Annotated in this window: 108 protein-coding genes and 3 pseudogenes (1 of these 111 only partly in view); 57 read left to right on the top strand and 54 right to left on the bottom strand. The window is 69.8% G+C overall.

The genetic code is table 11. The features are described from left to right. The 4 genes from AKJ13_RS14460 to AKJ13_RS14475 all read right to left on the bottom strand — a co-directional run. The coding region (locus AKJ13_RS14460; protein WP_050733976.1) for a hydroxymethylglutaryl-CoA lyase at positions 1–674 on the bottom strand (674 nt) is incomplete at its 3' end. Further along, on the bottom strand, positions 671–1864 hold the full coding sequence (locus tag AKJ13_RS14465; protein ID WP_007560239.1) for a CaiB/BaiF CoA-transferase family protein: 1194 nt from the start codon (positions 1862–1864) through the stop codon (positions 671–673). The genes AKJ13_RS14460 and AKJ13_RS14465, both read right to left, overlap by 4 nt. Before the next feature lie 106 nt (positions 1865–1970). Then, positions 1971–2891: a LysR substrate-binding domain-containing protein gene (locus AKJ13_RS14470; RefSeq protein ID WP_144426256.1), complete on the bottom strand. Its 921-nt coding sequence runs from the start codon at positions 2889–2891 to the stop codon at positions 1971–1973. A gap of 2 nt (positions 2892–2893) precedes the next feature. Beyond that, positions 2894–3304 carry a hypothetical protein gene (locus AKJ13_RS14475; protein WP_050733977.1) on the bottom strand — a complete coding sequence of 137 codons (411 nt, stop codon included), beginning with the start codon at positions 3302–3304 and terminating at the stop codon, positions 2894–2896. A 220-nt stretch (positions 3305–3524) separates the two neighbouring features. On the opposite strand from AKJ13_RS14475, the gene AKJ13_RS14480 reads away from it, so the two are divergent. The 4 genes from AKJ13_RS14480 to AKJ13_RS14495 all read left to right on the top strand — a co-directional run bounded on the left by AKJ13_RS14480 (position 3525) and on the right by AKJ13_RS14495 (position 7167). Next, positions 3525–4160, top strand: a complete 636-nt coding sequence (locus AKJ13_RS14480) for a LemA family protein (RefSeq protein ID WP_007560245.1) — start codon at positions 3525–3527, stop codon at positions 4158–4160. A 15-nt stretch (positions 4161–4175) separates the two neighbouring features. Continuing rightward, positions 4176–4988 (top strand): TPM domain-containing protein, encoded by an 813-nt coding sequence (locus AKJ13_RS14485; protein WP_050733978.1) that lies wholly within the window; start codon positions 4176–4178, stop codon positions 4986–4988. Next, entirely contained in the window at positions 4978–5610 is a 633-nt protein-coding gene (locus AKJ13_RS14490; RefSeq protein ID WP_050733979.1) for a TPM domain-containing protein, read from the top strand. Before AKJ13_RS14485 ends, AKJ13_RS14490 begins: the two co-directional genes overlap by 11 nt. A gap of 228 nt (positions 5611–5838) precedes the next feature. Beyond that, positions 5839–7167 carry a glycosyltransferase gene (locus AKJ13_RS14495; RefSeq protein WP_050733980.1) on the top strand — a complete coding sequence of 443 codons (1329 nt, stop codon included), beginning with the start codon at positions 5839–5841 and terminating at the stop codon, positions 7165–7167. Between the two features lie 152 nt (positions 7168–7319). Here AKJ13_RS14495 and AKJ13_RS14500 read toward each other — a convergent pair whose 3' ends face one another. Continuing rightward, entirely contained in the window at positions 7320–8432 is a 1113-nt protein-coding gene (locus tag AKJ13_RS14500; protein WP_050733981.1) for an alkene reductase, read from the bottom strand. Positions 8433–8780: 348 nt separating this feature from the next. Here AKJ13_RS14500 and AKJ13_RS14505 point away from each other — a divergent pair, with 348 nt between their 5' ends. The 3 genes and pseudogenes from AKJ13_RS14505 to AKJ13_RS14515 all read left to right on the top strand — a co-directional run bounded on the left by AKJ13_RS14505 (position 8781) and on the right by AKJ13_RS14515 (position 13082). After that, positions 8781–9956: a zinc-dependent alcohol dehydrogenase gene (locus tag AKJ13_RS14505; RefSeq protein WP_050733982.1), complete on the top strand. Its 1176-nt coding sequence runs from the start codon at positions 8781–8783 to the stop codon at positions 9954–9956. A gap of 93 nt (positions 9957–10049) precedes the next feature. Continuing rightward, positions 10050–11227 (top strand): annotated as a pseudogene (locus AKJ13_RS14510) (L-dopachrome tautomerase-related protein). Positions 11228–11603: 376 nt separating this feature from the next. Next, positions 11604–13082 (top strand): PAS domain-containing methyl-accepting chemotaxis protein, encoded by a 1479-nt coding sequence (locus tag AKJ13_RS14515; protein WP_050733983.1) that lies wholly within the window; start codon positions 11604–11606, stop codon positions 13080–13082. A 39-nt stretch (positions 13083–13121) separates the two neighbouring features. Here the strand turns inward: AKJ13_RS14515 and AKJ13_RS14520 are convergent, their stop codons facing one another. Continuing rightward, positions 13122–13703, bottom strand: coding sequence for a hypothetical protein (locus AKJ13_RS14520; RefSeq protein ID WP_050733984.1), 582 nt, complete (start codon positions 13701–13703; stop codon positions 13122–13124). A 246-nt stretch (positions 13704–13949) separates the two neighbouring features. On the opposite strand from AKJ13_RS14520, the gene AKJ13_RS14525 reads away from it, so the two are divergent. Beyond that, on the top strand, positions 13950–14624 hold the full coding sequence (locus AKJ13_RS14525; RefSeq protein WP_050733985.1) for an SOS response-associated peptidase: 675 nt from the start codon (positions 13950–13952) through the stop codon (positions 14622–14624). 15 nt (positions 14625–14639) lie between these two features. Here AKJ13_RS14525 and AKJ13_RS14530 read toward each other — a convergent pair whose 3' ends face one another. The 4 genes and pseudogenes from AKJ13_RS14530 to AKJ13_RS14545 form a co-directional block, all read right to left on the bottom strand. Then, positions 14640–14900, bottom strand: a complete 261-nt coding sequence (locus tag AKJ13_RS14530; RefSeq protein WP_050733986.1) for a hypothetical protein — start codon at positions 14898–14900, stop codon at positions 14640–14642. Positions 14901–15003: 103 nt separating this feature from the next. Beyond that, complete coding sequence (locus AKJ13_RS14535) at positions 15004–15309, bottom strand: hypothetical protein (RefSeq protein ID WP_050733987.1); 306 nt, start codon at positions 15307–15309, stop codon at positions 15004–15006. A 341-nt stretch (positions 15310–15650) separates the two neighbouring features. Continuing rightward, positions 15651–16088, bottom strand: a pseudogene (locus tag AKJ13_RS30410) (pyridoxamine 5'-phosphate oxidase family protein); the annotation flags it as partial. A 101-nt stretch (positions 16089–16189) separates the two neighbouring features. Beyond that, positions 16190–17617 carry a hypothetical protein gene (locus AKJ13_RS14545; RefSeq protein ID WP_244471607.1) on the bottom strand — a complete coding sequence of 476 codons (1428 nt, stop codon included), beginning with the start codon at positions 17615–17617 and terminating at the stop codon, positions 16190–16192. Between the two features lie 124 nt (positions 17618–17741). Between AKJ13_RS14545 and AKJ13_RS14550 the strand changes: the two genes are divergently transcribed. The 3 genes from AKJ13_RS14550 to der all read left to right on the top strand — a co-directional run bounded on the left by AKJ13_RS14550 (position 17742) and on the right by der (position 20551). Continuing rightward, complete coding sequence (locus tag AKJ13_RS14550) at positions 17742–18350, top strand: NnrU family protein (protein ID WP_050733989.1); 609 nt, start codon at positions 17742–17744, stop codon at positions 18348–18350. A gap of 109 nt (positions 18351–18459) precedes the next feature. Then, positions 18460–19170 carry a tetratricopeptide repeat protein gene (locus AKJ13_RS14555; RefSeq protein WP_050734070.1) on the top strand — a complete coding sequence of 237 codons (711 nt, stop codon included), beginning with the start codon at positions 18460–18462 and terminating at the stop codon, positions 19168–19170. A 28-nt stretch (positions 19171–19198) separates the two neighbouring features. Further along, entirely contained in the window at positions 19199–20551 is a 1353-nt protein-coding gene (der, locus tag AKJ13_RS14560; protein ID WP_050733990.1) for a ribosome biogenesis GTPase Der, read from the top strand. Positions 20552–20560: 9 nt separating this feature from the next. On the opposite strand, the gene AKJ13_RS14565 is transcribed toward der, so the two are convergent. The 5 genes from AKJ13_RS14565 to AKJ13_RS14585 form a co-directional block, all read right to left on the bottom strand. Next, a complete protein-coding gene (locus tag AKJ13_RS14565; protein WP_050733991.1) occupies positions 20561–21679 on the bottom strand; it encodes a carboxylate-amine ligase in 1119 nt (372 codons plus the stop codon). 60 nt (positions 21680–21739) lie between these two features. Further along, positions 21740–22147: a dihydrofolate reductase gene (locus AKJ13_RS14570; protein WP_050733992.1), complete on the bottom strand. Its 408-nt coding sequence runs from the start codon at positions 22145–22147 to the stop codon at positions 21740–21742. A 63-nt stretch (positions 22148–22210) separates the two neighbouring features. Next, positions 22211–22960, bottom strand: coding sequence for an SDR family NAD(P)-dependent oxidoreductase (locus AKJ13_RS14575; RefSeq protein WP_050733993.1), 750 nt, complete (start codon positions 22958–22960; stop codon positions 22211–22213). A gap of 165 nt (positions 22961–23125) precedes the next feature. Beyond that, a complete protein-coding gene (gene purF / locus AKJ13_RS14580) occupies positions 23126–24595 on the bottom strand; it encodes an amidophosphoribosyltransferase (protein WP_050733994.1) in 1470 nt (489 codons plus the stop codon). 132 nt (positions 24596–24727) lie between these two features. Beyond that, positions 24728–25336 carry a CvpA family protein gene (locus tag AKJ13_RS14585; RefSeq protein ID WP_050733995.1) on the bottom strand — a complete coding sequence of 203 codons (609 nt, stop codon included), beginning with the start codon at positions 25334–25336 and terminating at the stop codon, positions 24728–24730. Positions 25337–25489: 153 nt separating this feature from the next. Between AKJ13_RS14585 and AKJ13_RS14590 the strand changes: the two genes are divergently transcribed. From AKJ13_RS14590 to radA, 5 genes are all read left to right on the top strand, one after another. Then, positions 25490–26179 carry a queuosine precursor transporter gene (locus AKJ13_RS14590; RefSeq protein WP_064774627.1) on the top strand — a complete coding sequence of 230 codons (690 nt, stop codon included), beginning with the start codon at positions 25490–25492 and terminating at the stop codon, positions 26177–26179. Positions 26180–26347: 168 nt separating this feature from the next. Next, positions 26348–26569 (top strand): hypothetical protein, encoded by a 222-nt coding sequence (locus tag AKJ13_RS30415; RefSeq protein WP_007560288.1) that lies wholly within the window; start codon positions 26348–26350, stop codon positions 26567–26569. Continuing rightward, a complete protein-coding gene (locus AKJ13_RS14595) occupies positions 26569–26928 on the top strand; it encodes a type II toxin-antitoxin system PemK/MazF family toxin (RefSeq protein ID WP_050733997.1) in 360 nt (119 codons plus the stop codon). Before AKJ13_RS30415 ends, AKJ13_RS14595 begins: the two co-directional genes overlap by 1 nt. A gap of 99 nt (positions 26929–27027) precedes the next feature. Next, positions 27028–28110, top strand: a complete 1083-nt coding sequence (alr, locus tag AKJ13_RS14600; protein WP_082316958.1) for an alanine racemase — start codon at positions 27028–27030, stop codon at positions 28108–28110. Positions 28111–28155: 45 nt separating this feature from the next. Next, positions 28156–29592, top strand: a complete 1437-nt coding sequence (radA, locus tag AKJ13_RS14605; RefSeq protein ID WP_050733998.1) for a DNA repair protein RadA — start codon at positions 28156–28158, stop codon at positions 29590–29592. A 261-nt stretch (positions 29593–29853) separates the two neighbouring features. On the opposite strand, the gene moaA is transcribed toward radA, so the two are convergent. After that, positions 29854–30912, bottom strand: a complete 1059-nt coding sequence (gene moaA / locus AKJ13_RS14610; RefSeq protein ID WP_244471608.1) for a GTP 3',8-cyclase MoaA — start codon at positions 30910–30912, stop codon at positions 29854–29856. A gap of 81 nt (positions 30913–30993) precedes the next feature. On the opposite strand from moaA, the gene AKJ13_RS14615 reads away from it, so the two are divergent. Both AKJ13_RS14615 and AKJ13_RS14620 read left to right on the top strand, forming a co-directional pair. Next, positions 30994–31416 (top strand): DUF971 domain-containing protein, encoded by a 423-nt coding sequence (locus tag AKJ13_RS14615; RefSeq protein WP_050733999.1) that lies wholly within the window; start codon positions 30994–30996, stop codon positions 31414–31416. A gap of 188 nt (positions 31417–31604) precedes the next feature. After that, positions 31605–31931 carry a cupin domain-containing protein gene (locus AKJ13_RS14620; RefSeq protein WP_050734073.1) on the top strand — a complete coding sequence of 109 codons (327 nt, stop codon included), beginning with the start codon at positions 31605–31607 and terminating at the stop codon, positions 31929–31931. 53 nt (positions 31932–31984) lie between these two features. Here AKJ13_RS14620 and AKJ13_RS14625 read toward each other — a convergent pair whose 3' ends face one another. After that, a complete protein-coding gene (locus AKJ13_RS14625; RefSeq protein ID WP_050734000.1) occupies positions 31985–32644 on the bottom strand; it encodes a L,D-transpeptidase in 660 nt (219 codons plus the stop codon). A gap of 239 nt (positions 32645–32883) precedes the next feature. After that, entirely contained in the window at positions 32884–34824 is a 1941-nt protein-coding gene (gene mdoH, locus AKJ13_RS14630; protein ID WP_082316959.1) for a glucans biosynthesis glucosyltransferase MdoH, read from the bottom strand. 295 nt (positions 34825–35119) lie between these two features. Between mdoH and AKJ13_RS14635 the strand changes: the two genes are divergently transcribed. After that, entirely contained in the window at positions 35120–36616 is a 1497-nt protein-coding gene (locus AKJ13_RS14635; protein WP_050734001.1) for a glucan biosynthesis protein, read from the top strand. 66 nt (positions 36617–36682) lie between these two features. Here AKJ13_RS14635 and AKJ13_RS14640 read toward each other — a convergent pair whose 3' ends face one another. The 4 genes from AKJ13_RS14640 to AKJ13_RS14655 all read right to left on the bottom strand — a co-directional run bounded on the left by AKJ13_RS14640 (position 36683) and on the right by AKJ13_RS14655 (position 40604). Then, a complete protein-coding gene (locus AKJ13_RS14640) occupies positions 36683–36883 on the bottom strand; it encodes a hypothetical protein (RefSeq protein ID WP_007560314.1) in 201 nt (66 codons plus the stop codon). Between the two features lie 123 nt (positions 36884–37006). Then, positions 37007–38479, bottom strand: a complete 1473-nt coding sequence (gene zwf, locus AKJ13_RS14645) for a glucose-6-phosphate dehydrogenase (protein ID WP_050734002.1) — start codon at positions 38477–38479, stop codon at positions 37007–37009. 550 nt (positions 38480–39029) lie between these two features. Then, positions 39030–39317 carry a GIY-YIG nuclease family protein gene (locus AKJ13_RS14650; protein WP_050734003.1) on the bottom strand — a complete coding sequence of 96 codons (288 nt, stop codon included), beginning with the start codon at positions 39315–39317 and terminating at the stop codon, positions 39030–39032. Positions 39318–39761: 444 nt separating this feature from the next. After that, on the bottom strand, positions 39762–40604 hold the full coding sequence (locus AKJ13_RS14655; RefSeq protein WP_050734004.1) for an SDR family NAD(P)-dependent oxidoreductase: 843 nt from the start codon (positions 40602–40604) through the stop codon (positions 39762–39764). A 163-nt stretch (positions 40605–40767) separates the two neighbouring features. On the opposite strand from AKJ13_RS14655, the gene AKJ13_RS14660 reads away from it, so the two are divergent. Then, entirely contained in the window at positions 40768–41946 is a 1179-nt protein-coding gene (locus AKJ13_RS14660; protein ID WP_050734005.1) for an endo-1,4-beta-xylanase, read from the top strand. 134 nt (positions 41947–42080) lie between these two features. Here AKJ13_RS14660 and AKJ13_RS14665 read toward each other — a convergent pair whose 3' ends face one another. After that, the gene (locus AKJ13_RS14665) at positions 42081–43250 is read right to left on the bottom strand and encodes an acyltransferase (RefSeq protein WP_050734006.1); all 1170 of its coding nucleotides are present in this window, start codon (positions 43248–43250) and stop codon (positions 42081–42083) included. Between the two features lie 212 nt (positions 43251–43462). Here AKJ13_RS14665 and AKJ13_RS14670 point away from each other — a divergent pair, with 212 nt between their 5' ends. The 3 genes from AKJ13_RS14670 to AKJ13_RS32280 all read left to right on the top strand — a co-directional run bounded on the left by AKJ13_RS14670 (position 43463) and on the right by AKJ13_RS32280 (position 45836). Next, positions 43463–45082 (top strand): L,D-transpeptidase family protein, encoded by a 1620-nt coding sequence (locus AKJ13_RS14670; RefSeq protein ID WP_050734007.1) that lies wholly within the window; start codon positions 43463–43465, stop codon positions 45080–45082. Between the two features lie 160 nt (positions 45083–45242). Next, the gene (locus tag AKJ13_RS14675) at positions 45243–45518 is read left to right on the top strand and encodes an AbrB/MazE/SpoVT family DNA-binding domain-containing protein (RefSeq protein WP_244471609.1); all 276 of its coding nucleotides are present in this window, start codon (positions 45243–45245) and stop codon (positions 45516–45518) included. Between the two features lie 87 nt (positions 45519–45605). Continuing rightward, positions 45606–45836, top strand: coding sequence for a hypothetical protein (locus AKJ13_RS32280; RefSeq protein ID WP_200905639.1), 231 nt, complete (start codon positions 45606–45608; stop codon positions 45834–45836). A gap of 108 nt (positions 45837–45944) precedes the next feature. Here the strand turns inward: AKJ13_RS32280 and AKJ13_RS14680 are convergent, their stop codons facing one another. Further along, a complete protein-coding gene (locus AKJ13_RS14680; RefSeq protein WP_050734009.1) occupies positions 45945–48620 on the bottom strand; it encodes a bifunctional acetate--CoA ligase family protein/GNAT family N-acetyltransferase in 2676 nt (891 codons plus the stop codon). Between the two features lie 475 nt (positions 48621–49095). On the opposite strand from AKJ13_RS14680, the gene AKJ13_RS14685 reads away from it, so the two are divergent. Continuing rightward, entirely contained in the window at positions 49096–49518 is a 423-nt protein-coding gene (locus tag AKJ13_RS14685; protein WP_007560331.1) for a MucR family transcriptional regulator, read from the top strand. Between the two features lie 97 nt (positions 49519–49615). Next, positions 49616–50374, top strand: coding sequence for a restriction endonuclease (locus tag AKJ13_RS14690; protein WP_050734010.1), 759 nt, complete (start codon positions 49616–49618; stop codon positions 50372–50374). A 73-nt stretch (positions 50375–50447) separates the two neighbouring features. Here AKJ13_RS14690 and AKJ13_RS14695 read toward each other — a convergent pair whose 3' ends face one another. Both AKJ13_RS14695 and AKJ13_RS31880 read right to left on the bottom strand, forming a co-directional pair. Then, on the bottom strand, positions 50448–50927 hold the full coding sequence (locus AKJ13_RS14695) for a peroxiredoxin (protein WP_050734011.1): 480 nt from the start codon (positions 50925–50927) through the stop codon (positions 50448–50450). A gap of 103 nt (positions 50928–51030) precedes the next feature. Then, positions 51031–51201 carry a hypothetical protein gene (locus AKJ13_RS31880; RefSeq protein ID WP_160320603.1) on the bottom strand — a complete coding sequence of 57 codons (171 nt, stop codon included), beginning with the start codon at positions 51199–51201 and terminating at the stop codon, positions 51031–51033. Positions 51202–51356: 155 nt separating this feature from the next. Here AKJ13_RS31880 and AKJ13_RS14700 point away from each other — a divergent pair, with 155 nt between their 5' ends. After that, entirely contained in the window at positions 51357–51977 is a 621-nt protein-coding gene (locus tag AKJ13_RS14700) for a YqgE/AlgH family protein (protein WP_050734012.1), read from the top strand. Positions 51978–52037: 60 nt separating this feature from the next. Here AKJ13_RS14700 and AKJ13_RS14705 read toward each other — a convergent pair whose 3' ends face one another. Further along, positions 52038–53030, bottom strand: coding sequence for a hypothetical protein (locus AKJ13_RS14705; protein ID WP_050734013.1), 993 nt, complete (start codon positions 53028–53030; stop codon positions 52038–52040). Positions 53031–53418: 388 nt separating this feature from the next. Here AKJ13_RS14705 and dnaK point away from each other — a divergent pair, with 388 nt between their 5' ends. The 4 genes from dnaK (at position 53419) to AKJ13_RS14725 (ending at position 58075) form a co-directional block, all read left to right on the top strand. Then, complete coding sequence (gene dnaK / locus AKJ13_RS14710) at positions 53419–55335, top strand: molecular chaperone DnaK (protein ID WP_007560342.1); 1917 nt, start codon at positions 53419–53421, stop codon at positions 55333–55335. A gap of 269 nt (positions 55336–55604) precedes the next feature. Continuing rightward, entirely contained in the window at positions 55605–56747 is a 1143-nt protein-coding gene (gene dnaJ / locus AKJ13_RS14715) for a molecular chaperone DnaJ (RefSeq protein WP_050734014.1), read from the top strand. Positions 56748–56885: 138 nt separating this feature from the next. Further along, a complete protein-coding gene (locus AKJ13_RS14720; RefSeq protein WP_050734015.1) occupies positions 56886–57524 on the top strand; it encodes a phospholipid methyltransferase in 639 nt (212 codons plus the stop codon). Between the two features lie 218 nt (positions 57525–57742). Then, positions 57743–58075: a hypothetical protein gene (locus tag AKJ13_RS14725; protein WP_050734016.1), complete on the top strand. Its 333-nt coding sequence runs from the start codon at positions 57743–57745 to the stop codon at positions 58073–58075. Positions 58076–58092: 17 nt separating this feature from the next. On the opposite strand, the gene deoA is transcribed toward AKJ13_RS14725, so the two are convergent. The 9 genes from deoA to AKJ13_RS14770 all read right to left on the bottom strand — a co-directional run bounded on the left by deoA (position 58093) and on the right by AKJ13_RS14770 (position 66840). Then, the gene (deoA, locus tag AKJ13_RS14730) at positions 58093–59391 is read right to left on the bottom strand and encodes a thymidine phosphorylase (RefSeq protein ID WP_050734017.1); all 1299 of its coding nucleotides are present in this window, start codon (positions 59389–59391) and stop codon (positions 58093–58095) included. Positions 59392–59395: 4 nt separating this feature from the next. Beyond that, positions 59396–60127, bottom strand: coding sequence for a deoxyribose-phosphate aldolase (deoC, locus tag AKJ13_RS14735; protein WP_050734018.1), 732 nt, complete (start codon positions 60125–60127; stop codon positions 59396–59398). Further along, positions 60120–60944: a purine-nucleoside phosphorylase gene (locus tag AKJ13_RS14740; RefSeq protein ID WP_050734019.1), complete on the bottom strand. Its 825-nt coding sequence runs from the start codon at positions 60942–60944 to the stop codon at positions 60120–60122. Before AKJ13_RS14740 ends, deoC begins: the two co-directional genes overlap by 8 nt. Beyond that, positions 60937–61365 carry a cytidine deaminase gene (locus AKJ13_RS14745; RefSeq protein WP_050734020.1) on the bottom strand — a complete coding sequence of 143 codons (429 nt, stop codon included), beginning with the start codon at positions 61363–61365 and terminating at the stop codon, positions 60937–60939. Before AKJ13_RS14745 ends, AKJ13_RS14740 begins: the two co-directional genes overlap by 8 nt. 173 nt (positions 61366–61538) lie before the next feature. Further along, positions 61539–62303 carry an anti-sigma factor gene (locus tag AKJ13_RS14750; protein ID WP_050734021.1) on the bottom strand — a complete coding sequence of 255 codons (765 nt, stop codon included), beginning with the start codon at positions 62301–62303 and terminating at the stop codon, positions 61539–61541. A gap of 102 nt (positions 62304–62405) precedes the next feature. Then, positions 62406–63029 (bottom strand): sigma-70 family RNA polymerase sigma factor, encoded by a 624-nt coding sequence (locus AKJ13_RS14755; protein ID WP_007560362.1) that lies wholly within the window; start codon positions 63027–63029, stop codon positions 62406–62408. A 65-nt stretch (positions 63030–63094) separates the two neighbouring features. Next, a complete protein-coding gene (locus AKJ13_RS14760) occupies positions 63095–63646 on the bottom strand; it encodes a glutathione peroxidase (RefSeq protein ID WP_050734022.1) in 552 nt (183 codons plus the stop codon). A 135-nt stretch (positions 63647–63781) separates the two neighbouring features. After that, positions 63782–65422, bottom strand: coding sequence for a CHASE3 domain-containing protein (locus AKJ13_RS14765; RefSeq protein ID WP_050734075.1), 1641 nt, complete (start codon positions 65420–65422; stop codon positions 63782–63784). A gap of 290 nt (positions 65423–65712) precedes the next feature. Next, a complete protein-coding gene (locus AKJ13_RS14770; RefSeq protein ID WP_050734076.1) occupies positions 65713–66840 on the bottom strand; it encodes a patatin-like phospholipase family protein in 1128 nt (375 codons plus the stop codon). Between the two features lie 354 nt (positions 66841–67194). On the opposite strand from AKJ13_RS14770, the gene ispG reads away from it, so the two are divergent. The 4 genes and pseudogenes from ispG (at position 67195) to AKJ13_RS14785 (ending at position 71708) form a co-directional block, all read left to right on the top strand. Further along, a complete protein-coding gene (gene ispG / locus AKJ13_RS14775; RefSeq protein WP_193375340.1) occupies positions 67195–68520 on the top strand; it encodes a flavodoxin-dependent (E)-4-hydroxy-3-methylbut-2-enyl-diphosphate synthase in 1326 nt (441 codons plus the stop codon). A gap of 456 nt (positions 68521–68976) precedes the next feature. Further along, positions 68977–70995, top strand: coding sequence for a potassium transporter Kup (locus AKJ13_RS14780; RefSeq protein WP_050734023.1), 2019 nt, complete (start codon positions 68977–68979; stop codon positions 70993–70995). A 64-nt stretch (positions 70996–71059) separates the two neighbouring features. Then, positions 71060–71304 (top strand): annotated as a pseudogene (locus tag AKJ13_RS33245) (type II toxin-antitoxin system VapB family antitoxin). Continuing rightward, positions 71304–71708 (top strand): type II toxin-antitoxin system VapC family toxin, encoded by a 405-nt coding sequence (locus AKJ13_RS14785; RefSeq protein WP_050734024.1) that lies wholly within the window; start codon positions 71304–71306, stop codon positions 71706–71708. Before AKJ13_RS33245 ends, AKJ13_RS14785 begins: the two are co-directional and overlap by 1 nt. 74 nt (positions 71709–71782) lie before the next feature. Here the strand turns inward: AKJ13_RS14785 and AKJ13_RS30430 are convergent, their stop codons facing one another. After that, on the bottom strand, positions 71783–72190 hold the full coding sequence (locus AKJ13_RS30430; protein ID WP_244471611.1) for a LysR substrate-binding domain-containing protein: 408 nt from the start codon (positions 72188–72190) through the stop codon (positions 71783–71785). Between the two features lie 352 nt (positions 72191–72542). On the opposite strand from AKJ13_RS30430, the gene AKJ13_RS14795 reads away from it, so the two are divergent. From AKJ13_RS14795 to AKJ13_RS14805, 3 genes are all read left to right on the top strand, one after another. Then, complete coding sequence (locus AKJ13_RS14795; protein WP_007560376.1) at positions 72543–73022, top strand: (2Fe-2S)-binding protein; 480 nt, start codon at positions 72543–72545, stop codon at positions 73020–73022. After that, positions 73019–75358: a xanthine dehydrogenase family protein molybdopterin-binding subunit gene (locus tag AKJ13_RS14800; RefSeq protein ID WP_050734025.1), complete on the top strand. Its 2340-nt coding sequence runs from the start codon at positions 73019–73021 to the stop codon at positions 75356–75358. Before AKJ13_RS14795 ends, AKJ13_RS14800 begins: the two co-directional genes overlap by 4 nt. A 75-nt stretch (positions 75359–75433) precedes the next feature. Continuing rightward, positions 75434–75832: a hypothetical protein gene (locus tag AKJ13_RS14805; RefSeq protein WP_050734077.1), complete on the top strand. Its 399-nt coding sequence runs from the start codon at positions 75434–75436 to the stop codon at positions 75830–75832. Between the two features lie 394 nt (positions 75833–76226). Here the strand turns inward: AKJ13_RS14805 and AKJ13_RS14810 are convergent, their stop codons facing one another. After that, entirely contained in the window at positions 76227–76451 is a 225-nt protein-coding gene (locus AKJ13_RS14810; RefSeq protein ID WP_007560382.1) for a hypothetical protein, read from the bottom strand. A 219-nt stretch (positions 76452–76670) separates the two neighbouring features. Next, positions 76671–77381: an NAD-dependent deacylase gene (locus tag AKJ13_RS14815; RefSeq protein WP_050734026.1), complete on the bottom strand. Its 711-nt coding sequence runs from the start codon at positions 77379–77381 to the stop codon at positions 76671–76673. A gap of 113 nt (positions 77382–77494) precedes the next feature. Here AKJ13_RS14815 and AKJ13_RS14820 point away from each other — a divergent pair, with 113 nt between their 5' ends. The 7 genes from AKJ13_RS14820 to AKJ13_RS14850 all read left to right on the top strand — a co-directional run bounded on the left by AKJ13_RS14820 (position 77495) and on the right by AKJ13_RS14850 (position 85122). Next, positions 77495–78055 carry an isochorismatase family protein gene (locus tag AKJ13_RS14820; protein WP_050734027.1) on the top strand — a complete coding sequence of 187 codons (561 nt, stop codon included), beginning with the start codon at positions 77495–77497 and terminating at the stop codon, positions 78053–78055. Beyond that, positions 78052–79056 carry a helix-turn-helix domain-containing protein gene (locus AKJ13_RS14825; protein WP_050734028.1) on the top strand — a complete coding sequence of 335 codons (1005 nt, stop codon included), beginning with the start codon at positions 78052–78054 and terminating at the stop codon, positions 79054–79056. The genes AKJ13_RS14820 and AKJ13_RS14825 overlap by 4 nt, the downstream gene beginning before the upstream one ends. Before the next feature lie 222 nt (positions 79057–79278). Then, the gene (gene hydA / locus AKJ13_RS14830; RefSeq protein ID WP_050734029.1) at positions 79279–80706 is read left to right on the top strand and encodes a dihydropyrimidinase; all 1428 of its coding nucleotides are present in this window, start codon (positions 79279–79281) and stop codon (positions 80704–80706) included. A 49-nt stretch (positions 80707–80755) separates the two neighbouring features. Then, a complete protein-coding gene (locus AKJ13_RS14835; protein WP_050734030.1) occupies positions 80756–81763 on the top strand; it encodes an ABC transporter ATP-binding protein in 1008 nt (335 codons plus the stop codon). A gap of 16 nt (positions 81764–81779) precedes the next feature. After that, a complete protein-coding gene (locus AKJ13_RS14840; RefSeq protein WP_050734031.1) occupies positions 81780–83042 on the top strand; it encodes an extracellular solute-binding protein in 1263 nt (420 codons plus the stop codon). A 250-nt stretch (positions 83043–83292) separates the two neighbouring features. Continuing rightward, positions 83293–84225 (top strand): ABC transporter permease, encoded by a 933-nt coding sequence (locus AKJ13_RS14845; protein ID WP_050734032.1) that lies wholly within the window; start codon positions 83293–83295, stop codon positions 84223–84225. A gap of 3 nt (positions 84226–84228) precedes the next feature. Further along, positions 84229–85122 (top strand): ABC transporter permease subunit, encoded by an 894-nt coding sequence (locus AKJ13_RS14850; RefSeq protein WP_050734033.1) that lies wholly within the window; start codon positions 84229–84231, stop codon positions 85120–85122. A gap of 19 nt (positions 85123–85141) precedes the next feature. Here AKJ13_RS14850 and AKJ13_RS30435 read toward each other — a convergent pair whose 3' ends face one another. Next, a complete protein-coding gene (locus tag AKJ13_RS30435) occupies positions 85142–85345 on the bottom strand; it encodes a type II toxin-antitoxin system ParD family antitoxin (protein ID WP_200905640.1) in 204 nt (67 codons plus the stop codon). Between the two features lie 222 nt (positions 85346–85567). On the opposite strand from AKJ13_RS30435, the gene AKJ13_RS30440 reads away from it, so the two are divergent. Then, the gene (locus AKJ13_RS30440; protein ID WP_082316961.1) at positions 85568–86281 is read left to right on the top strand and encodes a DUF2807 domain-containing protein; all 714 of its coding nucleotides are present in this window, start codon (positions 85568–85570) and stop codon (positions 86279–86281) included. A 279-nt stretch (positions 86282–86560) separates the two neighbouring features. Beyond that, positions 86561–87247 (top strand): 50S ribosomal protein L25/general stress protein Ctc, encoded by a 687-nt coding sequence (locus AKJ13_RS14855; protein WP_007560399.1) that lies wholly within the window; start codon positions 86561–86563, stop codon positions 87245–87247. Positions 87248–87428: 181 nt separating this feature from the next. On the opposite strand, the gene pdxH is transcribed toward AKJ13_RS14855, so the two are convergent. Continuing rightward, the gene (gene pdxH, locus AKJ13_RS14860) at positions 87429–88070 is read right to left on the bottom strand and encodes a pyridoxamine 5'-phosphate oxidase (protein WP_200905641.1); all 642 of its coding nucleotides are present in this window, start codon (positions 88068–88070) and stop codon (positions 87429–87431) included. A gap of 146 nt (positions 88071–88216) precedes the next feature. On the opposite strand from pdxH, the gene AKJ13_RS14865 reads away from it, so the two are divergent. Then, positions 88217–88654 (top strand): RT0821/Lpp0805 family surface protein, encoded by a 438-nt coding sequence (locus AKJ13_RS14865; protein WP_007560403.1) that lies wholly within the window; start codon positions 88217–88219, stop codon positions 88652–88654. Positions 88655–88702: 48 nt separating this feature from the next. Here the strand turns inward: AKJ13_RS14865 and AKJ13_RS14870 are convergent, their stop codons facing one another. Continuing rightward, positions 88703–88996, bottom strand: a complete 294-nt coding sequence (locus tag AKJ13_RS14870) for a hypothetical protein (protein WP_007560405.1) — start codon at positions 88994–88996, stop codon at positions 88703–88705. A 401-nt stretch (positions 88997–89397) separates the two neighbouring features. Between AKJ13_RS14870 and AKJ13_RS14875 the strand changes: the two genes are divergently transcribed. Further along, on the top strand, positions 89398–91014 hold the full coding sequence (locus AKJ13_RS14875) for a formyl transferase (RefSeq protein ID WP_050734079.1): 1617 nt from the start codon (positions 89398–89400) through the stop codon (positions 91012–91014). 51 nt (positions 91015–91065) lie between these two features. Here AKJ13_RS14875 and AKJ13_RS14880 read toward each other — a convergent pair whose 3' ends face one another. Both AKJ13_RS14880 and AKJ13_RS14885 read right to left on the bottom strand, forming a co-directional pair. Next, entirely contained in the window at positions 91066–91455 is a 390-nt protein-coding gene (locus tag AKJ13_RS14880; protein ID WP_050734034.1) for a hypothetical protein, read from the bottom strand. Beyond that, a complete protein-coding gene (locus AKJ13_RS14885; protein ID WP_082316963.1) occupies positions 91452–91745 on the bottom strand; it encodes a DUF6516 family protein in 294 nt (97 codons plus the stop codon). The genes AKJ13_RS14880 and AKJ13_RS14885 overlap by 4 nt, the downstream gene beginning before the upstream one ends. A 219-nt stretch (positions 91746–91964) precedes the next feature. Here AKJ13_RS14885 and AKJ13_RS14890 point away from each other — a divergent pair, with 219 nt between their 5' ends. The 4 genes from AKJ13_RS14890 (at position 91965) to AKJ13_RS14905 (ending at position 96659) form a co-directional block, all read left to right on the top strand. Continuing rightward, positions 91965–93935 carry a monovalent cation:proton antiporter-2 (CPA2) family protein gene (locus tag AKJ13_RS14890; protein ID WP_050734035.1) on the top strand — a complete coding sequence of 657 codons (1971 nt, stop codon included), beginning with the start codon at positions 91965–91967 and terminating at the stop codon, positions 93933–93935. Positions 93936–93943: 8 nt separating this feature from the next. Beyond that, positions 93944–95380, top strand: a complete 1437-nt coding sequence (locus tag AKJ13_RS14895) for an MATE family efflux transporter (protein ID WP_050734081.1) — start codon at positions 93944–93946, stop codon at positions 95378–95380. Between the two features lie 144 nt (positions 95381–95524). After that, positions 95525–96271 carry a DUF937 domain-containing protein gene (locus tag AKJ13_RS14900; protein ID WP_050734036.1) on the top strand — a complete coding sequence of 249 codons (747 nt, stop codon included), beginning with the start codon at positions 95525–95527 and terminating at the stop codon, positions 96269–96271. 76 nt (positions 96272–96347) lie between these two features. Further along, on the top strand, positions 96348–96659 hold the full coding sequence (locus AKJ13_RS14905; RefSeq protein ID WP_050734037.1) for a cupin domain-containing protein: 312 nt from the start codon (positions 96348–96350) through the stop codon (positions 96657–96659). A gap of 28 nt (positions 96660–96687) precedes the next feature. Here AKJ13_RS14905 and AKJ13_RS14910 read toward each other — a convergent pair whose 3' ends face one another. Further along, on the bottom strand, positions 96688–97137 hold the full coding sequence (locus AKJ13_RS14910; RefSeq protein ID WP_050734038.1) for a hypothetical protein: 450 nt from the start codon (positions 97135–97137) through the stop codon (positions 96688–96690). A gap of 284 nt (positions 97138–97421) precedes the next feature. On the opposite strand from AKJ13_RS14910, the gene AKJ13_RS14915 reads away from it, so the two are divergent. The 5 genes from AKJ13_RS14915 to AKJ13_RS14935 all read left to right on the top strand — a co-directional run bounded on the left by AKJ13_RS14915 (position 97422) and on the right by AKJ13_RS14935 (position 101720). Beyond that, positions 97422–97787, top strand: coding sequence for a hypothetical protein (locus AKJ13_RS14915; protein WP_050734039.1), 366 nt, complete (start codon positions 97422–97424; stop codon positions 97785–97787). Between the two features lie 248 nt (positions 97788–98035). After that, on the top strand, positions 98036–99340 hold the full coding sequence (gene glyA, locus AKJ13_RS14920) for a serine hydroxymethyltransferase (protein ID WP_007560429.1): 1305 nt from the start codon (positions 98036–98038) through the stop codon (positions 99338–99340). Positions 99341–99442: 102 nt separating this feature from the next. Beyond that, positions 99443–99985: a transcriptional regulator NrdR gene (nrdR, locus tag AKJ13_RS14925; protein ID WP_050734040.1), complete on the top strand. Its 543-nt coding sequence runs from the start codon at positions 99443–99445 to the stop codon at positions 99983–99985. Then, complete coding sequence (ribD, locus tag AKJ13_RS14930) at positions 99982–101091, top strand: bifunctional diaminohydroxyphosphoribosylaminopyrimidine deaminase/5-amino-6-(5-phosphoribosylamino)uracil reductase RibD (protein WP_050734041.1); 1110 nt, start codon at positions 99982–99984, stop codon at positions 101089–101091. The genes nrdR and ribD overlap by 4 nt, the downstream gene beginning before the upstream one ends. 2 nt (positions 101092–101093) lie before the next feature. Then, the gene (locus tag AKJ13_RS14935) at positions 101094–101720 is read left to right on the top strand and encodes a riboflavin synthase (RefSeq protein WP_050734042.1); all 627 of its coding nucleotides are present in this window, start codon (positions 101094–101096) and stop codon (positions 101718–101720) included. Here AKJ13_RS14935 and AKJ13_RS14940 read toward each other — a convergent pair. The 9 genes from AKJ13_RS14940 to AKJ13_RS14980 form a co-directional block, all read right to left on the bottom strand. Then, on the bottom strand, positions 101717–102151 hold the full coding sequence (locus AKJ13_RS14940) for a PaaI family thioesterase (RefSeq protein ID WP_050734043.1): 435 nt from the start codon (positions 102149–102151) through the stop codon (positions 101717–101719). The genes AKJ13_RS14935 and AKJ13_RS14940 overlap by 4 nt on opposite strands. Before the next feature lie 204 nt (positions 102152–102355). Continuing rightward, positions 102356–103927: a SpoVR family protein gene (locus tag AKJ13_RS14945; protein WP_050734044.1), complete on the bottom strand. Its 1572-nt coding sequence runs from the start codon at positions 103925–103927 to the stop codon at positions 102356–102358. A 255-nt stretch (positions 103928–104182) separates the two neighbouring features. Then, a complete protein-coding gene (locus tag AKJ13_RS14950; RefSeq protein ID WP_050734045.1) occupies positions 104183–105484 on the bottom strand; it encodes a YeaH/YhbH family protein in 1302 nt (433 codons plus the stop codon). A 256-nt stretch (positions 105485–105740) separates the two neighbouring features. Beyond that, a complete protein-coding gene (locus AKJ13_RS14955) occupies positions 105741–107693 on the bottom strand; it encodes a PrkA family serine protein kinase (RefSeq protein ID WP_007564175.1) in 1953 nt (650 codons plus the stop codon). A gap of 228 nt (positions 107694–107921) precedes the next feature. Continuing rightward, positions 107922–108377 carry a hypothetical protein gene (locus AKJ13_RS14960; protein ID WP_050734046.1) on the bottom strand — a complete coding sequence of 152 codons (456 nt, stop codon included), beginning with the start codon at positions 108375–108377 and terminating at the stop codon, positions 107922–107924. Between the two features lie 170 nt (positions 108378–108547). Further along, positions 108548–108967: a hypothetical protein gene (locus AKJ13_RS14965; RefSeq protein WP_050734047.1), complete on the bottom strand. Its 420-nt coding sequence runs from the start codon at positions 108965–108967 to the stop codon at positions 108548–108550. Positions 108968–109064: 97 nt separating this feature from the next. After that, complete coding sequence (locus AKJ13_RS14970; protein WP_050734048.1) at positions 109065–109544, bottom strand: MerR family transcriptional regulator; 480 nt, start codon at positions 109542–109544, stop codon at positions 109065–109067. A 179-nt stretch (positions 109545–109723) separates the two neighbouring features. After that, positions 109724–110095: an integration host factor subunit alpha gene (locus AKJ13_RS14975; RefSeq protein WP_328505091.1), complete on the bottom strand. Its 372-nt coding sequence runs from the start codon at positions 110093–110095 to the stop codon at positions 109724–109726. 107 nt (positions 110096–110202) lie between these two features. Next, positions 110203–110814, bottom strand: the 3' portion of a protein-coding gene (locus tag AKJ13_RS14980) for a beta-ketoacyl-ACP synthase III (protein ID WP_050734049.1). Its footprint extends 381 nt past the window's final position; 612 of the gene's 993 nt are visible here — the last part of the coding sequence; the start codon falls outside the window, past its right edge; its stop codon occupies positions 110203–110205.

Genomic DNA, 110814 nt, shown 5'->3' on the forward strand with positions numbered 1-110814 from the left:
CCCGCCTGCCAGGCGGCCAGCACGTTGGCGAGGCCGACCCCGCGGGTGTTGTGGAAGTGCAGGGTCAGATGCTCGGCCGGGACGATCGCCAGGACGCGGGCGACGAGCCGCTCGACCTGGCGCGGGTTGGCCATGCCGGTGGTGTCGGCGAGCGTCACGCCGGTGATGCCGAGCGAGCGGTAGCGCTCCACCTGCGCGATCACCTTGTCGACGGGCTGATCGCCCTCGAACGGGCAGCCGAAGGCGGTGGCGACCGTGGCGTTGGTCAGGACCGACGAGCCCGTCACGGTCTCCATGATCCGGGCGAAGCCCGCGATCGAGTCGTCCGGGCTCATGCCCATATTGGCGCGGTTGTGGGTCTCGCTCACCGAGGCGACGAGGTTGATCTCGTCGACCTTGGCGGCGAGCGCCCGCTCGGCCCCCTTGGGGTTCGGGACGAGCGCCACGTAGACCGTACCGGGCCGGCGGCGGATCCCGGCGAACAGCTCGGCGGCGTCGTGCAGGGCCGGTACCGCCTTGGACGACACGAAGGACGAGACCTCGATGCGGGAGAAGCCCGCATCCGAGAGCGCATCCACCAGGGCGATCTTGTCCGCGGTCTCGACCCAGGCGGCCTCGATCTGGAGGCCGTCGCGGGGCGAGACCTCCTGGACCAGCATCGTGGCGTCGCTCATTTGACGGCTCCCGCGTCGCGCAGCGTCCGGATCGCGGCCGGGTCGAGGCCGAGATCGGCCAGGACCGCGTCGGTATGGGCGCCGAGCGCCGGGCCTTGCCAGCGCACCGCCCCGGGGGTGCCCGAGAGCTTCGGCACGATGCCGGGCATCTTCACCTGGGTGCCGCCGGGCAGCTCCGCCTCGAGGATCATGTCGCGGGCCTGGTAATGCGGGTCGGCGACGATGTCGGCCACCGAGTAGATCCGCCCCGCCGGCACGTCCGCGGCGTCGAGGGCGGCCAGGGCGTCCGCGACACTGCGGGCCTTCGACCAGTCGCCGATCACGCCGTCCAGCATGGCGGCGTGCTGCGAGCGGCCCTCGTTCGAGCGCATCCGCGGATCCTCGGCGAGGTCGGGGCGGCCGATGGCCGTCATCAACCGGCGGAAGATCGGATCGCTGTTGCCCGCGATCACGACGTAGCCGCCATCCTGCGTCGGGTAGGTGTTGGACGGGGTGATGCCGGGCAGCGCGCCGCCGGTGCGGGTGCGGATCTCACCGAGCAGGTCGTATTCGGGGACCAAGCTCTCCATGACGTTGAACACGCTCTCGACCAACGAGACGTCCACGACTTGCCCGGCGCCGCCGTTCACCTTGACGTTGAGGATCGACATCAGCGCGCCGATCACGCCGTGGAGCGAGGCCAGGGTATCGCCGATGCTGACCCCGACCCGGGCCGGGGGGCTGTCGGGGGAACCGGTCGTGTAGCGCAGTCCGCCCATGGCCTCGCCGATGGCGCCGAAGCCCGGCCGGTCGCGATAGGGCCCGGTCTGGCCGTAGCCGGAGATTCGCACCATCGTGAGCTTCGGGTTGAGGGATGAAAGCACGTCCCAGCCGAGCCCGAGCTTCTCCAGACCGCCGGGCCGGAAATTCTCGACCACCACGTCGGCGCTGGTGGCGAGGCGCTTGACGATGTCGAGCCCCTCCGGCGTCTTGAGGTTGACGGCGATCGACTTCTTGTTGCGCGACTGGAGATACCACCACAGCGAGGTGTCGCCGTGCATCTTGCGCCAGGTGCGCAGGGGGTCGCCACCTTCCGGCGCCTCGACCTTGATCACCTCGGCACCGAACTCGGCCAGGAGCTTGGTGGCGAAGGGGGCGGCGATGAGCTGACCGAGTTCCAGCACACGGATCCCGCTGAGCGGACCTGACACCGTCGTTCTCTCCTTGTCTTTGCCCGGAGGATACGACCGGCTTCCGGGCGATGTCCAAACGCGATGCGCCAGCCTGCGTTCTCCGGACGGGAACGCAGCGGGCTCTCTACCCGCCCGCCATGCGCAGGTGATCCAGCAGCAAGGCGGCAGCGGGCGGCAGGGCGCCGGGCCGGACCACCAGGGTCAGCGTCCGCGTGGCCCACGGATCGGTCAGCGGCACCGCGGCGAGCCGCATCTGCGGACCCAGCAGGGCGTAAACGCCCTCGGGAATCGTGCCGAGGCCCATGCCGGCCTGGGCCATCCGGCAGATGCCGTCAAAGCTCGGCACGTGGATCCGCAACCGTAGAGGCCGCCCTAGGCGCCGGGCCTCATCCCGCAGGGCCGCGTGGATCGAGCTCTCGACGTGCAGGCCGACATGATCGTAATCGAGGGTGTCGGCGAGGGCGACCGCCGCGCGTCCGCTCAGCGGATGATCGGCGGGCATCACCAGGACCAGCCGGTCGCCGCGATACGGATAGGCGGCGAGCGAGCGGGTGTCGGTGCCGCCGGCGCAGATCCCGAGATCGGCCGCGCCCTCCTCGACGCCCAGCACCACGCCACCGCTCGGCCGCTCCGCCAGGTCGACGCGGATCCGCTCCTGCGCGGCCAGGAAGGTCTGGAGGTCCTCGGGCAGGAACTGGACGATGGCCGACAGGTTGGCGAGCATCCGCACGAAGCCGCGCACCCCGTGCGCGTGCTCGGCGAGTTCGAGCGCCATCTGCTCGGCGCTGGCCAGCATCCGGCGGGTGTGGTGCAGCAGGGTTTCGCCGGCCGGCGTCAGGCGCATCCCCCGCGGCTCGCGGGTGAGCAGCGTGCAGCCCAGGGCGTGCTCCAGCTCGGCCAGCCGCTTGCTCACCGCCGAGGGCGCGATGGATGCCCGCCGGGCCGCGCCGTTGAGCGTTCCCGCCTCGCAGATCGCCGCGAACAGGCGCAGCGTCTTGAGGTCGAGGCGGCTGACGGTCGCCGCGGTGGGAAGCGTCTCGCGAATGCTCAGGATCCTTTCTTGGCGGCCTCCTGCGGCCCGCGCCAGTCCCGCGCGCCGACCGGTTGGCCATATGCGCCGTGGCCGAGCTTGGCCCCCTGCCGGTTGACCAGGCCGAAGCGCAGGACCGCCTGCTCCAGATAGTCGATGGCGTCGACCAGATGGGCGCGGGCCGCCGCGATCGCGTCCTCGCCCTCCTCGACGGGGGTCTCGGCCAGGTTCACCGCGGCGATCAGCACCCGGTCGCGCTCCTCCTCGATCCGCCGGTCGCGCTCGACATGGCCGCGGACGCGGGCGTCGAAGGCCTCGATCACCGACCAGGGCAGCGCGTCCTTGTCGACCGGCGCCCGGAAGGCCAGCGCGTGGCGCCGCGCCGCCGCGGCGGCCGCCCTGACATGATCGGCAAGTTCTGCATCCATCCGGGTCTCTCCGCGGGTTCTCGGGCTCGGGTCGGGCCGATGCCCGCACATGCTGTCTCGAACGCGCGCCCGCCAGGCCCGTTGCCGGGCGGCCGATCGGATCGCAGCCCGAGCCTTTCAAACCGGAATCGCGCGAAGGCCTTACCTTGACAATGCGAGGCCTTATCTCTCGGAAGTATGATCCGTGTACCGGGCCCCGCCCGGAAGGGAGCTACCCTGAATGGTCTCGATGCTGAACGCGGGCGCGCTGCGCCCGACATCCGCGGCGGCGCGCCTGCTGAGCGCGCTCACGATCCTCCTGGTTGCCACCGGGTTGTCCGGCTGCGGCGCGGTCAACCGCGTGCCGACCCTCGAGGAGCAGGCCAAGTCGTCCTGGAGCGAGGTGCAGAACCAGTACCAGCGCCGCGCCGACCTGATTCCCAACCTGGTCGAGACCGTGAAGGGCTATGCCCAGCAGGAGAAGGACGTGCTGATCGGCGTCACCGAGGCCCGGGCGAAGGCGTCGAGCGTGAAGGTCGACGCCTCGACGGTGAGCGATCCACAGAAATTCAAGGAGTTCCAGGACGCGCAGAACCAGCTCTCCGGCGCGCTCGGGCGCCTGCTGGTCACGGTGGAGAAATACCCCGACCTGAAGTCCAACCAGAACTTCCTGGCCCTGCAATCGCAGCTCGAAGGCACCGAGAACCGCATCGCCGTGGCGCGGCGCGACTATATCGGCGCGGTCCAGGCCTACAACACCGAGTTGCGCACCATCCCGGGCCGCTGGATTGCCGCGATCCTGTATCCCGAGGCCAAGCCGATGGAGACCTTCTCGGCAACCCCGAATGCCGACCGGCCGCCGAACGTGAAGTTCTAGAAGCGGCACCTTTCAATGCGGCTCATGGGCCTGAGCACCGGGACGCTGGTGCGGCTGTTCCTGGCGCTGGTCGTCCTGTTCGGGTGCCTGGCGGTCTACGCGGTCGGGGCGCTCGCCGCCGACCTGACCTTCCCGCCGCTCACCGGACGCGTGGTCGACGGCGCGGGCATTCTGACGCCCGACCAGCGCGCGGCCCTGGAGGCCAAGCTGAAGGCGCACGAGGACAAGACCTCGGACCAGGTGGTGGTCGCGACCGTGCCCAACCTCCAGGGCACGACCATCGAGGACTTCGCCAACCGCCTGTTCCGGGACTGGAAGCTCGGGCAGGCCAAGACCAACAACGGCGCGCTGCTGCTGGTGGCGCCGAGCGAGCGCAAGGTGCGGATCGAGGTCGGCTACGGCCTTGAAGGGGCGCTGACGGACGCGCTCACGCGGGTGATCATCGCCGGCGCGATCACGCCGCGCTTCAAGACCGGGGATTACTACGGCGGGATCAATGCCGGCATCGACGGGATCCTGGGGATCCTGTCGGGCGATGCCGAGGAATGGCAGCGCAAGCCCCAGGTCCGGGCCGACGAGGTGGATCCCCGGCAGGTCGCAGTCTTCGTCATCCTGTTCCTGGTCGTGCTGTTCGTGGCCTGGCGCATGAGCCGGGGCGGCGGGGGCGGGCGGGGCGGTCGCGGCGGCGGCATCGTGTTCCTGCCGGGCCCCGGCTCCGGCGGATGGAGCGGCGGCTTTTCGGATGGCGGCTCGTCGGGCGGTTTCGGCGGCGGATTTTCCGGCGGGGGCGGCTCGTCGGGCGGAGGGGGATCCTCGGGTGACTGGTAGGATCGCCGACATTCTCCCGCCCGCGGCCTGCCAGCGCCTGGCCGCGGCGGTGTCCCGGGCCGAGGCCGGCACGTCCGGCGAAATCGTCGTGATGATCAGCCGGCGTGCGGGCGCCTACCGCTCGGTGGTGCTGCTCACGGCCCTGATCGCCGCGCTGATCCTGCCCTGGCCGCTGATCGTGCTGACCGGCTGGAGCGCGACCACGATCCTGCTGGCGCAGGCGGCCCTGGTCGCGGCCATCCTGGCGGCCAGCCAGAATGCGCGGCTGCGGCTTGCCCTAGTGCCGCGCCGGCTGCGCAGCGCCCGGGCCCGCGAGGCCGGGCAGCGGGCCTTCTGGTCCCGCGGCCTGAGCCGCACCCGGTCCCGCACCGGCGTGCTGCTCTACCTGTCGCTGGCCGAGCGCCATGCCGAGATCGTCACGGATCTCGGCGTGCTGCAGCGCATCCGGGCTGAGTCCTGGGACGGAATCCTGGCCGAGCTTGGCCGTGCGCTGGCGGGCGGCGAGATCGAGGGCGGGCTGACCGTCGCGGTCGAGCGGATCGGCGCCATCCTGGCCGAGCATCTCCCGGCCGGCCCGCACGATCCGGACGAATTGCCGAACCGGGTGATCGTCGCGGATTAGGCCGCGTCCCAAGCCGGAATAGATCAGGACGTCCAGCGACAATACATCAACCAAGCCCAGTGACGGACCTGGTGCGCTGCCGCACGATCCTGGTCCGAGACCGGTAACCCGAGAGGTCTGCTCGCGATTTGACCGTATGGGACTCGGGGCCGGGCCGCGTTCGCGCGCGGCACCGAGATCGCGACGAGGCGCGAGGCCGCCATTTCGGCCTCGCCCAAGGAGGCCGTCATGAAGATCCTGATCGCAGCAACGCCGCTCACCGGGCATGTGAACCCGATGCTCGCCATCGGCCGCGCCGCGGCAGCCCGGGGCGACGACGTGCTCGTGCTCACCGATCCGGTCTTCCAGGCGAAGGTCGAAGAGGCCGGCCTGCGCTTCACGCCCTACGCGGACAACGAGTCCGCCGGATATCTCGAGACGGAGCTGCCGGCCGGGCCCGAGCGCTTCCGGCACGAATTCCAGCGCCGCTTCATCGATCCGATGCCGGTCCAGACGGCGGCGTTGAAGGCGCTGATCGCCGCGGATCCGCCGGACGTGATCGTCGCGGGCAGCATGTTCCTCGGCGTGCTGCCGCTGCTCCTTGACACTGCACCAAGGCCGCCGATCGTCACCGCCAATATCAGCATCCTGTTCCTCGACCGGCCGGACCACGCCCCGGTCGGGCTGGGCCTCCCGCCGGCCCGCGACCAGGCCGAGCTCGCGCGCTACGCCGCGCTCAAGGTCGGGATGGATGCAGCCTTCGCCAATCCGGTCCGGGCCTACGCGGACGCGCAACTCGCCCGGCTGGGCGTGTCGCCGCTGCCGGCCTCGCTGCCGCACTCCATCGTCGTGCTGCCCGACCTGTTCCTGCAGCCGACTGTGCCGGGCTTCGAGTACGATTACGGAACGCTGCCTCCGGGCGTCCGCTTCATTGGCCTGCTGCAGCCCCCGACCCCGCCGGCACCCCTGCCGGATTGGTGGCCGGAGCTGGAGCGGGCCAACGAGGCGGGCAAGCCCGTGGTCCTAGTCACCCAGGGCACCCTCGCCAACGCGGATTTCGGCACCTTGGTCGAGCCGACGCTCGCCGCCCTCGCCGGCCGGGATGATCTCCTGGTCCTGGCCACCACGGGCGGCCGTCCCGTCGAGGCCCTACGCGGGCCGATCCCGCCGAACACGCGGGTCGCGCGCTTCCTTCCGTTTCGCGAGTTGCTGCCGCGGGTGAGTGTGCTCGTCACAAATGGCGGCTATGGCAGCGTCTCGCTCGCGCTTTCGAACGGCGTGCCGATCGTCTCGGCTGGCCTGACCGAGGACAAGGCGGAGGTGAATGCCCGCATCGGCTGGTCGGGCGTCGGCATCAATCTCGCCACCAACACGCCGGGCGTGGACGCCCTGCGCGAGGCGGTGACGCGGGTGCTCGGCGCGCCGAGCTTTCGGAAGCAGGCCGGCGCCCTGCAGGCCGCCTTCGCGGCGCGGGACGCGATGAGCGGGATCCTGGGCGCGATCAACGACCTCGCCCGCTCCGGGCCTGTGCGCCGCATCGGGACGGGCGCCGCGGTGTCCCGGGCGAAATCGGCCTGACCGATCGGGCCATACCGTCTTCGGCGGCCCGGACCGGCCGCCGAACTGGTTGTGAAAGCGTGAACCCCAAAATGTTTCCCGTGAAACATTTTCGGACAGGTACGGCGCTCCGGCGGGCGGAAGCGTCCCGCTGGAGCGTCATTCCGGCTTCGTCAGCGGCGCACCGGAACCGGGCCATTCATACCGGGCCAATCCGAGTAGCCGTTGCTGCCGCCGCCATACCAGTAGGGCTTGGGCGCCTCGGCCAGGGGGGCGCCGCTGGCGAGACGACCCACGAGGTCGGGATTGGCGATGTAGGGCCGGCCGAAGCTGAACAGGTCGGCCCGCCCCTCGGCCAGCTCCTTCTCGGCGAGATCCAGGGTCAGCTGATTGTTGCCGATATAGGCCCCCTTGAACCGGCGGCGCAGGTCGAGGAAGTCGATCCCGTCCGGCACGTCGCGGGTCTGCTGGGTCACGCCCTCGATCGTGTGGACGTAGAGCAGGCCGAAGCCGTTCAACGCATCGACATAGGCGCCGTAGGTGGCATGCGGGTCGGAATCGAGCGGCGTCTCGCCGGGCTGCGTGGTCGCCGGCGAGAGCCGGATGCCGACCCGGGCGCCGCCACCCCAAACATCGGTGACCGCCCGGACCACCTCCAGGGGAAAGCGCAGGCGGTTCTCGATCGAGCCGCCGTAGCGGTCGGTGCGCGTGTTGGTGGAGTCCCGGACGAATTGCTCGAGCAGGTAATTGTTGGCCGAATGGATCTCGACGCCGTCGAAGCCCGCCCGCTTGGCGTTCTCCGCGGCCCGCCGGTAATCGGCGACGATCCCCGGGATCTCGTCGGTCTCGAGCGCCCGCGGCGTCACGTGGGGCTTCATGCCCTCCTGTGTGAACGCGGTCCCCTCCGGCTTGATCGCGGAGGCGGAGACCGGGAGCTCACCGCCGGGCTGGAGCTCGGGATGCGAGATCCGGCCGGTATGCCAGAGCTGCAGGAAGATCAGCCCGTCATTGGTATGAACCGTCTTCACGATCCGCGACCAAGCCTCGACCTGCGCGTCCGACCAGATGCCCGGCGTATAGGCGTAGCCGACACCCTGCGGTGAGATGTTGGTCGCCTCCGAGATGATCAGGCCCGCATTGGAGCGCTGGCCGTAATAATCGGCTGCGAAATCCGGCGGCACGCCCTCGTTGTTGGAGCGGCTGCGGGTGAGCGGCGCCATCACCACGCGGTTCTTGAGGGTCAGGTCGCCGATAGTGACCGGCTGCAGGATCGGGCTGTTCGGCATGAGACCTCGGTTGGGACGTCGTGGGCGGAGAAGCGGCCCCGGCGATCGCGGACCGTCCAAGGGCCGGCCTCGCGGAACCGGCGCGCAAGAGGGATGGTCATTAACAGGATGAGGTCCCGCCCCGGTTCCACGGACACTGTCCGATCCGTCCGAGCATGGCTGGGCGACGGCCGTGGCGCGGAATGCCGCGGGAACCGGATTCCGGCGCGTGCCTTGGCTCGCCAGCGACACCGCGAGCGGCAGGACGCCCGTGCGTCGGCGCGGAATCCAACCGCATCACCCGGGATCTGGTCCGGCGCGGCCGCGTCCTGCTTCTGCGCTCCCCCCGCGATCTGGAGAACCGACGCCATGAAGGCACTCTGCTGGCACGGCAAAAACGACATCCGCTGCGACACGGTCCCGGATCCGGTGATCGAGGATTCCCGCGACGTGATCATCAAGGTGACGAGCTGCGCGATCTGCGGCTCGGATCTCCACCTGATGGACGGCCAGATGCCGACCATGAAATCCGGGGATGTGCTCGGTCACGAGTTCATGGGCGAGGTCGTCGAGGTCGGCCAGGGTTTCACCAAGTTCCGGAAGGGCGACCGAATCGTCGTCCCGTTCAACATCAATTGCGGCGCCTGCCGCCAATGCAAGCTCGGAAACTGGTCGGTCTGCGAGCGCTCGAACCGCAACGGCGAGATGGCGGCCGCGCAGTTCGGCTACCCGACCGCCGGGCTGTTCGGCTACTCGCACCTCACCGGCGGCTATGCCGGCGGTCAGGCCGAATACGTGCGCGTCCCCATGGCCGACGTGGCGCCCATGAAGGTGCCGGACGGCATGGATGACGAGTCGGTCCTGTTCCTCACCGACATCCTGCCCACCGGCTGGCAGGGCGCCGAGCATTGCGAGATCCAGGGTGGCGAGATCATCGCGATCTGGGGCGCCGGCCCCGTCGGCTTGTTCGCGATCCAATCCGCCAGGATCATGGGCGCCGGGCGCATCATCGCCATCGACACCGTGCCGGAGCGGCTCGCCCTGGCGAAGAAATCCGGCGCCACCGACGTCATCGACTTCATGAACGAGGACGTGTTCGAGCGGATCCAGGAGATCAGCAAGGGCCAGGGCGCCGACGGCGTGATCGACTGCGTCGGCATGGAGGCGAGCGCCGGCCATGGCGGCCTCACCGGCGTGCTCTCGACCCTTCAGGAGAAGCTGACCTCCACCGAGCGGCCCTACGCGCTGGCCGAGGCGATCAAGGCGGTGCGGCCCTGCGGGATCGTCTCGGTGCCGGGCGTCTATGGCGGCCCGGTGCCGGTCAACATGGGCTCGATCGTCCAGAAGGGCCTGACCCTCAAGAGCGGACAGACCCACGTGAAGCGCTACCTGGAGACGCTCACAAAGCTGATCCAGGCGGGCAAGTTCGACATGACATCGATGATCACCCACCGCTCGACCGACCTCGCCGACGGCCCGGACCTCTACAAGACCTTCCGGGACAAGGCCGATGGCTGCGTGAAGGTGGTCTTCCACCCGAACTGAGCCCGCGCCCCGCGCTCGATACCACCGACACGACCCCGGTCCGCCAGGACCGGGGCTTCGAGACCATCGCTCCGATCTCAGGATTGCTCCCGCATGACCAGCCCGGCCGCCCGTACCCTGCTGCCTCTCTTCCTCTGCACCGTCGCCGGGCCGGCCCTGGCGCAGGAGCCCGTGGCCGCGACGTCTCCACCGGCCGGATCATCAGCGCTGACGCAGGTCGCCCGGTTCCAGCATCAGGTCACCGGCGTGACCGTGGCGCAGGACGGCCGGATCTTCGTGAACTTCCCGCGCTGGACCGAGGATTCGCTGTCTCGGTGGCAGAGCTGAAGGACGGGAAGCCCGTCCCCTACCCTGATGGGGAGTGGAACAGCTGGCGCAACGCCCGCAAGGACGCGGTCGACCCCAAGACCCATTTCGTCTGCGTGCAGAGTGTGGTCGCCGACAAGCAGGGCCGGCTCTGGGTGGTCGATGCCGCCGCCCCCGCCATGGCGGCCGTGGTCAAGGACGGCCCGAAGCTGGTGTCGATCGACCTGAAGACCAACGCGGTCGCCAAGACGATCGCGTTCGACCCATCGGTGGCCCCGCAGGGATCCTACCTGAACGACGTGCGGATCTCGCCGGACGGCAAGACCGCCTACCTCACCGATTCCGGTGCAGAGGGCGCGCTGGTGGTGGTCGATATCGAGTCCGGCAAGGCCAAGCGGCTTCTGGCGGGGGTGCCCGCCACCATGCCCGACCCGGCCGTAACCGTGACCTATGACGGCAAGCCGCTCCGGCGGCCGGACGGACGCGGCGTCGAGTTCTCGGCCGACGGCATCGCCCTCTCGCCGGACGGCAAGACGCTCTACTGGCAGGCGATCAAGGGCAAGACGCTGTACAGCCTGCCGACCGATACGCTGACCGGCTGGCTGACGGCCCCGATGATGCCGGAGGCGCTGGCCGACAGGACCCTGGCCGGCAAGATCGTCACGGTCGGCGAGAACGGCCCGGCCGACGGGCTGCTGATCGATCACGACGGCAGCCGCCTCTACGTGACCTCGCCGCAGGATGATTCGATCAAGGTCCGCGACCTCGCCTCCAAGCAGGCCGGACTGACCACGCTGGTGCAGGATCCGCGGCTGCGCTGGCCGGACACGTTCAGCCAGGGACCGGACGGGACCCTCTACGTCACGACCTCGCACATTCAGGATTCGGCCTTCTACAAGGAGGGCGCGCCGATCGCCCTGCCGACCGAATTGTGGAGCTTCAAGCCGACGGCTGCCCCGCGCTGAGGTCGCCGAAGATCCGCATCCCCGGTCCGCACGATCGGCCGGGGGTACGATCGGGTGCGTCCCGGACGGGCCGATCGTGCAAATACCAATACGGCTGAGGCTTGTCGGTCGGATACAGGGCCTCTCGGCGCGAGTCGATACGAATGATTCTAAATTCCGTGTAACAGATCTCGTAAATATCATGATCTTATAAATATAATACATATCGATTATTTATGACAACGAAAAAATTTCAGACTTATACAGATGGCACTTGACTCGAGGCCTTAGCGCTCCGTTAACGGCAAGATGTCATCGTCTTTTCTTAGACACACGTCCGGCACGCGCCAGACCTGAACCACTGCCGCTGAGCCAGCACTAGAGACCTGAACGACCCATGGGCATGCTGTTTTCGAGGGATCTCCACGCGAAATTGGAGGCGCTGGACCGGTCCCAGGCGATTATTGAATTCGCGCTCGACGGCACGATCCTCACGGCCAACAAGAACTTCCTCGACGCGGTCGGCTACAGCCTCGACGAGGTCCGCGGCCGGTCTCATGCGATTCTGGTCGACCCGGCCTATCGCGAGAGCGACGCCTATCGCGCGTTCTGGGCGGCGCTCCGGCACGGCGACTTCCAGGCGGGCGAGTTCAAGCGCATCGGCAAGGCTGGCCGCGAGATCTGGCTCCAGGCGACCTACACCCCGATCCTCGGCCGGGGCGGCAAGCCGATCAAGGTCGTCAAGTTTGCGAGCGACGTGACCGAGCAGGTCATGCGCACCATCGGGTATGAGGGCCAGATCGCCGCAATCAACCGGTCTCAGGCGGTGATCGAGTTCGCGCTCGACGGCACGGTTCTGACCGCGAACGACAATTTCCTGACCACGCTGGGGTATCGCTTGGAGGAGGTTCAGGGCCGCCACCACAGCCTGTTCATCGACCCGACCGAGCGCAACAGTGCCGAATACCGGCGCTTCTGGGACAGTCTGCGTCGCGGCGAGTACCAGATGGCCGAGTACAGGCGTCTCGCCAAAGGCGGGCGCGAGGTCTTCATTCAGGGCAGCTACAACCCGATCTTCGACCGGGACGGACGCTTACTCCGGATCGTCAAGTTCGCCACCGACGTCACCGCCGCGGTGCTGGAGCGCCGACGCCGAGCGGCGTTGCAGGACACGATCACCCACGACCTGAACGCCATCGCGGACGCCGCCTCCGGCGTCTCGCACCAGGCCGGGCAGGCGGTCCAGGCATCGGCACATGTCTCCGGCGACATCCAGACGATGGCCTCGGGCGCCGAGGAGCTCGCCGCCTCCGTCGCGGAGATCAGCGCGCAGGTCACGCAGGCATCGGAGATCTCCGAGCAGGCCGTGGGCCAAGCCCGGGAGACGCACCGGATCATCGCCGGCCTCAGCGCGTCGGCGGCCCAGATCGGCGAAGTCGTCGCGCTGATCCAGAGCATCGCGGCGCAGACCAACCTGCTGGCCCTGAACGCCACGATCGAGGCCGCCCGCGCCGGCGAGGCCGGTCGCGGTTTCGCGGTGGTCGCCGCGGAGGTGAAGGAACTCGCCAACCAGACCGCCCGGGCCACCGAGCAGATCGGCACGCAGATCACCGGGAGTCAGGATGCGACCCAGGGGGCCGTGGAGGCGATCGGCTCGATCCAGGACACGATTGTGAGGCTCAACGAGGTCGCGACCGCGATCTCGAGCGCCGTCGAGCAGCAATCGGCGGTCACGCGCGAGATGTCGGCCAGCATGCAGACGGCCGCTCAGGGCGTCGGCGCGATCACCACCAACCTCGAACGGATCGCCCAGTCGGCCGAGCAGGCGGACAGCGCCACGCAACAGCTGCGCACCGCCGCGCGGGATGCCGCCTAGGGCGCTCGCCGCAAATCTTGCAGCGCGGATTGCAGCGGCTCAGGCCACGGTGTCGGCCGCCAAGGTCGCCGCCACCTCTCGGCCGAGCATCATCAACAGCGAATCCATCGCCAGCAGCGCCGCCGACGGTGCGGTGCCGGCCGCCTGCAGGGTTCGGCGGGCAGCCAGGACCAGCTCGATGCTGGTCAGGAGAGCGGTGCTGTCCGGCGCGGATTCCGCATCGTCGGCGAGGGTGAGGACAAGGCCGTGGCCGAAGCGGCGACGCCCCCCCTCCCCCGCCTCGAAGCGCCCCTGCATCAGGACCGTCCGGACCGTTCCAGCCACCGGCGCGGTCCGGAAGGTCGTGCGCAAAGGCCCGCCCGCCTCACGGAACAGCCGGATCGCTGCGAGGACGGCGTGGCGATCCTCCGGATGCACGAACGCCGCGGCGTGACCGAGCGGCAGTCCCGAGCTGCGATCCGCCTCGGGAATCCCCAGGATCCGGGCCGCTTCGCGGGAGAACCGCAGATGCGCGCCATCGTAGCGCCAGAGGCCCGCCTGCGCGGCGCGCAGGGGCGAACACCCGACGGCACGAGGGTGCTGCGCGTCGGCGTCGGAGAGAATATCCGGCAGCTGCAGCATGGCGCGTCCCGCGGAAGGCTTCTTCAGTTCGAACCGCGGCCTTAGGGAAGTCCTCGGTCGGGACGCATGCGCGCATCCACACAACCGATCGACCGCTCGCCGGAACTTGCTGACCTATATCAGTTTAAACTTGTAGATATCTGCATGCCGTACTTGTGATGTTGAGAAAAGAGCCGGGCGCTGCGACGAAGCGGCGCTGGTCGTTTCGTCGTCCTGCCGTCCCGATCGAGCCCTCACGAGACCGCCATGTGCAACCTCTACAGCCTGCGCACCGGCCCGGCGCAGCTGCGCCGGGCCTTCGGGATCGTCCAGGACCGCACCGGCAACCTGCCGCTGCTGCCGGCGATCTTTCCGGACCAGATGGCACCGGTGGTCTGGAACGGGCCGGACGGCCGGGAACTGGCCATGATGCGCTGGGGCATCCCGGGCCCGAAGGCGTTCGGGGAGCATCCGATCACCAATGTCCGCAACGCTGCGAGCCCGCATTGGCGCCCCTGGCTCGGCCCGGCCCATCGCTGCCTCGTCCCGGCGACCGCCTTCAGCGAGTACGCCGACACCAAGCCGCGCAAGACGCCTGTGTGGTTCGCCCGCGACGACGACCGATCGCTCTTCGCCTTCGCGGGCATCTGGCGGCCCTGGACCGGCGTGCGCGGGACGAAGCGCGAGAACCCGGACCGTGTGGCAGAGGAGCACCGCCTGTTCTCGTTCCTGACCACGGAGGCGAACGGCGTCGTCCACCCGGTCCATCCCAAGGCGATGCCGGTCCTGCTCACCGAGCCGGAGGAATGGGCGGCCTGGCTGGAGGCGCCGACCCCGGAGGCGCTCAAGCTGCAGCGCCCCTTGCCGGATGGGGCGATGCGGGAGGTGGCCCGAGGTCCCCGTGCGGACGGGCCCGAGACGGAGGCCGAGCCGGAGCGGTGAAGGGGGGTCGGGCGGTTACTGGATCGAGCCGCCGTTCCGCGCCTGGAGCAGCCGCAGGGCCTCTTCCAGCACTGCGTGGAGGTCCGCCGCTCCCTGCGGGCTGAGCGGCAGGCCGACCCGCTGGCCGTGGATCGTGTCGAGGACGATCATGGCGAGATCCTCGCCGATCAGCAGGCTGGGCTTCGGCAGGCAGAGGGGCAGTACGAAATCGCCCTCCCGCTCGCCGAGGGCATCGACCGCCTCGCCGGGGCGGAAGGGCTTGGTCTTGTCGCTCATCGCGGGCTGTCCTCGCGGGCATGTCCGGTATGATGCGGAAGGCTACGCCATCGGGCGCCGCCCGGCCAGCCTCGGGCGCCGACGATCGCCGTCGGATGACGCTTCAGCGCGTCCCGTCCGGCCATCGCAGCGTCCGGACCGTCAGCTTATCGATCTCCAGGGATCCCACCTTCAGGGACCCCACCTCCAGCACACCGACCCGGGCGCGGCCGACCGAGAGCCGGCCGATGGCGAAGGCGCCGAGCGCCACCGCGCCGAAGGCCACGGCCCCGATCGCCAGCGCTCCCAGCGCCGAGGCGCCGACGGCCCCGGCCCCGACGGCCCCGGCTCCGAGTGCGGCCGCGTCGCGGGCGGCTCCGGGCTCGGCCACGCGGCGACGCACCGCCTCAGGTCTGTGGGATTCGCGCATGCGGGACCGTCTCTCCGCAGAGCCTCGGGCATCGTCCTCCTTCCGGAACGCGCCAGGGCCGGATCGGGTCCAGATGCGCGTGGACCGAACGGCGAGTGCAGCATCGCGGCGGCAGGGTCGGCCGATCCATGCCGACCGGCGTGAGCTCTCAGTAGAGCCGGGTGCGGTAGGATTCCGCGATCCGCCCCTCGGCCTCCGCGACTTCGGATGCGGCGGTCTGCTCGGCCAGGATGCGCCCGAGGCTGGGAAAGGTGTCGCGGGCGACGTGGCGCGACGGGTCCCAGAGCTGCGCGCATCAGCGCCTTGCCGCAATGGAAGAAGGCCTCCCGCACCTGCACGATCAGCCCGATCGTCGGCACGGTGCCTCGGGCGCCCAGGGGCTCGAACAGGGTGCGGCCCTGCGTCACCGCCGCGGTGCCGTTCACCCGCAGGGTCTCGTCGATGCCCGGCACGAAGAAGATCAGCCCGACGCCGGGGTTCTCGATGACGTTGCGGAAGCTGTCGATGCGTTTGTTGCCGCGCCGGTCGGGGATCACCAGGGTGCGGCTATCGGGAACGCCCACGAAGCCCGGCGCGTCGCCGCGAGGGCTCGCATCGGCCTGGCCGGCCGCGTCGGCGCTCGCCAGCACCAGGAACGGCGCGAGCGCGATGAACCGGCGGGCGTAATCGTCGAGGTGGTCGAGCACCTTGGCCGCGGCGAGCGGGCCGACCGCGCCGAACTGCGCACGCAGTTCGGCGCCATCCCGGATCGTCGCGGAAACCTCGGTGTCTGCGTCCATACGATCCTCGCTGCGGCGGTGATGGCTGAGGCGGCTGAAGCTCGGCCGTCGAGCCACAGCATCGGCGGGCAGGATGGCTTGAGGCTTTCGGAACGCCCGGGTCAGGGCCAGACACGAATTACCACCGGGCGGCGCAACAGGTCCCGGTCGGAGGTGATCGTGCAGCCCTCCACCCGCAGGCTCGCGAAGGTCAGGAGCGCCCGGTCGCCGACATCGTCGAAATTGCGCCCCTGCGCCGCCGGATCGAGCAGCGACGGGTAGGCGATCAGCGGCGCGGTCGCCCCGCACGGGTCGTCGTACAGGGTCGCGCCTTCGAGGAGCAGGCGGGGCGTGTCCCAGGCCATCAGGTCGCGCGAACTGGTCCAGTAGAAGCCGGACCGGGCGAAGCCCTCCCCGGCCTTGGCCATGAACACCGCGATCCAGGCGCCCGTGCCGCGGTGGCGGACCACGGCGCCCACCGGCCCCGGGAACGGCCCCACCGGCCTGCATGTGACCGCGGGCTGGACGGGCTTGCGGTAGGGGTCCGGGAAGGCGGCGGTGAAATCGGTGCCGGTCCAGGCGCGCCAGCGGGCCGGGTCGGCCGGGTCCTCGCTGCGGAACAGGCAGAGTCCCGCTGCCTGGTCGCTGCCGGGGCGGTCCCAGCCGGTGGTCGAGACCAGGACGTAGCGCCAGCGCCCGTCCGCCACGATGTTCGACGGGTTGAAGAAGCCGCGATGCCGGCCCTGATCGACCTCCTGGCGGAACGGGGCTCCGGCCACCACCACGGGCGGGTTTCGGCGCGCGAAGCTGCGCCCGCCATCCGCGGAAGCCGCGGCCGTGATCGTGTTGTACCAGCATGCCATGTAGGAGCCGGCCGGGCAGCGGCCGGGATGCTCGTTGGCCTGGTATTCGTGGTGCAGCAGCGCGGCGACGTGCCGGCCGTCCTCGGTCCAGGTGGCGGTGATCCAGGAGCGGTCGTCATAGGATGCCGGATCGGGCTTCTCGCCCGAATCGAGCACTACGGCGCAGTCGAGCTTGAGGTGGTCGAGGTCGGGCCCGCGCAGGGCGCGGATGCGGTAATGCATCCCGAACAGGACCACCGCCCCGGCGGCATCCCGGAACGCCCGGGCCGGCGCATCCGGCACATCGGCCCCGTCGCAGGCATCGCGCCCGGCCTTGAACACGATCGCGGGCGGCCCGACCAGGGTCAGGGCCGAGAGCGGCGGCTCGGCGGCGGCTTGGGCCTTCGGGGGGATGAGGAGGAGCGGCACGAGTGCGGCTGCGAGCAGAGCGAAACGCTGCCGGATTCCTCGTCGCTCATAGGGTCTCAAATTTACAGATTGGCCGGTGAAGGCCGCGACACGCCCCCTCTCCCGTGCGGGAGAGGGCTGGGGTGAGGGACCAGGATCTTCCGGAGGGGTCGCACCCCTCACCCTGTCCCTCTCCCGCACGGGAGAGGGGACCCGCGCCCCATCTTGAGATCGGTGAACACCCGCCCCCGCGGAGGGAGAAGGGAAACGCGGCGTTGGCGCACGCCCTGTTTCAGCCATCCTGTACGCCAAGCCCATCGCGGAGATCCGGGTGCGTCCCGGCTACGCCTGGACAAAGCGCGCCAGATTCGCTTGAGAACCGTTACAGAGTACTTGCCGCCCGGCCGTCGCCCGAAAGTCCTACATGCTCCTCTTGATCCTCGGGCTCGTGCTGTTCCTCGGCACGCACGCCTTCTCCATGGTCCGCTCGCAGCGCGCCGCGATCGTGGGCCGGATCGGCGAGGGCCGGTTCAAGCTCGGCTACACCGCCCTGTCGCTGCTCGGGCTGGTGCTGATCGCGGTCGGCTTCCACGATTACCGGCTCGCCGGCTACATCCCGGTCTGGGATCCGCCGGTCTGGACGCGCCACCTTGCCCTGATGCTGGTGTGGCTGGCCTTCGTGTGCCTCGCCGCCGCCTATCTGCCGGGCCATATCCGGGCCAAGGCCAAGCACCCGATGCTGCTCGCCGTGAAGATCTGGGCGACCGCCCACCTGCTCGCGAACGGCGATCTCGGCTCGATCCTGCTGTTCGGCGGCTTCCTGGCCTGGGCGGTGGCGGCGCGGATCAGCGCCAAGCGCCGGGCGCTCGCCCCCGGTGCGGTGGTCGCCCAGCACGGCGGCCCGGCCGTGGCCCCGCATGGCTGGCGCAACGACATCCTGGCCGTGGTGATCGGAACGGCCGTCTGGTTCGTGTTCGCCCGCTACCTGCACTACCCGCTGATCGGCGTGCCAGTCTGGCCCGGAACCGCCTGAGAACCCCCGCCGTCCCACGCCCGCTGTCGCCAACCCGGCGCCCGTGTGTTAGGCGCGGGGCTCGATCGCTGTGCAAGGTGGCCCGCGGATAGACGCGGGCCGGGAAATGATGGCCGAGAACAACGAGTTCATTCGCGAGGTCGACGAGGATTATCGCCGCGACCGGATCCTCCAGATCTGGAAGCGCTACAGCGGCGTGATCATCGCGCTCGCCGTGCTCCTGGTCGTGGGCGTGGCGGGCTGGCGCTACTGGCAGAACCAGCAGCGCGTGGCCGCCGAGGCCGCCTCGGTGCAGTTCGACGAGGCCAACCGCCTCGCCCGCGACGGCAAGGTCGCGGAGGCCGACAAGGTCTTCGACGCGCTGGAGGTCCAGGGCCCGGCCGGCTACCGCCTGCTCGCCCGGTTCCGCTCGGCCGCGGAGGCCGGCAAGCGTGACGCGGAGGCGGGCGCGAAGGAATTCGACACGCTTGCCGGAGACAACAGCCTCGGAGACGGCCTGCGCGATCTGGCGCGGCTGCGCGCCGCCCTGCTACGCCTCGACAGCGCGAACCCGGACCCGGCGCTCGCCAATCTCCAGGGGCTCGCGGCCGGCACGCCGTTCCGTCACACCGCCCGCGAGATGCTCGGCCTCGCCGCCCTGAAGAAGGGCGATTTCGAGGAGGCCGGCCGCTGGTTCGACCAGCTGGTCGCCGATCCCGAGACACCCCGGAACCTGCGTGAGCGGATCGAGGTCTACGCGGCCCTCGTGGCGGGCGGCCCGGTCACCGTGACCGAGGCCAAGCCCGAGGTCGCCGCCCCGCCCCCGCCGATCACGCGCTGATTTTTCTTCGACCATTTCGAGATAGACCATGGACATGCCGACCGTCGCGATCGTCGGGAGGCCGAACGTCGGCAAGTCGACCCTGTTCAACCGCCTCGTGGGCAAGAAGCTCGCGCTCGTGGACGATCGGCCGGGGGTGACCCGCGACCGGCGCGAGGGCGATGTCAGCTTCGGCGGCCTCCATTTCCGGGTGATCGACACCGCCGGTCTGGAGGAATCGGACGCCGCCACCCTTATGGGCCGGATGCGGATGCAGACCGAGGCGGCGATCCTCGCCGCCGACGTGGTGCTGTTCGTGATCGACGCCCGCGCCGGCGTGTTGCCGGCCGACCAGCCCTTCGCGGAACTGGTGCGCCGGGCCGGCTGCCCGGTCATCCTGATCGCCAACAAGGCGGAGGGCGGCACCGGCCTCTCCGGCGCCTACGAGGCCTTTACCCTCGGGCTCGGCGACCCGATCCCGTTCTCGGCCGAGCACGGCGAGGGGTTGGGCGAGCTGCACGAGGCGCTGAAGGGCGTCCTGCCCAAGCCCGACCCGGAGAACGACGACGAGGATGAGGATGGCGCGGGCGGCCGCTCCCTGAAGGTCGCGATCGTGGGCCGCCCCAATGCCGGCAAGTCGACGCTGATCAACCGCATGCTTGGCGAGGACCGGCTGCTGGTCGGCCCCGAGGCCGGCATCACCCGCGATTCGATCTCGCTGGACTGGGAGTGGCGCGGCCGCAAGATCAAGCTCCACGACACCGCCGGCATGCGCCGCCGCGCCCGGATCGACGACAAGCTGGAGAAGCTCGCGGTCTCGGACGGGTTGCGCGCGGTGCGCTTCGCCGAGGTGGTGGTGGTGCTGCTCGACGCCACGATTCCGTTCGAGAAGCAGGATCTCACCATCATCGACTTGGTCGAGAGCGAGGGCCGGGCCGTGGTGATCGGCCTCAACAAGTGGGACCTTGTCGCCGACCAGCCCGGCCTGCTGAAGCAGCTGCGCGAGGATTGCACCCGCCTGCTGCCGCAGGTGCGCGGCGTCGCGGTGGTGCCGCTCTCGGGGCTCGCTGGCGAGGGCCTCGACAAGCTGATGCAGGCGGTGGTCCAGGCCGCCGAGGTCTGGGACAAGCGGATCTCGACCTCGCGCATCAATGACTGGCTGAGCGAGGCGACCTCCCGCAACCCGCCCCCGGCGGTGTCGGGCCGGCGGATCAAGATCCGCTACGCCACCCAGGTGAAGAGCCGGCCGCCGCATTTCGCGCTGTTCGGCAACCAGCTCAATGCCCTGCCGAAATCCTACACCCGCTACTTGGTGAACGGCCTGCGCGAGGCGTTCGAGCTGCCGGGCACGCCGATCCGGCTGAGCTTGCGGACCTCGCAGAACCCGTTCGACAAGGGCTGACGCCACCCGTCACCGGGCTGCGTCGGCGATCCAGTCCACCGCGGCCGACAGCGCGGCGCGCTCGTCCTTTCCTTCGGCGAGCGCCGCCTCGAACGCCCCGACCTGCCCGTCCGCGCTGGTGCCCTCGGCGACGATCGCCCGGGCGCGGGCGACGTCCGCCACGCAGCCCAGCGCATCCGCATCCTCCTCCACCAGGGCGAGGACCGCCTCCAGCGCCTCGGCGAACGGCACCGCCTCAGCCTTCGCTTCGTCGATCAGCGTCGCGCGCACGCCGCTGTGCTGGGCCCGCCACAGGTTCTCCGAGGCCAGCGCGCGTGAGACGCCGTCGAGCCCGGCATGGAGGTCGGGCCGGCGCACGCACAGGCGCACGAGGCAGCGGTACAGGGCGGCGACGCAGAGCGAATCGTCGAGCCGGGTGCAGGCATCGGCGATGCGCAGCTCCAGGGTCGGGAACTTGATCGAGGGCCGCAGGGACCACCACAAAAAACTCGCATCCGCGATCGCACCGGAGCGGGTCATGATGTCCACGAACCGCGCATGGGCGGCTGCGTCCAAAAAAAGCTCGGGGAGGCCGGTGCGGGGCAACTCGCCGAAGACGCTGAGCCGGTAAGCCATCAGCCCGGTCGCCTCACCCTGCCAGAACGGCGAGGAGGCGGAGAGCGCCAGCAGCAGCGGCTGGAACGGCAGCAGCCGGTTCATCAGGTCGACCCGCGCCTCCGGGTCCGGCACCTCGACATGGACATGCATGCCGCAGATCAGCGCCCGCCTTGCCGCGATGCCGACATCCGAGAGGATGCCCTTGTAGCGCGCGCCGTCGGTGGCGGTCTGGCGGGACCAATGCGCGAGCGGATGGGTGCCACAGGCGAGCAGGCTCAGCCCGCTCTCGGCCGCGATGCCGGCGAGCTGCGCCCGCTGGCCACCGAGATTCTCTCGGGCGGCCTGCGCATCGTCGAGCGGCGGCGTGCAGACCTCGACCTGCGCGGCGACCAGCTCGCGCCCGGTCTCGGGCAGCTCCGCCTTCACCCGGGCGTGAAACCCGGCGAGGTCCCCCCGGGGCGTGCCGCGGGTCTCGGCATCGGCGAGGAAATATTCTTCCTCGATGCCAAAACGGTAGCTATGGGCGCTCATCGACACTCCGGACACGCGACACGCACGCCAACGCGCCGGGCCGCCCGATGGTGCCGGTCGTCAGGGCCGCAGCGCCCCGCCCACCAGCCAGGCCGGGTCGAACCAGCGGTCGGCCTCGCCGTCGTAGGGCAGGCGCGTGATGTCCCAGTTCTGGATGTACTTGGCGTAGACGTTCCACACTGCGATGCCGCCGCCCACGAAGATCCGGCGGCCCGGGTAGCGCTTGAGCACCTGCTCCGGATCCTCGTGGCTGCGGATCACGTCGATGGTGCGGTCCTTGAAGGCGAAGTCCGGGACCGAGGCCACGGTCTTCGGCCCGGCGATCAGCACGTGGCCCATGGTGAGCGCGAAGAACCGCGTCACGTCCTCCACGAATAACGGGTCGGTGTTGCCCTCCCAGGGCAGGTGCCCGTTCAAGCCGAGCTGGCCGCGCAGGCCGATCGCACAGATGCAGCGGACGTCGATCATCGTAAATCCCAAACCCTGCGGGCTCCGCCCGTAACCCGCCGGGGCCGCAGGCCCCGGACCCCTTTACGCGGGCGCGCGGAACTGCAGCACCCGGTCGGTGGGAAAATCGTAGAGCTTGCCGGTCTCGGTCCAGTCCGGCGCGGCGAGCCGCACGAAGTGGGCGGCGAGATCCTCGGGGGTCTTGAGGGTCTCGGGATCCTCGCCCGGCATGGCCGAGCGGCGCATGCCGGTGCGCAGCGGCCCGGGGTTGAGCAGCATCGCCCGGATCGCGGTGGTCTCGTTCTCCGCCGCGTAGGTCCGCACCATCGCTTCGAGCGCCGCCTTCGAGACCGAGTACGGCCCCCAATAGGCCCGGCATTTCGAGGCTGCGCCCGACGAGACGAAGATCGCCCGGCCGGCATCGGACATGCGCAGCAGCGGGTCCAGCGAGCGGAGCAGGCGCCAATTGGCAGTGACGTTGACCTGCATCACCTGGTCCCAGACCTTCGGGGTGATGTGGCCGATCGGCATGAGAGCGCCGAGGATGCCGGCGTTACCGACCAGGATGTCGAGCCGCTTCCAGCGCTCGTTGATCGCCGCGCCCAGCCGGTCGATGGCGTCGTAATCGGCGAGGTCGAACGGCACGAGCGTGGCGCTGGATCCGGCCGCCCGGATGGCGTCGTCCAACTCCTCCAGGGCGCCGACCGTGCGGGCCACCGCGACCACGTGGGCGCCGGCCCCGGCCAGGGCCAGGGCGGCGGCGCGCCCGATGCCGCGGGATGCCCCGGTGACGACCGCGACGCGGCCTTCGAGCTTTCTCTGAGGATCAGCCATGCCCAGGACCTAGCGCATTTCCACGCCAGGGGGATCCAAAAATTCCGGTTTCAAAAGGTCCGTGACCTTTGCGGGTGCAGGGCTGGGCGCTCCGAAGATCCCAGGGGCGCCGCCCCTGGCCCCCGCCAAAGGGCTCAGCCCTTGGGGATCCCCGTCTCGCCCCGCTCAATCCGCTTCGGCCAGCATCGCGAAGCGCTTCGGACCGGCGATGGACAGGTCGGTCAGGCCGGTCGGGTACTCACCCGTGAAGCAATGGTCGGTGTATTGCGGGCAGGCCGCATTGCGCTCCTCCTCGCCCATCGCCCGGTAAAGGCCGGGGATCGACAGGAAGGCCAGCGAGTCCGCGCCGATATACTTGCGCATCGCCTCGAGGTCGTGGGTCGCGGCCAGCAGCTTCTCCCGCTCCGGCGTGTCGATCCCGTAGAAATCCGGGTAGGTGATCGGCGGCGAGGCGATCCGGAAATGCACCTCGGCGGCGCCGGCTTCGCGCATCATCCGGACGATCTTCACCGAGGTCGTGCCGCGCACCAAGCTGTCGTCGACGAGCACGATGCTCTTGCCCTCGATCGCCGCGCGGTTGGCCGAGTGCTTCATCCGCACGCCGAGCTCGCGCACCGACTGTGTCGGCTGGATGAAGGTCCGCCCGACATAGTGGTTGCGGATGATCCCCATCTCGAAGGGGATCCCGGTCTCCTGCGCGAAGCCGAGCGCCGCCGGCACGCCGGAATCTGGCACCGGCACGACGACGTCGGCCGCGACGGAGGCCTCGCGGGCCAGTTCCCGGCCGATCGCCTTGCGCACCGCGTAGACGCTCTTGCCGTTCACCACCGAATCCGGCCGGGCGAAGTAGATGTACTCGAAGATGCAGGGCCGCATCGGCACCGCGTCGGCGAAGCGGATCGACTCGATCCCCTCCTCGGAGATCACCACGACCTCACCGTTCTCGACGTCGCGGATGTAGCGCGCGCCGATGATGTCGAGGGCGCAGGTCTCGGAGGCCAGCATGTAGCGGCCGTCGAGCTCGCCCAGCACCAGCGGGCGGATGCCCAGCGGGTCGCGGGCGCCGATCAGCTTCTTGTTGGTCAGCGCCACGATCGCGTAGGCGCCCTGGATCGCCTGCAGAGCGTCGATGAACCGCTCGACGATCCGCGGCTTCCGCGAGCGGGCCGCGAGGTGGAGGATCACCTCGGTGTCGGAGGTCGATTGGGTGATCGCACCGTCGCGCACGAGGTCGCGGCGGATCGACAAAGCGTTGGTGAGGTTGCCGTTATGGGCGACCGCGAGGCCGCCGCTGGCGAGCTCGGCGAAGAGCGGCTGCACGTTGCGCAGGATCGTCCCGCCGGTGGTCGAGTAGCGCACGTGCCCGATGGCGGCGCGACCTTTCAGCCGGGCGATGGTGTCGCCATCCGAGAAGGAATCGCCCACGAGGCCCGGGCGCCGCTCGGAATGGAACACCGAGCCGTCGAAGGAGACGATGCCGGCCGCCTCCTGGCCCCGGTGCTGCAGGGCGTGCAGGCCGAGCGCCACGATGGCGGAGGCCTCCGGGTGCCCGAAAATGCCGAAAACGCCGCATTCCTCGCGCAGCGTATCGCCGTCGAGGTCGAAATCGGAGGCGTAAGCGTCGGATTGGGACATGCTGCGATCGATCACTTCACGAGTCCCGGCGGCGACGGGCCGGCGCGCCGGTCGTCGCGGATATCATCCGATCGTCTCCGGAACCGCTATCTAGGCGTTCCACGGAGACCGACCAACGGCGCGCGCCGCAGATCAGCGTCGCGTCGGGGTCGGCGCAGTCTCTGTGCGGCGCTGGGGCGCCACATCGGTCTCGGCGGGGGCGTCGGCCGCCTCGTTGGGCGGCGTGACGGCCTTCGGCTTCTTGAATTGCTTCAGGAAACCTTCCGGATTCTCGGGGAGTTGGGCCACCAGGGCGTCGCCGGATTTCTCCAGCATCGGGCGCGTGCGCGCCTGCGCCGCCCAATCCGGCACCTTGCCCTGCACCAGCCAGGACAGGAACACCCAGCCGATCACGCAGATCAGGAAGCCGCGGCCCGCGCCGAACAGGAAGCCCAGCGAGCGGTCGACCGCGCCGATGCGCGAGTCGAGCACCACGTCCGAGATCTTCACGGTGATGATCGAGACGATGATCAGCGTGCCGAGGAAGATCGCCGCGATGGAGGCGACCAGCGCCACGGTATCGCTGTTGACGTGCTGCTTCACCAGCGGAAGCAGCATCGGATAGAACGACCAGGCGACGGCGGCGGCAGCCACCCAGGCGATGATCGCCAGCACCTCGCGGGTGACGCCACGCACGGCCGCGAGCAGCGCGGAGACCGCGACGATGCCGAGCACGACGAGATCCAGAACGGTAAACGGCATCTGTAAGCTTTTAGGAACCAGAGGGAATGCCGCGGCGGCCATGCGGCTCCCCGGGACCGGGACCGAAGTATACCAAGCCGAAACTCGGCCGTCACCCTCGGGCACGGACTGCGCGTTCGGCCTGTGCCGTCCGTGCATCAGCCCGCGCCGATCGTGAGTGCGCAGAGGGCTTCCGCCGGCCCCGTTTACCTCGTTCCGATCGCCGGCCTGTTCGGGGCGGTGCTGATGATCTCGCTGGTGCTGGCGGGCAAGATCGTCTCCGTGGGCGGCCTGACCTTCACGGCGGCAGTGATCGTGTTTCCTGCCTCCTACCTATTCGGCGACGTGCTGACCGAGGTCTACGGCTATTCCAGCACCCGGGCCGTGGTCTGGACCGGCTTCCTGGCGCAGGCGCTCTGGATCCTGGCCTACGGGATCGCGGCGGCTTTGCCGCCCGCGCCGTTCTGGCCGCACCAGGTGGCATTCGAGGCGGTGCTCGGCGCCACCCCGCGGCTCGCGCTGGCCGGCCTCGCGGCCTATCTCATCGGCGAGTTCCTGAACGCCTACCTGCTCGCCAAGCTGAAGCTGCGCTTTCGTGGCCGTGGACTTGCGGCGCGGCTCGTCGCCTCGACGCTGGTGGGCCAGGGCATCGATTCGGCCCTGTTCATCGGGCTCGGCTTCGGCGGGCTCTATCCCACCGCGGATCTCGTCCGCCTCGCGCTCACGATCTGGGCCCTTAAGGTCGCCTGGGAGATCGTGGCCCTGCCCCTCAGCGTGCCGCTGATCGGCTTCCTGAAGCGCGCCGAAGGCCGCGACGCTTTCGATACGGGCACGGATTTCAACCCGTTCCGCGTGCGGGGATGAGGGGTGTTGGCGGCCACGCAAAGGTGCTACCTTTGTAGCACTTTCCGGTGGAGCGTGACCATGCCGGCAGCCAAGCGAACGCCTGGCGTGAAGAAGAGCGCCAAACCGCCGACTCAAGCGTCAACCACGGCGGTTGTGACCGTTCGGCGCCAAGGCGGAGCCCGCGTGATGACGCTCCCCCCCGCTGTTCTGGCCGCGATCGGAGCCGATACGGGCACCGACCTCACACTCGCCGTACAGGACGGCGCTCTGGTCGCGACACCGGTCGCGAAACGAAAACGTCGCTATACCCTAGCAGAGCTTCTGGAAGGGGCCGAGCATCTGCCAGCCTTATACGCGGATACGGCCAAGGCTCTGGAAGGCCCTCCAGTAGGCAATGAGATCGGGTGATGGGCCCGCCCCCGAAAGTCCCGAAGCGTGGCGAAATCTACTCGATCGACCCCAACCCGGTCGTCGGCCGGGAAATGCGCGATCGACATTACTGGATTGTCGTGACGCCGGAGGCCGTGAACGTTCACGGCACGGCAATCGCCGTGGTGATCTCCACGGTGGCGGCGGGCGCCCGCGCTGCGGGCCTCACAGTCCCCGTCACGGCGGATGGCGTGACCGGCGTGGCGGTCTGCACGCAGGTCCGCAGCTTCGATCTCCGAGCGCGCCTCGCCGATGGCAGTGCGAGCGTCGCCGGTATCGTGGATCCGGACACCGTGGGCGAGATCGCCGCCCGGGTTGCCAGCCTCGTCGACCCCTGAGAGCAATGCCGCGAACCGACTCGCCTAACGGGTCCGCATCGTGCATCCGTCCGCGCGGAATCGAGGATCGGGGGCGCTTCGGTGGCGGGTAGGCGATCGGTGACGGAGTCCGGAACAGATATCGGCGCCCACGGCGCCCGGCTGATCATCGATCTCGGGGCGATCGCGGCGAACTGGCGGATGCTGGCCGCCCGGGGGGCCGATTGCGCCGCCGTGGTGAAGGCGGATGCCTATGGCTGCGGCGTCGCGCAGGTCGGGCCGGCCCTGTGGGCCGCCGGGTGCCGGACGTTCTTCGTCGCCCACCTGTCCGAGGGTGTCGCCGCCCGGGCGGCCCTGCCGGAGGCCGCGATCTACGTCCTGAACGGCCTGCCGCCCGGCGCCTGCGAGACTTTCGCGGCACACGCCCTGCGCCCGGTGCTCGGCAGCCGCGAGGAGATCGCCGAATGGGCCGCCTTTTCGGGCGGGGGCCGGCCGGCGGCGCTCCATGTCGATACCGGCATGAACCGACTCGGGCTGCCGGTGCCGGAGGCGCTGGAGCTTGCCGGCGATCCGGGCATCGCCGCCGCCGGCATCGACCTGCTGCTCAGCCACTTTGTCAGCGCCGAGAAGCCGGAGGATCCGGTCAACGCCCGGCAGATCGCCGATTTCGCCCGGGTCCGGGCGGCCTATCCGGGCCTGCGGGCCTCGCTCGCCAACTCCTCCGGCGTGTCCCTCGATGGCGCCCGGCACGACCTGCTGCGCCCGGGCTACGCCCTGTTCGGCGGCAACCCGACACCGCACTCCCCCAACCCGATGCGCCCGGTGGTGCGGCTGGAGGCCCTGATCGCCCAGGTGAGGACCGTCGAGGCCGGAACCAGCGCGGGCTATAACGGCCGCTGGACCGCCCCCGCCCCGAGCCGTCTGGCGACGCTGTCGCTCGGCTATGCCGACGGCTTCCCCCGGTCGATCAGCGGGCGTGGGCAGGCCCTGGTCGGGGGCGTGCCCTGCCCGATCCTGGGCCTCGTCTCCATGGACCTGATCATCCTGGACGTCACCGCGGCCCCCGCGGCCCGGCGCGGCGCCACCGCCGTGCTGATCGGCGACGAACTCGACATCGACACGGTCGGCCGCGCCGCCGGCACGATCGGCTACGAGATCCTGACGGGGCTGGGTTCGCGTTATGTTCGAACTTATGTAGGGTGAGCCGACCCCTTCTTCGAATGCCGGACCGGCGGCGCGCGGACCCGAATGGCCAAGATCCACCAGACCTTCGTCTGCCAATCCTGCGGGGCGGTCTACAACCGCTGGCGCGGCCGCTGCGAGGCGTGCAACGGCTGGAACACGATCGTCGAGGAGGCAGCCGCCGCGCCCGGCCAGTCCGGCCCGGTGGCGACCCGGCCGTCCCGCGCCCGCGGCCGGGTCTTCCCCCTCGAGGGGCTGACCGGCGAGACCAAGGAGGCGCCGCGCATCCCCTCGGGAATCGGCGAGCTCGATCGAGTGACCGGCGGCGGCTTCGTGCGCGGCTCGGTGATCCTGCTCGGCGGCGATCCCGGCATCGGCAAGTCGACCCTGCTGATGCAGGCCTCCGCCGCCATGGCGGGCACCGGCCAGCGGGTCGCCTACATCTCCGGCGAGGAGGCGGTCGGGCAGGTGCGGTTGCGGGCCGAGCGGCTGGGGCTCAGTTCCCGCCCGGTGGATCTCGCCGCCGAGACCAATGTCGAGGACATTATCGAGACCCTGAGCCAGGGCCGGCCGCCGGCGCTGGCGATCATCGATTCGATCCAGACCATGTGGACCGAGACGGTGGAATCGGCCCCCGGCACGGTCACGCAGGTGCGCTCCTCGGCCCAGGCGCTGATCCGCTTCGCCAAGACCACCGGCACGGCGGTGATCCTGGTCGGCCACGTCACCAAGGACGGGCAGATCGCCGGCCCCCGGGTGGTGGAGCACATGGTCGACGCGGTCGCCTCGTTCGAGGGCGACCAGGGCCACCATTTCCGCATCCTGCGCGCGGTGAAGAACCGCTTCGGTCCCACCGACGAGATCGGCGTGTTCGAGATGACCGATGCGGGGCTGGCCGAGGTGCCCAACCCCTCGGCCCTGTTCCTGGCCGGACGCGACCACCAGGCCGCCGGCACCGCGGTCTTCGCCGGGATGGAGGGCACCCGCCCGCTGCTCGTGGAGATCCAGGCTCTGGTGGCGCCCTCCTCGCTGGGCATGCCCCGGCGGGCGGTGGTCGGCTGGGACCCGAACCGGCTGTCGATGGTGCTGGCGGTGTTGGAAGCCCACGGCGGCATCCGGCTCGGCACCCACGACGTCTATCTGAATGTGGCCGGGGGCCTGCGCATCACCGAGCCGGCGGCCGATCTGGCGGTGGCCGCCGCCCTGGTCTCGTCCCTGTCGGGGGCGGTGCTGCCACCGGAGACCGTGTATTTCGGCGAGATCGGCCTGTCCGGGGCAATCCGCCCCGTGGCTCAGGCGGGATCCCGGCTAAAGGAGGCCCAGAAGCTCGGCTTCGCCAAGGCGCTGATCCCGCAGGGCCGCGGCGAGGGCGACAAGGCGCTCGCGGTGGAGACCGTGCGCCACATCGCCGACCTCGTGGCCGGGATCAGCGCCGGCGCGCCGCGGAAGGGATCCGGGCAGCGCGGGCGGGCGCAATCGCGCTACGCCGACGAGGAGGTTTAGGCTTGGCTGTCGCTTTGCGCGCGGCCACGGACGACGCAGTTTGAAGCGCGCGGCGGCGTGTGAAGGCCGCGGCACGCTCCCTTTCCCGTGCGGTAGAGGGCTGGGGTGAGGGACCAGGATCTTCCGGAGAGGTCGCACCCTTCACCCTGTCCCTCTCCCGCACAGGAGAGGGGACCCGCGCCTTCTAAGCCCGCGGTACGATTGCAACGACGATCAAACCCTGTTGCGCCCGCAGCCCCAAGGGGAGGAGAACGCGTCGCGCTACCCGCCGGTCACGCTCATGTGCCGGGGCACCGCGGCCGGGCGCTGGCGCTCGATGACGAAGTCGTGCCCCTTGGGCTTGCGGGTGATCGCCTCGACCACGGCGGCGGCCAGCACGGCATCGTCCGGAGAGGCGCGCAGCACCGCGCGCAGGTCGGCGGAATCTTCCTGGCCGAGGCACAGGTAGAGCTGGCCGGTGCAGGTCAGGCGCACGCGGTTGCAACTCTCGCAGAAATTGTGTGTCAGCGGCGTGATGAAACCGAGCTTGCCGCCGGTCTCCTCGACCCGGACGTAACGCGCCGGGCCGCCGGTGCGGTCGGACAACGGTGTCAGCGTGTAGCGGCTCTCCAGGCGCTGCCGCGCCACCGAGAGAGGCAGGAACTGGTCGGTGCGGTCGGCCTCGATCTCGCCCAGCGGCATCACCTCGATCAGGGTCATGTCCATGCCGAGCCCATGGGCCCAGGCGATCATGTCGGGGATCTCGTCCGCGTTGACGTCCCGCAGCGCCACCGCGTTGATCTTGACCTTCATGCCGGCCTTGCGCGCAGCCGCGATACCGTCGAGCACCACCGGCAGGTCGCCCCGGCGGGTGATCGCCCGGAATTTCGCCGGGTCCAGCGTGTCCAGCGAGACGTTGATCCGGCGCACGCCGAGGCTCGCCAGCTCGTCGGCGTAGCGCGTGAGCTGCGTGCCGTTGGTGGTCAGCGTCAGCTCCTCCAGCGCGCCCGAATTGAGGTGACGCGACAGGCGGCGGAACAGGTGCATGATGTCGCGGCGCACCAGGGGCTCGCCGCCGGTGATCCGGAGCTTGCGCACGCCCCGGGCGATGAACACCCCGCAGAGCCGGTCCAGCTCCTCCAGGGTCAGCAGGTCGCGCTTGGGAAGGAACTGCATGTTGTCCGACATGCAGTAGGCGCAGCGCAGATCGCAGCGATCCGTCACCGAGATGCGCAGATACGAGATCGCCCGCTGGAACGGGTCGATCAGCGGCGCGGGCGACGGCGCGCCGGGCGCCTCGGCCGTAAACCCCTGCGGCGTGCTGGAGATGTCATCAAGCATGATTGAGCATATGATGCCCGATACGGTCGTGGGCAAGCCGACCCCGGGCCGCAACCCCGGAATGCTTGAGGAGTGTGACCTGTGAACGAGGATCTGTGGCCGACCGAGATCCGCCTGTCGGCCGATCGGCGGGTGCTCAACGTCGCCTTCGAGGACGGGTCCCGCTTCGCCCTGCCGGCGGAGTATCTGCGGGTGTCGAGCCCGTCGGCCGAGGTGCAGGGCCATTCGCCTCTGGAGCGCAAGGTGATCGGCGGCAAGCGCGCCGTGGCGATCCTAGCCGTGGAGCCGATCGGCAATTACGCGGTCAAGCTCGCCTTCGACGACATGCACGACACCGGGATCTACGGTTGGGAATACCTGCACACGCTCGGCCGGGAATACGAATCCCGCTGGCAGACCTACCTGTCCGAATTGGCGGAGCGCGGGCTCGACCGCGAGACTGCCCGCACCGCCCCGGCGAAGCAGGCCGGGGGTTGCGGCTCAGGCTCGTGCGGCTGCCATTGAGCGCTCGGTAGCCGTCCCATCCTCCCCCTCATCCTGAGGTGCCGAAGCGTAGCGAAGGCCTCGAAGGAGCCCTCCAGGATTCGCCGAGGCTTCTGGAGGGCTCCTTCGAGGCCCGCTGACGCGGGCGCCTCAGGATGAGGGGGAGATTTGGATCTTCGTTGATCGACAGCACCAGCCCCGGAGCCACCATGGCCTTCACCTGCACGATCCCCGCTCTGCCCACGGTCCAGCAGGACGATGCCACGGTCCGGATCACCCGTTGGGACTTCCCGCCCGGGGCGGTGACCGGCTGGCACGAGCATGGCTGGCCGTATTTCGTGGTGATGCTGGTGGCCGGCGTGCTGCGCGTCCATGACGGGGCGGCGGTCAGCGAGACCGCGCTCGCGGCGGGGCAATCCTACATGCGCCCGGCCGGCATCCGGCACGATGTGATGAACGGGTCGGAGCACCCGATCGCGTTCATCGAGATCGAGGTGAAGCGTCCCGACGCGCTGGTCACGCTGCCCGAGACCTGAACGCAAAAGGGCCGGCCTCGCGGCCGGCCCTCACCGAAACGGTCCGAAAGAAATCAGCGCTGGACGATGACCTTCGTGCCGACCTTGGCGCGGGTGTAGAGGTCAGTCACGTCGTCGTTGGTCATGCGGATGCAGCCCGAGGACACGGCGGTGCCGATGGTCTCCGGCTCGTTGGAGCCGTGGATCCGGTAGATCGAGCCGCCGAGATACATGGCGCGGGCGCCGAGCGGGTTCTCGATGCCGCCCTTCATGTAGCGCGGCAGGTCCGGCCGGCGGCGCAGCATGGTCGACGGCGGGCGCCAATCCGGCCATTCGCGCTTCATCGTGATGGTCTGCACGCCGCCCCAGGTGAAGCCCGGTCGGCCGACGCCGACGCCGTAGCGCAGGGCTTGGCCGCCGCCGAGCACGTAGTAGAGCCGCCGCTCGGCGGTTGAGACGACGATCGTGCCGGCGCCGTAGGGGCCGTTATAGGCGACCGTCTCGCGCGGGATCGCCGACATCTGCGGCACGGCCGCGTCGAGCGGGTCGGCGGGGTTGAGCGAGGCGTTGGCCACCGGCACCGCGACGGTCTCGACCGCCTGCGGGCGCACACGCACGGTGAGCGCGTCGTTCAGCGGCTGGCGGGTCAGCGGATCGATCTCGTAGGCCAGCGCCGGCGCGGCGCAGGCGGCCGCGCCGATGAGCCCTACGAGGGCGGGAAGGAAACGACGCATCAAAGCCTCTCGGGGCAGGCGCGAAATGGGTTGGGAACGCGGCGAATTACCGGGGCACGATGCCGTGCCGATCCTCGCCAAGGGGTAAACGCTCGCGTCCCAAATCCAAGCCGGAAACCGCCACGCTTAGCCGGTTCCGCCCTTCCGTGACGGGATGGCAACACTGTGGCAGCTTAGCCATAACCGCGGGATTGGCCTGGGCGGTCGGGCGTGTCCCGACCTGCCCGGCCGCCGAGACCTCACGCCTCGTCGGCAGCGAGCCAGATGGCCGGTTCCAGAGGTGCCGTGCGGATGAGCACGGGGGCGGCGGGCAGGCCGCGGATCTGCGCCAGCTCCACCAGTTCCGGAGCCTGCGCCGTGTCGTCGGCGGTGAGGAACAGGCCCCGGGCCCGGGCGGCGCGGCCGAGATCGGCCCGGCTGGTCCAGACGCTCTGGGCCGGGCTCGCCAGCAGCGCGAGGGCCAGCGGGGCCAGCCACAGGCCGAGCCAGGCATTGCCGGCCCAGACCAGGGCGAAGACGATCAGCGCCCCGACCACCACGGCGTCGGCTTGGAGCCGGAACGCCTCGGCCCAGGAGACCTGCCGGTCGTCGCGATCCTGGGTCTCCCAGCGCACCACCCGGCCCAGGAAGGTCGAGACCACGGCGCCGGCGGTGAACAGGGTGAGCACCGGCCACAGGAAGACCCACACGACCTGCTCCAGGGCGGCGCTGGCCAGGAGCGACCGGGCGCCGCCGAAGGAAGCCCGGCGCTCCGGCGAGACCAGGACATGGCCGAGGCTCAGGACCTTGGGCAGGGCCAGCACGGCGAGGCTGAGAGCGGCGAGCGCGTGGGCGGCCGCGCCGTGACCGGTCAAGCCGTAGGCGAGCAGGCCGAGATCGCCGGTCCGGGCCGCCTGCCAGGAGGCTAGGCCCAGGAAGGCGATCCAGAGCGGCAGCATGCCGTAGGCCAGGATGCCGACCGCGAGGTGCCAGCGGCTCGCGGCGTGCAGGCCGGCCCAAGGCAGCACGCGCAGGTGCTGCAGGTTGCCCTGGCACCAGCGGCGCTCGCGGCCGAGCAGGTCGATCAGGTTCGTGGGCATCTCCTCCCAGGTGCCGCCCATCTCGGGCAGCAGGCGCACCTCCCAGCCGGCGCGGACCATCAGGGCGCCCTCGACGATGTCGTGGCAGAGGATCTCGCCGCCCAGCGGCGCCCGGCCCGGCAGGACCGGAAGCTGCGCGTTCTCGGCGAAGGCCTCGATCCGCAGGATGGCGTTGTGGCCCCAGTAGCTGCCCTCCGGGCCCTGCCAGGTCTCCAGGCAGCGCAACGCCAGGGGCGCATAGAGGCGCACGGCGAATTGCTGGATGCGGGCGAACAGGGTATCCCGGCCGGCCGCGTAGGAGACGGTCTGGATCAGGCCGGCGCGGGGGCTCTCGTCCATCAGGCGGACGAGCCGGGTCATGGCGGCGCCGGTCATCAGGCTGTCGGCATCCAGCACGATCATGTAGGCGTAGTCCGCACCGTAGCTACGGCAGAACTCGCCGATATTGCCGGCCTTGCGGCCCGTGTTCTCGGTCCGGCGCCGGTAGCGGATCCGCGGCAGGGCCGGGTCGGCCTCAGCCCAGGCCTGGATGCGGGCAAATTCGTGCTCCTCCACCGCCGCGATCGCGCCGTCCCGCGTGTCAGACAGGACGAAGATATCGATGTTCTGCGCCTGCGCATCGGCCAGCGAGCGGGCCATCACCCGCAACCGGGCGAAGACCGCCACCGCGTCCTCGGCATGGATCGCCACCACGGCGGCGGTGCGCCCGCCCCCGGCGGCGGGTCGCAGGGCGGATTCGGACCGGCGCTCCAGCACCGACTTCGCCCGGTCGCCCAGAAGGGCGGCCACGAGCCCGTAGACGTATTGGCAGGCGACGAAAGCCTGCCAGCCCATCACCAGGGCGAACAGGATCAGGATGGTCCAGGCCAGGGGGCTGGCGCCAGCCGGATAAGCACGATCAGCCAGCCATGCGAGACCGCCGGCGGCGGCGAGGCTCGGGATCGCCAGGGCGAGACGTCGGGCCAGAAGGGCCCGGCTGCCGCCGGCCCAGGCCTCGGGTTCGAGCGCCGTGGCCGGACTCGTCACGATCTCGGGATCGGGAGCGCCCGGATGGGCGTTCCGGTGCGGCCGCTCGGCGGAGGAGGTGACCCGTGAGGACATGGCGCGAGGAACTCGACCGTGGAAGGCTGCCGGCTGCCTCGCCGCGGGCGGGCGGGAACCGATGAGCGTGGACACCGATATGCAGGGCGAGGACACGCAGCCGACCCAGCCGCACAGGCGGCCGGAGGCCGAACGGATCGATCCCCCCTCCCGGCGCCGCGTTCTCAGAACCGTCCTGACCGCGGCCGCCGGCAGTATTGTACCTAGCGCTATAGATCTGAATGGCGCCCGAACATGGGCCGGGGCGGCGCTTCAGCCGCAGGGCCCGGCGCCCGGGGCCGCGCAGGACGGTGCGATGACCTTCGAGACCCTGACGGCCGAGGCCGAGCGCCGCGCGGCTGCGCCCTACGCGGCCCCGCCCACCGACCTGCCCCCGGCGCTCGCGGACCTCGATTACGACGGCTATCGCCACATCGTCTTCCGGCCCGCCGAGAGCCTCCATCTCGGCCGCCATTTCAGCGCGCAGCTGTTCCACCGCGGCTTCCTGCAGCGCAAGCGCGTGGCGCTCTACCTGCAGCCGCGCGGCGGCGCGGCCCGACCGATCCCCTACGAGAGCCGGCTGTTCGACTTCGGCGGACGGCTCGCCGGCCAGAGTTTTCCGGCCGATCTCGGCTTCGCGGGTTTCCGCCTGCACTACGCCTTCCCGGAGACGCCGGCCTGGCGGCCCAAGGGCTTCCAGGAGGAGTTTTTGGTGTTTCTCGGCGCCTCCTATTTCCGGCTGCGCGCCGCGGGCCAGGAATACGGGCTCTCGGCCCGCGGGCTCGCCATCGGCACCGGGGCGCCGGAGGGGGAGGAGTTTCCCGATTTCACCGCCCATTGGCTGTGCGAGCCGGAGCCGGAGGCGCGCAACCTCACGGTGCTGTCGCTCCTCGACAGCCCGAGCGTCTCCGGCGCCTACCGGTTCGTGATCACCCCCGGCGACCCGGCCCGGATCGCCGTCACGGCGGCGCTCTATCCCCGAAAGCCGATCCCGCGACTGGGGCTCGCGCCGCTCACCAGCATGTTCCTGTACGGCCAGAACGGGCCCGGCGCCCGGGACGCCAAGCCGTTCGACGATTTCCGCCCGCAGGTGCACGATTCCGACGGGCTCTGCGTCGCCACCGCGGCCGACCGGCTGTGGCGGCCTCTCATCAACGGCCGCAAGCAGCCGCAGATCTCGGCCTTCGCGGCGAAGCCCCTCGCGGGGTTCGGGCTGCTGCAGCGGGAGCGGAGCTTTGCCGCCTATCTCGACGTCGAGGCGCGCCAGGAGGCCCGGCCGGGCCTGTGGGTCGCGCCCGAGCCGGGGGGCGCCTTCGCGGAGGGCGCCGTGCAGCTCTATGAGATTCCCTCGGCCGAAGAGTACATGGACAACATCGTGGCGGCCTACATGCCGGCGGCGCCGGTGCAGCCGGGCGCCGCCCTGCGCCTTGGCTACACGCTGACCACCGTGGGGGCGGAACCGGCGGAGGCGATCCCGCAACCGGCGCTGGCCCGGGTCACCGAGACCCGATTCGGCTCGGCCGAGCGCCTGCGCCCGATTGACCCGCCGAACCCGGCCCGGCGGCTCTGCGTGATCGATTTCGAGGGGCCGTCCCTGCCGAAAGGCGCGGACGAGGCCGTTGCCGCCGAGGTTTCGGCCAGCGCCGGCACGCTCCACGAGCCGGTGGCCAACTTCGTGCCGCAGACCGGCGGCTGGCGCATCTACGTGGAGTGGCGCCCGCCCCAGCCGATGCCGGCGGGGGATATCGTCCTGCGCGCGCGGCTGGTGCGCGGGACGACCCCGTTGAGCGAGACGTGGGACGCGGTGGTGTGACCCGAGCGGGAGAGGGGACCCGTGCCAATCTCGCGAACGATCCGCCGGCGCGGGGCCTAACACCCCTCAGGCGCTGCGCCGCTCGCGCTCCAGGCGCTTGGCCAGGCGGGTGGCGCCGTAGACCTCGCTCAGGCGGCGGCGGGCGGCGTAGACCGGCGGCGCCTGCCGCTCGACATGGGCGGCCGCGATGACGCGCAACGCGGAGTCGACCGAGCGCTCCAGGCGGCGTTCGGCCGAGACGGCGAAATCCTGCTTCGAGTCCAGCATGCGATGATCCCTCGTGCGAGGCCGGGCCCGCCCTCTCGCGGGGCGGTGTCCGGCGGCATGGGGCAGCTTCGGCATCCGGCTTGACCGCATCAAGGCAGCTTGGCCGTAAGCCGGGGCATGGTGTTACCGCAGCTCCTCGTGCCAGGTCCGGCCGTCGCGCTCGATCAGCGCGATGGCGGCGGTGGGCCCCCAGCTCCCGGCCGGATAGGGCCGCGGCGCCTCCGGGCGGTCGGCCCAGGCCTTGAGCACACCGTCGGCCCAGGCCCAGGCGGCCTCGACCTCGTCGCGGCGCATGAACAGAGTGGCGTTGCCCCGGACCACGTCCATCAGCAGGCGCTCGTAGGCGTCCGGGTAGCGCTGCTTGAAGGTCTCCTCGAAGGAGATGTCGAGGTCGGTCGGGCGCAGGCGCAGGCCGCCGGGCCCCGGGTCCTTGGTCATCACTTCGAGCTTCATGCCCTCCTGCGGCTGCAGGCGGATGACAAGGCGGTTGGGCTCGCGCCCGAACGCCTCCTCGGGGAAGATCGAGAAGGGCGAGGCCCGGAACTGGACCACGATCTCGGACAGCTTCTGGGGCAGGCGCTTGCCGGTGCGCAGGTAGAACGGCACCCCGGCCCAGCGCCCGGACTGCACCTCGAGCTTCATCGCCACGAAGGTCTCGGTCCGGCTCTCGTGGCCGAGCTCGGTCAGGTAGCCCTCCACCGGCTTGCCGTCGACGGCGCCCGCCACGTACTGGCCGCGCACGGTCACGGTCTGGATGTCGTGGGCGGTGATCGGCTTGAGGGCGCGCAGCACTTTCAGCTTCTCGTCGCGCACGGAGTTCGCTTCGAGGTTGAGCGGGCTCTCCATGGCGGTCAGGCACAGGAGCTGCAGCATGTGGTTCTGCAGCATGTCGCGCATGGCGCCCGACGTGTCGTAATAGCCGGCCCGGCCCTCGACCCCGACCGTCTCGGCCACGGTGATCTGGACGTGGTCGATCACGTCCGAGGTCCAGAGCCGCTCGAAGATGGTGTTGGCGAACCGCAGGGAGAGCAGGTTCTGCACCGTCTCCTTGCCGAGATAGTGGTCGATCCGGAAGATCTGCGATTCGGGGAAGACCTCGCCGACCGCGTCGTTGATCGCCTGGGCGGATTTCAGATCCTTGCCGATCGGCTTCTCCAGCACGACCCGGGATTTCGGCCCGATCAGGCCGTGCTCGGCGAGGTTGCGGCAGATCGAGCCGTAGAGGTCCGGCGAGGTCGCCAGGTAGTAGGGCCGCACCTGGTCGGGCCGCTCGCCGAGCTTGGCCGCGAGGTCGGCCCAGCCGCTCTCGCCGGCGCCGTCCACCGCCACGTAATCCACGTGGTCGAGGAATTTGTGGAGCACGTCCTCCGTCAGGTCGGAGGCGGGCACGAAGCGCTTGAGCGCGTCCCGGGCGTGCTCCCGGAACGCGTCGGTCGACAGGTCCGAGCGCGAGGCGCCGATGATTCGGCTGGTCTCCGGGATTTGCCCGTCCCGGAACCGGTAGAACAGGGCCGGCAGCAGCTTGCGCGCCGTGAGATCGCCGGTGGCGCCGAACACGACGCAGTCGAACGAGGCAACGGGGATGATCGTGGCCAAAAGAGCGGCTCCCTGGTGTCGTGCGCGGTTGCAGCGCGGCGCGCCGCACTGACCTAACCTGGGTGCAAACGCTTCGCCAGACGAGGGGCGGCCGTCAGCAAGGCCCGCGGCGCATGCCTTCGGTCGAAGGGCTGAACGCCAGCCCGGTCCGAAGCAGGCCCGCCCTTGCGAGCGCAGCGAAGCAACCCAGGGAGCCGCGCGGCACATCGATCCGCTCGACCGAACGGACGAGATAAGGCGCGGGTGAGACGCGAGGCCGAGCGCTCCCACCAGCAGCGACGCTGCCGGGAGCGGAATTTCGGCACAAGCCGTTTTCCGTCCGCGCTTTGAACATCCTCCGTCGCGGAGCCCTGGGTTGCTTCGCTCCGCTCGCAATGACGGTGACATTTCTCATCCCGCCATAAATTCCTTGAACACTCCGGCGCAAAACCCAACCCACCAGCGTGGCGCAATCCAGCGGAGGCCTGAGACGCCCCGCGCGCGCGATGACGCCCATCCCGTCATTGCGAGCGCAGCGAAGCAACCCAGGGAACCGCTGCGCATAAGAGCGTCACGCGAGGCCGGGATACAGATCGCGCCAATCCGGGTTCATCGCCTCGATCAGGGCGAGCTTCTTCTTCCGGGAGCCGCCCTTGATCTGCTTCTCGCGGGCGATGGCCTCGCTCATCGTCGGGTAGCCCTCGTACCAGACCAGGAGCTTGCATCCGTAGCGGCGCGTGAAGCCGGGATGGAGGGCTTCGCGGTGCTCGTAGACGCGCCGGGACAGGTCCGCGGTGACGCCGGTATAGAGCGTCCCGTTGCGGCGGCTGGCCATGATGTAGACGGCCGGCGCGCGCATGGTGGCAGTCCCGTCCAGCAGAACGATCGGCCGCGCGGAGCCCTAGGTTGCTTCGCTGCGCTCGCAATGACGGGATGGGCGTCACTATGCGTCGCGTGAGGCGTTTCAGGCCGGCGCTGTCGGCGCGAGCATGCCTCCGCTGGATTGCGCCATGCTGGTGGGTCGGGTTCGGAGCCGGGATTGCGCGGCGGCGTTCAGGAAAATCACGGTGGGGTGAGAGCGTCCACCGCCCTTGCGAGCGGAGCGAAGCAACCCAGGGAACCGCGCGGCACATGGTTCCGCTCGACGGAACGAATCCGGAGAGAGGCGGATCGCGAAGGGCCCCACCTACAGTGCCGCTGCCCGGAGCGGGATTTCGGCACAAACCGTTTTCCATCCTCGCTTGAACCATCTCCCGTCGCGGAGCCCCAAGTTGCTTCGCTGCGCTCGCAAGGACGGTGGCGCTTACTCCGCCATGAACCGCCTGAACGCCTCGGAGAAGTCCGGGTGCCAGCGCGACAGGGCGGGCCGGTTATCGATGATGTCGCCCGCGGCCCAGGCGATCCGCTTTTCGTCCTGCGCCCGGCTGGTCTCGTTGTCGGGGCAGAGGATGTAGAAATCGCCCGCCGCCAGCCGCTCCAGCAGGAACGACACCGTCTCCTCCGGCGTCCAGGCGCCCGCCGGCTTCTCGGCGACGCCGCGGGCCTTGGTGAGGCCGGTATAGACGAAGCCCGGGATCAGCAGGTGGGCAGTGGTCCGGCATCCCTCGTGGCTGCGCAGCTCGTGGGCGAGCGCTTCGGTGACCGCCTTCACCCCCGCCTTCGAGACGTTGTAGGGCGCGTTGCCGGGCGGCGTGGTGATGCCCTGCTTCGAGCCGGTCACGATCACGGCGCCGGGCTTGCCCCCCTCGATCATGCCGGGCGCGAAGGCGTGGATGCCGTTAACCACGCCCCAGAGGTTGGTGCCCAGGATCCGCGCCCAGGTCTCGGCATCCGAGAACAGTTTTCCGCCGGCCTCGATCCCGGCGTTAAGCATGACGAGGGCGGGCGGGCCGCCCCGCGCGACGGCCGCCGCCAGGGCCTCCACGGCGCCCCGGTCGGAGATGTCGGTCGGCATCGCGCGGACCTCGACGGCGGCGAGTTCGGCCACGGCCGCGCGGGCGGCGTCGAGCGCCGGCCCCGGCAGGTCGGCGAGCCAGACATTCATGCCGGCGCGCGCGAAGGCTTGCGCAGCGGCGAGCCCGATGCCGCTCGCGGCCCCGGTGACGACGGCGCTGCGGCCGGGGCTGATGGCGGGGTGCTGGCTCATGGCAGGTCCTCGTCTGGATGGCGCCCTTCAGATGGGGCGAGCCCGGATGAAGGCGAGTTGATGCACCGGATCGGACGGAGGCCCGCCCGCAGACTCAGCGGATCGTAACCGGATCCGCCACATGCTCTGATGCCGGTGATCTCACCGAACCCGAGGATGCGGCATGCCGATCTGTCCGAGCCGCCGGTCCGTTCTCGCCGGGATGGCCTGCGCGGGGCTCGCGCCGGCCGCGCAGGGGGCCGCGCCTACCGGCTTCGGGCCGCTCGGCCGCCCGTCCTGGTCGAGCGACAGTCTCCAGGCGGCGGCTGCCGCGAGGGGCCTGCTCTACGGCTGCGAGGTGCCGTTCCACCGCTTCGACGCGACGCCGGCCTACCGGCAGGCCGTGGCCCAGGAATGCGGGATCCTGGTTTGCGGTACCGAGATGAAGATGGAGGAGGTGCTGCCCGCCCCCGGCCGCACCGATTTCGCCCGGGGCGACGCGATCCTGCGGTTCGCGCGGGCGAACGGCCAGCGGATGCGCGGGCACACGCTGGTCTGGCACGCCGCCCTGCCGCCCTGGGTCGCGCCGCTGCTCGGCCGGGCGAGCCCCGTCCAGGCCGAGGATTTCATGCGGCGCTGGATCGAGACCGTGGCCGGCCACTACCGCGGGCAGATCGTCGCCTGGGACGTGGTCAACGAGATTTTTGGCAACGAGGCCGATCCCGACCGGGGCGGAGGCCTGCGCGATTCCCCCTGGCTCGCCGCGATGGGGCCGAGCTACGTCGACCGCGCCTTCCGGATCCTGCACGAGACCGACCCGGCGGCCGCCGGCACCTGGAACGAGGACGCGGTCGAGCAGGGTGCCCCCTGGATGGAGGCCAAGCGCACCAAGGTGCTGCGCCAGCTCGAGGCGATGCGGTCGCGCGGCGTCCCGATCCAGCGGTTCGGGCTGCAATCGCACCTGACCAGCACAGTGCCGATCGACCAGGGCCAGCTCCGGCGCTTCCTGCACGAGATCGGCCAGATGGGGCTGGGGATCGCGGTCACCGAACTCGACATCGACGACCGGGCCTTCCCGTCCGACGTGCCGACCCGGGACCGGATGGTGGCCGATTTCGCCCGCCGCTACCTCGACGTGGTCCTGGCCGAGCCCGCCCTGCTCGACGTGCTCACCTGGGACATCTACGACCCCGACACCTGGCTGAACGATCACGTCTACCGCAAGCGGCCGGACGGCCTGCCCCAGCGGGCGCTGCCGCTCGACGCGCAGTTCCGGCGCAAGCCGCTCTGGCACGCGATGCAGGCCTGTTTCCGGGCGGCGCCGGACCATACGGTCGCGCGGGAGAAGCTCAGGCGGGGGTGATGCCGGTTCGGCTTTGTCAGTCTTCAGACACCAGCGGACCACCCGGAGGCCCCGGGCGAGGCGCGGGTCCCCGCTCCCGTGCGGGAGAGGGACAGGGTGAAGGGCGTGCCCGTTCCGGAAGACCCTGTAATCCCTCACCCCAACCCTCTCCCGCTCGGGAGCGGGGGCCGTGTCGCGCTCCGCATGGGATCGTGTGAGCGCCCCACGGTCCCGAGAACGGGCTCCGGCGGGTGATCGGCCAGCAGCCGGCGGCGCAGGCGGGCGCAGGGGCGCTCGACCAGCCCGTACATCCCCCAGCACCAGAGCAAGGTCAGCGGGAAGGCCGCCAGCATCAGCGTCAGCCCGTGCAGGCCCGGCGCCAGGTTCAGCACCAAAGCCACCACGGCCATGTGGGCGAGGTAGAAGCTGTAGGACCAGAGGCCGAGCTGGCGCATCGGCCGGGCGGAGAGCCACCGCACCGCCCAGCCCTCCCCGTGCAGCAGGAAGGCGAAGGGCACGAACAGGGCCGCGCTCTGGAGGGTGTAGCGCAGGGTCTCGCGGAAGGCGGGATCGCGCACGGCTAGGGTCAGCAGGATCACCGCGAGGCTCGCGGCGACAGGCCAGAGCGTCGGGCGCCAGGCCCGGTCGGCCGGGATCACCGGGTTGTTCCACAGGCCGAGGCAGCAGCCGAACAGGATCGCGTCGATGCGGGTGTGGGTCCAGGAATAGTTCAGGCTGTAATCGGGAAGCCGCCAGACGTTGACGCAGCGGATCGCCAGGACCGCCGCACAGATCCCCAGGCAGGCCAGCGCCGCCCGGCGTGGCTGCAGGCGCCCCAGCCACAGGAGGTAGGCCAGGGGGAAGACCAGGTAGAAATGCTCCTCGATGGCGAGGCTCCACAGCGGCACCGGCAGCACCGCCTCGGTGCCGAACAGGCCGGGATAGTTGGTCAGGAACAGGACCTGGCCGAGCAATGCCGCCGGCTCCACCCGCATCCAGTCGAGCAGCCCCGCCGCATAGAGCGCCCCGGTGGCCGCGAGGGTCAGGTAGAGCGGCGGCAGGATCCGGAGGCTGCGCCGCAGGTAGAAGGCGGCGAGCGAGACCGTACCGGTGCGCCCGCGCTCGATCCGCAGCAGCGTCGTGATCAGGTAGCCGCTGAGGAAGAAGAACACCGTGACGCCGAAGCCTCCCGGCACCACGTGGCTGTAGCCGCAATGGGCCGCGAACACGATCAGGATGGCGAGCGCCCGCACCCCATCGAGTTGCGGCAGGTAGGGCATCGCGCTCAGGCTCTCCCCGGTGCGCTGGGATCCGGAATCCGGCATGGCGGCGGCTGTTCGTCCTTCACGGCACGGCCCCGCAGGGTGCGCCCTCTCCGCGCCAACCGATATCGGCGGACGGCTCCGGGCGCAGCGCCCCTCGCCGGATGGTGAATACCGGTCCCGGCCAGCGCGATCCATCGGAGGAGATTGGTAACCGTACCGGCCCATCATCCCGCCCGACCGCGCCGCCCCGGGCGCCGTCGGGAGTGTTGCGTATGGTCCCGGCCCGTTTCCGCCTGTCCGCCCGCCTCGGCGCGGGTCTCTCGGTGCTGGCGCTGCTCGGCGGCCCCGTCGGCGCGCTGGCGCAGGTGGCCCCGGCCGGACCCGCGGCTGCGCCGGCCCCGCCGCTCGCCGTCCCGGCGGCGGTGCCGCCGGCTCCCGATCCGTCGAAGAATGCCGAGCCGAAGCCCCAGGATTCGGCGAGGAATCCCGAACCCCGGCCGAATGACGCGAAGAGTGCCGAGGCCAAGCCGCCGGAAACGCCGAAAAAATCGCGCGAACCGGCGCCGCTGGTCTACGCCAAGGTCTCCTCCGACCCGACCCCGACGCTCACCGCCCGCACCTTCCTGGATACGCTCAAGGTCGCCGACCGCTACGCCGCCTTCGCGGAGGCCGGCGGCTGGGAGCGGCTGCCTGACGACCTCATCCGCCTGAAGCCCGGGGAGCGCAGCCCGGCGATCCCGTCGCTGCGCCACCACCTGACCCTCACCGGCGACCTGCCGGTGGACGCGCCGCCCAGCGACCGGCTCGACCCGCCTCTGGTCGCCGCGATCGCGGCGTTCCAGGCGCGCCACGGCCTGCCCGACAGCGGCATCCTGGGCCGGCTCACGATCAACGCCCTGAACGTGCCGGCCGCCACCCGCCAGCGCCAGCTCGCGGCTTCCGCGGCCCGGCTGATGGGCTCGAAATTCCCGTTCGGCGAGCGCTACGTCGTGGTCAACATCCCCTCAGCGAATGTCGAGGCGGTGGAGAACGGCACGGTGGCGCGCCGCTACGTCGCCGTGGTCGGCTCCCCCGACAAGGCGACACCCACGGTGGAGACCCGAATCACCGACATCAACTTCAACCCGACCTGGACCGTGCCGGCCTCCGTGGTGAAGAACGAGATCATCCCGCAGATGCGCAAGAACCCGGGCTACCTCGCCCGGAACCACATCCGCATCCTCGGGCCCACCGGCGAGGTCGACCCGACCAAGATCGACTGGGCCGGCGACAAGGCGGTGGCCTACACGCTGCGCCAAGATTCTGGCTTCGACAATTCGCTCGGCCAGGTGCGGATCGACATGCCGAACCGCTTTGCCGTCTACATGCACGACACCCCGGCGAAATCGCTGTTCGCCGCCGCCGTGCGCTTCCACAGCCACGGCTGCGTCCGGGTCGGGCAGGTCAAGGAGCTGGTCGGCTGGCTGCTGCAGGGCACCGACGGCCCGAACGGGCCCGGCACGAGCTGGGGGCCGATCGAGATCGAGACCGGCATCGCCGACGGCGAGCGCCGCGACATCAAGCTGGTCAAGCCGGTGCCGGTGACCTTCGTGTACCTCACCGGCTACGCCACCCCGGACGGGAAGGCGCATTTCCGCGACGACATCTACAACCTCGACACGCCGCCCCCGGCACCGGAGCCCGCCGCCACGGGCGCGATCCCACCGGCCGGCGCCGCGCAGCCCGCGGCGACGCCCAAGCCCGCGGCGGTCAAACCGGCTGCGCCCAAGCCGGTTGCGCCCAAGCCGGCTGCGGCGAAGCCCACTCCTGCCAAGCCGGCGGCCAGCAAGGTGACGACTGCGAAGCCGGCTATCGAAGGGGGCAATCCGGACGCGTCCCAGCCGCCGCGCTGAAAGGCGGCTCTTTCACCAGACAACTTAAGGAGGCCGTCGCGGTGATACGCCTCGCGCGGCCTGGAAAGCCGCGCGCCGACCGGACAGGACTTTCCCTTTCGCGCCGTCATCGGGCATCATGGCGGCGCGCGGCCAGCGTCCGGCGATGCGGACGGGACATGTGTCGGGCCGCGATCCGGAATTCGGCATGGCTTCGCAGTTGGCAAAGATCGAGGCTGGTGGGACGCTCGTCATCCCGGCCGATTTCCGGCGGGAACTCGGGCTTGCAGCCGGTGACACCGTCATGGTGGAATTGGCCGAGGACGGTCTGCGGGTCCGCTCCTTGTCCGCCGCAGTCAGGGAAGCGCAGGCCATCGTCCGCGACTTCGCCCCGGCCGATCGGAGCTTGGCCGATGAGCTGATCGCGGAGCGTCGGACCGAGGCGGCGCGTGAGTGAAGCCTTCGTCCTCGACGCCTCGGCGCTGTTCTGTCTGCTTCATGCCGAAATGGGAGCCGAACAGGTTGCCGAGATCCCCCCCAATCCGTGATTGGTGCGGTAAATCTGTCCGAAGTCTATGGCAAGTTGGCCGAAGCTGGCGGAACGGAAGCGCAGATTGCGCAGGCCCTTGGCGTCCTCCACCTTGCAGTCGAACCGTTCGACGGCGAGCAGGCCCGGATTGCCGGGACTCTGCGTTTGCCAACGCGGTCAATCAGGCTCTCGCTCGGCGATCGATCTGCCTCGCTCTGGCAAAGCAACGCCAATCGATTGCCGTGACGACGGATCGGGTCTGGAGCCGGCTGCCGCCCAATCTCGGGGTCGCTATCAGGATCGTCCGTTAGCGCCCGATCCGGAAAGACGACGGCTACTCGGGGGTGCCGCTCCCTACCCAACCCCAAGCTCCAGGTTCACCTTCACAAGCCCCGGATCCTCCGGATCCCGCCCCTGCGTGAACCCGAGCCGGCGGCAGACCGCCAGCATCGGGCGGTTCTCGGCCAGGACCATGCCCTCGACCCGGCCGATCCCCTCGGAGCGGGCCCAGTCGATCATCAGGCGCATCAGCGCGAAGGCGAGGCCGGTGCCCCGCGCGTCGCGGCCGACCGCGATGGCGTATTCGCCGCTCTCATGGTTGGCGTCGGCGTGCAGGCGGACGGCGCCGAGCATGCGCTCGCGTCCCTGCGGGTCGACCTCGGTGGCCACGAAGGCGATGGCCCGGGCGTAGTCGAGCTGGGTCAGCCGCGCCAGGAAGGCGTGGCTGAACTCGCGCACGGGGCCGAAGAAGCGCAGGCGTAGGTCCTCCGGGTCGAGGCCCTTGAAGAAGGCGAGGAACAGACCCTCGTCCTCGGGGCGCACCGGGCGCACCCGGATCGTCCGGTCCTTGAGCTTGAGGGTGCGGACCCATTCGGCCGGATAGGGACGGATCGCGAAGCGCGGGTGGCCACGGCCGTGGCGTCCCCGCTCCGCGCGCCCGATCCGCACCCGCGCGTCCAGCGCCAGCACGCCGGTCTCGTCGGCCAAGAGCGGGTTGATGTCGAGCTCGCGCACCTGGGGCAGGTCGGCGGCGAGCTGGGACAGCTTCACCAGGGTCAGGGCGATCGCCCCGATATCGGCGGGCGGCACGTCGCGGTAGCCTTCGAGGCGCCGGGCGACCCGGGTGCGGCCGATCAGGTCGCGGGCGAGCGCGAGGTCGAGCGGCGGCAGGCCCAGCGCGCGGTCATCGATCACCTCCACTGCCGTGCCGCCCCGGCCGAACACCACCACGGGGCCGAACACCGCGTCCTCGGCAAGCCCCGCGATCAGCTCCCGGCGCTGGCCCCGGCGCACCATCGGCTGCACCGCGAAGCCGGTGACCCTTGCATCCGGCCGCTCCCGGCGGGCGCGGGCCAGGATGCTGCGCGCGGCCTCGCGGACATCGGCCTCGCTGGTCAGGTCGAGATGGACGCCACCGATATCAGATTTGTGCACCACGTCGGGCGAGACGACCTTCAGCGCCACGGTGCCGCCCGCCGCGATGATCGGCCAGGCGGCGGCCGCGGCGGCGTCCTGATCGGGGGCGAGGGTGATCGGCACGGTCGGGATGCCGTAGGCCTCCAGCAGCCCGTTCACGGCGATCGGATCGAGCCAGGCGGCGCCCTGGCGCAGGGCGGCGGCGATGATCGAGCGCGCCCGGGCCATGTCGGGGGAAAAGTCCCGCGGCAGGGAATCCGGCGTGCGCATCAGGTCGTCCTGCGCCTCGCGGTAGCGAACGAGGTGCAGGAACCCCTCGATTGCTTCGGAATCGGTGGTGAAATGCGGGATGCCGGCCTGCGCGAAGGCCGCGCGCGCGGCCTCGACATCGCCGAGCGACACCGCGAAGACCGGTTTCTTGCGGGTCTGGCCGGCGCGGGCGCGCTTGACCGTGTCGGCGATCGCCCCGGCCACTGCGCCGGCATCGGACCGGACCGTGGGGACGTGGATCGCCAGCACCGCGTCGCTCGCCCGGTCGGCGAGCAGCGGTTCCAGGGCGGCCGAGAAGGCCGGGCCGCCGGCATCGATGCCGAGGTCGATCGGGTTGCCGGCCACCCGGCCCTCGATCTCGGGGATCTCCGCCAGGATGCCGGCGCGCTCGGTCAGCCGGTCGGCGGCGAGCAGGCCGATGCCGCGGCCGTTGGTCAGGATCGCCAGCCGGTCCCCCGGGAACGGCCGCTGGCGCCCCAGCGCCTCGACCGCCGAGAACATGCCGTCGAGATCCTGCACGGCCAGCAGGCCGGCCCGCCGGAAGGCCGCGGCATAGACCGCGTCTGGCCGGGCGAGCGCTCCGGTATGGGTCACGGCGGCCCGGGTGTCGGGGCGGTGGCGGCCGGCGCGCAGCACCACCACGGGCTTGGCGCGGGCGGCGGCCCGGGCCGCCGACATGAACCGGCGGGCATCGGCCACGCGGTCGAGGCAGAGCAGGATCGCCCGGGTCCGGTAATCGGCGGCGAAATAGTCGAGGCAGTCGGCCACGCCGATATCGAGCACGCTGCCGAGCGACAGCACGGCGGAGAAGCCGGTCCCGTGCCGGGCGGCCCATTCGACGATGGCGGCCGCCACCGTGCCGGATTGCGAGATCAGCGCGAGGTCCCCCGCCGCCGGGGCGTGGGCGAACAGGCTGGCATCGAGCTTGGCGCCGGGCACCGCCAGGCCGGCGCTGTCAGGTCCGAGGAGGCGCAGCCCCTGCGCCCGGGCGATCCGGTGCGCGACCGGGCCGGGATCGTCCGGCCCGCGGCCGAGCCGGGCGGTGAGGATCACGGCTGCCCCTGCGCCGATCGCGGCGGCCTGGGCGACCACCTCGGGCACGCTCGGCGGCGGCACCGCGATCAGCACGAGATCCGGCACCATCGTGAGGTCGGCGACCCGCGGCACGCAGGGCAGGCCGTCCACGGAATCGTGATCGGGCTGGACCGGCAGGATCGCGCCGGGAAAGCCCGCCCGGCGCAGGCTGTCGAGCACGCTGCGCCCCAGGGAGCCCTCCCGCGCCACGGCCCCGACCAGCGCGACCGAGTGCGGCGCCAGGAGCTTGTCGAAGCGGTAGGTGCTCACGGCGCCGAAGGCTTGAATCTGTGCGCGCGCATGGGGTGCCCCTCGCCCGGGGTGACGCGCGCGGCCGGGGCGTGCGGCGCCCGCCCGCGGGCGCACCCGTCGTCCTACCAGATGGCACAATCTCCCGCGCGTGCAACGCCCGGATGCACCGATACCGCGGCGCCCACCCGCACCCGAACCGATCCGGGCCCGGATGCGACTGGGTTCCGCGCCAAACCCGTGTTGCGATGCGTTCGCGCGCCGGGCCGGCATCCACTTGGCCAGCGGGCCTTCTAGTCGGCTCTGTACAGTATACGACAAAACACGCCGCGACCAGGACGGCTGTTGTGAGGACTTATAATTTGGTCTTGCCCTTATATTGATCGCACCATAGTACCTGCGCCTTTATAGGCCTGTATCAGCCTCAGCAGACACAGGTTCCGGCCGGCACACGCCGAACGATGGCGGCCGGGACGAAGCGACGGGAGGTTTCGGAATGGATGCCACGGTCGGAGAGGACCTGGATTATCTCACGTTGTCCGTCGACATCGTGTCGGCCTTCGTGAGCAACAATCCGGTGCCCGCGCCGGAACTGCCCGGGCTGATCGCCGCGGTCCACGCGACCCTGCACGGCCTGAGCCAGCCCGCGGCCCCACCGGCGGAGGAACTCCGGCCGGCCGTCTCGGTCCGGCGCTCGATCCAGCCCGACTACATCGTGTGCCTGGAGGACGGGAAGAAGTTCAAGTCGCTCAAGCGGCACCTGCGCACCCACTACAACCTGACGCCCGAGGCCTACCGGGAGAAATGGGGCCTCGCCCCCGACTACCCGATGGTGGCGCCGAACTACGCCGCCGCGCGCTCCAGCCTCGCCAAGAGCATGGGTCTCGGCCACCAGCGCCGGAAGGGCCAGACGGGCTAGGCCAGCGGGCCGGCATCCACAGCTTTCCCGCCGGGATTCAGCATCGGGCAAGGGGCGCTTGCCAGGGTCGACGGGCTCATCCGCGACCCGAGATCCGATGCCCGGCAAGCCCAACCCCGTCGCCCGCCTGTTCTGGACGGCCGCGATCGGCTGCCCGTTCGGGCTCTGGTACGGACCGCCTGCCTTCGCGGCCACAGGGCTCGCCCTGACGCTGGTGCTGATGCGCCATCTCGGGCGGCCGCGGCGGTTCCGGGCGCGGGTGCGCCGGATCGCCCGGGCCCATGCCGAGACCCTGGCGCTGCGGCGCCGGCAGGAGAGCTTTTCCGACGCCTACGGCAACCGGATCGAGGATGGCTGGCTGCGGGAGCGCGCGTATTTCCTCGACCGCACCGTCCTGCCGCAGATCGGGCCGCGGTTTGCCGACCTCGCCGAGTCGGAGCGCAACCGGATGCTGGCGATCGTGGAGGCGGAAGCGGCGGCCGTCGCGCTGCCCGAGGAGGACGAGGCGCCGGGCGACGGGATCGATTACGAGCGCTACTGCGCCGAGCGCCTGGCCCGGGCGGGGTGGCGGGCGCATCGGACCCCGCCGAGCGGCGACCAGGGCGCCGATATCGTGGCGGTGCGCGATGGCCTGCGCCTGATCGTGCAGTGCAAGCGGCTGGCGAAACCGGTGGGCAACGCCGCCGTGCAGGAGGCGGCGGCCGCCCTGCGCTACTGGGCGGGCGACCGGGCCGCGGTGGTGTCGAATGCCGGCTTCACACCGGCGGCGCGCCGCCTGGCGGCGGCGACCGGCGTGCTGCTCCTGCACCACGATGCCCTGGACGACATCGACCTCGCAGGCGCGCACCGGAGCTAGCGCAATCAGGTCCCGGGATCCCAAAGGGCCGAGGCCCTTTGGCAGGGGTTCGGGGCGCGAAGCCCCGATGGCCTCAGAGAACCTTCAACAGCGCCTCGGCGCCGGAGATCTCGGTCTTCGACGGGGTCTCCTCGATGTTCAGGATCTTCACCACGCCGTCCTCGACCAGCATCGCATAGCGCTTCGAGCGGATCCCCAGGCCGAAGCCGGTGCCATCCATCTCGAGGCCGATGGCCTTGGCGAAATCGGCATTGCCGTCGGCCAGGAATTCCAGGCCCTCCGCGCCGCTCGCCTTGGCCCAGGCGTCGAGCACGAACACGTCGTTGACGCTGGTGACCGCGATGGCGTCGACGCCGCGGGCCAGGATCTCGTCCTTCTTGGCGACGAAGCCCGGCAGGTGGTTGCGGTGGCAGCTCGGCGTGAACGCGCCGGGCACGCCAATCAGCACCACGCGCCGGCCCTTGAACACGTCGTCGGTGGTGCGGGCGATCGGGCCCTCGGGGCCTGTCACCCGGAAGGTCGCCTGGGGCAGGTGGTCGCCGACCTGGATCATCGCGGGTCCCTTCGCTGACGCGCGCTCGGATCGCGCGCTGAACAATCGCGCCTGACCTAGCGTGGCGGGCCGGGCCTGTCGAGGACGGGGGCGGCGGAGGTCGTCACGCGCCGAGCAGCTTGATGAAGGCGCCGCCGGCGCCGAAGACAGCCGCGCCGTGAGCTTGGCCGCCTCGGCCATGCGCTTGCGCGGCCCGCTGGATCCGGGCGCCCTGCGCCGCGATGTCGAAGGCAGCCGGTGGTGTTGCTTCCGCCAGGGAACGTCTCCGTCTCACGGCCGGATCGGGCCTGCGCGCAGTCCAAGGCCCGAAGGCCGAAAAATATAGTGATCCGCCCGCAGATTCGACAGCGCCTTTCGGGGGCGGCACCGGCAACGGGCCCGCGCGCTTTGTCCGCTGGACAAGGCCCGGCGGCCGCGTAGCATACGCGCATGCCGAACCCAGCGTCGCCCACGCATTCCACGCTCACCGGCTCGAGCTTCCTCGACGGCCAGTTCCTCGTGGCGATGCCCGGGATGGCCGACGAGCGCTTCGCCCGCTCGGTGATCTATGTCTGCGCCCATTCGGCCGACGGCGCGATGGGCATCATCGTCAACAAGGCGGCCACCGACATCAGCATGCCGGACCTGCTGGTCCAGCTCGACGTCGCCCCAGAGGCGGACGCGATCCGGCTGCGCGAGCGGGTCGGGCACATGCCGGTGCTGATGGGCGGCCCGGTTGAGGGCCGGCGCGGCTTCGTGCTCCACACCGACGACTTCCACATCCAGCAATCGACGCTGATCATCGACGACGGCATCTGCCTGACCGCCACGGTCGAGATCCTGCGCGCCATCGCCAGCGGCGAGGGGCCAGCGAGCGCCGTGCTGGCCCTGGGCTATGCCGGCTGGCAGGCGGGGCAGCTCGAGAGCGAGATCATGGCCAATGGCTGGCTCAATTGCCCGGCTGACCCGGCGCTGATCTTCGACACCGACCTCGACGCCAAGTACGAACTGGCGCTGCGGGCCAACGGCATCGACCCGGCCATGCTGTCGATGAGTGCCGGGCGGGCCTGAGGCCGCGTCCCGAACGGGCGACCGCCGGCTTTCGGATCGGGACGATGCCCTGACCGACCGCTATTCCGGCGGCATCTCGCCGGCCGTGTCCGGGTTCACCCCATCGACGGCGGGTTCGGCGGCCGGCTTCGGCCGGGACCGGCGCGGGGCGACCGAAGCGGTCGGCACCGCAATGTTGGCGCCGAGCCGGGTGGCGAGCGCCAGGGCCCGGTTCTCGGTGACCCGGAGGTGGCAGAAGCCGTGCGTCCCCTCGCGGGCGTAGCCGCGGCAGAGCTGCTCCCGGTCGGCCGAGAAGGCCGCCTGCTCGCTCACGATCGGCCGGACGTCCTCGCGCCGGGCGCGCTGGGTCATCAGCTTGTAATTGTCGCGCACCGCCTTGTCGGCGACGCCCCGGGCGGTGTCGAACTCCCCGGCCCGAGGGATCAGCGTAGCGCCGCCCGGCCCCCAGAGGCCCACGGGGGTCGTGGCGCAATCGGCGTTCGAGAAGGTGCAGACCGGCCCCTGACCCAGGGACGAGACCAGGATTCCGCCCTCGACCACGTCGAAGCGCAGCGGGCACTCGGCCCCGGCGGCCTCGAAGCGCGGCGCGCCCTCGGGCTTGCCTTCGGAGGACAGGGTGATGGGATTGCCGTTCGCGAGCGGCACCGTGCAGGATTCGGCCGGCTGGGAGATCTTGGTGCCGGGCAGCTTGACCCGCGCCGTCACGGATGGGCCGGACCGCTCCAGCTTCAGGCTGCCGGACGTTCCGTTGAGCTGCAGCTCCTGCCCGATCACGCCGTCCTCGGACGGAGCCTTCAGCACCACCGGGCGCGCCGGGACCGGCGCCGGCCGGGGCGCCTCGGGACCTGGGGCCGCCGGGCCCGGCTCCCCGGGGGCGGGGGCGGCGGGCGGCCCCTCGGGGACGCCGCGGGGCGGCACTGGCGGCCGTTCGGGCTTGATGCCGAACAGGCGTTCGAAGAAATTCTGGGCCTGCGCCGGTGGGGCGGCGAGCGTCGCGGGCACCGCGAGGGCGGCGGCCAGAAGGGGGAGCAGGAGGCGGCGGGTCCGTGGCATCGGGCTCTGACGGGGAGACGAGGTGGCGGGGCCACGCTCAACCCCTTGTCGAAGTGTTAACACGCCATCGATGGCCTGGACGTGGCAGCGGAGCAACAAAATGCGGCGACGCCATCGGGCCAAACTCGGCCTCACGGCGGGATTTTTCAACCCGGACAAGGCTTTGGCGAAAAACGCGCCGGCCTGAGCGAACGGGCCGGCTTCGCCTTGCGAGCCCGTCCAGGGGTTCTTATATCGCCCTCGACGCGGGATTATGCGCTGGATTTCAGCCGTTCACGGCCCTTGATCCGGCCCGGGTCCCATACTCACATCACACTCAACCCGCCATGGGCCGAGCTGCTTCGGGGCTCGGCGGTCTGCTTGAACGCGACAGAAGAGGGATCCCACCATGGGTAAAGTTATCGGTATCGATCTGGGCACCACGAACTCCTGCGTGGCCGTCATGGAAGGCACGCAGCCCCGGGTCATCGAGAATTCGGAAGGCGCCCGCACCACGCCGTCGATCGTCGCCTTCACGGATGACGGCGAGCGGCTCGTCGGCCAGCCGGCCAAGCGCCAGGCGGTCACGAACCCCGAGCGCACGTTCTTCGCCATCAAGCGTCTCGTGGGTCGTACCTACGACGACCCGATGACCCAGAAGGACAAGGGCCTCGTCCCCTACAAAATCGTCCGCGGCGACAACGGCGATGCCTGGGTCGAGGCCGACGGCAAGAAATACTCGCCTTCGCAGATCTCCGCCTTCACGCTGCAGAAGATGAAGGAGACTGCGGAGTCGCATCTCGGCCAGCCGGTCACGCAGGCGGTCATCACGGTCCCGGCCTACTTCAACGACGCCCAGCGTCAGGCGACCAAGGATGCCGGCAAGATCGCGGGCCTCGAGGTGCTGCGCATCATCAACGAGCCGACCGCGGCCGCGCTCGCCTACGGCCTCGACAAGAAGAAGGCTGGCACCATCGCGGTCTACGACCTCGGCGGCGGCACCTTCGACGTCTCGATCCTCGAGATCGGCGACGGCGTGTTCGAGGTGAAGTCGACCAACGGCGACACCTTCCTGGGCGGCGAGGATTTCGACAACCGGATCGTCGAGTACCTGACGGCCGAGTTCAAGAAGGAGCAGGGCATCGACCTGACCAAGGACAAGCTCGCTCTCCAGCGCCTCAAGGAGGCCGCCGAGAAGGCGAAGATCGAGCTGTCCTCGGCCACGCAGACCGAGATCAACCTACCCTACATCACGGCCGACCAGACCGGCCCGAAGCACCTCGCGCTGAAGCTCAGCCGGGCGAAGTTCGAGTCGCTGGTAGACGATCTGGTGCAGCGCACGATCGAGCCCTGCCGCAAGGCACTCAAGGATGCCGGCGTCTCGGCCTCCGAGATCGACGAGGTGGTGCTGGTCGGTGGCATGATCCGCATGCCCAAGATCCAGGAGGTGGTGAAGTCCTTCTTCGGCAAGGAGCCGCATAAGGGCGTCAACCCCGACGAGGTCGTGGCCATCGGCGCCGCCGTGCAGGCCGGCGTGCTCCAGGGCGACGTCAAGGACGTGCTGCTCCTCGACGTGACCCCGCTGTCGCTGGGCATCGAGACGCTGGGCGGCGTGTTCACCCGGCTCATCGACCGCAACACCACGATCCCGACCAAGAAGTCCCAGACCTTCTCGACGGCCGAAGACAACCAGAACGCCGTCACGATCCGGGTCTTCCAGGGCGAGCGTGAGATGGCGGCCGACAACAAGCTGCTCGGCCAGTTCGACCTCGTCGGCATCCCGCCGGCGCCCCGCGGCATGCCGCAGATCGAGGTGACCTTCGACATCGACGCCAACGGCATCGTCAACGTGACGGCCAAGGACAAGGCGACGAACAAGGAGCACCAGATCCGCATCCAGGCCTCGGGCGGCCTCTCGGACGCCGATATCGACCGGATGGTGAAGGACGCCGAGGCCAATGCCGAGGCGGACAAGAAGCGCCGCGAGCTGGTCGAGGTGAAGAACCAGGGCGAGAGCCTGATCCACGCCACCGAGAAGTCGGTGACCGAGTTCGGCGACAAGGTCCCGGCCGCCGACAAGGGCGCGATCGAGACCGCGATGACCGCGCTCAAGACCGCGCTCGAGGGCGACGACGTCGAGACCATTAAGGCCCGCACCACGGACCTGATGCAGGCCTCGATGAAGCTCGGCGAGGCGATGTACAGCGCCAACCAGGGTGCCGGCGCCGAGGCCGGTGCCGAGGCCGGCGCCTCCGAGAAGAAGGACGACGTCATCGACGCCGACTTCCAGGAGGTCGACGAGAAAGACCAGAAGAAGCGCGCCTGAGGCGCAGTTTCGACAGAACCGAGCGGGGCCGGAGCGATCCGGCCCCGCCTCTGCTTGAGACGCGCTGTTGCGCGGGTGCCGCAGGAGCCGGATATCGTCCGCCGTCAGCGTCGGGCCGGCCGGCTCATGTTAGATCGGCGGGATCGTCATGATCGCGACGATCCTCGACCCGCTCACCCTGCTCAAGACCTGCCCCGAGGGACCCGCCGCGGCGAACCTGACGGGCCCAGGGATCGCAGCGCCTTCTGATTGTCCGGAGACTGGGTGGGATGTCGAAGCGGGACTATTACGAGATCCTGGGGGTCGCCAAGACTGCCACGGAAAGCGAGCTGAAGGTCGCTTTCCGCAAGCTCGCAATGACCTATCATCCCGACCGCAATCCCGGCGACAAGGAAGCCGAGATCAAGTTCAAGGAATTGAACGAGGCCTATCAGTGCCTCTCGGACGGCCAGAAGCGCGCGGCCTACGACAAGTTCGGCCATGCTGCCTTCAGCCAGGGCGCGGGCGGCCCCGGATTCGGCAACGAGTTCGGCGACTTCATGTCGGACATCTTCGACAATTTCTTCGGCGACGGCCGCGGCGGTGCCCAACGCGGGCGCGGCGGTGGCGCCCCGGGTCGTGAGCGCGGCTCCGACCTGCGCTACAACCTCGAGATCACCCTCGAAGAGGCCTTCATCGGCAAGGCCGAGACCATCCGGATCCCGACCTCGGTGACCTGCGAGGCCTGCGACGGCTCGGGCGCCAAGCCCGGCTCGAAGCCGCGGACCTGCCCGACTTGCGCGGGCTACGGCCGGGTGCGGGCCGCGCAGGGTTTCTTCGCCATCGAGCGCACCTGCCCGAATTGCCACGGCCGCGGCGAGATCGTTGACGATCCCTGCACCACCTGCCAGGGCGCCGGCCGGGTCAACCGCGAGCGCACGCTCTCGATCAACGTGCCGGCGGGCGTCGATGACGGCTTGCGCATCCGGCTCGCCGGCGAGGGCGAGAGCGGCCTGCGCGGCGGCCCGCCCGGAGACCTCTACGTCTTCCTCTCGATCAAGCAGCACGAGTTCTTCCAGCGCGACGGCGCCGACCTGTTCTGCCGGGTCCCGATCTCGATGGTCACCGCGGCGCTCTCGGGCGAGATCACCGTGCCGGTGATCGACGGCTCGCAGACCCAGGTGCGGATCCCGGCCGGGACGCAGACCGCCAAGCAGTTCCGGATCAAGGGCAAGGGCATGCCGGTGCTCCGCTCGCGGGAGGTCGGCGACCTCTACATCCAGGTCTTCGTCGAGACGCCGCAGAACCTGACCAAGCGCCAGCGCGAGCTGCTCCAGGAGTTCGACCAGTCGGCCTCCCCGGAGAACCATCCGGAATCGGCCGGCTTCTTCGCCAAGGTCCGGGACTTCTTCGGCAGCGCCGTCCGGCCGTGAGGCCGGATCCGAACCCGTGCACGCCCGTTATGCATCGGGCGAGCGTGGCATGCTTACCCTAGGCGCCGGGCCAGCTTGACTGTAAGACGGCGCGTTGCCTTAGCCTTCCATTCCCATCGGCTTCGAGGAATTCAGGACTTGCCGCCGCTCCGCCGTCCCAGCGCGAAGGCCCCTGCCGCCAGGGGTGACAGTTTTGGGCCGCGGCGCGACCCGCTCGAGGACGAGGCCCGCTTCCTGCGGTCCTGGTTCGAGCGGCCGCTCGTCACCGGCGCGGTGACGCCGTCGGGCAAGATGCTTGCCCGGACCATGGCGTCCTACGTCGATCCGCGCCGCGAGGGACCGGTGGTCGAGCTCGGCCCCGGCACCGGCCCGGTCACGGAGGCGCTGATTCGCCGGGGCATCGCGGCCTCTCGGCTGATCCTGGTGGAGTTCAACCCCGATTTCTGCCGCCTGCTCACCCGCCGCTTCCCCGGGGTCACGGTGATCCGAGGCGACGCCTACGACATGCGCGCGACCCTGAAGACGGTGCTGACCCAGCCCGCCGCTGCGACGATCTCGAGCCTGCCGCTGTTCACCAAGCCGCTCGAGCAGCGCCTCGACCTGCTCAATGCCGCCCACGACCTGATGCAGCCGGGCGCGCCGTTCGTGCAGTTCACCTACGCGGTGGTGCCGCCGATCCCGGCCCGCTGCGAGGCCGGCAGCTACACCGCCGATCGGTCGAACCGCGTCTGGCTGAACCTGCCGCCCGCGCGGGTGTGGGTGTATCGCCGGCCCTAGGGCACTGCGCAATCTCTGCGTGCGGCGTTTCCCGGAGTCGCTTCGCTGCGCGCGTGATGACGGCGTGGCCGGCGGGATCCCAACCACGCCCAATCCGCTCCTTGCCGAACCTGAACAACGCCTGAGGGCCGGAGTCACGTCCGCGTCAACTTAAAGGCGTCACACCGGGGCACAGCCGGTCGCGGCAGCGCGGCCGGAGAGGCACAGGGAGGACGCCGATGTTCACCAAGACCGCACGCCTACGCCTGGCAGCCGCCGCCCTGGCACTCGGGGGGATCAGCCTCGGGGCGCCCGCGATGGCCGCGCCGCTCGGCCTCGACTCCGGCCTGCATCAGGGCGCCGGCGACATCGTGGATGTCCAGTACGGCTACGGATACGGCCATCGCCACGGCTTCGGCCCGCGTCACGGTTTCGGACCGGGCTTCCGCGGTCACCACCATCACGGCTGGGGCCACGGGCGCGGCCATCATTATGGCTGGGGCCACCATCGCGGTTTCGGCCATCACCGTCATGGCGGCTGGGGCCACCGTCACGGCTACGGCCGCTGGTAAGGCAGACGGGCCGGGTCCTACCCGGCTCCCACCCGCTCGACGATCGGCGGGCGGCGGGATGACGCTTCACCCATCCGGTAGGCTGCCCGCAGACCCGCCTCCGCTCGGTCGGCAGCGGCCGCGTCGGCGGCATGGACGATCCCGAGCAGGCCGGACGCATCCCCAGGACCCGCGAGGTCGGTGAACCCGACCCGCGGGTCGATCGCGTCCTCGGGCCGGGTCCGGCCGCCGCCGAGCCCGATCACCGCAAGCCCGATCGCCCGCGTGTCGATGCCTGCCACCGTGCCGTCCTGCCGGACCGGCCGCTGCACCGGCGCCGCCGGCAGGTGGCGTGCCGGCGCCTTCAGCAGATCACCCGGGCCGCCGAGCGCCGCGATCATGTTCGAGAAGATCTCGGCCGCCCGGCCGGAGGCCAGGACCGCCTCGAGGCGCTCGGACGCCGCGTCGCGGTCCGGCGCGAGCCCGCCGGCTACCAGCATCTCCGCCCCGAGGGCCAGAGTGACCGCGTGGAAACGCGGCTCCCGGCGCGCGCCGGTCAGGTAATTGAGCGCGTAGGCCACTTCGAGCGCGTTGCCGGCGGCGCTGGCGAGGGGCGCGTCCATGTCGGTGATCAGCGCGGCGGTGCGCAGGCCGGCCCCCTCGGCGACCGTCACGATGCTCTCGGCCAGCGCCCTGGCCTCGTCGAGCCCGGTCATGAAGGCGCCGGAACCCTGCTTGACGTCCATCACCAGGCCCTGGAGCCCGGCGGCCAGCTTCTTCGACAGGATCGACGCGGTGATCAGGTCGAGGGATTCGACCGTTCCGGTGACATCGCGGATCGCGTAGAGGCGCCGGTCGGCCGGGGCCAGCTCGGCGGTTTGGCCGATGATCGCGCAGCCGACCTCACCGACGACCCGGCGGAAGGTGTCGAGCCCCGGGGTGGCGTCGTAGCCCGGGATGCTGGCGAGCTTGTCGAGCGTCCCACCGGTATGGCCGAGGCCGCGGCCGGAGATCATCGGCACATAGCCGCCGCAGGCCGCCACCATCGGGGCGAGGGGCAGGCTCACCGTGTCGCCGATGCCGCCGGTGGAATGCTTGTCGAGAACCGGGCCCGGCAGGTCCCAGGCGAGGACCCGGCCGGATTCGGCCATCGCCCGGGTCAGAGCCACGCGCTCGGGCAGCGCGAGGCCGCGGAAGAACACCGCCATGGCGAAGGCCGCCGCCTGCCCCTCCCCGACCGCGCCGTCGGTGAGGCCGCGGACAAAGGCCGCGATCTCCTCCGGATCGAGCGTCAGGCCGTCCCGCTTGGCCCGGATGGTTTCCTGCGGCAGGCGCATGCCCTCAAGACTCTCGTGCTTGCATCAGGGCGCCGAACAGGCTGCTCGCCCCGAGCCGGAATGTTTTTGCGCTCACCCAGTCGGGCCCCATGATCCGGTCGGCCAGCGCGAGATAGGCGCCGGCATCGGCGACGCTGCGCAGGCCGCCCGACACCTTGAGGCCAGCGGGGCGTCCGCTCGCCCGGATCTCGGCCAGCATCGCCTCGGCGGCCTCCGGGGTCGCCGAGACCGGGCTCTTGCCCGTGGAGGTCTTGAGGAAGTCGGCCCCCGCCGCCAGCGCCAGACGGCTTGCACGCCGGATCGCGTCGGGATCGGTGATTTCGCCGGTCTCCAGGATGACCTTGAGGGACGCGGCTCCGCAGGTGTCACGCACCGCCTCGATCATGTCGCGGGCAGTGCCCGCATCGCCGCGCAGGAAGGCGCGATAGGGCAGGACGAGGTCGATCTCGTCGGCGCCGTCGCGCAGGGCCTCGGCGGTGTCGTCGGTCGCCCGGGCGCAATCCTCGCCCCCGGCAGGAAAGTTGATCACCGTGGCGACCCGGATGCCGCTGCCCTTGAGCGCCCGGGCGCCCTGCGCCACGAAATGCGGCCAGACGCAGATCGCCGCGACGCCGCCGTTGCGCGCATCCCGGCACAGGGCCTCGATCTTCGGCTCAGTGCAGGTCTCGGTCAGGTCGGTGAGATCGAGGAGCGGCAGCGCCCGGCGGGCGACCACACCGGCATCGGGTTCATCCATGTTCGGTCTCCTCGGCGGGCAGGCCGGCCACGAAGGCCCGGAGCAGGCGGCCGAGATCCGCCGCGGCGCGGGCCGCCACCGCCTTGGTCTCGGCGTGATGGGGGGCGCCCCCGGCGATCCCGGCGGCGAGGTTGGTCACCACCGACACGGCCGAAACCGGCAGGCCGAGGAAGCGGGCCAGGATCACCTCGGGCACCGTCGACATGCCGACCAGATCGGCCCCGAGGATGCCGGCCATCCGGACCTCGGCCGGGGTCTCGAAGCTCGGGCCGGAGAACCAGGCGTAGACGCCCTCCGTGAGCGGAAGCCCGCAGGCCCCCGCCGCCGCCCGGAGCTGGGCGCGCAGCGCCGGATTGTAGGCCTCGGTCATTGGCACAAAGCGGGTGTCGCTGGCCTCACCGATCAGCGGGTTCATCCCCGACAGGTTGATGTGGTCTGCAAGCAGGACCAGGCTGCCGGGGCCGAGCTCCGGCCGCAACGACCCCGAGGCGTTGGTCAGGAGCAGGCGCTTTGCGCCAAGGCCGGCCGCGCAGGCGAGCGGCACCCGCATCGCCGCAGCGTCACCCCGCTCGTAGGCATGCGCCCGGCCCTCGAACACCAGCACCGGCCGCCCATCGAGGCGTCCGCGATGCAGCCGGCCACCATGGCCGCTGACGCCGGCGCCGGGGAAACCGGGGATCCGGTCGTAATCCAGGGCGGTCGAATCCTCGAGTTCGGCCGCGATGCCGCCGAGCCCGGTGCCGGTGACGAGGGCGCAGGCGTAGCCGCCGCCGAAGCCCGCGGCCCGCAGCGCGTCGAGGGCGGCGGCCTCAGTCACCCAGCGTCTCCGGCCCAAACGATTCGGGCAGCAACGCCGCCAGCGTGAAGGTCTTGGCGATGCGGTCCGGCCCGGCGGCGTGGATCGGCGTGTCCGGCCCGGCGAATTCACGGATGCGCTGGCGGCAGGCGCCGCAGGGCGTCACCAGGCCGGCGCCGTCGCCGCAGACCAGGATCTCGGCGATTCGCCGGCCGCCGCCCGCGATCATCGCGGCGATCGCCCCGGCCTCGGCGCAGGTGCCGACCGGGTAGGCCGCGTTCTCGACATTGCATCCGGCATGGATCGTGCCGCGCTCGTCGCGCAAAGCCGCGCCCACCCGGAACCGGGAATAAGGCGCATGGGCCCGTTCGCGCACGGCCCGCGCGGCCTCGAACAGGGCCGTCAGCCCGTCATTCCGTTGTGCTGAATCGGCCGCCTGCATGGCCGATCTTTGGCACCCGGCGGGGCGCCCTGTCGAGGGGCGGGTGCGCAAGCAGGTCTTCCGGTGGGACGCGCCGGCTCACAGGTGTCGACAGCCCGGTCCCGTCATCCCGGGCTCGCCTATGGCGCCCCGGAATGACACGGCCGATGCTCAAGCGTCTGCGCGCGAATCGCTCAGCGTGCCGCCGCGTCAGCCCCGAGCAGGCCGGCGGCCTGACGCAGCACGGCGTCGTCCTGCGGGCCGCTCAGCGCGTAGGCGGTGTCGCCGGCGTTCCAGGACAGGAGGGCGCCGTCATCCGAGCCCGTGAGGGCGGCCGGACCGCCGCGCAGGCCCCGGGTCGCGAACAGCGAGGCCTCACCGAAGGTACCGGCCTCGAAGGCGATCTCGATGCCGGTGCCGTGGCGGCCGGGGAAGATCTGGATGTCGCGCACTTGCCAGCCGGCCGGGAGCGGCGGCAGGTCGATGCCGGTGACCGATTGAAGGCGAGCCCGGTCGTAGACCGGACGGTCGCCCTGGTTGGCGATGCTCTTGCGCAGCTGCGCCACGGCGCGGGCCTGGCGGGCATCGGCGATCAGCGCTGGATCAGGGGTCGCCGCGAGGGTGTCGGGCACGCCGAAGCGACCGATCTCGTCATGGGCGAGCCAGCCCGCGCCGACCAGCACCGCGATGGCGGCGGCGCGCTTGAGCCGCGAGGCGACCCGGTGCCAGCGCAGGTTGCGGTCGAAGCGGCGTGCGAGGACGACGTTGCGGTCAGGCCCCGGCCCGGGCAGGCGCCCGAAGGCGGCCCGGAGCGCGTCGCGATCGTGCAGGTCGGCCATCACCTGGGCGGCGGCCCCGGGATGGGCGGCCAAATGCGCCTCGACGTCGAGACGGCGCATCGGGTCGATCTGCCCGTCGACGAAAGCGATGAGATCGTCGTCTGTGATCGGATCCATCATCGGTGAAGTCCTCGGTTCCAGCGTGCCGCCGGGGCGGATCCGCCGGTCGTCATCGTCATAGGTGCCGGCTCTGCGATGCCGGCCTCGTGCGGGCCCGATGCCTCAGGCATCACCCGCGGCGCGTTTGAGGGGCGGCCGGTCCCGCGATTCGTCGGAGGTGACGAGGCGCAGGCCGGTGAAGGTGCCGCGCCGCGCATCGGGCCGGCTCGCCTCGGTCTCGGCCTCGGTCTTGGCCCGGCTGCCCTCTTCGAAGGCCCGGAGCGCCGCCCGGCCGCGGCCGAGGCGGGACATCAGCGTGCCGATCGGGATGCCGAGCACCGCGGCGGCGTCGGCATAGGCCATGCCTTCGAGCGTCACGAGGTGGAGCGCGGCGCGCTGCTCCTCCGGCAGGGTCAGGAAGGCCTGCCGGATCTGGGCGAGGCGCACCCGGCCCTCCTGGGCGGGGGGCGCCATGTCCTCACTCATCCGCACCAGCGCGTCGGCGTGCCGCGCCTCGACCTGGCGGCGGCGCTGCTCGTCGATGAATGCGTTGTGCAGCACCGTCATCATCCAGGTGCGCAGGTTGGTGTTCGGCCGCAGGGATCCCTGCATCTCCAGGGCGCGCACCAGCGTATCGTGCACCAGGTCGTCCGCCCGCAGCGCGTCGCGGGTGAGCGAGCGGGCATAGCGCCTCAGGGGCACCAGCAGATCGACGATGTCCGGATGCTTGTGCTTGTCTGATGCCATGGGGTGTGAACGCGGCAGGCCGGGCGTTTAATCCCGCGCCTCGGCTTTGCGGCAGCGGGACCCGGTCAGGCCTGATCGAGGGTGGCGGCGATGCCTGAGACCAGCCTGGGATCGGTGGGCTCGACCTGCGTGGCGAAAGCCGCGGCCAGCGAGCCGTCCCGGGCGATCAGGTACTTGTGGAAGTTCCAGCGCGGCGTCTCGCCCGGCCGCTCCGACGCTGCCCATTGGTAGAACGGATGGGCGCCCGGCATCTTCACCCGGGTCTTGGCGGTGAGTGGGAAGGTCACGCCGTGGTTCTTCCGTGCGGCCTCCGCGATGGCGGGCCCGTCGAGCGGTTCCTGGTTACCGAAATCCGGCGACGGCACACCGATCACCGTCAGGCCTCGGTCGCCGAAGCGGGTCCACAGGGTCTGCAGCCCGGCAAGCTGTCCGGCATAGCCGCAGGCGGTGGCGGTGTTGACCACAAGGATCGGCCGCCCGGCATAGGCCGAGAGCGGCATCGCCCCGCCCTCCGGATGCTCGAAGGCGAAGTCGGTCGCCCGCCCGGAAGCGGCCCGGGCCGCGCCGGCAATCCCGGCACCGAGCAGGATCAGGGCCTCGCGGCGCAACAACGTCATGGCGGCCTCGCAGGATCACGGGCGCTGGCACGCCCGAGCAGGATCTAGGGCGCGCCGCGGAGATCCCAACACCGGGATCCCGAATCGCCCGCGGCCCTTCGGCGGGGTTCGGGACGCGGGAACCCCGCGCTTCACTTAGGCGGCCCGCACCGTGTCGAGGAAGCGGTGGACCTCCACGTCGAGCCGCTCGGCCTGGGCCGAAAGCTCGGAGGCCGAGCCGAGCACCTGGGTGGCTGCGGCCCCGGCTCCCTCGGCGGCGCTGGCGACCCCGGCGATGTTGGCCGTGACCTCGCCGGCCCCGAACGCCGCCTGCCCGACGTTCCGGACGATCTCCTGGGTGGCCGAGCCCTGCTCCTCGATCGCCGCCGCGATTCCGGTGGACAGCCCACTCATCTCGGTGATGCGGCCGACGATGACGCCGATCGCTTCCACGGTCTCCCCGGTCCAGGACTGGATCTCGCCGATCTGCCGGGCGATCTCGTCGGTGGCCTTGGCGGTCTGTCCGGCCAGTTCCTTGACCTCGGTGGCGACCACCGCGAAGCCGCGACCGGCCTCGCCGGCCCGCGCCGCCTCGATGGTCGCGTTGAGCGCCAGCAGGTTGGTCTGCGAGGCGATGCCGCTGATCAGGTCGACCACGGCGCCGATCTTGGCGGCACGGTCGCGCAGGCTGCGCACCAGCTCCGCGGATTTCCCGGCCTCGGTGACGGCGGCGTCGGCGAGGTCGGCCGAGGCCTGGACCTGGCGGCCGATCTCGTTGACAGAGACGCCGAGCTCCTCGGCCGCCGCCGCCACGGTGTTGACGTTCGAGGCCGCCTCCTCGGCCGCCGACGCCACCGTGGTCGACTGGGCGGCGGTCTCCGTGGCCGCCGCGCTCATGGTCTCGGCGGTGGATTTCAGATTCGTCGCGGCCGTGGTGACGGCGCGCACGATGCCGCCGACCGCGCTTTCGAAGGAGGCGGCCATCTCGCGCATCGCGGCCTTGCGCTGCGCCTCGCTCCTGGCCTGTGTCTGGGCGGCCTCCTCCTCCAGGACCTTGGTGCGGGCGAGTCCGTCCCGGAAGACCTGCACGGCCCTCGCCATGGCGCCGATCTCGTCCCGGCGCCCGACCGCCGGGATCTCGGTGGAGAGGTCGTTGGCGGCGAGCTGGGTCATGGCCTGGGTCATGTGGTGGATCGGCTTGCCGATGCCCTTGTGCAGGGCCAGCGACCCGACCAGGGCGGTGAGGACGATCAGGCCGAGGCCGATCAGGTTGGCCGCCCGCGACGACGCGATGGCGGTCGCCGAGGCGGCGCTCCGCACCGTCAGCAGGTCCTGCTCGACCTGCGCGATCTCGGCCGCCTTCGCGCGCACGGCGTCCATCACCGCCTTGCCGACGCCCGAGCCTTCGAGGCGCCGCGCTTCCTGCCGGGTCGCCGGATCCTTCATCAAGGCGAGTTCGCGGTCCGCCACCTCGGCGCTCCAGCGCTCGGCCAGCGCCTTCAGCTCCATGAGGCGCGCGGGCTGGGTGGGGTTGTTGGCCGTGAGCTTGCGCGCCGCCTCCCAGGACGCCGCGAAAGCCTTCCGCCCGGCCTCCTCGGGCTGGAGGAAGCGCGGATCGGCAGAGATCAGGTAGCCGCGCAGGGCTGTCTCCCGGTCGATCATCGCCACGACCGTCCGCTCGACCTCCGCCAGCACCTCGTGGGTATGGACGGTCCAGGCCTCCGCGTCCTCGATCAATCCGATGTTGCGCAGCGAGATCGCCGAGGTGCCGGCGGTGATCGCCAGCATCAGGGCCATGACCAGCGCGATCTTCACGCCGGTCTTGAGGTCGATCAGACGAAATCCCACAGCCTGCCCTCCCAGGAACACGAATCACCGCGCCCTTCCGGTCTTCGATGAAGGGGCCGAGCTAGCGCAGCTCCATGAAAGATATCTTACGACTGGGATTTTCTGCTTTAGGACCGCAAATCAGCCAGGGAATTAGGCGACATACGTCGCGAATATACATCAACCATTGAATGAATGTCTTAAAATCGACCGCACAGATACCTAACAAACCCGGATCGAAGGGTTGGAGATACGGATCTCTACTGATACGCATCTTGCAGATTGAGTGTACAGGCCTGGCCGATCGTCCCGTAGGTCTCGGCGAGCCAGGCCTGCGCGGCCGCGCGGCCCTTGTCCCGCAGGCGCTTGAACACGGTCCAGCGCGCGTCGAGCTTGGAGGCGGCGTTGTAATCCTCCAGCGCGTCGGTCCCATCGATGCGGTGCACCAAGACCCGCCGGTAGCCCCCCTGACCGAGGGTGCCGTCCTCGATCAGGCCGTCGATGAAGTCGATCGCCCGCAATTCCCGCATCAGGTTGGCGTTGAAGGTGATCTCGTTGAGCCGGTCGCGGATCTCGCTCTCCGTGCGCGGGGTTTCACGCCGCTCGACCGGGTTGATCTGGACCAGCACGATGTCGCGGGTCTGGGCGGCCCGGTGCAGCGGGTAGAGCGGCGGGTTGCCGAGATAGCCGCCGTCCCAATAGGGCACGCCATCGATTTCCACGGCCTGGAACACCGTCGGCAGGCAGGCCGAGGCCATCAGGTGATCAACGGTCAGGCGCTCGCGTTCGAACACCGCGAGCTTGCCGGTCCAGACATTGGTCGCCGAGACGAACAGGCCCGCGGTCTCGGCCTCGCGCAGGCGCTCGAAATCGATCTGCTCGGCCAGCGCCTTGCGCAGCGGGTTGATGTTGAGCGGGTTCGACACGTAGGGGCTGGGCGAGAGCATCTTGGCCCAGAATTCGGCCACCGGATTGCCCTTCCACAGGTTGAACAACCCGCTGACGAAGTTGCGCTGCGTCGGCCCGAGATCGCCGTCGAGGCTGACCTCGCGCCAGAACCGCTCCAGCCCCTCCCGGGCGCCGTCCGGCCCGCCCTTCAGCCAGCCGTCGACCATCACGACGCCGTTCATCGCCCCGGCGCTCGCCCCGGTCACCGCCTCGAAGGCCAGGCGCCCGTCCTCGATCAGCGCGTCGAGCACGCCCCAGGTGAAGGCCCCGTGCGCGCCGCCGCCCTGCAGGGCCAAAGCCACCGGCTTCTCGGCCCGGGGGCCGGCGAGGAGCTGGTGGGCCGGCTGCACCGCCAAGGGTTCGATCCCGTCCGAGACCGGAATTTCCGGGACGGCGGTCGCCGGGTTGTGCGGCTCACCGCCGTGGGGGTGCTCGCTCATGTCGGCCTCCAAGAACAGGATCCCGTAAATGGGATGCTGCACTGCAACATCAACCGTGCCGGAGCCGTCCGCTGGTCCGAGCCCCGGCCGGACCGCGCGATTCGGCAACAGGGCGGACGAAAACCGATGTCGCGCCCTCGGCAAACTCGACATCCGCGGCCAGATACGACATGACAGCCGCGATGCTGTCATGCGTGGCGTCGGCTTGACGCTGCGCGGCGTCGTCCGCAGCTAAGTGCGGTCGGCCCGCAGCCCCGAAGCTCCGGCGAGGCGCGCGCCGCGAAACGCCCGGCCGGCCTCGAAAGGCTCCGGCGCTTCCGCAAAGCGCGCCCGCGAAGGTCCACGATGGAAGTCATGGAAGCCATCCGCTCCGAGAATCCCGCCCCCGAGTCCCTGCTGACCAGCGGTGGTCCGGAGATCGCCGGCCCCGCGCCACGCCACCGCACCGTGGGCGTCACGGTCGGCGAAGGTGAAGGCGCGGTTACGGTCGGCGGCGGCGCCCCGATCGTCGTGCAGTCGATGACCAACACCGACACCGCCGATATCGACGCGACGGTGGCGCAGGTCGCCCAGCTCGCCCGGGTCGGCTCGGAGCTGGTCCGCATCACGGTCGACCGGGACGAGGCCGCGGCCGCGGTTCCGAAGATCCGCGAGCGCCTGGACCGTATCGGCGTGCACGTGCCGCTGGTCGGCGACTTCCACTATATCGGCCACAAGCTGCTTGCCGACCATCCGGCCTGCGCCGAGGCCCTGGCGAAGTACCGGATCAACCCCGGCAACGTCGGCTTCAAGGAGAAGAAGGACACCCAGTTCTCCTCGATCATCGAGCAGGCGATCAAGTACGGCAAGACCGTGCGGATCGGCGCCAACTGGGGCTCGCTCGACGGTGAGCTGCTCACTCACCTGATGGACGAGAACGCCAAGCTGCCGCGCCCGATCGATGCCCGCGCGGTGATGCGCGAGGCGATGGTGCGCTCGGCGATCGGCTCGGCCGACCGGGCGGTGGCGCTGGGCCTGCCGCAGAACAAGATCATCCTGTCGGCCAAGGTCTCGGCGGTGCAGGATCTGATCGCGGTCTACCGCGAGGTGGCACGCCGCTCGGATTACGCGATCCATCTCGGCCTGACCGAGGCCGGCATGGGCTCGAAGGGCCTGGTGGCCGCCTCGGCGGCGATCGGCGTGCTGCTGCAGGAAGGGATCGGCGACACGATCCGCTACTCGCTCACCCCCGAGCCGGGCGGCGACCGGAGCGTCGAGGTCAAGGCGAGCCAGGAGCTCCTGCAGACCATGGGCTTCCGCACCTTCGTGCCGATGGTCGCGGCCTGCCCGGGCTGCGGCCGCACCACCTCGACCACCTTCCAGGAGCTGGCCCGGGACATCCAGAACTGGATCGTCACCTCGATGCCGGAGTGGAAGAAGACCTATCCGGGCGTCGAAGGCCTGAACGTCGCCGTGATGGGCTGCATCGTCAACGGCCCGGGCGAATCGAAGCACGCCGATATCGGCATCTCCCTGCCGGGCACCGGCGAGACTCCGACCGCCCCGGTATTCATCGACGGCAAGAAGGCCATGACGCTGCGCGGCGCGACGCTCGCCAAGGATTTCGAGAACGTCGTGATCGACTACATCGAGCGCCGATTCGGCCAGCAGGGCGGCGGCACGCGCACCGCGGCCGAGTAGCGCGACGCAGGCCAGGCTCGACGGGTGGATGAACCGCCGCGTCATTCCGGGCCGCCGTAGGCAAGTCCGGAGCCGAAGGAGGCACCGAAGGCGACAATCCAGAGCTGCCGACGGTGCAAGGCTCTGATCCAACGGCGTTTCCGGATCCGAGGCTCCGCTGCGCGGGCCTGGGATAGACGAGGCGGATGGGCGGAGGTTCAGGAGATTCCGGGTCTCCTGAAGGCATGATACCTCCCCCGCCGGCCCCTGCCCTCACCGAAGCCTTGATCTTCGCGGTGCCCCCCGGTTCCCGGCCGCCCGAGGCCGTGATAGCAAGGCCGCACGATCCCGTGAGTGGTTGGCCTGGTGGCCGGCCCGCGTGGTTCGGCGGAGTTTTCGCGTCCTCCTGCCCGGCCCCACCAGGCCCCTGAGCCGACCCGCGAAACGCCGGCCACGCCCGAGCCTCCGACATCCCGCATGAGCCAGACCTTCGCACCCGGCGTAGCAGCCCAGCCCGTGCCCGCGGCCTCTGACGCCTCGCCCGATTCCACCCCGGCGGTCGGCGAGACCGGCGGCACCGGCCCGGCGCAGGGGCCCGCGCCCGGCGGCGCCCTCGACGCCCCCGAGAAGGCCGAGACCCGCCACGGCCATGCCGGCTTCTGGACGCTGCTGGTCGGCTCAGTCGGCGTCGTCTACGGCGATATCGGCACCAGCCCGCTCTATGCCTTCCGCGAGGCGCTGGTCCCGGCCCGCACCGACGGCATCCTGCTGCCCGAGGAGGTGATCGGCACCGTCTCGCTGATCCTCTGGGCGCTTTTCCTGATCGTGACGGTCAAGTACGTCCTGATCCTGCTGCGCATGGACAACAACGGCGAGGGCGGCATCCTCTCGCTGATGGCTTTGGCCCGCAAGGCGCTCGGCGGCTCGCGCATCGTGTTCATGCTCGGTCTGCTCGGCGCCTCGTTGTTCTACGGCGACGCGGTGATCACCCCGGCAATCTCGGTGCTCTCGGCCGTGGAGGGGCTGAAGCTCGTCACTCCGGCGCTGGACGATTACGTGCTGCCGATCACGGTGACGATCATCGTCGTCCTGTTCCTGGTGCAGAACCGCGGCACCGCCAAGGTCGCGGCCTTCTTCGGGCCGATGACCATCGTGTGGTTCCTGGCGATGGCGCTGGCGGCCCTGCCGCATATCGGCCTGCACCCGGAGGTGTTCCGCGCCGCCAATCCCTGGTACGCGGTGCATTATCTGCTCGGCCACGGCACCGGCGCGCTGGTGGCCCTGGGCGCGGTGTTCCTGGCGGTGACCGGCGCCGAGGCCCTGTTCGCCGATCTCGGGCATTTCGGCCGCAAGCCGATCCAGGTCGCCTGGGTCTGCCTCGTGTTTCCGGCGCTCGCCCTGAACTATCTCGGCCAGGCCGCCCTGGTGCTGGAGAAGCCCGACACCGCCGACCCGTTCTTTCAGCTCGTCCCGGCCTGGGGCCTGCTGCCGATGGTGGTGCTGGCAACCTTGGCCACCGTGGTGGCGAGCCAGGCGGTGATCACCGGCGCCTTCTCCCTGTCCCGGCAGGCGATCCAGCTCGGCCTGCTGCCGCGTCTCGAGATCCGCCACACCTCCGAATCGCATGCCGGGCAGATCTACCTGCCGCAGATCAACGCGCTGCTGATGATCGGTGTCGTGCTGCTGGCGGTGCTGTTCAAGACCTCGTCGTCGCTCGCCTCGGCCTACGGGATCGCGGTGACCGGCACGATGCTGCTCACCGCCTCGATGACCTTCCTGGTGATCTGGCGGATGTGGGGCTGGTCGCCGGTGGCGGCCGCCCTGGTGATGCTGCCCTTCATCGTGGTCGAGTTCCTGTTCCTGCTCTCCAACCTGATCAAGGTGGTCGAGGGCGGCTACGTGCCCCTGATCCTGGCCGGCGGCCTGGTCATCCTGATGTGGACCTGGGTGCGCGGGGTCACGATCCTGTTCAACAAGACCCGCAAGACCGACGTGCCGCTGGTCGAGCTGGTCGGCATGCTGGAGAAGAGCCCGCCCCACCACGTGCGCGGCACCGCGGTGTTCCTGACGAGCGACCCCGAGATCGCCCCGGCCGCGCTCCTGCACAACCTCAAGCACAACAAGGTGCTGCACGAGAAGAACGTGATCCTCACCGTGGAGACGGTGGACACGCCGCGCTCGAACGAGGCCGACAAGGTCCGGATCGAGCCGGTGGGGCCGCATTTCTTCCGGGTGGTGATGAAGTTCGGCTACATGGAGACGCCGAACATCCCGAAGACCCTGGTGCTGCTGCGCCGCCAGGGCTTCAAGTTCGACATCATGGCGACGTCGTTCTTCCTGTCCCGCCGCTCGATCCGCCCGGCAACCCATTCGGGCATGCCGCTCTGGCAGGACCGCATCTTCATCACCCTCGCCAAGAACGCCAACGACGCCACAGACTTCTTCCAGATCCCCACCGGGCGTGTGGTCGAGGTGGGGACGCAGGTGACGGTGTAGCGCCGGCCCCTGGTGTAGATCTGCGCGTGCGATTATCTACATCGCTCGTCGACGGCGAACCGGCATGCCGATCAACGTCAACGATCCCGAAGCCGATGCGCTGACGCGCCAGTTCGCTGCCCTGGCGGGAGTCGGCATCACCGAAGCGATCGTCATCGCCATGCGGGAGGCGATCGCGCGCAGGCACCAGGGGGAAACGCCGCAGGCGACCGCCGCACGGTTGCGCGAGAAGCATGGAATCACCCTCGGCGAGGCCGCCGGACGCCCCTCCCGCGGGATGTCTACGACGCGATGTGGGAAAGCCGCTGATGTTCGTGGATGCCTCCGCGATCGTCGCCTTGCTCGCGGACGAGCCGGAAGCCGGCCGGATCTCCGCCGCGCTCGCCTCGGCCAACCGCTGCAGGACCTCGCCCGTCGCAATCCTGGAAACGGTGCTGGCCCTCGCGCGGCCCGATAAGTTCGACATGACGGTCGAAGCCGTCGGGCCGATCGTCCTCGAATTCCTCGAAGCCCGAGGCATCGAAATCTGCGATCTTCCACCCGCCAACGACGCGACGGCCCTCGCCCTCTCGGCGGCGCATCGATACCGGGCAGACCGTCGCGGTCTCAATCTCGGCGACTGTCTCCACTACGCCGCGGCGCGGTTCTTCAACGTGCCGATCCTCGCCACGGCCGACGAGTTCCGCAGGACGGATCTGGAGACCGTCCCGTAACGCTCCGCCCATGGATTGATCAGCCTCTGGATGCCGATCGGATAGATCTTAGAACCGGGACGGCAGGCGACAGTTTAGGAATGATCCTGATCACGCGCAGGAGATGTGGGGTTTCCAAAGGGCTCAGCCCTTTGGCGGGGTTCGGGGGCGGAGCCCCTGAATGACGGGAGGGGCACTGCCCGCACGCGCGAAAGGTCACCGACCTTTTGAAACCCTGATCGACATGGCTGCGCGAACAGGTTCTTTGCCATGAAATCCACGACGACGCGGATCTTCGGCGCGAGCTGGCAGCTCGACGGCCAGAGGATGCGGAAGGTGCCGCACCGATGCACCGCACCGTCCAGCACGCTCATCAGCATCCCCGCCTCGATCTGCGCACGGACCGCGAAGTCCGGCAGGCAGGCGATGCCGAGGCCGCGCTCGGCCAGGCAGACCAGCGACTCGATGGTGTAGGACGGCCTGCTGCTCGACTCGCTCGGCATCGGCGCCTTCGCGCCCGCCCTGCTGGTACCGACCCTGGTGGTGATCGCGCTCTCTCGGCAGCACGGCTTTCCACGCGCCCGGCCCTGAAGAGGCAATCCTTCCGCCGCGTCAGCATGTGCGCCGCCGCACACGGCATGTCTCCGGCGCGGGCCTCCGGCGGCGTGCCGCATCCACCTTGCGTTGCACAAGACTCCCGGGGTGGATTAGAATTCTTCCTATTCTGAACCCAGAGGCCCGTTCGTCGGGTTAGCCTACACAGGCGGATGCGTGGACCGGATGACCGGTCGGCGCCTCTGGCTCGGCTCGGACCCGACTGAACGCCGTCCCGGCGTCGCCAGACAGGATATTTCGATGATCAAACTCACCGTGAACGGGGCTGCGCGCAGCTTCGACGGCGATCCCGACATGCCGCTGCTGTGGTACCTGCGCGACGAGCTGGGCCTCACCGGCACCAAGTTCGGCTGCGGCGTGTCGCTGTGCGGCGCCTGCACGATCCATCTCGGCGGCGCGGCGACCCGCGCCTGCATCACGCCGATCTCGGCGGCTGCCGACCAGGAGGTCGTGACCATCGAGGGCCTGTCGCCCGACGGCAACCACCCCGTGCAGGTGGCTTGGCGCGACCTCAACGTCGCCCAGTGCGGCTACTGCCAGTGCGGCCAGATCATGCAGGCTGCCGCGCTGCTCAAGGACACGCCGAAGCCGTCCGACCAGGACATCGACGACACGATGAGCGGCAACATCTGCCGCTGCGGCACCTATCCGCGGATCCGCGCGGCGATCCATCAGGCCGCCGGCCAGACGGCGCCCGCCGGCAAGGGAGAGCGCCTGTGATTCACGACGCCCAGATGATGGCCGAACTGGCCAACGCCAAGCCGACCGCCAAGCCGGTGCTCGCCAATGTCAGCCGCCGCGGCATCCTCGGCGGCGCCGGCGCGCTGGTGCTGGCCCTGTCCCTGCGCGACGCCCGCGCCGACGAGGGCCAGACCGCCGAGCAGAAGGCCCAGAAGTTCGGCGCCGACGGCATGCCGCACGGCTGGCGCGACGACCCGAAGATCTTCGTGTCGATCGCCCCGGACGGCACCGTCACGGTGACCAACCACCGCTCGGACATGGGCCAGGGCGTGCGCACCTCCGTGGCGCTCACCGTCGCCGACGAACTGGAGGCCGACTGGCCGAAAGTGAAGGTGGTCCAGGCCTGGGGCGACGAGCAGCGCTTCGGCAACCAGGACACCGACGGCTCGCGCTCGCTGCGCCACTTCTTCCAGCATTTCCGCCATGCCGGCGCCGCCGCGCGGCTGATGCTGATCGAGGCCGCGGCCAAGCAATGGGGCGTGCCGGCCTCCGAGGTGACGGCGGCCAACCACACGCTGACCCACGCCAAGTCGAAGCGCAGCCTCGGCTACGGCGCCGTGGCGCAGGCGGCCTCCGAGCTGCCGGTTCCGACCAACGTCACGCTGAAGAACCCGAAGGATTTCCGGTACATCGGCACCGGCAAGGTCGGGCTGATCGACAATCTCGACATCACCACGGGCCGGGCCATCTACGGGCTCGACCCCAAGCTCGACGGGATGCTGTACGCCGTGGTCGCCCGTCCGGCGGTCTACGGCGGCAAGGTCAAGTCCTTCGACGACACCGAGGCGAAGAAGGTTCCCGGCGTCGTCAAGATCTTCAAGATCGACGGCGGCGAGATCCCGTCCGAGTTCATGCCCTTGGGCGGTGTCGCGGTCGTCGCGAAAAATACCTGGGCGGCCCTGAAGGCGCGCGACGCGCTCAAGATCACCTGGGATGACGGCCCGAACGCCGGCTACGACACCGACGTGTTCCGCAAGGAGCTCGAGGCCGCCGCGCGCAAGCCCGGCAAGGTGGTGCGCAACCAGGGCGACGTCGACGGCGCGATGGCCAAGGCCAAGACCAAGGTCGAGGCCGAGTACTTCGTGCCCCACCTCGTCCAGGCCCCGATGGAGCCCCCGGCCGCCGTGGCCCGGGTCAAGGACGGGTTCTGCGAGGCCTGGGCCTGCACGCAGGGCCCACAGGCGGCCAACGACCGCCTGATGAAGGCGCTCAAGCTGCCCGACGACAAGGTCAAGGTGAACGTCACGCTGCTCGGCGGCGGCTTCGGGCGCAAGTCCAAGCCGGATTACGTGGTCGAGGCCGCCCTGTGCTCGCAGGCGGTGGACGGCGCGCCGGTCAAGCTCGCCTGGACCCGCGAGGACGACATTCACCACGGCTACTACCACACGATCTCGGTGGAGCGCCTGGAGGCCGGCCTCGACGAGAAGGGCATGCCGGTGGCCTGGCTGCACCGCTCGGTGGCGCCGACGATCGGCTCGATCTTCGCGCCCGATCCGAAGCACGAGCTGCCGTTCGAGCTCGGGATGGGCCTGGTGAACACGCCGTTCAACCTGCCCAACGCCCGGATGGAGAACCCGGAGGCCGCCGCCCATGTCCGGATCGGCTGGTTCCGCTCGGTCTCGAACATCCCCCACGCCTTCGCGATCCAGTCCTTCGTGTCGGAGCTGGCGCATGCCGCCGGCCGCGATCCGAAGGAATACCTGCTGGACCTGATCGGCCCGGCCCGGAAGATCGACCCGACCTCCATCGGCGACGTCTGGAACCACGGCGAAGATCCGAAGCTCTACCCGATCGATACCGGCCGCCTGCGCGGCGTGATCGAGGCCGCCGCCAAGGGCGCCGGTTGGGGACGGCAGATGCCGAAGGGCCGCGGTCTCGGCATCGCCGGCCACTACAGCTTCGTCACCTACACGTCGGTGGCGGCTGAGGTGGAGGTCGACGACAAGGGTCAGGTGAAGGTCCACGCCATCGACATCGCGGTCGATTGCGGGCCGCAGGTGAACCCGGAGCGCATCCGGTCACAGATGGAAGGCGCCGTGGTCATGGGGATGGGGCTCGCCCTCACCTCCGAGATCACGTTCAAGCAGGGCCGGGCCCAGCAGAACAACTTCGACGGCTACGAGATCATCCGGATCGACGCCGCCCCGAAGGTTGTCCGCGTGCACCTGGTGCCGACCGGCTCCTATGACGGCCCGCTCGGCGGCGTCGGCGAACCCGGCGTGCCGCCGGTGGCGCCGGCCATCGCCAACGCGGTCTTCGCCGCCACCGGCCGGCGCGTGCGGCAATTGCCGATCCGCGACCAGCTGAGCGCCTGAACCGCACTCCCTCGCGATGCGTTGGGGGACCGGGGACCTGATCCCCGGCCCCCCGACATGAGAGAGTTCGACACGATGATGCGTCCCGCCGCCTTCACGGTTTCCGTCTCGGTGCCCCTGGCCCTGGTCCTGATGGCGGCCCCGGTCCTCGCCTCGCCCTGCTCGGACAAGATCGACGCCCTGTCCAAGCGGGTGACGTCGGAGGCGACCGCCTCGATCTCGGCCTCGACCAGCGGCCAGGGCAACGCCGCCAAGCGTGGCGGCGAGGGCCTGACCGGCACCGAGGGCGAGCGCGCCAACGAATCCCCCCAGGCTCCGCCCGAGAAGTCGGCCCAGGCCGGCGAGGGCGCGGATGCCGCGCAGCAGGCCAAGGTCGCCTTGGACGAGGCGCGGACCGCCGATTCCAAGGGCGACGCGCAGGGCTGCGAGGCCGGCGTGGCCCGCGCCGAGAGCCAGCTGAAGAAGGCGCCCTGAGGCGCTGCCGGTCCCCGGCTCAGCACCGGTGCGATGACGCCGTGGCCGGCCGGGGGAACGCGGGCTGCGGTGCTTGCAGATCTACCTATGGACGGGGCGTCATGCTCCCTCTCCCGTGCGAGAGACGGTCGGGATAAGGGGTGCGCCCTTTACGGAAAGACCTGCCCCCCCACCCTGTCCCTCTCCTGCATGGGAGAGGAGACTTGTGCCTCGTTCGGTACCGAGTGGATCCCCGAGGTCCGCGGGGATCGGCGCCGCGTCTCGATCGGTGAAACGCGGTCGGGGATCGCTCCGGCGGCGGCATCGCTCATCTCGGAAGTCACGATCCCCGGCCCCGGCGGCTAGGCGGCCGGAACGATCCGGGGCGGCACGCGATCCGCCCCGCGCTGTGGCTTCAGGCGGCCGCGGCGGCCAGAGCGTGGGGGTTGCCGTTCAGGCCGGCGCAGAGGTCGTCGATCTCGGCGAGATCCAGGGCGTCCCCCGCCCGGGACGCGATGGTGTCGATCAGGTGGTCCTGGCGGGGGTCGAACGGATGACCCTGCATCCGGTAGAATTGATAATAGCGAAGGGCCGCCAGGACGGTATCGCGCTCGCGGTCGGTTACGGTGAAGTGCTGCATGGGTCTTTGTCTTCCCCTTGTGGCTTCAACGAACGCTTGGGCGGGCCGCGACGCCGAACCCAAGCTTGACCGTTGTAACCGGTGGGCAACTGTCCGACCAGTTCTTGACAGCTCGCGCGGATGTGATTCGCATCATTTAAGACTCTGGTCCTGTCACGAGGGACGGGCTCTCGAATCGAAATCGTTTACCCTCTCAACGGTTTGCAGCCCCCCGGCGGTTCACAACCCGAAATCGGCGAGAAAGCGCGGCAGTGCCGTGCTGGCCGGCCCGTAGCGGGCATCGTCGAACGCATCGGCGTTGTCCGAGGGCTCTAGGTTGATTTCGCAGGTGGGAATGTTGCGGGCTCGCGCTTTCCGCACGTAGCCCGCCGCCGGGTAGACCGCGCCCGAGGTCCCCACGGCCACGAACAGGTCGGCGGCGGCGAGGGCCGCCTCGATCGCGTCGAGATGCATCGGCATCTCCCCGAACCAGACCACGTCCGGCCGCATCCGGCCGACGCCCCCGCAGGCCGGGCAGATCGAGTCCCGGTCGAGGTCATCGCGCCAGGGCGTGACTGTCCCGCAGGCAGTGCAGCGGGCCTTGAGCAGTTCGCCATGCATGTGGACGACCGCGCGCGACCCCGCCCGCTCGTGCAGGTCGTCGACGTTCTGCGTGCACAGGAACAGGTGCCCGCCCCGCGCGGCCAGCCGCGCCTCGGCCCGGGCCAGGGCGACATGGGCCGCGTTGGGCTCGGCCGCGACCACGCCGCGGCGGCGATGGTCGTAGAAGTCGAGCACCGTATCGGGATCGGCGGCATAGGCCTCCGGGGTGGCGAGCTTCATTGGGTCGAACCGCGCCCAGATCCCGCCACGGTCGCGGAAGGTGCCGAGCCCGCTCTCGGCCGACACGCCCGCCCCGGTCAGCACGAAGATGTTGTTCGGATCGCCCATGCCGTATCCTCCGTGTATGGCCGGATATGTCCGCTGGTTGGCTGTACGGTTTCTTTCGCGCGCCCCGTCAGAGCGCGATCCTGCCGCTCGCTTCACCAAGCGGGAGACACGAAATGTCCGATGTTGCGTTGCTGGTCATCGATGTCCAGGAGTCCTTCCGTCACCGGCCGTTCTGGAGCGAGGCGGATGTGCCGCTCTTCACCGAACGTCTGCAGGCGCTCATCGACGGCGCGGTCGCGCGCAACATTCCGGTGCTGCAGGTGTTCCACGTCGCCGAGACCGGGCCGTTCTCGCTCGCGTCGGGCCATGTCCGCACCCTGGAGCCCATCGTGATCGCGCCGGGCGCGATTTTCCACAAGCGCCGGCACAGCGCGCTGGTCGAGAGCGGCCTCGCGGGCTGGCTGACGGAGCACGGGATCCGCCGGCTGATCGTGTCGGGGATCCGCACTGAGCAATGCTGCGAGACCACCACCCGTCACGCCTCGGATAGCGGCTGGCAGGTGGATTACGTCACCGAGGCGACGCTGACCTTCGCGATGACCCACCCGGACGGCCGCCGGTTCGCGGCAAACGACATCAAGGCGCACACCGAGCTGGTGCTGGTGGACCGCTTCGCCCGCATCGCCACGGTGGAGCAGGCTCTCGCCGGCCGGGACCTGCGGGTTGCCGCATGAGCGAGGCGGCGCGGCGCATTCCGGTCTTGGTGGTCCTGCCGCCGCGCACCCTGCTGCTCGACCTCGCGGGGCCTATGGAGGTCCTGCGCATCGCCGGGGCGGCCCAGGAGCGGGTCGCGTTCTCGGTGCGCTACGTGGCGCCGCAGGCGCGCACCCGCTGCTCGATCGGGCTGGATCTCGGCGGCACCGAGCCGCTGCCGGATTCGATCCCGCCGGGCACCGTGGTGCTCGTGCCGGGCGCGTCGTCCCGGGTGCTCGGCTGCGCGGCCGATCCGGACGATGCAGCCGCCGAGGCGGGGATCGTCGCCTGGCTGCGCGGCGCGGTCCGGCCAGGTCACACCCTGGTCACGGTCTGCGAGGGCACCCTGCTGGCGGCCCGGGCCGAGCTGTTCGACGGCTATGCCTGCACCACCCACCACGCCAGCTGCGCCCGGCTCGCCGCCCTGGCGCCGCAGGCGCGGGTGCTGGAGAACCGGCTGTTCGTGCAGGACCGGGACCGGTTCAGCAGCGCCGGCGTCACCGCGGGCGTGGACCTGATGCTCCATCTCGTCGCCGAATGGGCCGGCCCGGCCGCGGCTTTGGCGACGGCCCGGACCCTGGTGGTCTACATGCGGCGCGGCCCCGATGATCCGCAGCTCTCACCCTGGCTCGAAGGCCGCAGCCACCTGCACCCGGTGGTGCACCGCGCCCAGGACGCGATCGCCGCCGAACCCACCCGCGCCTGGTCCCCCGAGACCCTCGGCCGCCTCGCCGGGGCGAGCGCGCGCAACCTCGCCCGGCTGTTCCGGGTCCATGCCGGGATGACCGTGACCGATGCGGTCAACCGCGCCCGGATCGCGCTGGCCCGGGACCTGATCGCCCAAACCGACCTTGCCCTGGAGCAGGTCGCCGACCGCGCAGGCTTCGGTTCGGCCCGCCACATGCGGCGGGTGTGGCGTCAGTTCCATGAAGCCGCCCCCTCGAATCTCCGAACCCAAGTCTCGGTTTCGAAAGGTCCGTGACCTTTCGCGGGTCCAGGGCAGAGCCCTGGTAGCGGGCTTGGCCCGATGCATCAGGGGCTCCGCCCCCGAACCCCGCCAAAGGGCTGAGCCCTTTGGGAGCCCATGCCTCGCGCACTCTGGACCCTGCCGGACGGCTGTGCCCTCCTCGCATCGTCCGAATCGGCGCGGACGATGCATCCGTCCGTTCCGACAGGCGCCCGCGGGCGCGGAGGAGAGCGCATCATGCCCGAATTCGACCTGGCGATCCGCGGTGGTACCGTGGTCACGGCGAGCGACACGGTGCGGGCAGATGTCGGCGTGCGCGGCGGGCGGATCGTGGCTGTGGCCGAGGGGATCGCCGACGCCGCCCGGGTGATCGACGCCTCCGGGCTACTGGTCCTTCCGGGCGGCATCGACAGCCATGTCCATATTGCCCAGGATTCCGGCCCCGGCATCGTCATGGCCGACGATTTCGCCAGCGCCACCCGGGCGGCGGCGGCCGGCGGCAACACCTGCGTGATGCCGTTCGCGCTCCAGCCCCGCGGCGCGTCGCTGCGCGAGACGGTCGATGCCTACCGGGCGAAGGCCGAAGGCCAGTGCCACATCGATGTGGCGATCCACATGATCATCTCTGACCCGACCGAGGCTGTGCTCGGCCAGGAGCTGCCGGCTTTGGTGGCCGACGGCTACACCTCGTTCAAGGTGTTCATGACCTACGACGACTTGGTGCTGAACGACCGCCAGCTGCTCGATGTGTTCCACGTCGCCCGGCGGCAGGGCGCCCGGGTGATGGTCCATGCCGAGGGCTACGACGCGATCCGCTATCTCAGCGAGCGGCTGGAGCGGGCCGGCGAGACCAGGCCCTACGGCCACGCCCTGTCGCGCCCCGAGGTGGTCGAGCGGGAGGCGGCCCACCGGGCGATCAGCCACGCCGAGCTGATCGACCTGCCGATCGTCATCGTCCACGTCTCGGGCCGCGAGGCGACCGAGCAGATCGCCTGGGCGCAGGCGCGCGGCCTGAAGATCCGGGCCGAGACCTGCCCGCAATACCTGACGCTGACGGCCGAGGACATGAAGGGGCTCGGCTACGAGGATCCCATGGCGGGGGCCAAGTACGTCTGCTCGCCGCCGACGCGGGATGTCGAGAGCCAGGAGGCGGTGTGGTCGGGCATCCGGCGCGGGATCTTCGACGTGGTCTCCTCCGACCATTGCCCGTTCCGCTACGACGACCCGCAGGGCAAGCTGAACCCGCGCGGGAAGACCTCCTTCCGCTGGATCCCGAACGGCATCCCCGGCATCGAGACGCGGCTGCCGGTGTTCTTCTCGGAGGGCGTCTCGAAGGGGCGGATCAGCCTCAACCAGTTCGCCGCGCTGACCGCCACGAACCACGCCAAGCTCTACGGGCTGTATCCGCGCAAAGGCTCGATCGCCCCGGGCTTCGATGCCGACCTGACCCTGTGGGACCCCAACAAGCGCGAGACCATCCGCCAGGACATCCTCCACCACGGCTCCGACTACACGCCGTGGGAGGGGTTTGCGGTCACCGGCTGGCCGGTGATGACCATCGCGGGCGGCGCGGTGATCGCCGAGGACGGCAAGGTTCTCTCCGCGCCGGGGCGCGGGCGGGTGCTCGACCGAACCGTCGATCCGGCCGAGCGGCGGGACGCCTGACGGTCACGCTGGCCCGCCGCTTGCCTGCAATCTCCGGGGGGAGCCTCGCATGAATGTCGAGCTGATCGGCCTGACCAAGCGCTACGGCGCGGCGACCGCGGTCGACGCCATCGACCTGAAGGTGCCGTCCGGGGCCTATTGCTGCCTGCTCGGGCCCTCCGGCTGCGGCAAGACCACGACCCTGCGGATGATTGGCGGGCACGAGCGCGCCAGCGCCGGCGACGTGGTGATCGGCCCGAAGGCGGTGGGCGACGCGACGCCGGCCGAGCGCGGCACCGCCATGATGTTCCAGAGCTACGCGCTGTTCCCGCATCTCGACGCACGGGACAACGTCGCCTTCAGCCTGCGGATGCGCGGCGTCGGCAAGGCCGAGCGCCGGGCCAAGGCCATGGCGATGCTCGAGCTCGTGCAGATGGGCCACCTCGCCGGGCGCCTGCCGGCCCAGCTCTCGGGCGGCCAGCAGCAGCGCGTGGCACTCGCGCGCGCATTGGTCACCGGCCCGAAGGTGCTGCTCTTGGACGAACCGCTCTCGGCGCTCGACCCGTTCCTACGGGTGCGGATGCGGGTCGAGCTGAAGCGGATCCAGACCGAACTCGGCCTCACCTTCATCCACGTCACCCACAGCCAGGAGGAGGCGATGGCGCTCTCCGACCTCGTGGTGGTGATGAATGCCGGCCGGATCGAGCAGGCCGCCGACCCGCGCACCGTGTTCGAGCGGCCGGCCACCGCCTTCGTGGCCCGGTTCATCGGCGGCCACAACGTGATCCGCCGGCCCGACGGGATGATCGCCGTCCGGGCCGACCGGATGCGGCTGGGCGAGGCGGCCGGCCCCGGCGCGCTCGCGGCCCGGGTGGTCGCGGTCGAGTACCAGGGCACCAGCGTTCATGTCGGGCTCGATGCCGACGGGCTGGAGCGGCCGCCCGAAGCCTTGGCCGAGAGCCCGGCCGCGCTGACTGCCGTGCTCAGCGACTCCGCCTTCGCGGCCCGCCCGCTCCGTCCGGGCGACACGATCCCGGTCGGCTGGGACGCCGCCGCCGCCCACCGCCTCGACGCGTAGACAGTTGGAGACGACCATGGACCCGTTCTCGAAGCCGAGCCGGCGCACGCTTCTGAAGGGGGCCGCGGCCCTGGCGGCAACGCCAGTGACCGGCTTCCCGGCGGTGCACGCGGCTGAGCCCGTGACCCTGCGCTATCTCGGCACCGCGGTGAGCCAGTCCGCCGACATCGCCCGGAAGGTGAAGGAGGATCTCGGGATCACCCTCGAATACATTCCGGTGGTCACCGACGAGGTGACCAAGCGGGTGGTCACCCAGCCGAACTCCTTCGACCTCGTCGACACCGAGTATTTCAGCCTCAAGAAGATCATCCCGTCGGGCAACCTCAGCGGCCTGGACGTCAGGCGGATCAAGCTCGCCGACAAGATCACCGGCGTGTTCACCCGCGGCGAGGTGAACGGGAAGCGGATCGGTGATCAGGGCACGGCGCCCCGTAAGGTGTTCTACCTCGAGGGCCAGACCGCCAAGACCTTCGCCTCCGCGCCGACCGAGTGGCTGACCCTGATCCCGACCACCTACAACGCCGACACGCTGGGCATCCGGCCCGACCTGATCAAGCGGCCGGTGGAGAGCTGGAAGGATCTCCTCAACCCCGAATTCAAGGGCAAGACGTCGATCCTGAACATCCCGTCCATCGGCATCATGGACGCTGCCATGGTGGTGGAGGCCACCGGCGACTACACCTACGGCGACAAGGGCAACATGACGAAGCCCGAGATCGACCGCACCATCAAGGTGCTGATCGAGGCCAAGCGCGCCGGCCAGTTCCGGGCCTTCTGGCAGGACTTCAACGAATCCGTGAACCTGATGGCCTCCGGCGAGACGGTGATCCAGTCGATGTGGTCGCCCGCCGTCACCAAGGTGCGCGCCCAGGGCGTGCCCTGCACCTACCAGCCCCTCAAGGAGGGCTACCGCGCCTGGGCCCAGGGCTTCGGCATCCCGAAGACGCTGAGCGGCCGGAAGCTCGACGCGGCCTACGAGTTCATCAACTGGTTCCTGTCCGGCTGGGCCGGGGCCTATCTCAACCGCCAGGGCTACTATTCCGCGGTGCTGGAGACCGCGAAAGAGAACATGCAGCCCTACGAATGGGCGTTCTGGATGGAGGGCAAGCCCGCCGAGAAGGACATCCTGGGCCCGGACGGCACCCTGATCGAGAAGGCCGGCGCCACCCGCGACGGCGGCTCCTTCGACCAGCGCATGGGCGCGGTCGCCTGCTGGAACGCCGTGATGGACGAGAACACCTACATGGTGCGCAAGTGGAACGAGTTCATCGCCGCGTGAGCGCCGTGCCTGGACGCGCTCTTTCCCCCTATTTCGGGCATGCCCGAGATAGGGCTCCCTCCCCCCTCTGCGGGGGAGGGTGGCCCCTGCGTCAGCAGGGGTCGGGAGAGGGGAGCGCGGTGTCCAGAAGGAGTGTTTTGAACGCCGCTGCCCCGTCCTGCACCGTTGCTCCCCTCTCCCGACCCGCTTCGCGGGCCACCCTCCCCCGCAGAGGGGGGAGGGAAACCGCCCCGCCGTCACAGGCAACCCAGTGAACGATCTCGCCCTCCCCCGCACCGCCGAAACCGTTGCCGCGCCGATCGCGGCCGCGCCCCGGCGCCGGCGGACAAGCCTCGCCTATCTCCAGGCGGCGCCGCTCGCCCTGGTGTTCCTGGTCTTCCTGGTCGTGCCGCTGCTGCTCACCGCGGTGGTGTCGTTCTGGGAGTACAACGAGTACGCGATCACCCCGGCGCTGACCCTGCAGAACTACGCCGACGTGTTCGACGGCTGCCTCTCCGCCGACCTCTGCACGACGGTCCGGACCTATCTCTCGACCCTGAAATTCGTCGCGCTGACCCTGGTGATCACCCTGCCGCTGGGCTTTGCCATCGCCTACTTCCTGGCCTTCCACATCCGCTCGGACACGGTGCGGATGGGCCTGTTCCTGCTCTGCACGATCCCGTTCTGGACCTCGAACGTGATCCGCATGATCTCGTGGATCCCGCTGCTCGGCCGCAACGGCTTGGTCAACGACACGCTCCGCAGCCTCGGGGTGATCAAGGCGCCGATCGAGGGGCTGCTCTATTCCGACTTCGCGGTGGTGCTGGCCTTCGTGCATCTCGACACGGTGTTCATGATCGTGCCGATCTTCAACAGCCTGGCCCGCATCGACCGGTCGCTGATCGAGGCGGCGCGCGATTGCGGCGCCTCCGGGTTCCAGACCCTGTGGAACGTGGTGCTGCCGCTGGCCAAGCCCGGCATCGCCATCGGGTCGATCTTCGTGGTCACCCTGGTGATGGGCGATTTCGTCACCGTCGGCATGATGGGCGGGCAGCAGATCGCCAGCGTCGGCAAGGTGATCCAGGTGCAGATGGCCTACCTGCAATTCCCGGCGGCGGCCGCCAACGCCGTGGTGCTGCTCGCCGCCGTGCTGCTGATGATCCTGGGGCTCACCCGGATGATCGACCTGCGCAGGGAGCTGTAGGAGATGGACCGGCCGCGCAGCTTCGCCTTCTACGGGCTCGCCGGGATTTTCGCCCTCTACGTCCTGTTCCTGTACGGCCCGACCCTGACGATCCTGGCCTTGAGCTTCCAGGGCCCGTCCGGCGGCCTGACCTTCCCGATGAACGGGGTCTCGATCCACTGGTTCGCCAAGCTCTGGGAGGGGGTCGGCGTCGTCGACATCTGGGCGGCGCTCCGGCGCTCGTTGACGCTCGGGCTGGTGGTGATGGCACTCACCGTCACCCTCGCGTTCTATGCAGGGCTCGCCTTCCGCAAGGGGTTCCGGGGGGCCGGCCTGGTCTTCGCCCTGGCGGTGTCGAGCCTGATCGTGCCCTCGATCGTGGTCTCGCTCGGGATCGGGCTGGAATTCCGGCTCCTCGACGACGGGATCAAGGCGCTGGCGGAGGCCACCGGCTGGGGCTTCCTGCAGGATCACGGCACCCTCATGGGCCTCTACAGCTCGGCGCTGGGGGCGCATCTCACCTGGACGCTGCCCTTCGGCCTGCTGATCATGTTCGCGGTGTTCAACCGGTTCAGCCCCGCCTACGAAGAGGCCGCCCGCGACCTCGGCGCCACCGGAGCACAGACGCTGCGGCACGTGGTGGTGCCGATCCTGGCCCCGGCCCTGGTCGGCGTCGCCCTGTTCGGCTTCACCCTGTCGTTCGACGAGCTCGCCCGCACCAGCCAGGCGATCGGCGGCCGCAACACCCTGCCGCTGGAGCTGCAGGGCCTGACCACCACGGTGACGACGCCGGAGATTTACGCGCTCGGCACCACCACGACCGCCTTCTCCGCCCTGGTGATCGGCACCGCCCTCGGCCTGACCGTGTGGCTGCAACGGCGCCGGGCCCGGCGGGCGCTGGCGGGGCTGCGTCCGTAGGGGTAAGACCACCGGTACGCTACGCGCCGCGCTTGGCCGCTCTTATGCGCTCGGCGTGATAGGCTCGTAGATCGGCCAAGACCTGCTCAGCCGGGATCGCCGGGCGCGGATCATTGAGCGCCTCCTGAACCCGCTGCCGCAGAATGGCACTCAGCGCAGTCTCTTCACGGTCGAGGGCCCGCAGACCGGCGTGGATTTCAGTGATACGATTGCTGGTGCGCACGGATCGCCTGTCCTCTTACTCGTGCCCGCATATGATCACAGCACATGACGACGACACATGATGACATGATAATGCCATCTCATCCACTTACTCCTTTCCATTTGCAGCGACCATCGATGTTCATTAATTCCCCCCACGCTCTCGATTGCAGCGAAACCATTCATCGAGAACTAGGCAATTATTGGCCCACAGAAGGGCAAAATCGAATTTCGGAGACAATTGATGACTATGCATCTCACGCAAGCCGCCTTATTATTTTACATTGTTTCTGCATCTAACTTTCTGCTCAGCATCGAAACATTCGCGAAGGCCGAGCCTCAGGACCGCCACTCGACCTGCGACGGCTCGAATGAGCCGAACGTGAGCGCGTCTCGCACTAGCGTCGATCTCGGATGGAGCGGAGGCAGCTCCATCAATATCAATATTCCAGTTCAAGTTGAATACCAGACAAGCGCGAAATTTAGTGCTATAGTAATTGGGAACTCAGATGTTATAAGCCATGTACGCATGCGCGACAGTAAACTCATGTGGGACAGAGAAGACTATCGCCCCTGCGCAAATCCCGCCGATATCGTCGTACACATCGTGGGTCCCTCGGTCACAGCATGGACGCTGAATGGTCCGGGACGGCTTAATCTAAATACTATCAGCCAAGACACACTGAAGATCACAAGTCATGGCACCGGAAGCGTCACAGCAGACGGATATGTCAAAGACGTCGTGCTCAGAAGCAGCGGTCCGGCGCGCGTAGATCTGAGCAAGCTTGAGACCCAGCGTGCGTCGGTTCAGATTCGCGGCAGCGGTGAAATCGACATCGCACCGCGCGAGGATGCAGACATCTCGACTTCAGGACCTGCTGTCGTAAAAATTTATGGGAGTCACGCGAAACTTCACGTTCGATCCCGCGGCTCGGCGCAGGTCATACAAGTCCCGTAGCGCGCTGTAGTAGTTGGCGGACGATGAGATAGAGGATATCGCGGCGCCTTATCCGACCGGAGCGGCCAGGCCGGAAAGAAGCGCCCGGCATTCTCCGCCGCGGCGTCGCGGCTGCGTGACGGCCCAACCCGAACATTGCCAATCTGCCCCCGTCCGTGTATGCGCACGGCGCGCCCCCCGACACCCTTGGAGGCAGGGGCGCACCGGGAAGGTTATAGCCGTCCGCGTCGGGCGGCTTTTTCGTTTTTCGGGTCCAGCCATCTTTTGAAGGATCACGCCATGAGCGCAGTCAAGACGCTTGAGGCCGTGGCACGCGACCGGGTCGGCAAGGGGGCCGCCCGGGCCGTTCGTCGCCAGGGTCAAGTTCCCGCCGTCGTGTACGGAGGCGGCCAGCCGCCGCAATCCATCGCCATCGACCTCGTTCGCGCCCGCACGCTGATCTATGCCGGCGGCTTCAAGACCACGCTGTTCGAGATCAAGGCCGGCGGCAAGACCGTCCGGGCGATCCCGCGCGACTTCCAGCTCGATCCAGTCAGCGGCGTGCCGCTGCATGTCGACTTCCTGCGCGTCGTCTCCGGTCAGACCGTGACCGTCGAGGTGCCGGTGCACTTCATCAACGAGGCCGCGGCCCCCGGCATCAAGAAGCTCGGCGGCACCCTCAACATCGTCGCCCACACCCTGACCCTCGAGGTCGCCCCGGACCAGATCCCGGACGCGATCGAGGTCGACCTGACCGGCCGCGAGATCGGCGACGTGATCCACGTCGCCGACATCAAGATCCCGGCCGGCAGCCACACCGGCGAGCCGACCGACCCGGTCGCCAACATCGTCCCGCCGACCGTGCTGGGTGCCGAGGTCGAGGCCGAGGAGGCCGCGATCGCCGAGGCGCAGTCGGCCGAGTCCGCCGAGGAGAAGGCCGAAGAGGCTTCCGAGGACGGCGAGAAGAAGGACGGCGAGGAGGCCTGAGCCTCGTCGCACGTCACCGATCAAGATTGAGCGCCCCGGCCCCCGCCGGGGCTCTCTTCGTTTCAAGGGTTCCCAAAGGGCTCAGCGCTGTGGCGGGGTTCGGGGGCGGAGCCCACGAGGTTCGCAGGGCTCTGCCCTGCACCCGCACAAGGTCTCGGATCGTGTGAAACCAAGACTTCGGCTACGGATACAGCCGCGCGCGGCTCCAGCCGTCGCCGGCGCGGGTGAACCGGACCCGGTCGTGCAGGCGGTAATCGCCGTTCTGCCAGAATTCCAGCGACACCGGGGCGATGCGGAAGCCGGTCCAGTGCTCCGGCCGGGGGATCGGGCCGTTCTCGTAGCGAGCGGCGAGCTCGGTCACCTCGGCCATCAGTGCGGCACGGTCGGCGAGCGGGCGGGATTGCTGGCTGGCGATGGCGCCGAGGCGGCTCTCCCGGCGGCGGCTCTCGAAATAGGCATCGGCCTCCTCCGGCGTCACCGGCGAGACCGGCCCGCGCGCGCGGACCTGCCGGCGCAGGCTCTTCCAGTGCAGCACCAGGGCGGCCTGTGGGTTCTGGGCCAGCTCCTCGCCCTTGGCGGACTGGACGTTCGTGTAGAACACGAAGCCGCGCTCATCGAAGCCCTTCAGCAGGACCATGCGCACGTCCGGCAGTCCGTCCGAGCCCGTGGTGGCCAGCGCCATCGCGTTCGGATCCTCCGGCTCGGCGGCCTCCGCCTCGCGCATCCAGACGGCGAACAGCGCGAACGGGTCGTCGCTCAGGGTAAAGTCCGAGGTCGGGGCAGGCGCGCCGGCCTTCGGGTCATCGGTCCTTAACTGATCCACGGCAAGACTCCTGCCTGCCGCGTCAAGGGCCTGAGGGGGCACCGACATCGGCATGTTCGGTCGAGCGGATAGCCCGTCGTGAGTCAGGTGTAATGCGGCGATGCGCGTGTAAAGAGCCAAGTCGACGGTTGCGCGTCCCTGTGGCGATGGCAGCTCTGTCGCTGGCAATGGTCCTGTGCAGCTGCAGCCAGCCGCTGCTCGTCTTCCGGGGCGAGCCTGCGGCGGCCGCGCCGCCCGTGGCCGAGGAGCCCGTGGTCACCGGCAGCATCGAGAAGCGGCCGGCGAGCTTCGGCAACGATCTCGGCGAAGAGGATTGGCGGCGGGCCCGCGCAGCGCTGTCGGTCGCCCTGGATCCCCAGGGCAACGGCCGTCCGGTGAAGTGGGACAACCCCGAGACCGGCCTGCACGGAGCGGTCAACCCGACCGGCCTGCCTTACGTGGCGGACGACCTGATCTGCCGGAACTTCCTGGCCTCGGTGATCGGCCCCGGCCGCAGTCGCTTCGTACGCGGCACCGGCTGCAAGCCGTCCGGCGGCCATTGGGTGCTCAAGAAGGTCAAGGCAGCCGGCTCAGAACGGTCCTGACGCGCCCGCCGGGCCACCCGATCGGGGGTCCGGCAGGCACGAGGTCGCTCAGTACGGATACCCGTAATACGGCCGCATGCGCAGGCGCGGCTGGGCGGCCGGGGGCGTCGCGGCGCGGGCCGCGGCCTCGGGGTCATAGGCCCGGATATAGGGGTCGAGGGCCGGATCGCGGTAATTGCCGTTGTTGACGCCGGCCGAGCGATCGTTGCCGCTCAGCGCCGCGTAGGGCGAGAGCCCGCTGCCGCTGTCACCACCGCCACCGCCACCGCCGCCCCAGGCGAAGGCCGCGCTCGGGAGGCCGATGAGCAGCATCGCGGCCAACGGCATCATCTTGCGTGTCATGTCGTGTCTCCGCATCACGTCTAACGGGCGAACCGCCAAGCCAATCCGCGAGTTCCCGCTTTGCGCCGGGATGGCCGCGCGGCATGGTATCACGGCCGCGTGGCGACGGGTTATCGCGATGGGTGAAGCGCGGTGTTTTTGTTTATCAACAGACTCCGATCCGGATTAACCGCCCGGAACGGTGGAGAGGCGGCCGGACTTGTTTGATTGCGTCGCAGAGCGATAGCATTCGTTCAGGCGACGACCGTATCGTCGGTCGTCTTCGAGGTTCCTCAAGGTCTGGATTCGCGGTGAGCGTCGCTACGGGATTCGACACGCCGCACGGGACCCCCGCCCTCCGAACCGGGACGGCCAGCCTTCGGGACGCCGCCTCAGCGAAGACCGACAGCGTCGTCCGCCTGATGGAGCGCTCGATCGGGGGCGCGGATCAGCCGGCCGTCGGGACCGGCCGCGGACCGGTCTGGCCGGAGCCCCGGACGCTCGACAGCCGGCCGGTGGCGCGGCAGATGACCGTGCGCCTCGACCGTCGGACCCTGCGCGGCTGGCACATCCGCCTTCTCGACCAGCTCGGCCAGCGGCCCGACCGGCGCCTCCAGGTCGAATGGGTCCTGGGCGCGCACGGCCTGCCGCCCAATGCCGAGCTGCTGTTCCGCCTGGAAGCGGCGATTCATGGCCTGCCCCGTCCTGGCCTGGCCACGGCGGCCGAGCCGATGGCGTTCGGGGCCTACGGGGCGGAGGTCGCGGCGGGCGAACCCGACCTCGTCCTCGATCTCTCCGGTGGCCAGGCCGAATCCGACGCGGTCGCGGACCGGGGACGGCCGGTCTGGCGGCTCGATTTCGACGGCATGCCAGGGGAGGCCGGCCTGCTCGCGGCCCTGTTCGCCGGGCGCGCCCCGGTGGCGGCCCTGCGGGGGCCGGACGGAATCCCGGTGGCGGTCGGGCGCCTCGGCGCGGAATCCCACACGGTGATGCTGATCGCCTTCGAGGATTACCTCGCCCGGAGCATCACGCTGATCGCCGCGGCGCTCGACGGCGCCGCCTCGACGCACCTACCGGACGGGACCGAAACGGCCCTACAGCGGCAGGCGTCCTTCGACCTCGGCGGCCTCGGCGTCAGCCGGCGCGCGGCCAGCGGGCTGGCCCGGCAGATCGCCCGCCGGCTCTACGCGCTCTGCTTCCACAGCCCGCAATGGCGGGTCGGCTGGCGGCGCATCGTCGGCCCGGACCTGATCGACCTGCGCCGCCACCCCGAGGGCGGCTGGACCGACCTGCCCGATGACGGACGGCGCTTCTACGCCGACCCGTTCGCGATCGCGCACGGCGGGTCCGTGACCCTGTTCGTGGAGGAATTCGACTATCGCCGCGGCAAGGGCGTGATCTCCGCCCTCGGCTTCGACGCGACGGGCCCGCGCGGCCGCCCGGAGCCGGTGCTGGAGCTCGAGACCCACCTCTCCTACCCGTTCGTGTTCGAGGCGGACGGGGCGGTCTGGATGATCCCGGAATCCCACGCCTCGGGCACGATCGACCTGTACCGGGCCACCGCCTTCCCGGGGGGCTGGGTCCACGAGGCGGTGTTGGTCGACCACGTGGTGGCGGGCGACGCGACGCTGCTGCACCACGACGGGTGCTGGTGGATGTTCGCCACCGTCCGGGCGGGCGGGGGCAGCTATTCCGACACCCTGCATCTCTGGCGCGCGCCGCATTTCCGCGGTCCCTGGACGCCGCATCCGCGCAACCCGGTGCTGATCGATGTCGGCTCGGCCCGGGCGGCCGGGCCGATCGTGGCCCGCGACGGCGCCCTGATCCGGCCCGTGCAGGATTGCCGCCGGGGCTACGGCGCGGCGCTCGGCCTCGCCCGGATCCTGCGGCTCGACGCGGAGGGCTACGAGCAGCGGGTCGAGACCCGCCTCGGCCCCGGGGCGGCCTGGCCGGGCTCGCGCCTGCACATGCTGAGCGCGGCCGGTGGCTTCGAGTTCATCGACGGCTCGCGCCGGGCCCGGTCGCGGCTGCTGGGGTGATCCCGGGCGCGTGGCGGGTGGCTTGGGACGCGCCTTGAAAGGTTCGATGCATCACGAAGCCCGACGATCGGCGCCATCCTCCGGTGCGAAGCTGAGCGAGAGCCGGACTTCTTTCACGGCCGGCCAGAGCGTCATGTCCTCCTGCCTGATCAAGCCTGCATCGATCAGGGCCCGCACCTCGTCGTGGACCCGTCGATAATCCCGATCCAGGGTCTTCGCCAGCGCCCGGATCGACCGCGCGCTGCCGAACTTGAACAACGCTTCCAGCAGGGCCACGCGCTGGTCCGAGATGAGGCTCTTAAAGGTCTTCAGATCCTTGAAGATCAAGACGGACTCTGCCGGCGCCTGATCGCCGGCTTCCACCTGCTTCCAGCGCGCGATGAAGCGGTGCCCCATATCCTCGGCCGTGCCGCCAATTACGACTTTGACGTGATCCGTCATGATGCGCCTCCGCGTAGGAGAGGGACTTCAGCGAGAAAGTCGGCCACGAGCCGTTCGACAGATACGAACGTGTAAGCCGTCTCATCGTGGAGGCGATGAACGTGATCGCCTTTTCCGGCCTCGTTGTCGTAGGCCAGGATCCGGAGACCGGGTCGTCCGTAGAACAGCGAATATTTGAACCCGTGCGTTACGCCCCGGACTGGTTGGGGCGCTTGCCATATGCGCATCTGGACGATCGCGCCGTCCGGATAGACGAGTTTCTCATCGAAATAGGAGATCGCGACCGCCACAGCTCGATGGCTCGCCGATCATATGCTCAAGCACCTGAACCGACCGCAGCTTTACGGTGTTGCAGGGCCCGGCGTCAGACGGCCCAGGCACCGTGTCTTCTTGGACTTCAGGGCCCGCTTGTGCCGAACGGCACCCCTGCACATCTCGCATCGCGGCGCCGCGCGCGCTAAGCCGGGGCTGCGCCCACGAACCCGAAGATATCCGCCGAGAAGACCTGCATGGCGAGCCCCGTCGAACATGCGAGCTTCCTGCCGCCGGTCCTGACCTTCCTGGCGGCCGCGGTGATCGGCGTGCCGGTGTTCCGGCTGATCGGCCAGAGCGCCGTGCTGGGCTACCTGGTGGCCGGCGTGCTGATCGGCCCCTCCGGCCTGTCGCTGATCGCCGAGCCCGACACCGCGGCCAGCGTCGCCGAGATCGGCGTGGTGCTGCTGCTGTTCATCGTCGGGCTGGAATTGCACCTGTCGCAGCTCGTCTCGATGCGGCGCGACATCTTCGGCCTGGGGGCGGCGCAGCTCGTCGCCTGCGCGCTGGTTCTGGGCGGCGTCGGATTGGCCGCCGGGCTCAGCCTCGGGGCGGCTTCGGTGATCGGCATCGCGCTCGCCCTGTCGGCCACCGCGGTGGCGCTGCAGCTCCTGGAGGAACGGGGCGATCTCGGCAGCGCCTACGGGGGCCGGGCCTTCGCGGTGCTGCTGTTCCAGGATCTGTCGGTGGTCGGCATCCTGGCGCTGATGCCGCTGCTCGCCACGGCGGGGCACGCCACCGGCGGCCCCTGGCTCGGGGCGGCGGCGATCTCCACCGGCAAGGCGGTGGCGGCGATCCTGGCGGTGGTGCTGGTCGGCCGCTACGGCCTCAACCCGTTCTTCCGGCTGCTCGCCGCCAGCGGCGCCCGCGAGGTCATGACCGCGGCGGCGCTGCTCGTGGTGCTCGGCACCGCGCTGCTGATGGAGCAGGTCGGCCTGTCGATGGCGATGGGCGCGTTCCTGGCCGGCATCCTGCTCGCCGAATCGAATTTCCGCCACCAGCTCGAGGCCGAGATCGAGCCGTTCCGCGGCATGCTGCTCGGCCTGTTCTTCATGAGCGTCGGCATGTCGATCGACGGCAGCCTGGTGCGGGAGGTCTGGCCGGCCCTGTTCGGGGCGACGCTCGGGGCGATCCTGGTCAAGGTCGCGCTCGTCGCGGGCCTGTTCCGGCTGTTCGGCTCGGATACCCTCGGGGCGCTGCGCGGCGCGGCCGTGCTGGCCCCGGCGGGCGAATTCGCCTTCGTGCTGCTGCCGCAGGCGGAGGATCTCGGGCTCACCGGCCCCACGGCGACGCGCTTCGCGGTGGCGCTCGCGGCGCTGACCATGCTGATCGGGCCGATCGCGGCCAAGGGCCTCGACAAGCTGATCGAGCGCCGCACCGCCCGCGAGCAGGTCGACGTGTCGGAGCCGTCGGCGGAGCTCGCCGAGAGCGGCGAGGCGCGGGTGCTGGTGATCGGCTTCGGCCGGTTCGGGCAGGTACTGACCCAGGTGCTGCTCGCCGAGGGGATCCCGGTGACGGTGATCGACAAGGACGTGGAGCAGCTGCGCGCGGCCTCGCGCTTCGGCTTCCGGATCTATTACGGCGACGGCACCCGCCTCGACGTGCTGCGCGCCGCCGGGATCGGCCGGGTCGAGCTGGTCTGCATCTGCGTGGACGACCGCGCCGGCGCGCTCAAGATCGTCGACATCGTGCACGAGGAATTCCAGAACGTCCGCACCTTCGTGCGCGCCTATGACCGCCTGCACGCCGTCGAGCTGATGAACCGGGACGTGGATTACCAGATCCGCGAGACCGCGGAATCAGCCCTCGCCTTCGGGCGGGCGGCACTGGAGGGACTCGGCCTGTCGCCCGAGGTCGCCGCCGCGCGGGCCGAGGACGTGCGCAAGCGCGACATCGCCCGGCTCGTGCTGCAGCAGGCCGGCGCCCTGCCGGAGGGCGCCGGCTGGATGCGCGGCGCCGCGGCGGAGCTGAAGCCCGAGCCGCTGACCGAGCCGGTCCGCCCGGCCCGCGCCTTGAGCACCGAGACCCGCGACCTGATCGGCAATGACCGGCGCGAGGCGGCCGAGCGGCTCCTCGAGAAGCCCGCCCCCGCCCCGCAGGAGCCGGCCGAGATCGAGGTCGATCACGAGCCCGAGCTGGAATCGGAAGGCACCGCCCGGGATGCGTGACCGTCCCGATGCCTGACAGCGCATCCCCGGCCCAGGCGGGCCGGTTCGTCACCGGCTCGATCCTCCGGCACGTGGTCGTGATGGCCGCCACCGGCTCGGTGGGGCTGATGGCAATCTTCGTGGTCGATCTGCTGTCGCTGTTCTACGTCTCCAAGCTCGGCGACCCGAAGCTCACCGCGGCGATCGGCTTCGCGGCGATCGTGCAGTTCTTCGCCACCGCGGTGAATATCGGCCTGATGATCGCCGCGGGCGCCTTGGTCGGGCGGGCGGTGGGCGCGGGCGATCGCGCGGCGGCGCGGCGCCTGTCGAGCTCGTCCCTGGGGCTCGCGAGCCTTGCCGCCGGGCTCATCGCCCTGTTGATCTTCGCCCTGTCCGAGCGGCTGCTGAGCCTGATCGGCGCCAGCGGCGAGACGCTGCGCGTGGCCGAGCTGTTCCTGACGATCACGCTGCCGTCGAACCTGCTGCTCGCCGTCGGCATGCTGTTCACCGGCCTGCTGCGGGCGGTCGGCGAGGCGCGCCAGGCCATGATGGTGACGCTGGCCGGCGCCATCGTCACCGCCTTCCTCGATCCGCTGCTGATTTTCGGCGCCAGCCTCGGGGTGGAGGGCGCGGCGATCACGATCTGTGTGGCGCGGGCGACCTTCGTGGCGGTGGGCCTGCGCGGCGTCAGCCGGCACGGGCTGCTGGGCCTGCCGCGGGTCGCCGACATGGTCGCGGACGCCCCAGTGCTGGCGGGGGTCGCGGGGCCGGCGGTGCTGACCAACCTCGCGCCCTCGGTGGCGAGCGCCTTCCTGGCGCGCCTCTTTGCCAGCTACGGGGCCGACGCGGTGGCCGCGGCCGCGGTGATCGACCGCCTGACGCCTGTGGCGTTCGGCGGCCTGTTCGCCCTGTCGGGAGCGATCGGGCCGATCCTGGCGCAGAATTGGGGCGCCGGCCGGTTCGACCGGATGCGCGGGGTCCTGCGTGAGGCGATCCGGGTGACGCTCGCCTACACGGCCCTGGTCTGGCTGATCCTGGCGCTCGGCCGCGAGCCCCTGGCGTCCCTGTTCGGGCTGCAGGGCGTGGCGCGCGACCTGTTCGGCTTCTTCTGCCTCGCCGGCGGGGCGATCTGGTTCTTCAACGGGCTGCTGTTCCTGGGCAATGCCGCCTTCAACAATCTCGGCTTCCCGATCCGCTCGACCGTGCTGAACTGGGGCCGGGCGACGCTGGGCACCGTGCCGCCCGCGATGCTCGGCGCCGCGCTCTACGGGCCACGCGGCGTGGTCGCCGGCATGGGCCTCGGCTCGCTGGTCTTCGGCATCACCGGCATCCTGCTCGCCCGCCGCACCGTCGACCGGCTGGAGACGCGGGGCCGGCGCGTCCGTGCCCCGGAGGAAGCCCACGCCGCCGCGCAGCGCGAGGCGCCCCTGCCCGCCGGCCAGCCCCATCCCGACCCGGTGAGCTGAGCCGGGCGCGGCCCGCAATACCGCCCGATCGGGCCGTCGGACCGCGCTGAGCACAAGATCCTCGCGCGGGAACTGGTATTTCGCCGCGCAACCGGTCACCATGGCCCGTCCCGGCCGGTCCGGCCGGGACGGGGACGAGGCGTCATGTTCAACCCGCTCGAGATGTTTCAGGCCCAGGGCGAGGCCGGGATCCAGGCGATGGCCCAGCAATTCGGCCTGACCCCCGAGCAGACCGCCCGCGCGTTCGAGGCGCTGATGCCGGCCCTGACCCTCGGCCTCCAGCGCGGCGCCGGCCTCGACCCGAACGCCTTCGCCCGGATGTTCGGCATGCCTGAGGTCGCCCGCGCCGCCGCGCCTCAGGGGCTCGAAGCCCTGACCCAGATGTTCGGCTCGGCCCAGCTGATGCAGGCGGTGCTGCGCCAGGCCTCGGCCACCAGCGGCGTCGGCGCGCAGGTGCTGCGCCAGATGCTGCCGATGATGGCAGGCGCCGTGGTGGCCAGCATCGTCCACGTCATGCTCAACCAGCCCCAGGCGGAGCCCGCCCAGGCCCGGCCGGCGGCGCCCCCGCCCCCTGTGCCGTTCCCGTTCGGCCCCGCCTGGGGCGAGATGGCCAAGGCGTTCATGCCCGGCGCCACCGCGGCCCCGGCCCCGCCGCCGAAGCCCGCTCCCAAGACCGCCGGGGAGAAGGCCGGCGAGGCCGGCTCCGCGATGATCGAGCAGATGATGCGCACCGGCGCCGAGGTGCAGGGCCATAACATCCGGGCGATGCAGGAGCTGTTCGAGACCCTCTGGCCGTCCTCGGGCAAGCCAGCGGCCCCCACCCCGCCGAAGCCCGAGCCGAGCCCGCCCAAGTCCCGGCGCGGCCGCGGCCCCGAGGGCGGGACCGGTTGACGCACGGGTGGCGATACGGCGCCGGTTGACCCGGTGCGGCCGGGACGCATCTCCCGCGGCGAAGGAGATGCCCCCAATGACCGACCACCTGACCGCCTGGGACGACCGCGAAAAAACCTTCGCCGCCAATGGCGTCGCCAAGCGCACGATCCCGGGCGCCGGGGCGAGCCTCGTGCAGGTCGTGGTGCCTGCGGGCGTCGCGGCGGGGCGCCACAGCCACGATCACGAGCAGTTCGTACAGGTGATCTCCGGCTCCGGCTTCCTCGAGACCGAGCAGGGCCGCAAGCCGTTCGCCGCCGGCAGCGTGTTCCATTTCCCCGCCGGGACGTGGCATGCCGCCGCGTTCGAGACCGAGACGGTGCTGGTGGAGACGAATCTCGTCTCCTGATCGCGGGCGACGTTCGCCCGATCCGGACTCAGAGGGACGTGTTTCTGCTGAACTGCGCCTCGAGCCTTGCGATGCTAGCCACCGTGTCGTGGGCATAGCGAATTGCGGCCTCAGCAGTCAGCAGTTTGTCCTCCTGCGGGTCGAAGGCGATCCCGCCCGTTAGCCTGAGACCGGCGGCAATCGCGATCCAGGTCCCCGCGCAGGCCGGGAACGTCGCGAAATAGAAGGCGTACGCGCAGGCCCATGGTCCCCCGAAATCCGTTTCGGGGTAGGTCTCCGCCAAGTCGGAGAACGGAATGACCGAGCACTCGAAGCCTGCCTCACGCCCCTGCCATGTGGCGGGAAGGTGACCTGATACGGCTGGCGGAATTTGATCTGCTTCGAGCTTCAAGTCGAATCCTATCGCATCGATGGCGGCCTGCCATTCCGAGATGCTGGAAATGGGCTGCGTGCAAAGGGCATAGGCTTCCATGGTCATGCGTGTGCTGCCCCAATAATAAAATTGTAAAACATATGGTTTTTTACGGTGATGCCGCGATCGATATGAAGTTCGATGACAGGAACGCTGCCATCCACGCCGACGGCGTCCCTCAATTCGCCAACTCGTTTTGACGTCAGTCTCGCTCGACCGGTCTTGAGATCCCAGATCGCCCTAATGGGTGCGGCGCTGGTTCTGCCATCGCGGTATATAATATCCGTCCGGACGCTCCCATCCAAACCGTAACGCACGGTATCGCCAGCGCTGAAGCTCTGTTCTACGCCATGCTTCCCGATGCCGGGAAGATCGAGTTCTCGCATGCGCGCCGCAGCCTTGGCGTGGATCTCAATGCCGTAAAGAGCTCCCTGCCCGGGATCGCTGCTCTCGATGACCTCTTTCAGAACATCGAGAATCTGATCTGTCTTTGCATCGATTCGCGGATCGCCAGTGCTGTCTTTTTGCGTGACAATGATCGATCCGCCGCCGCCAGACCATCGGCCTTTATCGTTTCTCGGTTAATCCTGCCGGAAGCCAGCTTTTATCTCGAGAATAGCCAGAGCAATGAACGCAAGGCTAACGCGAAGCCCAGCGATGTGATGATCCAAGCTCCAATCTCGATCAGCACGCCACATGGCAGCACGACTCGCTAAAAGTTTGTTCATGTTTTATTCTAGGATTAGCTTCCTTTTGTCAAGCGATTCGATCGCGTCAGAGGGAGGCTGCCTGCCGGCTCAAGTCGGCCAGCTTGCGCTCACCTGCGGCAAATTATTCTTTGCGCCGATCCAAAATGCCTGTGCTTGGCGGCACGGGCCGGCCCGTGTAGGAATCCCGCTCGAATGCCCGCCCGTGCACGCCGACGAAAGGCCGGGCCCCGCCCCTACCAGAACAGAGGCAGACCATGAGCGCCGGTACCGCCGCCGACAAGCACTTCTCGAACAGCTTCTTTGCCGCCCCGCTGACCGAGGCCGATCCCGAGATCGCCGAGGCGGTCTCGAAGGAACTCGGCCGCCAGCAGCACGAGATCGAGCTGATCGCCTCGGAGAACATCGTTTCCCGCGCCGTGCTGGAGGCTCAAGGGTCGGTGCTGACCAACAAGTACGCCGAGGGCTATCCGGGCCGGCGCTACTACGGCGGCTGCCAGTTCGTGGACATCGCCGAGAACCTCGCCATCGAGCGCGCCAAGCGCCTGTTCGATTGCGGCTTCGCCAACGTGCAGCCGAATTCGGGCTCGCAGGCCAACCAGGGTGTGTTCCTGGCCCTGATGCAGCCCGGCGACACCTTCCTGGGCCTCGACCTCGCGGCCGGCGGCCACCTGACCCACGGCGCCCCGCCCAACGTCTCGGGCAAGTGGTTCAAGCCGGTCTCCTACACCGTGCGCCGGGATGACCAGCGCATCGACATGGAGCAGGTCGCCCAGCTCGCGCAGGAGCACAAGCCGAAGGTGATCATCGCCGGCGGCTCCGGCTACCCGCGTCACTGGGACTTCGCCAAGTTCCGCGAGATCGCCGATTCCGTCGGCGCCTACTTCATGGTCGACGCCGCCCACTTCGCCGGGCTGATCGCGGCCGGCGTGCATCCGTCGCCTTTCCCGCACGCCCACGTGGTCACCACCACCACCCACAAGACCCTGCGCGGCCCGCGCGGCGGCATGATCCTGACGAACGACGAGGCGCTGGCCAAGAAGTTCAACTCGGCGATCTTCCCCGGCCTCCAGGGCGGCCCGCTGATGCACGTCATCGCCGGCAAGGCGGTCGCCTTCGGCGAGGCCCTGAAGCCCGAGTTCAAGATCTACGCCCGCCAGGTGGTGGAGAACGCCAAGGCGCTCGCCGACACCCTGATCTCCGGCGGCTACGACATCACCTCGGGCGGCACCGACAACCACCTGATGCTGGTCGACCTGCAGCGGAAGGGCCTCACCGGCAAGGCCGCCGAGGCCGCCCTCTCGCGGGCCGACATCACCTGCAACAAGAACGGCGTGCCGTTCGACACCCAGAAGCCGACCATCACCTCGGGCATCCGCCTGGGCACCCCGGCCGGCACCTCGCGCGGCTTCGGCGTCGCCGAGTTCAAGCAGATCGGCGGCTTCATCGTCGAGGTGCTGGACGGCATGGTGGCCAAGGGCGAGGCCGGCGATCCGGAGGTCGAGGCCTCGGTGAAGAGCCGCGTCCACGCGCTGACCGACCGGTTCCCGATCTACGGCTGAAGCCTGTGCCCGGCGGCCTTCCGGCCCGCCGGCGCGTAGTCTAGGAAACGGCCGCGGACCAGACCGGTCCGCGGCCGTTTCCATGCGTCGAGTACAGATCCCATGCGGTGTCCCTATTGCGGCGGCTCCGAGACGCAGGTGAAGGATTCCCGGCCCTCCGAGGATGGCGCCGCGATCCGCCGCCGCCGGGTCTGCCCGGATTGCGCCGGCCGCTTCACCACCTTCGAACGGGTGCAGCTGCGCGAGGTCGTGGTGCTCAAGCGCTCGGGCAAGCGCGTGCCCTTCGACCGGGACAAGCTCCAGCGCTCCATAGACGTGGCCCTGCGCAAGCGCGCCGTCGACCCGGAGCGGATCGAGCGGCTGGTCAGCGGCATCACTCGGCAGCTCGAGAGCGCGGGCGAGCCCGAGGTGACCTCCGAGGCGATCGGTGAGCTGGTGATGGCCGGGCTGAAAGGCCTCGACGACGTCGCCTATGTGCGCTTCGCCTCGGTCTACAAGAACTTCCGCGAGGCCAAGGATTTCGAGGCCCTGCTCGGCACCCTGGGCGATGGCCTGCTCGCCGTCGGGGCCGAGGCCGACCCGTCGCCTGATCCCGAGGAGCCGGGGCCCGAGGCCCCGCCCCGCCGCCGGGCCGTCCGCTCATGAGCGACGATGCCAGCTTCATGCGCCTCGCCCTGGCGCTCGGACGCCGCGGGCTCGGCACCACCTGGCCGAACCCATCGGTCGGCGCCGTCGTGGTCGAGCCCGGCACCGGCCGGATCCTCGGGACAGGGGCGACGGCGCTGGGGGGACGACCACATGGGGAGCCCCTGGCGCTGGCCGAGGCCGGGGCGGCCGCACGGGGCGCGACCCTCTACGTCACCCTGGAGCCGTGCTCCCACCACGGCCGCACGCCCCCCTGCACCGACGCGATCCTGGCCGCCGGGATCGCCCGGGTGGTCAGCGCCGTGGAGGATCCGGATTCGCGGGTGGCCGGTCGGGGCCACGCCCTCCTGCGCCGAGGGGGCGTCACCGTCGAGACCGGCTTGATGCGGGATATCGCGGCCCGCGACCATATCGGCCACATCACCCGGGTGACCCGCGGGAGGCCGGCGGTGCACCTCAAGCTCGCCCGCACCCGCGACGGCTTCTGCGCGAGCGCCGGCCCGGAGCGCCTGCGGATCACCGGCCCGGTGGCCGACGGAGCCGTGCATCTCTGGCGGGCCCATGCCGACGCGATCCTGATCGGCATCGGCACCGCCCGGGCGGACGACCCGTCCCTGACCGTGCGTCTGCCGGGTCTCGGCGCCCGCTCGCCCGTGCGGATCGTGATCGATTCGCACCTGATGCTCTCGCCGGCCAGCGTGCTCGCCCGGACCGCCCGGGACACCGCCACCCTGGTGCTGACCACCCGCTCCGCCCCGGCCCATGCCCGCCGGGCCCTGGAGGCGCTCGGCGTCGAGATCGGCATCCTGCCGGCGGATGTGGCCGGCCGCGTCGACCTGCCGAATGCGCTGGCGTATCTCGGGGAGCGCGGTTTGACGCGGCTGTGCAGCGAGGGCGGCCCACGCCTTGCCGATGCCCTGGCGCGGGCCGATTTGATCGAGGCCTGCACGCTGGTCACGGGGCCGGCCGAACTCGGAGCCGTGGGCGGCCTGAAGGCGCTGGGCCCGGATTTGACCGCTGCGCTGGCAGACCCGAAAAACTTCCGGTTGGCCGAGCGGCTGCAGCTCGGCCCCGACGAGGCCGCCACCTACGAGAAGGTTGTTTAGAGATGTTCACCGGTCTCGTCAGCGACGTTGGCACCATCGTCTCGGTCGCGGGCGAGGGCGACCTGCGCCGGATCACGATCCACACCTCCTACGACCCGGCCACCATAGCGCTCGGCGCTTCGATCGCCTGCTCGGGCCCGTGCCTGACGGCGGTCTCGGTGGAGCCGGAAGAGGGCGGCTGCGTCTTCGCGGTGGACGCCGCCGCCGAGACCCTGGCGCGGACCACGGTCGGCCGCTGGGTGGCCGGGGCGCGCATCAACCTGGAGCGGTCCCTGAAGATCGGCGACGAGCTCGGCGGCCACCTCGTCACCGGCCATGTCGACGGCGTCGCCGAGATCCTGGAGCGCGAGAGCGTCACGGCCGGCGCGTGGGGGCCGAGCGACCGCTTCACGCTGCGCGCCCCCGCGGGCCTGTCGCGCTTCATCGCCGAGAAGGGCTCAGTCTGCCTCGACGGCACCTCGCTCACGGTGAACAGCGTCGACGGCGACGTCTTCTCGGTGCTGCTGATCCCCCACACCCTGCAGGTCACCACCTGGGGCGAGCGGCGCGCCGGCGACGGGCTGAACCTCGAGGTCGACCTGATCGCCCGCTACGCCGCCCGGCTCACCGAGGCGCGGCCGGGCGCCTAACCGCGTTCGGGCGGGATCGCGTAGGTGCCGGTGGCGTGGCAGACGAGGTCGGCGCTGCCCGGGGCGGTGATCCCCACCTCGCCCACCGCCAGGCGCCGCCCGAGCTTGAGCAGCCGGCATTCCGCTACCAGGTCGCCCGGGGCAGGCTTGCGCAGGAAGTTGAAGGTCAGGCTGGTGGTCACCGCGAGCGCCACCGGGCCGATATTGGCCAGGATCGCCGCGTAGAGCACGTAATCGGCCAGCGCCATCATGGCCGGCCCCGACACGGTACCGCCCGGTCGCAGGAACCGTTCCTGTCCCTCCATCCGCATCCGCGCCGAAAGCGTCCCCACCGCCTCGAGATGGAACGCCCGCCCGCCGGCCTGCATCTGCGGGAATTCCCGGTCGAGGAAGTCGCGTGTCTCGGCGAGGGTCAGGATCGGGGCGCTCATGCCTGGTTGCAGCATGGGTTGGGGGACGGTGCAATCCACCGGCGATCCAATCCCCCCTCATCCTGAGGCGGCGCAGCGCAGCGGAGCCCTCGAAGGAGCCCTCCGGCCGTCGCGCGATCCCTGGAGGGCTCCTTCGAGGCCGGCCGATCTTCGATCACCCGTCACCTCAGGATGAGGGGCGGGTGGGAAGACGCCCCGAAAACCTCAAAAAAAGATCGGCCGCGCGCTGGCGCTGATCTCGCCCAGCACCGTGCCGGTGGCGGGCTCGATTTCCTTCAGCACCACGTCGTAGCCCCAGAGATCGGCGAGGTGCTGGAGCACGCGCTTGGCGTCGTCCTTCTGCAGGGTGATCCGGTTGATCGCCTTGTGGTGCAGGATCAGCCGGCGGTCGCCCTCCAGATCCACGTCCACCACCTCGATATCCGGGTCGAGCCAAGCGACGTCGTACTGGCGAGCGAAGGATCGGCGCATCTTGCGGTAGCCGCGCTCGTCGTGGATCGCCTCGACGCGCAGTTCCGGCTCGTCGGGGTCGTCGACCACGTGGAACAGGCGCAGGTCGCGCATCAGCTTGGGCGACAGGAATTGCTGGATGAAGCTCTCGTCGCGGTAATTCGCCCAGCAATCGCGCAGCACCGCCATGGCGTCGCCGGTGCCGGCGATGTCCGGGAACCATTCGCGGTCCTCGGCGGTCGGCTGCTCCACGATCCGGGCGATGTCCTGCATCATCGCGAAGCCGATCGCGTAGGGGTTGTGGCCGCCATAGGAGCGGTCGTCGTAGGTCGGCTGCCGGATGACGTTGGTGTGCGATTGCAGGAATTCGAGATAGGCGGCCTCGGTGATCAGCCCCTTCTCGGACAGGGAATTCATGATCCGGTAGTGGCTGTAGGTCGCGCAGCCCTCGTTCATCACCTTGGTCTGGCGCTGCGGGTAGAAGTACTGCGCCACCAGCCGGACGATCCGCAGGATCTCGCGCTGCCAGGGCCGCAGCCGGGGCGCAACCTTCTCCAAGAAATAAAGGATGTTCTCCTGCGGCAGTTCGAGCAGGGCCTTGCGCCGCTCGGCAGCCGCGTCGGAGCGCACCGCACCGGTCTTCTGCGGCAGGGTGCGCCAGAGGTCGTTGTAGATCTGCTCGCCGTGCTCGATCCGCTCGCGCTCGCGGCGCTGCTCGGAGGCGAGGTCCGGCCGCTTCTTGCGCGGGTAGCGGTGGACGCCCTGGCTCATCAGCGCGTGGGCGGCGTCGAGCACCTGCTCCACGGCCTGGTGGCCGTAGCGCTCCTCGCAGCGGGCGATGAAGCCTTTGGCGAAGTCCAGATAGTCGAGGATGCCCTCGGCATCGGTCCATTGCCGGAACAGGTAGTTGTTCTTGAAGAAGTGGTTGTGGCCGAAGGCGGCGTGCGCGATCACCAGCGTCTGCATCGTCGCCGTGTTCTCCTCCATCACGTAGGAGATGCACGGGTCCGAGTTGATGACGATCTCGTAGGCGAGCCCCATCAGGCCGCGCCGGTAGCCGGCCTCGTGCTGGGCGAAGTGCTTGCCGAAGGACCAATGCTTGTAGAACAGCGGCATGCCGATCGACGCGTAGGCGTCGAGCATCTGCTCGGCCGTGATGATCTCGATCTGGTTCGGGTACCAGGACAGCCCGAGTTCCGGCCCGGCGATGCCTTCGCAGGCATCGTGGATGCGCCGGATCGTATCGAAATCCCAGTCGTTGCCGGTGAACAGGGGCTTCTGGCCGCCGGAGATTGTCTGGGGCGTCCGTGCCTTGACGAGCGTCATGCGGCCTCCCGTGTCTTCGGACCCTGCCCCGCATCGGCGCGGGACGGGTGGTCTCTCCCCTCGCCGAGGCGACCGGGTCCACCTGCATCAAGGTGGAGCGCGGGTTCCCTCTCCCGTGCTGGAGAGGGACAGGGTGAGGGGCGTGCCCTTTCCGGATGGCCCAGATCCCTCACCCCAGCCCTCTCCCGCACGGGAGAGGGGGTGCTGCGTCGCGGTCCGGGCGGACCGGTCAGGGTCATGCCCGCGCGTCCCACCTCACGCCTCCGCCTCGGCCCGGGCGTCCTTGCGGCCGAACAGCTCGCGGAAGACCGGGTAGATCTCCCGGCGGTGGTTGACCTTGCGCATGGCGATCGGGCCGCCGGCCTTGGCGATGGCCTCGTAGGTCCGCCACAGGGTGGTGCGATGCTCCACGAACCCGGCCCGGGGGCCGTTCTCGTCGCCGACCTCGAGATAGGCGAAGTGCTGGCAGGCCGGCAGGATGTGGGCGCGCAGCAGCTCCGTCGAGGTCGGGCCGTCGGAGGAGACGTTGTCGCCGTCCGAGGCCTGGGCGGCGTAGATGTTCCAATCGTTGGGGTCGTAGCGCTCGGCGATGACCCGCTTCATCTCGACCAGCGCCGAGGAGACCAGGGTGCCGCCGGTCTCCCGGGAGCCGAAAAAGGTCTCCTCGTCCACCTCGGTGGCGCGGTCCGTGTGTCGGATGAACACGATCTCCACGTGCCGGTAGCGGCGGGTCAGGAAGATGTGCAGCAGGATGTAGAACCGCTTGGCGAGGTCCTTCATGTGCTCGGTCATCGAGCCGGACACGTCCATCAGGCAGAACATCACCGCCTGGGCGATCGGCCGCGGATAGGGCTCGAACCGGCGGAAGCGCAGGTCGATCGGGTCGACATAGGGGATGCGCTTGGCGCGCTCGCGCAAGCGCAGGAGCGCCTGCTCGACGTCGGGCCGGCCCGGATCCGACTCGCGCATCGCGGCGAGCTGTGCCTCCAGAGCCGCGACCTCCTCGGGCTTCGGGCGCTTGAGGGCGATCCGCCGCGACATCGAATTGCGCAAGGTGCGGGTCAGGGCGAGGTTGGCCGGCGAGCCGGTGACCGTGTAGCCGGCCCGGCGCAGCCCCTCGGTCTCGACCACGGCAAGGCGCCGCTTGGCGAGATCCGGCAATTCGAGATCTTCGAGGAAGAGCTCCAGGAACTCCTCGCGGGTGAGCACGAAGCGGAACGCATCCTCGCTGTTCTCACCGCCCTCCCCGCCCTCGCCGGAGCCGCGGCCGCCACCGCCGCCCGGGGGCCGCTCGATCGTGTCGCCTTCCACGTAGGTCTTGTTGCCCGGCAGGATGTGGTCCTGCAGGCCGGTGCCGGGCTGGCGGGAGAACCGGGGCTCGCGCACGCCGTCGACGGGCACGCTCACCCGGCCGTCCTTGCCGAGATCCTTGATGTCCTTCTCGCGGGCGGATTCGCGTACGGCGCGCTGGGCCACGTCCTTCACGCGACGCAGGAAGCGTTGCCGGTTGGGGAGGCTCTTGCCCCCTGGATTCAGGCGTCGGTCGACGATGTGCATACGCTGCGAAAACCCTCGTCCCGCGTGCTCCGGCCGGTTCTAGCCTCCCGTTATACCATACTGTCGTCCGAAAGAGGCTTCCCCCTTTCGCACAGTCTGGTCTAACGCGCCGCTGCCGCATGATGTGTTCGGAAAAGCGGGTTTTCCTTGTCCCACATCATGCTTGCGAGCCTCTCCGGCCGATCGTCCGAAACTATGGCGGCGGAGGGTCGAAACTGGGCCGCCCGGGCTCGACCCCGGGCGGAGTCTTCGTCCCTCAGCCGGCCTGCTTCACCCGCATGTACCATTCCACCAGGCGGCGGACCTGCCGCTCGGTGTAGCCCCGGGCGACCATGCGCTCGACGAACTCGCCGTGCTTCTTCTCGGTGTCGCCGTCCTTCTTGGAGCCGAAGGAGATGACCGGCAGCAATTCCTCGACCTGGCTGAACATGCGCCGCTCGATGACCTCGCGCAGCTTCTCGTAGCTGGTCCAGCTCGGGTTGCGGCCGCCGTGCTGGGCCCGCGACCGCAGGGCGAATTTGACCACCTCGTTGCGGAAGTCCTTCGGGTTGGCGATCCCGGCGGGCTTCTCGATCTTCGTGAGCTCCTGGTTGAGGAGTTCCCGGTTGAGCAACTGGCCGGTCTCGGCGTCCTTGAAGTCCTGGTCCTCGATCCACGCATCGGCGTAGTCGATGTAGCGGTCGAACAGGTTCTGCCCGTAATCGTGGTACGATTCGAGATAGGCCTTCTGGATCTCGTGGCCGATGAACTCCGCGTAGCGCGGGGCCAATTCGGTCTTGATGAATTCCAGGTATTTCTTCTCGGTCTCAGGCGGGAGCTGCTCCCGGCGCAGCGACTGCTCCAGCACGTACATCAGGTGTACTGGGTCCGCCGAGACCTCGGTGGTGTCGTGGTTGAAGGTCGCGGCCAGCACCTTGAAGGCGAAGCGGGTCGAGATCCCGTCCATGCCCTCGTCGACGCCGGCCGTGTCCTTGTATTCCTGCATCGAGCGAGCGCGGGGATCGACCTCGCGCAAGCTTTCGCCGTCATAGACCCGCATCTTCGAGAACACGTTGGAATTGGCGTGCTCGCGCAGGCGCGACAGGACCGAGAACCGGGCCAGCATCTCCAGGGTGCCGGGGGCGCAGGCGGCGTCCGACAGCTCCGAGCTGGAGATCAGCTTCTCGTAGATGTGCTGCTCCTCCGTGACCCGGAGGCAGTACGGGACCTTGATCACGTAGATGCGATCGATGAAGGCCTCGTTGTTCTTGTTGGTCTTGAAGGTCTGCCACTCGGATTCGTTCGAGTGGGCCAGGATCACGCCGGTGAACGGGATCGCACCGATATTCTCGGTGCCGACATAGTTGCCCTCCTGCGTGGCCGTGAGCAGTGGGTGCAGCATCTTGATCGGCGCCTTGAACATCTCGACGAATTCGAGAACGCCCTGGTTCGCCCGGTTGAGGCCGCCCGAATAGGAATAGGCGTCGGGATCCGCCTGGGAGAGGGTCTCCAGCCGGCGGATATCCACCTTGCCGACCAGTGAGGAGATGTCCTGGTTGTTCTCGTCGCCCGGCTCGGTCTTGGCGATGGCGATCTGCCGCAGCCGCGAGGGCCGGACCTTGATCACCTTGAAGCGGGAGATGTCGCCGTTGAACTCGTCGAGACGCTTGAGGGCCCAGGGGCTCATCAGGCCGGTGAGCCGGCGGCGCGGGATGCCGTAGCGCTTCTGGATCTCCTCACCCATCGTGTCCGGCTCGAACAGGCCCAGCGGGCTCTCGAACACCGGCGAGACCTCGTCCCCGGCCTTGAGCACGTAGATCGGGTGGACCTCCATCAGCGCTTTCAGGCGCTCGGCAAGCGACGACTTGCCGCCGCCGACCGGGCCGAGCAGGTAGAGGATCTGCTTGCGCTCCTCCAGGCCCTGCGCGGCGTGGCGGAAGAACGAGACGATCCGTTCGATCGTCTCCTCCATCCCGTAGAATTCCCGGAAGGCCGGGTAGGTCCGGATCGTCCGGTTCATGAAGATCCGGCCGAGGCGGGAATCCTTGGCGGTGTCCACGAATTCCGGCTCGCCGATGGCCGCCAGGATGCGCTCGGCGGCCGAGGCGTACATCAGCGGCTCGTCGCGGCAGGCCTCGAGATACTCGGAGAGAGTCATCTCCGTATCGCGGCGGGCCTCGTACCCGCGGGCGAAGCTCTGGAAAAGGTCGTTCGTCGCATGCATCGACATTCGATAACCCTCTCAGACCCTGACAGCTTCATCCTGTCTCGGCTCGGATGCAACCGACAGGCCCGCTTTTGTCGCAGCGCGGCGAACGCGCAGCCGGCTTGTCGATTGCTTGCAACACTCGTCTGGCCAAAACTGAGCCTAGACGTGTTCCAACGCTGATTTCAGTCTCCTTCGAGCGAGCATTTTAGGATGAAAAACTATGCACGCGCCAGGGTTTCCTGCCTCTGCTTAGAGATCCGTGCCTTCTTTCTTGGCATCCTCCCCGGATTTTGACCCGGTCGCCCCGACGGTGATCTTGATGTTCTGCGTCTGAACTTGGCCGTCGGCGCCCTTGACCTCGAAGGTCACCTCGTCGGAGCCGGTGAAGCCGTTGTTGGGCTGGTAGAACAGGGCCTGGACCGCGGCCTCCTTGTTGGGGCAGCGGTAGCTCGCCGGCGTCTTCAGCTTGCCGACCTTGGTGATCACCGAGCCGTTCTTGGGCGCGCCCGAAACCTTGAATTCCGGCATCGGGCCAGGCGTGCAATCCTTCTTGAGATTCGGGGCAATCTCGAGGCGCACGGTCTTGCCGGGCGCCACCGTCTTCGAGCGGGTCACGGTGGTCTGGGCGAAGGCCGGGACCTGCGCCGGACCTGCGAGGATCAGGCCGCTTGCGAGCAGCGCGGCGAGCGGACGAAGGGCGGTCATGACGGCGTCTCTCCGGTGCCGATCCGGGGTCAGATTCCGAGCTCACGGCCGGGCGCCCCTTCCATCGGTCGAGCAGCATGTGGGGACGCCGGGCACGGCCGTCGAGGGTTTTGGGACCGCTGTCCCGGCCCGGACAGAGCCGGGACGCCGAATGTTTTCCGGAACCGATCCTAGTCCTGCAGCACCGCGGCGACCACGCCGGTGACCCGCGCGATCTGCGCGGCGTCGAACTCCCCGGCGAGCGCCACGGCGAGCCTGGCCTCGACCCGGGCGCGCTCACCGGCATCGGCGATCGGCACCGACGGAATCTGGTCCTCGGGCAGGCGGCAGACCCGGCGGATCGTCTCGGCGGCGGCCAGCAGCTTCTCCCGGTCCGGGGGGCCCATCTCCCAAAGCGGATTGCGCAGGCGGCTGATCACCCGCTTGGCGTCCCGATACTCCCGGTCGATCGAGGTCGCGGCCTCGATCTGGCTGACGAGAAACATCAGCTCGAGGACCTCGGAGGCCGCATCCGGACAGGAGCGGACGATCCGCATGAGGCGGGCCATCAGCTCCTGGCTGGGCGACAGCTTGGATTTGGGCGCGGCCATGCGGGCGTCAACGCGGGCTCCGGCAGGAAAGTTCGCCCGTTCCGCAAGATGCGTGCGCAATGCACGTCACTCGGCCTGCGCGAGGCCGCGGCGGAACTCACACGTCCCGGTCGTAGGGTCGGCGCAGCCCGTCGAGCAGGGACCGGCAGGCGTGCAGATCCTCCAGCACGCCGAGCAGCGCCGCCCGATCGGGGGTGTCGGCCCGGATCCCGGCATCGAGGCCGCCCTCGACCTCCTGGATCTGCGGCTCGGCGGCCTTGGCCTCGCCGCGGCCCACCGCCTGGACGAAGCGGATGCCGTTCTCCTTGAGCACCCGCTGGGCGCCCGCGATGGTGTAGCGCTGCACGTAGAGGAGCTGCCGGATGCCCGCGACCAGCTCGACATCCTGGGGCCGGTAATAGCGCCGCCCGCCCGCTCGCTTCACCGGGCGGATCTGGCCGAACCGGGTCTCCCAGAACCGCAGGACGTGCTGGGGCACGTCGAGCTCCTCGGAGACCTCGCTGATCGTGCGGAAGGCGCCGGCGCTCTTCCCGCCGATCGGTTCGAGCGGCGTGTCGGCGGCGAGGGCTGGGGGCATGGCTGTCTGACGATCGGCGGGGAGCGGCCGATCTTGCCGGCCCGCGCGGCCGGGCTCAAGCCTTACCGAGGGTTGAAAGGATATTGTTTATCGTCTTGGGGCGACAGCAGCCCGATCCTCGCGTCTCCCTCCCCCTATGCCGGGGACGGAGAGCGCGTCATCGCTATAGAAACGGCCGCTCAGGCGTCCTCGTCGTGCTTGTCCAGCCCGTTAATCGCCTGGCCGTTGATTTTCGCCTTGAGCACGTTGGACGGCTTGAACACCATCACCTGGCGGGGTTCGATCGCAACCTCGACGCCGGTCTTGGGGTTGCGGCCGACGCGCTTGCCCTTGCTGCGCACCACGAAGGAGCCGAACGAGGATAGCTTGACCGTCTCGCCGGCGGCCAGGCAGGCGCAGATCTCCGACAGCACGGTCTCGACCAGCGCGGCGGATTCGGTCCGCGACAGGCCCACCTGGTGGTAGACGGCCTCGCTCAAGTCGGCGCGCGTCACCGTCTTGCCTGCCATGCCGTGTCCCCTCGCCCGCTCTTCTCTTCCGGCAGCCCACAGGCGCGGCGAACCTCGCCGCACCGTCAGGTGTATCCCTATGATCCGGCACGCTAATCGGCGCCCGCCGCCCGGTCAACCGCGGGGAGGCGCGGAATCGCTCCAGCCGCTCACCAGCGGATCAGCGCCGCGCCCCAGCTGAACCCGCCGCCGATCGCCTCGATCATCACGAGGTCGCCGGGCTGGATCCGGCCGTCCCGCCGGGCGACGTCGAGGGCCAGCGGAATCGAGGCCGCGGAGGTGTTGCCGTGGCGGTCCACGGTCAGCACGATCTTCTCGCGGGCGATGCCCAGCTTGTCGGCCGAGGCCTCGATGATCCGGCGGTTGGCCTGGTGGGGCACGAACCAGTCGAGGTCCTCCGCGGTCATGCCGGCCTGCGCGAAGGCGTCGGCGATCACGTCGGTGACCTGCCCGACTGCGAACCGGAACACCTCACGCCCCTCCATGCGCAGTCGCCCGGTGGTGCCGGTGGAGCCCGGCCCACCATCGACGTAGAGCTTGTCCCGGTGCCGCCCGTCGGAGCGCAGGCTGGCGCAGAGCACGCCCCGGTCGCCCGCATCGGCGCGCGCCTCCAGCACGACCGCCCCGGCCCCGTCGCCGAACAGCACGCAGGTGGTGCGGTCCTCCCAGTCGACGATGCGCGAGAAGGTCTCGGCGCCGATCACCAGGGCCCGGCGGGCCGAGCCGGTGGTCAGGAACTTGTCGGCGGTGGAGACCGCGAA

This window comes from Methylobacterium sp. ARG-1 (assembly GCF_001262595.1).
GTDB lineage: Bacteria > Pseudomonadota > Alphaproteobacteria > Rhizobiales > Beijerinckiaceae > Methylobacterium > Methylobacterium brachiatum.

Excerpts from the sequence above, each read along its gene's own strand:
- AKJ13_RS14485 (WP_050733978.1), top strand. The coding sequence starts at position 4,176 with ATGCGGCTCATGGGCCTGAGCACCGGGACGCTGGTGCGGCTGTTCCTG.
- AKJ13_RS14665 (WP_050734006.1), bottom strand. The coding sequence starts at position 43,250 with ATGCCGGATTCCGGATCCCAGCGCACCGGGGAGAGCCTGAGCGCGATG.
- AKJ13_RS14650 (WP_050734003.1), bottom strand. The coding sequence starts at position 39,317 with ATGCGCGCGCCGGCCGTCTACATCATGGCCAGCCGCCGCAACGGGACG.
- ispG (WP_193375340.1), top strand. The coding sequence starts at position 67,195 with ATGGAAGCCATCCGCTCCGAGAATCCCGCCCCCGAGTCCCTGCTGACC.
- AKJ13_RS14555 (WP_050734070.1), top strand. The coding sequence starts at position 18,460 with ATGGCCGAGAACAACGAGTTCATTCGCGAGGTCGACGAGGATTATCGC.
- AKJ13_RS14750 (WP_050734021.1), bottom strand. The coding sequence starts at position 62,303 with ATGATGGATCCGATCACAGACGACGATCTCATCGCTTTCGTCGACGGG.
- AKJ13_RS14895 (WP_050734081.1), top strand. The coding sequence starts at position 93,944 with ATGCCTGACAGCGCATCCCCGGCCCAGGCGGGCCGGTTCGTCACCGGC.
- AKJ13_RS14635 (WP_050734001.1), top strand. The coding sequence starts at position 35,120 with ATGACCTTCGAGACCCTGACGGCCGAGGCCGAGCGCCGCGCGGCTGCG.
- AKJ13_RS14525 (WP_050733985.1), top strand. The coding sequence starts at position 13,950 with ATGTGCAACCTCTACAGCCTGCGCACCGGCCCGGCGCAGCTGCGCCGG.
- AKJ13_RS14505 (WP_050733982.1), top strand. The coding sequence starts at position 8,781 with ATGAAGGCACTCTGCTGGCACGGCAAAAACGACATCCGCTGCGACACG.
- AKJ13_RS14475 (WP_050733977.1), bottom strand. The coding sequence starts at position 3,304 with ATGGATGCAGAACTTGCCGATCATGTCAGGGCGGCCGCCGCGGCGGCG.
- glyA (WP_007560429.1), top strand. The coding sequence starts at position 98,036 with ATGAGCGCCGGTACCGCCGCCGACAAGCACTTCTCGAACAGCTTCTTT.
- AKJ13_RS14850 (WP_050734033.1), top strand. The coding sequence starts at position 84,229 with ATGGACCGGCCGCGCAGCTTCGCCTTCTACGGGCTCGCCGGGATTTTC.
- AKJ13_RS14890 (WP_050734035.1), top strand. The coding sequence starts at position 91,965 with ATGGCGAGCCCCGTCGAACATGCGAGCTTCCTGCCGCCGGTCCTGACC.
- AKJ13_RS14545 (WP_244471607.1), bottom strand. The coding sequence starts at position 17,617 with ATGGCTGAAACAGGGCGTGCGCCAACGCCGCGTTTCCCTTCTCCCTCC.
- AKJ13_RS14515 (WP_050733983.1), top strand. The coding sequence starts at position 11,604 with ATGGGCATGCTGTTTTCGAGGGATCTCCACGCGAAATTGGAGGCGCTG.
- AKJ13_RS14585 (WP_050733995.1), bottom strand. The coding sequence starts at position 25,336 with ATGCCGTTTACCGTTCTGGATCTCGTCGTGCTCGGCATCGTCGCGGTC.
- AKJ13_RS14705 (WP_050734013.1), bottom strand. The coding sequence starts at position 53,030 with ATGCCACGGACCCGCCGCCTCCTGCTCCCCCTTCTGGCCGCCGCCCTC.
- AKJ13_RS14745 (WP_050734020.1), bottom strand. The coding sequence starts at position 61,365 with ATGCAGGCGGCCGATTCAGCACAACGGAATGACGGGCTGACGGCCCTG.
- AKJ13_RS14935 (WP_050734042.1), top strand. The coding sequence starts at position 101,094 with ATGTTCACCGGTCTCGTCAGCGACGTTGGCACCATCGTCTCGGTCGCG.
- AKJ13_RS14480 (WP_007560245.1), top strand. The coding sequence starts at position 3,525 with ATGGTCTCGATGCTGAACGCGGGCGCGCTGCGCCCGACATCCGCGGCG.
- AKJ13_RS14915 (WP_050734039.1), top strand. The coding sequence starts at position 97,422 with ATGCTTCCCGATGCCGGGAAGATCGAGTTCTCGCATGCGCGCCGCAGC.
- mdoH (WP_082316959.1), bottom strand. The coding sequence starts at position 34,824 with ATGTCCTCACGGGTCACCTCCTCCGCCGAGCGGCCGCACCGGAACGCC.
- AKJ13_RS14955 (WP_007564175.1), bottom strand. The coding sequence starts at position 107,693 with ATGTCGATGCATGCGACGAACGACCTTTTCCAGAGCTTCGCCCGCGGG.
- purF (WP_050733994.1), bottom strand. The coding sequence starts at position 24,595 with ATGTCCCAATCCGACGCTTACGCCTCCGATTTCGACCTCGACGGCGAT.
- AKJ13_RS30440 (WP_082316961.1), top strand. The coding sequence starts at position 85,568 with ATGACTATGCATCTCACGCAAGCCGCCTTATTATTTTACATTGTTTCT.
- AKJ13_RS14595 (WP_050733997.1), top strand. The coding sequence starts at position 26,569 with ATGGGCCCGCCCCCGAAAGTCCCGAAGCGTGGCGAAATCTACTCGATC.
- AKJ13_RS14810 (WP_007560382.1), bottom strand. The coding sequence starts at position 76,451 with ATGCAGCACTTCACCGTAACCGACCGCGAGCGCGATACCGTCCTGGCG.
- AKJ13_RS14945 (WP_050734044.1), bottom strand. The coding sequence starts at position 103,927 with ATGACGCTCGTCAAGGCACGGACGCCCCAGACAATCTCCGGCGGCCAG.
- AKJ13_RS14550 (WP_050733989.1), top strand. The coding sequence starts at position 17,742 with ATGCTCCTCTTGATCCTCGGGCTCGTGCTGTTCCTCGGCACGCACGCC.
- AKJ13_RS14950 (WP_050734045.1), bottom strand. The coding sequence starts at position 105,484 with ATGCACATCGTCGACCGACGCCTGAATCCAGGGGGCAAGAGCCTCCCC.
- AKJ13_RS14500 (WP_050733981.1), bottom strand. The coding sequence starts at position 8,432 with ATGCCGAACAGCCCGATCCTGCAGCCGGTCACTATCGGCGACCTGACC.
- AKJ13_RS14695 (WP_050734011.1), bottom strand. The coding sequence starts at position 50,927 with ATGATCCAGGTCGGCGACCACCTGCCCCAGGCGACCTTCCGGGTGACA.
- AKJ13_RS14865 (WP_007560403.1), top strand. The coding sequence starts at position 88,217 with ATGGCAGCTCTGTCGCTGGCAATGGTCCTGTGCAGCTGCAGCCAGCCG.
- AKJ13_RS14625 (WP_050734000.1), bottom strand. The coding sequence starts at position 32,644 with ATGCGTCGTTTCCTTCCCGCCCTCGTAGGGCTCATCGGCGCGGCCGCC.
- AKJ13_RS14855 (WP_007560399.1), top strand. The coding sequence starts at position 86,561 with ATGAGCGCAGTCAAGACGCTTGAGGCCGTGGCACGCGACCGGGTCGGC.
- der (WP_050733990.1), top strand. The coding sequence starts at position 19,199 with ATGGACATGCCGACCGTCGCGATCGTCGGGAGGCCGAACGTCGGCAAG.
- AKJ13_RS14725 (WP_050734016.1), top strand. The coding sequence starts at position 57,743 with ATGTTCACCAAGACCGCACGCCTACGCCTGGCAGCCGCCGCCCTGGCA.
- AKJ13_RS14965 (WP_050734047.1), bottom strand. The coding sequence starts at position 108,967 with ATGGCCGCGCCCAAATCCAAGCTGTCGCCCAGCCAGGAGCTGATGGCC.
- AKJ13_RS14620 (WP_050734073.1), top strand. The coding sequence starts at position 31,605 with ATGGCCTTCACCTGCACGATCCCCGCTCTGCCCACGGTCCAGCAGGAC.
- AKJ13_RS14520 (WP_050733984.1), bottom strand. The coding sequence starts at position 13,703 with ATGCTGCAGCTGCCGGATATTCTCTCCGACGCCGACGCGCAGCACCCT.
- AKJ13_RS14960 (WP_050734046.1), bottom strand. The coding sequence starts at position 108,377 with ATGACCGCCCTTCGTCCGCTCGCCGCGCTGCTCGCAAGCGGCCTGATC.
- AKJ13_RS14900 (WP_050734036.1), top strand. The coding sequence starts at position 95,525 with ATGTTCAACCCGCTCGAGATGTTTCAGGCCCAGGGCGAGGCCGGGATC.
- AKJ13_RS14780 (WP_050734023.1), top strand. The coding sequence starts at position 68,977 with ATGAGCCAGACCTTCGCACCCGGCGTAGCAGCCCAGCCCGTGCCCGCG.
- AKJ13_RS14840 (WP_050734031.1), top strand. The coding sequence starts at position 81,780 with ATGGACCCGTTCTCGAAGCCGAGCCGGCGCACGCTTCTGAAGGGGGCC.
- AKJ13_RS30415 (WP_007560288.1), top strand. The coding sequence starts at position 26,348 with ATGACGCTCCCCCCCGCTGTTCTGGCCGCGATCGGAGCCGATACGGGC.
- radA (WP_050733998.1), top strand. The coding sequence starts at position 28,156 with ATGGCCAAGATCCACCAGACCTTCGTCTGCCAATCCTGCGGGGCGGTC.
- AKJ13_RS14910 (WP_050734038.1), bottom strand. The coding sequence starts at position 97,137 with ATGACCATGGAAGCCTATGCCCTTTGCACGCAGCCCATTTCCAGCATC.
- moaA (WP_244471608.1), bottom strand. The coding sequence starts at position 30,912 with ATGCTTGATGACATCTCCAGCACGCCGCAGGGGTTTACGGCCGAGGCG.
- AKJ13_RS14940 (WP_050734043.1), bottom strand. The coding sequence starts at position 102,151 with ATGAGCGCCCCGATCCTGACCCTCGCCGAGACACGCGACTTCCTCGAC.
- AKJ13_RS14805 (WP_050734077.1), top strand. The coding sequence starts at position 75,434 with ATGATGCGTCCCGCCGCCTTCACGGTTTCCGTCTCGGTGCCCCTGGCC.
- AKJ13_RS14770 (WP_050734076.1), bottom strand. The coding sequence starts at position 66,840 with ATGAGCGAGCACCCCCACGGCGGTGAGCCGCACAACCCGGCGACCGCC.
- AKJ13_RS14685 (WP_007560331.1), top strand. The coding sequence starts at position 49,096 with ATGGATGCCACGGTCGGAGAGGACCTGGATTATCTCACGTTGTCCGTC.
- dnaJ (WP_050734014.1), top strand. The coding sequence starts at position 55,605 with ATGTCGAAGCGGGACTATTACGAGATCCTGGGGGTCGCCAAGACTGCC.
- AKJ13_RS14495 (WP_050733980.1), top strand. The coding sequence starts at position 5,839 with ATGAAGATCCTGATCGCAGCAACGCCGCTCACCGGGCATGTGAACCCG.
- AKJ13_RS14795 (WP_007560376.1), top strand. The coding sequence starts at position 72,543 with ATGATCAAACTCACCGTGAACGGGGCTGCGCGCAGCTTCGACGGCGAT.
- hydA (WP_050734029.1), top strand. The coding sequence starts at position 79,279 with ATGCCCGAATTCGACCTGGCGATCCGCGGTGGTACCGTGGTCACGGCG.
- AKJ13_RS14870 (WP_007560405.1), bottom strand. The coding sequence starts at position 88,996 with ATGACACGCAAGATGATGCCGTTGGCCGCGATGCTGCTCATCGGCCTC.
- AKJ13_RS14875 (WP_050734079.1), top strand. The coding sequence starts at position 89,398 with ATGGAGCGCTCGATCGGGGGCGCGGATCAGCCGGCCGTCGGGACCGGC.
- AKJ13_RS30430 (WP_244471611.1), bottom strand. The coding sequence starts at position 72,190 with ATGCCGAGCGAGTCGAGCAGCAGGCCGTCCTACACCATCGAGTCGCTG.
- dnaK (WP_007560342.1), top strand. The coding sequence starts at position 53,419 with ATGGGTAAAGTTATCGGTATCGATCTGGGCACCACGAACTCCTGCGTG.
- AKJ13_RS14765 (WP_050734075.1), bottom strand. The coding sequence starts at position 65,422 with ATGGCCCTGATGCTGGCGATCACCGCCGGCACCTCGGCGATCTCGCTG.
- deoC (WP_050734018.1), bottom strand. The coding sequence starts at position 60,127 with ATGGATGAACCCGATGCCGGTGTGGTCGCCCGCCGGGCGCTGCCGCTC.
- AKJ13_RS14785 (WP_050734024.1), top strand. The coding sequence starts at position 71,304 with ATGTTCGTGGATGCCTCCGCGATCGTCGCCTTGCTCGCGGACGAGCCG.
- AKJ13_RS14825 (WP_050734028.1), top strand. The coding sequence starts at position 78,052 with ATGAGCGAGGCGGCGCGGCGCATTCCGGTCTTGGTGGTCCTGCCGCCG.
- ribD (WP_050734041.1), top strand. The coding sequence starts at position 99,982 with ATGAGCGACGATGCCAGCTTCATGCGCCTCGCCCTGGCGCTCGGACGC.
- AKJ13_RS14575 (WP_050733993.1), bottom strand. The coding sequence starts at position 22,960 with ATGGCTGATCCTCAGAGAAAGCTCGAAGGCCGCGTCGCGGTCGTCACC.
- AKJ13_RS14970 (WP_050734048.1), bottom strand. The coding sequence starts at position 109,544 with ATGCCCCCAGCCCTCGCCGCCGACACGCCGCTCGAACCGATCGGCGGG.
- AKJ13_RS14570 (WP_050733992.1), bottom strand. The coding sequence starts at position 22,147 with ATGATCGACGTCCGCTGCATCTGTGCGATCGGCCTGCGCGGCCAGCTC.
- AKJ13_RS14690 (WP_050734010.1), top strand. The coding sequence starts at position 49,616 with ATGCCCGGCAAGCCCAACCCCGTCGCCCGCCTGTTCTGGACGGCCGCG.
- nrdR (WP_050734040.1), top strand. The coding sequence starts at position 99,443 with ATGCGGTGTCCCTATTGCGGCGGCTCCGAGACGCAGGTGAAGGATTCC.
- deoA (WP_050734017.1), bottom strand. The coding sequence starts at position 59,391 with ATGCGCCTGCCGCAGGAAACCATCCGGGCCAAGCGGGACGGCCTGACG.
- AKJ13_RS14755 (WP_007560362.1), bottom strand. The coding sequence starts at position 63,029 with ATGGCATCAGACAAGCACAAGCATCCGGACATCGTCGATCTGCTGGTG.
- AKJ13_RS14905 (WP_050734037.1), top strand. The coding sequence starts at position 96,348 with ATGACCGACCACCTGACCGCCTGGGACGACCGCGAAAAAACCTTCGCC.
- AKJ13_RS14700 (WP_050734012.1), top strand. The coding sequence starts at position 51,357 with ATGCCGAACCCAGCGTCGCCCACGCATTCCACGCTCACCGGCTCGAGC.
- AKJ13_RS14640 (WP_007560314.1), bottom strand. The coding sequence starts at position 36,883 with ATGCTGGACTCGAAGCAGGATTTCGCCGTCTCGGCCGAACGCCGCCTG.
- AKJ13_RS14565 (WP_050733991.1), bottom strand. The coding sequence starts at position 21,679 with ATGAGCGCCCATAGCTACCGTTTTGGCATCGAGGAAGAATATTTCCTC.
- AKJ13_RS14820 (WP_050734027.1), top strand. The coding sequence starts at position 77,495 with ATGTCCGATGTTGCGTTGCTGGTCATCGATGTCCAGGAGTCCTTCCGT.
- AKJ13_RS14535 (WP_050733987.1), bottom strand. The coding sequence starts at position 15,309 with ATGCGCGAATCCCACAGACCTGAGGCGGTGCGTCGCCGCGTGGCCGAG.
- AKJ13_RS14815 (WP_050734026.1), bottom strand. The coding sequence starts at position 77,381 with ATGGGCGATCCGAACAACATCTTCGTGCTGACCGGGGCGGGCGTGTCG.
- AKJ13_RS14670 (WP_050734007.1), top strand. The coding sequence starts at position 43,463 with ATGGTCCCGGCCCGTTTCCGCCTGTCCGCCCGCCTCGGCGCGGGTCTC.
- AKJ13_RS14880 (WP_050734034.1), bottom strand. The coding sequence starts at position 91,455 with ATGACGGATCACGTCAAAGTCGTAATTGGCGGCACGGCCGAGGATATG.
- AKJ13_RS14530 (WP_050733986.1), bottom strand. The coding sequence starts at position 14,900 with ATGAGCGACAAGACCAAGCCCTTCCGCCCCGGCGAGGCGGTCGATGCC.
- AKJ13_RS14835 (WP_050734030.1), top strand. The coding sequence starts at position 80,756 with ATGAATGTCGAGCTGATCGGCCTGACCAAGCGCTACGGCGCGGCGACC.
- AKJ13_RS14655 (WP_050734004.1), bottom strand. The coding sequence starts at position 40,604 with ATGAGCCAGCACCCCGCCATCAGCCCCGGCCGCAGCGCCGTCGTCACC.
- AKJ13_RS14760 (WP_050734022.1), bottom strand. The coding sequence starts at position 63,646 with ATGACGTTGTTGCGCCGCGAGGCCCTGATCCTGCTCGGTGCCGGGATT.
- AKJ13_RS14660 (WP_050734005.1), top strand. The coding sequence starts at position 40,768 with ATGCCGATCTGTCCGAGCCGCCGGTCCGTTCTCGCCGGGATGGCCTGC.